Origin of the sequence: Hymenobacter sublimis, from assembly GCF_023101345.1 — a bacterium.
Taxonomy (GTDB): domain Bacteria; phylum Bacteroidota; class Bacteroidia; order Cytophagales; family Hymenobacteraceae; genus Hymenobacter; species Hymenobacter sublimis.
The window spans coordinates 939,559-1,054,901 of sequence record NZ_CP095848.1 but is presented as its reverse complement, the minus strand read 5'-3'; the positions used below and the strand labels follow the sequence as shown (position 1 = coordinate 1,054,901).

Annotated in this window: 103 protein-coding genes and 2 tRNA genes (2 of these 105 only partly in view); 57 read left to right on the top strand and 48 right to left on the bottom strand. The window is 58.2% G+C overall.

The features are described 5' to 3' along the window. Positions 1-234, bottom strand: the 5' portion of a protein-coding gene (locus MWH26_RS04545) for a GIY-YIG nuclease family protein (RefSeq protein WP_244695458.1). The gene continues 51 nt to the left of window position 1, outside the view; only the first 234 of its 285 coding nucleotides appear in the window; its start codon is at positions 232-234; its stop codon lies off the left edge, out of view. A gap of 230 nt (positions 235-464) precedes the next feature. Between MWH26_RS04545 and MWH26_RS04540 the strand changes: the two genes are divergently transcribed. The 6 genes from MWH26_RS04540 to MWH26_RS04515 all read left to right on the top strand — a co-directional run bounded on the left by MWH26_RS04540 (position 465) and on the right by MWH26_RS04515 (position 7,964). Continuing rightward, the gene (locus MWH26_RS04540) at positions 465-3,278 is read left to right on the top strand and encodes a D-alanine--D-alanine ligase family protein (protein ID WP_247976220.1); all 2,814 of its coding nucleotides are present in this window, start codon (positions 465-467) and stop codon (positions 3,276-3,278) included. A 225-nt stretch (positions 3,279-3,503) separates the two neighbouring features. Then, positions 3,504-4,289 carry a PASTA domain-containing protein gene (locus MWH26_RS04535; RefSeq protein WP_244695457.1) on the top strand — a complete coding sequence of 262 codons (786 nt, stop codon included), beginning with the start codon at positions 3,504-3,506 and terminating at the stop codon, positions 4,287-4,289. 115 nt (positions 4,290-4,404) lie between these two features. Beyond that, on the top strand, positions 4,405-6,279 hold the full coding sequence (locus MWH26_RS04530; RefSeq protein ID WP_247976219.1) for a hypothetical protein: 1,875 nt from the start codon (positions 4,405-4,407) through the stop codon (positions 6,277-6,279). Between the two features lie 91 nt (positions 6,280-6,370). Then, positions 6,371-6,670: a rhodanese-like domain-containing protein gene (locus MWH26_RS04525; RefSeq protein WP_247976218.1), complete on the top strand. Its 300-nt coding sequence runs from the start codon at positions 6,371-6,373 to the stop codon at positions 6,668-6,670. A 366-nt stretch (positions 6,671-7,036) separates the two neighbouring features. Further along, complete coding sequence (locus tag MWH26_RS04520; RefSeq protein WP_311136881.1) at positions 7,037-7,489, top strand: MarR family winged helix-turn-helix transcriptional regulator; 453 nt, start codon at positions 7,037-7,039, stop codon at positions 7,487-7,489. A 37-nt stretch (positions 7,490-7,526) separates the two neighbouring features. Then, a complete protein-coding gene (locus MWH26_RS04515) occupies positions 7,527-7,964 on the top strand; it encodes an organic hydroperoxide resistance protein (protein ID WP_244695453.1) in 438 nt (145 codons plus the stop codon). A 143-nt stretch (positions 7,965-8,107) separates the two neighbouring features. Here MWH26_RS04515 and MWH26_RS04510 read toward each other — a convergent pair whose 3' ends face one another. The 3 genes from MWH26_RS04510 to MWH26_RS04500 form a co-directional block, all read right to left on the bottom strand. Further along, positions 8,108-10,027, bottom strand: coding sequence for a RecQ family ATP-dependent DNA helicase (locus MWH26_RS04510; protein WP_247976217.1), 1,920 nt, complete (start codon positions 10,025-10,027; stop codon positions 8,108-8,110). Between the two features lie 248 nt (positions 10,028-10,275). Then, positions 10,276-11,088: a hypothetical protein gene (locus MWH26_RS04505; protein WP_247976216.1), complete on the bottom strand. Its 813-nt coding sequence runs from the start codon at positions 11,086-11,088 to the stop codon at positions 10,276-10,278. 566 nt (positions 11,089-11,654) lie between these two features. Next, positions 11,655-12,311: an ABC transporter ATP-binding protein gene (locus tag MWH26_RS04500; protein ID WP_110979954.1), complete on the bottom strand. Its 657-nt coding sequence runs from the start codon at positions 12,309-12,311 to the stop codon at positions 11,655-11,657. A gap of 180 nt (positions 12,312-12,491) precedes the next feature. Between MWH26_RS04500 and MWH26_RS04495 the strand changes: the two genes are divergently transcribed. From MWH26_RS04495 to MWH26_RS04485, 3 genes are all read left to right on the top strand, one after another. Beyond that, positions 12,492-13,607, top strand: coding sequence for a glycoside hydrolase family 113 (locus tag MWH26_RS04495; RefSeq protein ID WP_247976215.1), 1,116 nt, complete (start codon positions 12,492-12,494; stop codon positions 13,605-13,607). 243 nt (positions 13,608-13,850) lie between these two features. Continuing rightward, complete coding sequence (sucC, locus tag MWH26_RS04490) at positions 13,851-15,056, top strand: ADP-forming succinate--CoA ligase subunit beta (RefSeq protein ID WP_247976214.1); 1,206 nt, start codon at positions 13,851-13,853, stop codon at positions 15,054-15,056. A 215-nt stretch (positions 15,057-15,271) separates the two neighbouring features. After that, positions 15,272-16,057, top strand: coding sequence for a transglutaminase-like domain-containing protein (locus MWH26_RS04485; RefSeq protein WP_247976213.1), 786 nt, complete (start codon positions 15,272-15,274; stop codon positions 16,055-16,057). A gap of 120 nt (positions 16,058-16,177) precedes the next feature. Here MWH26_RS04485 and MWH26_RS04480 read toward each other — a convergent pair whose 3' ends face one another. After that, entirely contained in the window at positions 16,178-16,684 is a 507-nt protein-coding gene (locus tag MWH26_RS04480) for an organic hydroperoxide resistance protein (protein ID WP_247976212.1), read from the bottom strand. 148 nt (positions 16,685-16,832) lie between these two features. Between MWH26_RS04480 and MWH26_RS04475 the strand changes: the two genes are divergently transcribed. The 10 genes from MWH26_RS04475 to MWH26_RS04430 all read left to right on the top strand — a co-directional run bounded on the left by MWH26_RS04475 (position 16,833) and on the right by MWH26_RS04430 (position 28,636). Further along, positions 16,833-16,904: transfer RNA gene (locus MWH26_RS04475), tRNA-Arg, on the top strand. 360 nt (positions 16,905-17,264) lie between these two features. Then, entirely contained in the window at positions 17,265-17,702 is a 438-nt protein-coding gene (locus MWH26_RS04470; RefSeq protein ID WP_244695444.1) for a hypothetical protein, read from the top strand. Between the two features lie 10 nt (positions 17,703-17,712). Next, positions 17,713-17,919, top strand: a complete 207-nt coding sequence (locus tag MWH26_RS04465) for a hypothetical protein (RefSeq protein WP_247976211.1) — start codon at positions 17,713-17,715, stop codon at positions 17,917-17,919. 261 nt (positions 17,920-18,180) lie between these two features. Continuing rightward, entirely contained in the window at positions 18,181-18,708 is a 528-nt protein-coding gene (locus tag MWH26_RS04460; protein WP_247976210.1) for a hypothetical protein, read from the top strand. Positions 18,709-18,733: 25 nt separating this feature from the next. Then, complete coding sequence (locus MWH26_RS04455; protein ID WP_247976209.1) at positions 18,734-19,528, top strand: hypothetical protein; 795 nt, start codon at positions 18,734-18,736, stop codon at positions 19,526-19,528. 68 nt (positions 19,529-19,596) lie between these two features. Further along, positions 19,597-20,610, top strand: a complete 1,014-nt coding sequence (locus MWH26_RS04450; RefSeq protein WP_247976208.1) for a sensor histidine kinase — start codon at positions 19,597-19,599, stop codon at positions 20,608-20,610. Positions 20,611-21,117: 507 nt separating this feature from the next. Then, the gene (locus MWH26_RS04445) at positions 21,118-22,104 is read left to right on the top strand and encodes a YitT family protein (RefSeq protein ID WP_247976207.1); all 987 of its coding nucleotides are present in this window, start codon (positions 21,118-21,120) and stop codon (positions 22,102-22,104) included. A gap of 73 nt (positions 22,105-22,177) precedes the next feature. Continuing rightward, entirely contained in the window at positions 22,178-25,234 is a 3,057-nt protein-coding gene (locus MWH26_RS04440; RefSeq protein WP_247976206.1) for a cyclic nucleotide-binding domain-containing protein, read from the top strand. A 372-nt stretch (positions 25,235-25,606) separates the two neighbouring features. Beyond that, the gene (locus MWH26_RS04435) at positions 25,607-26,107 is read left to right on the top strand and encodes a fasciclin domain-containing protein (RefSeq protein ID WP_375374045.1); all 501 of its coding nucleotides are present in this window, start codon (positions 25,607-25,609) and stop codon (positions 26,105-26,107) included. Positions 26,108-26,305: 198 nt separating this feature from the next. Beyond that, a complete protein-coding gene (locus MWH26_RS04430; protein WP_247976205.1) occupies positions 26,306-28,636 on the top strand; it encodes an endonuclease in 2,331 nt (776 codons plus the stop codon). Positions 28,637-29,001: 365 nt separating this feature from the next. On the opposite strand, the gene MWH26_RS04425 is transcribed toward MWH26_RS04430, so the two are convergent. Beyond that, entirely contained in the window at positions 29,002-29,889 is an 888-nt protein-coding gene (locus MWH26_RS04425) for a universal stress protein (protein WP_247976204.1), read from the bottom strand. Positions 29,890-30,158: 269 nt separating this feature from the next. Further along, on the bottom strand, positions 30,159-30,446 hold the full coding sequence (locus MWH26_RS04420) for a GNAT family N-acetyltransferase (RefSeq protein ID WP_247976203.1): 288 nt from the start codon (positions 30,444-30,446) through the stop codon (positions 30,159-30,161). Positions 30,447-30,587: 141 nt separating this feature from the next. On the opposite strand from MWH26_RS04420, the gene MWH26_RS04415 reads away from it, so the two are divergent. From MWH26_RS04415 to MWH26_RS04400, 4 genes are all read left to right on the top strand, one after another. After that, positions 30,588-31,103: a hypothetical protein gene (locus MWH26_RS04415; protein WP_247976202.1), complete on the top strand. Its 516-nt coding sequence runs from the start codon at positions 30,588-30,590 to the stop codon at positions 31,101-31,103. 85 nt (positions 31,104-31,188) lie between these two features. Next, on the top strand, positions 31,189-31,464 hold the full coding sequence (locus tag MWH26_RS04410) for a hypothetical protein (RefSeq protein ID WP_244695427.1): 276 nt from the start codon (positions 31,189-31,191) through the stop codon (positions 31,462-31,464). 209 nt (positions 31,465-31,673) lie between these two features. Next, positions 31,674-31,955 carry a low molecular weight phosphatase family protein gene (locus MWH26_RS04405; RefSeq protein ID WP_247976201.1) on the top strand — a complete coding sequence of 94 codons (282 nt, stop codon included), beginning with the start codon at positions 31,674-31,676 and terminating at the stop codon, positions 31,953-31,955. A gap of 264 nt (positions 31,956-32,219) precedes the next feature. Next, a complete protein-coding gene (locus MWH26_RS04400) occupies positions 32,220-33,041 on the top strand; it encodes a universal stress protein (protein ID WP_247976200.1) in 822 nt (273 codons plus the stop codon). 9 nt (positions 33,042-33,050) lie between these two features. Here the strand turns inward: MWH26_RS04400 and MWH26_RS04395 are convergent, their stop codons facing one another. Continuing rightward, entirely contained in the window at positions 33,051-33,560 is a 510-nt protein-coding gene (locus MWH26_RS04395; protein WP_247976199.1) for a GNAT family N-acetyltransferase, read from the bottom strand. Between the two features lie 184 nt (positions 33,561-33,744). Next, a complete protein-coding gene (locus tag MWH26_RS04390) occupies positions 33,745-35,865 on the bottom strand; it encodes a TonB-dependent receptor family protein (RefSeq protein ID WP_247976198.1) in 2,121 nt (706 codons plus the stop codon). Positions 35,866-36,117: 252 nt separating this feature from the next. Between MWH26_RS04390 and MWH26_RS20235 the strand changes: the two genes are divergently transcribed. The 11 genes from MWH26_RS20235 to MWH26_RS04340 all read left to right on the top strand — a co-directional run bounded on the left by MWH26_RS20235 (position 36,118) and on the right by MWH26_RS04340 (position 47,069). Beyond that, on the top strand, positions 36,118-36,693 hold the full coding sequence (locus MWH26_RS20235; RefSeq protein ID WP_375374033.1) for a DUF3575 domain-containing protein: 576 nt from the start codon (positions 36,118-36,120) through the stop codon (positions 36,691-36,693). A gap of 239 nt (positions 36,694-36,932) precedes the next feature. Next, positions 36,933-38,153, top strand: a complete 1,221-nt coding sequence (locus MWH26_RS04385) for a PQQ-dependent sugar dehydrogenase (protein WP_247976197.1) — start codon at positions 36,933-36,935, stop codon at positions 38,151-38,153. Between the two features lie 267 nt (positions 38,154-38,420). Next, positions 38,421-38,969, top strand: coding sequence for a hypothetical protein (locus MWH26_RS04380; protein ID WP_244695417.1), 549 nt, complete (start codon positions 38,421-38,423; stop codon positions 38,967-38,969). Positions 38,970-39,080: 111 nt separating this feature from the next. Then, positions 39,081-39,407 (top strand): hypothetical protein, encoded by a 327-nt coding sequence (locus MWH26_RS04375; protein WP_244695416.1) that lies wholly within the window; start codon positions 39,081-39,083, stop codon positions 39,405-39,407. A gap of 364 nt (positions 39,408-39,771) precedes the next feature. Beyond that, complete coding sequence (locus tag MWH26_RS04370) at positions 39,772-40,722, top strand: alpha/beta fold hydrolase (protein ID WP_247976196.1); 951 nt, start codon at positions 39,772-39,774, stop codon at positions 40,720-40,722. Positions 40,723-40,824: 102 nt separating this feature from the next. Then, positions 40,825-41,427, top strand: coding sequence for a DUF7010 family protein (locus MWH26_RS04365; protein ID WP_247976195.1), 603 nt, complete (start codon positions 40,825-40,827; stop codon positions 41,425-41,427). 13 nt (positions 41,428-41,440) lie between these two features. Next, positions 41,441-42,547, top strand: coding sequence for a sensor histidine kinase (locus MWH26_RS04360; RefSeq protein ID WP_247976194.1), 1,107 nt, complete (start codon positions 41,441-41,443; stop codon positions 42,545-42,547). A 51-nt stretch (positions 42,548-42,598) separates the two neighbouring features. Further along, on the top strand, positions 42,599-43,339 hold the full coding sequence (locus MWH26_RS04355; protein WP_244695411.1) for a LytR/AlgR family response regulator transcription factor: 741 nt from the start codon (positions 42,599-42,601) through the stop codon (positions 43,337-43,339). A gap of 129 nt (positions 43,340-43,468) precedes the next feature. Continuing rightward, positions 43,469-43,726: a hypothetical protein gene (locus tag MWH26_RS04350; RefSeq protein WP_244695410.1), complete on the top strand. Its 258-nt coding sequence runs from the start codon at positions 43,469-43,471 to the stop codon at positions 43,724-43,726. 494 nt (positions 43,727-44,220) lie between these two features. Further along, the gene (locus MWH26_RS04345) at positions 44,221-46,776 is read left to right on the top strand and encodes a S8 family serine peptidase (protein WP_247976193.1); all 2,556 of its coding nucleotides are present in this window, start codon (positions 44,221-44,223) and stop codon (positions 46,774-46,776) included. Continuing rightward, positions 46,725-47,069: a T9SS type A sorting domain-containing protein gene (locus MWH26_RS04340; RefSeq protein WP_247976192.1), complete on the top strand. Its 345-nt coding sequence runs from the start codon at positions 46,725-46,727 to the stop codon at positions 47,067-47,069. The genes MWH26_RS04345 and MWH26_RS04340 overlap by 52 nt, the downstream gene beginning before the upstream one ends. A gap of 89 nt (positions 47,070-47,158) precedes the next feature. On the opposite strand, the gene MWH26_RS04335 is transcribed toward MWH26_RS04340, so the two are convergent. Then, complete coding sequence (locus tag MWH26_RS04335; RefSeq protein ID WP_244695408.1) at positions 47,159-47,374, bottom strand: hypothetical protein; 216 nt, start codon at positions 47,372-47,374, stop codon at positions 47,159-47,161. A 401-nt stretch (positions 47,375-47,775) separates the two neighbouring features. Here MWH26_RS04335 and MWH26_RS04330 point away from each other — a divergent pair, with 401 nt between their 5' ends. Next, complete coding sequence (locus tag MWH26_RS04330) at positions 47,776-48,138, top strand: hypothetical protein (protein WP_244695407.1); 363 nt, start codon at positions 47,776-47,778, stop codon at positions 48,136-48,138. 154 nt (positions 48,139-48,292) lie between these two features. Here MWH26_RS04330 and MWH26_RS04325 read toward each other — a convergent pair whose 3' ends face one another. Continuing rightward, positions 48,293-48,979, bottom strand: a complete 687-nt coding sequence (locus MWH26_RS04325; protein ID WP_247976191.1) for a TIGR02117 family protein — start codon at positions 48,977-48,979, stop codon at positions 48,293-48,295. A 151-nt stretch (positions 48,980-49,130) separates the two neighbouring features. Here MWH26_RS04325 and MWH26_RS04320 point away from each other — a divergent pair, with 151 nt between their 5' ends. Continuing rightward, positions 49,131-49,544: a hypothetical protein gene (locus MWH26_RS04320; RefSeq protein WP_247976190.1), complete on the top strand. Its 414-nt coding sequence runs from the start codon at positions 49,131-49,133 to the stop codon at positions 49,542-49,544. 93 nt (positions 49,545-49,637) lie between these two features. Here MWH26_RS04320 and MWH26_RS04315 read toward each other — a convergent pair whose 3' ends face one another. Beyond that, positions 49,638-50,102, bottom strand: a complete 465-nt coding sequence (locus tag MWH26_RS04315) for a hypothetical protein (RefSeq protein ID WP_247976189.1) — start codon at positions 50,100-50,102, stop codon at positions 49,638-49,640. A gap of 146 nt (positions 50,103-50,248) precedes the next feature. Beyond that, entirely contained in the window at positions 50,249-52,543 is a 2,295-nt protein-coding gene (locus MWH26_RS04310) for an aconitate hydratase (protein WP_244695403.1), read from the bottom strand. Between the two features lie 264 nt (positions 52,544-52,807). Between MWH26_RS04310 and MWH26_RS04305 the strand changes: the two genes are divergently transcribed. Next, a complete protein-coding gene (locus MWH26_RS04305; RefSeq protein ID WP_247976188.1) occupies positions 52,808-54,157 on the top strand; it encodes a peroxiredoxin family protein in 1,350 nt (449 codons plus the stop codon). A gap of 242 nt (positions 54,158-54,399) precedes the next feature. On the opposite strand, the gene MWH26_RS04300 is transcribed toward MWH26_RS04305, so the two are convergent. Then, the gene (locus MWH26_RS04300; RefSeq protein WP_247976187.1) at positions 54,400-54,960 is read right to left on the bottom strand and encodes a GNAT family N-acetyltransferase; all 561 of its coding nucleotides are present in this window, start codon (positions 54,958-54,960) and stop codon (positions 54,400-54,402) included. Positions 54,961-55,170: 210 nt separating this feature from the next. Here MWH26_RS04300 and MWH26_RS04295 point away from each other — a divergent pair, with 210 nt between their 5' ends. Continuing rightward, on the top strand, positions 55,171-55,647 hold the full coding sequence (locus MWH26_RS04295; RefSeq protein WP_247976186.1) for a DUF4890 domain-containing protein: 477 nt from the start codon (positions 55,171-55,173) through the stop codon (positions 55,645-55,647). A 208-nt stretch (positions 55,648-55,855) separates the two neighbouring features. Next, the gene (locus tag MWH26_RS04290; RefSeq protein ID WP_247976185.1) at positions 55,856-56,983 is read left to right on the top strand and encodes an MBL fold metallo-hydrolase; all 1,128 of its coding nucleotides are present in this window, start codon (positions 55,856-55,858) and stop codon (positions 56,981-56,983) included. A 142-nt stretch (positions 56,984-57,125) separates the two neighbouring features. On the opposite strand, the gene MWH26_RS04285 is transcribed toward MWH26_RS04290, so the two are convergent. Next, the gene (locus MWH26_RS04285; RefSeq protein ID WP_247976184.1) at positions 57,126-58,526 is read right to left on the bottom strand and encodes a cytochrome P450; all 1,401 of its coding nucleotides are present in this window, start codon (positions 58,524-58,526) and stop codon (positions 57,126-57,128) included. 176 nt (positions 58,527-58,702) lie between these two features. Here MWH26_RS04285 and MWH26_RS04280 point away from each other — a divergent pair, with 176 nt between their 5' ends. After that, a complete protein-coding gene (locus tag MWH26_RS04280) occupies positions 58,703-59,011 on the top strand; it encodes a hypothetical protein (RefSeq protein ID WP_244695396.1) in 309 nt (102 codons plus the stop codon). Positions 59,012-59,111: 100 nt separating this feature from the next. On the opposite strand, the gene MWH26_RS04275 is transcribed toward MWH26_RS04280, so the two are convergent. Next, complete coding sequence (locus MWH26_RS04275; RefSeq protein WP_247976183.1) at positions 59,112-60,092, bottom strand: polyprenyl synthetase family protein; 981 nt, start codon at positions 60,090-60,092, stop codon at positions 59,112-59,114. 291 nt (positions 60,093-60,383) lie between these two features. Here MWH26_RS04275 and MWH26_RS04270 point away from each other — a divergent pair, with 291 nt between their 5' ends. From MWH26_RS04270 to MWH26_RS04260, 3 genes are all read left to right on the top strand, one after another. Next, positions 60,384-61,256: an alpha/beta hydrolase family protein gene (locus tag MWH26_RS04270; RefSeq protein WP_247976182.1), complete on the top strand. Its 873-nt coding sequence runs from the start codon at positions 60,384-60,386 to the stop codon at positions 61,254-61,256. Positions 61,257-61,261: 5 nt separating this feature from the next. Continuing rightward, positions 61,262-61,753 (top strand): 2-amino-4-hydroxy-6-hydroxymethyldihydropteridine diphosphokinase, encoded by a 492-nt coding sequence (gene folK, locus MWH26_RS04265; RefSeq protein ID WP_247976181.1) that lies wholly within the window; start codon positions 61,262-61,264, stop codon positions 61,751-61,753. Positions 61,754-62,211: 458 nt separating this feature from the next. After that, positions 62,212-64,200, top strand: coding sequence for a family 16 glycosylhydrolase (locus tag MWH26_RS04260; protein WP_247976180.1), 1,989 nt, complete (start codon positions 62,212-62,214; stop codon positions 64,198-64,200). A 170-nt stretch (positions 64,201-64,370) separates the two neighbouring features. Here the strand turns inward: MWH26_RS04260 and fabD are convergent, their stop codons facing one another. Together fabD and MWH26_RS04250 are read right to left on the bottom strand one after the other, a co-directional pair. Next, entirely contained in the window at positions 64,371-65,258 is an 888-nt protein-coding gene (fabD, locus tag MWH26_RS04255; protein ID WP_247976179.1) for an ACP S-malonyltransferase, read from the bottom strand. 226 nt (positions 65,259-65,484) lie between these two features. After that, the gene (locus tag MWH26_RS04250) at positions 65,485-68,367 is read right to left on the bottom strand and encodes a T9SS type B sorting domain-containing protein (protein ID WP_247976178.1); all 2,883 of its coding nucleotides are present in this window, start codon (positions 68,365-68,367) and stop codon (positions 65,485-65,487) included. A gap of 237 nt (positions 68,368-68,604) precedes the next feature. Here MWH26_RS04250 and MWH26_RS04245 point away from each other — a divergent pair, with 237 nt between their 5' ends. The 6 genes from MWH26_RS04245 (at position 68,605) to MWH26_RS04220 (ending at position 75,185) form a co-directional block, all read left to right on the top strand. Then, on the top strand, positions 68,605-69,279 hold the full coding sequence (locus tag MWH26_RS04245; RefSeq protein ID WP_244695389.1) for a succinate dehydrogenase cytochrome b subunit: 675 nt from the start codon (positions 68,605-68,607) through the stop codon (positions 69,277-69,279). 19 nt (positions 69,280-69,298) lie between these two features. Further along, complete coding sequence (locus MWH26_RS04240) at positions 69,299-71,233, top strand: fumarate reductase/succinate dehydrogenase flavoprotein subunit (protein ID WP_247976177.1); 1,935 nt, start codon at positions 69,299-69,301, stop codon at positions 71,231-71,233. A gap of 123 nt (positions 71,234-71,356) precedes the next feature. Then, complete coding sequence (locus MWH26_RS04235; RefSeq protein WP_247977058.1) at positions 71,357-72,112, top strand: succinate dehydrogenase/fumarate reductase iron-sulfur subunit; 756 nt, start codon at positions 71,357-71,359, stop codon at positions 72,110-72,112. Positions 72,113-72,223: 111 nt separating this feature from the next. Beyond that, positions 72,224-72,751: an NADPH-dependent FMN reductase gene (locus MWH26_RS04230; protein WP_247976176.1), complete on the top strand. Its 528-nt coding sequence runs from the start codon at positions 72,224-72,226 to the stop codon at positions 72,749-72,751. A gap of 123 nt (positions 72,752-72,874) precedes the next feature. Continuing rightward, entirely contained in the window at positions 72,875-74,002 is a 1,128-nt protein-coding gene (locus MWH26_RS04225) for a cytochrome-c peroxidase (protein WP_247976175.1), read from the top strand. A 58-nt stretch (positions 74,003-74,060) separates the two neighbouring features. Beyond that, complete coding sequence (locus MWH26_RS04220; RefSeq protein WP_247976174.1) at positions 74,061-75,185, top strand: acyltransferase family protein; 1,125 nt, start codon at positions 74,061-74,063, stop codon at positions 75,183-75,185. Positions 75,186-75,451: 266 nt separating this feature from the next. On the opposite strand, the gene ftsZ is transcribed toward MWH26_RS04220, so the two are convergent. From ftsZ to mraZ, 13 genes are all read right to left on the bottom strand, one after another. Then, on the bottom strand, positions 75,452-76,975 hold the full coding sequence (gene ftsZ, locus MWH26_RS04215) for a cell division protein FtsZ (RefSeq protein WP_247976173.1): 1,524 nt from the start codon (positions 76,973-76,975) through the stop codon (positions 75,452-75,454). Between the two features lie 114 nt (positions 76,976-77,089). Further along, positions 77,090-78,490 carry a cell division protein FtsA gene (gene ftsA / locus MWH26_RS04210; RefSeq protein WP_247976172.1) on the bottom strand — a complete coding sequence of 467 codons (1,401 nt, stop codon included), beginning with the start codon at positions 78,488-78,490 and terminating at the stop codon, positions 77,090-77,092. 84 nt (positions 78,491-78,574) lie between these two features. Then, positions 78,575-79,339, bottom strand: coding sequence for a cell division protein FtsQ/DivIB (locus MWH26_RS04205; RefSeq protein ID WP_244695384.1), 765 nt, complete (start codon positions 79,337-79,339; stop codon positions 78,575-78,577). Next, positions 79,323-80,765 (bottom strand): UDP-N-acetylmuramate--L-alanine ligase, encoded by a 1,443-nt coding sequence (gene murC / locus MWH26_RS04200; protein ID WP_262921985.1) that lies wholly within the window; start codon positions 80,763-80,765, stop codon positions 79,323-79,325. Before murC ends, MWH26_RS04205 begins: the two co-directional genes overlap by 17 nt. A gap of 27 nt (positions 80,766-80,792) precedes the next feature. Then, positions 80,793-81,893 carry an undecaprenyldiphospho-muramoylpentapeptide beta-N-acetylglucosaminyltransferase gene (gene murG, locus MWH26_RS04195; protein ID WP_247976171.1) on the bottom strand — a complete coding sequence of 367 codons (1,101 nt, stop codon included), beginning with the start codon at positions 81,891-81,893 and terminating at the stop codon, positions 80,793-80,795. A gap of 33 nt (positions 81,894-81,926) precedes the next feature. Then, positions 81,927-83,108 carry an FtsW/RodA/SpoVE family cell cycle protein gene (locus MWH26_RS04190; protein ID WP_244695382.1) on the bottom strand — a complete coding sequence of 394 codons (1,182 nt, stop codon included), beginning with the start codon at positions 83,106-83,108 and terminating at the stop codon, positions 81,927-81,929. 44 nt (positions 83,109-83,152) lie between these two features. Beyond that, positions 83,153-84,538 (bottom strand): UDP-N-acetylmuramoyl-L-alanine--D-glutamate ligase, encoded by a 1,386-nt coding sequence (gene murD, locus MWH26_RS04185; RefSeq protein WP_247976170.1) that lies wholly within the window; start codon positions 84,536-84,538, stop codon positions 83,153-83,155. Between the two features lie 63 nt (positions 84,539-84,601). Then, on the bottom strand, positions 84,602-85,822 hold the full coding sequence (gene mraY / locus MWH26_RS04180) for a phospho-N-acetylmuramoyl-pentapeptide-transferase (RefSeq protein ID WP_244695380.1): 1,221 nt from the start codon (positions 85,820-85,822) through the stop codon (positions 84,602-84,604). 109 nt (positions 85,823-85,931) lie between these two features. Further along, a complete protein-coding gene (locus MWH26_RS04175) occupies positions 85,932-87,407 on the bottom strand; it encodes a UDP-N-acetylmuramoyl-L-alanyl-D-glutamate--2,6-diaminopimelate ligase (protein ID WP_375374032.1) in 1,476 nt (491 codons plus the stop codon). 62 nt (positions 87,408-87,469) lie between these two features. Continuing rightward, positions 87,470-89,845: a PASTA domain-containing penicillin-binding protein gene (locus MWH26_RS04170; protein ID WP_247976169.1), complete on the bottom strand. Its 2,376-nt coding sequence runs from the start codon at positions 89,843-89,845 to the stop codon at positions 87,470-87,472. Beyond that, positions 89,829-90,575, bottom strand: coding sequence for an FtsL-like putative cell division protein (locus MWH26_RS04165; RefSeq protein ID WP_244695379.1), 747 nt, complete (start codon positions 90,573-90,575; stop codon positions 89,829-89,831). The genes MWH26_RS04170 and MWH26_RS04165 overlap by 17 nt, the downstream gene beginning before the upstream one ends. 30 nt (positions 90,576-90,605) lie before the next feature. After that, positions 90,606-91,550: a 16S rRNA (cytosine(1402)-N(4))-methyltransferase RsmH gene (gene rsmH / locus MWH26_RS04160; RefSeq protein WP_247976168.1), complete on the bottom strand. Its 945-nt coding sequence runs from the start codon at positions 91,548-91,550 to the stop codon at positions 90,606-90,608. Next, a complete protein-coding gene (gene mraZ / locus MWH26_RS04155) occupies positions 91,547-92,023 on the bottom strand; it encodes a division/cell wall cluster transcriptional repressor MraZ (RefSeq protein ID WP_188556646.1) in 477 nt (158 codons plus the stop codon). The genes rsmH and mraZ overlap by 4 nt, the downstream gene beginning before the upstream one ends. Positions 92,024-92,329: 306 nt before the next feature. Between mraZ and MWH26_RS04150 the strand changes: the two genes are divergently transcribed. The 3 genes from MWH26_RS04150 (at position 92,330) to MWH26_RS04140 (ending at position 95,635) form a co-directional block, all read left to right on the top strand. Then, positions 92,330-92,773, top strand: a complete 444-nt coding sequence (locus MWH26_RS04150) for an HYC_CC_PP family protein (RefSeq protein WP_247976167.1) — start codon at positions 92,330-92,332, stop codon at positions 92,771-92,773. A gap of 87 nt (positions 92,774-92,860) precedes the next feature. Further along, complete coding sequence (locus MWH26_RS04145) at positions 92,861-95,158, top strand: TonB-dependent receptor (protein WP_247976166.1); 2,298 nt, start codon at positions 92,861-92,863, stop codon at positions 95,156-95,158. Between the two features lie 105 nt (positions 95,159-95,263). Next, positions 95,264-95,635, top strand: a complete 372-nt coding sequence (locus MWH26_RS04140) for a heavy-metal-associated domain-containing protein (protein WP_247976165.1) — start codon at positions 95,264-95,266, stop codon at positions 95,633-95,635. Positions 95,636-95,770: 135 nt separating this feature from the next. On the opposite strand, the gene MWH26_RS04135 is transcribed toward MWH26_RS04140, so the two are convergent. Next, positions 95,771-96,343, bottom strand: coding sequence for a hypothetical protein (locus MWH26_RS04135; protein WP_244695375.1), 573 nt, complete (start codon positions 96,341-96,343; stop codon positions 95,771-95,773). A 262-nt stretch (positions 96,344-96,605) separates the two neighbouring features. Here MWH26_RS04135 and MWH26_RS04130 point away from each other — a divergent pair, with 262 nt between their 5' ends. Beyond that, positions 96,606-97,343, top strand: a complete 738-nt coding sequence (locus MWH26_RS04130; RefSeq protein WP_247976164.1) for a LytR/AlgR family response regulator transcription factor — start codon at positions 96,606-96,608, stop codon at positions 97,341-97,343. A 30-nt stretch (positions 97,344-97,373) separates the two neighbouring features. Here the strand turns inward: MWH26_RS04130 and MWH26_RS04125 are convergent, their stop codons facing one another. The 13 genes from MWH26_RS04125 to MWH26_RS04065 form a co-directional block, all read right to left on the bottom strand. Then, positions 97,374-98,117 (bottom strand): fatty acid desaturase, encoded by a 744-nt coding sequence (locus tag MWH26_RS04125; RefSeq protein ID WP_375374031.1) that lies wholly within the window; start codon positions 98,115-98,117, stop codon positions 97,374-97,376. Between the two features lie 66 nt (positions 98,118-98,183). After that, positions 98,184-99,032 (bottom strand): 4-hydroxy-3-methylbut-2-enyl diphosphate reductase, encoded by an 849-nt coding sequence (locus MWH26_RS04120; RefSeq protein WP_244695373.1) that lies wholly within the window; start codon positions 99,030-99,032, stop codon positions 98,184-98,186. A gap of 416 nt (positions 99,033-99,448) precedes the next feature. After that, on the bottom strand, positions 99,449-100,648 hold the full coding sequence (locus tag MWH26_RS04115) for a carboxypeptidase-like regulatory domain-containing protein (protein WP_247976163.1): 1,200 nt from the start codon (positions 100,646-100,648) through the stop codon (positions 99,449-99,451). Between the two features lie 315 nt (positions 100,649-100,963). Then, a complete protein-coding gene (locus MWH26_RS04110; RefSeq protein WP_247976162.1) occupies positions 100,964-101,545 on the bottom strand; it encodes a hypothetical protein in 582 nt (193 codons plus the stop codon). 26 nt (positions 101,546-101,571) lie between these two features. Continuing rightward, the gene (locus tag MWH26_RS04105; protein ID WP_244695370.1) at positions 101,572-102,414 is read right to left on the bottom strand and encodes a phytoene/squalene synthase family protein; all 843 of its coding nucleotides are present in this window, start codon (positions 102,412-102,414) and stop codon (positions 101,572-101,574) included. A gap of 112 nt (positions 102,415-102,526) precedes the next feature. After that, positions 102,527-104,023, bottom strand: a complete 1,497-nt coding sequence (gene crtID, locus MWH26_RS04100; RefSeq protein ID WP_247976161.1) for a bifunctional phytoene desaturase/3,4-desaturase — start codon at positions 104,021-104,023, stop codon at positions 102,527-102,529. Positions 104,024-104,226: 203 nt separating this feature from the next. Further along, the gene (locus tag MWH26_RS04095) at positions 104,227-104,742 is read right to left on the bottom strand and encodes a sigma-70 family RNA polymerase sigma factor (RefSeq protein WP_088843003.1); all 516 of its coding nucleotides are present in this window, start codon (positions 104,740-104,742) and stop codon (positions 104,227-104,229) included. A 288-nt stretch (positions 104,743-105,030) separates the two neighbouring features. Next, complete coding sequence (locus MWH26_RS04090; protein ID WP_247976160.1) at positions 105,031-105,957, bottom strand: MerR family transcriptional regulator; 927 nt, start codon at positions 105,955-105,957, stop codon at positions 105,031-105,033. Between the two features lie 28 nt (positions 105,958-105,985). Continuing rightward, the gene (locus tag MWH26_RS04085; protein WP_247976159.1) at positions 105,986-106,438 is read right to left on the bottom strand and encodes a sterol desaturase family protein; all 453 of its coding nucleotides are present in this window, start codon (positions 106,436-106,438) and stop codon (positions 105,986-105,988) included. 231 nt (positions 106,439-106,669) lie between these two features. After that, on the bottom strand, positions 106,670-107,482 hold the full coding sequence (locus MWH26_RS04080) for an enoyl-CoA hydratase/isomerase family protein (RefSeq protein ID WP_247976158.1): 813 nt from the start codon (positions 107,480-107,482) through the stop codon (positions 106,670-106,672). Between the two features lie 176 nt (positions 107,483-107,658). Beyond that, a complete protein-coding gene (locus tag MWH26_RS04075; protein ID WP_247976157.1) occupies positions 107,659-109,896 on the bottom strand; it encodes a ComEC/Rec2 family competence protein in 2,238 nt (745 codons plus the stop codon). 145 nt (positions 109,897-110,041) lie between these two features. Then, positions 110,042-110,479 carry a GNAT family N-acetyltransferase gene (locus MWH26_RS04070; protein WP_311136880.1) on the bottom strand — a complete coding sequence of 146 codons (438 nt, stop codon included), beginning with the start codon at positions 110,477-110,479 and terminating at the stop codon, positions 110,042-110,044. 172 nt (positions 110,480-110,651) lie between these two features. Further along, a complete protein-coding gene (locus MWH26_RS04065; protein ID WP_247976156.1) occupies positions 110,652-111,758 on the bottom strand; it encodes a PhoH family protein in 1,107 nt (368 codons plus the stop codon). Between the two features lie 186 nt (positions 111,759-111,944). Here MWH26_RS04065 and MWH26_RS04060 point away from each other — a divergent pair, with 186 nt between their 5' ends. The 4 genes from MWH26_RS04060 (at position 111,945) to MWH26_RS04045 (ending at position 113,961) form a co-directional block, all read left to right on the top strand. Next, entirely contained in the window at positions 111,945-112,724 is a 780-nt protein-coding gene (locus MWH26_RS04060) for an SAM hydrolase/SAM-dependent halogenase family protein (RefSeq protein WP_247976155.1), read from the top strand. Between the two features lie 143 nt (positions 112,725-112,867). Beyond that, positions 112,868-113,182, top strand: a complete 315-nt coding sequence (locus MWH26_RS04055) for a putative quinol monooxygenase (RefSeq protein WP_247976154.1) — start codon at positions 112,868-112,870, stop codon at positions 113,180-113,182. Positions 113,183-113,314: 132 nt separating this feature from the next. Then, positions 113,315-113,851 (top strand): Fe-S protein assembly co-chaperone HscB, encoded by a 537-nt coding sequence (gene hscB, locus MWH26_RS04050; RefSeq protein ID WP_247976153.1) that lies wholly within the window; start codon positions 113,315-113,317, stop codon positions 113,849-113,851. Between the two features lie 25 nt (positions 113,852-113,876). Continuing rightward, positions 113,877-113,961: transfer RNA gene (locus tag MWH26_RS04045), tRNA-Leu, on the top strand. Between the two features lie 88 nt (positions 113,962-114,049). Here the strand turns inward: MWH26_RS04045 and MWH26_RS04040 are convergent. The 3 genes from MWH26_RS04040 to aspA all read right to left on the bottom strand — a co-directional run. After that, on the bottom strand, positions 114,050-114,508 hold the full coding sequence (locus MWH26_RS04040; protein WP_247976152.1) for a hypothetical protein: 459 nt from the start codon (positions 114,506-114,508) through the stop codon (positions 114,050-114,052). Between the two features lie 141 nt (positions 114,509-114,649). Beyond that, positions 114,650-115,084: a hypothetical protein gene (locus tag MWH26_RS04035; protein ID WP_247976151.1), complete on the bottom strand. Its 435-nt coding sequence runs from the start codon at positions 115,082-115,084 to the stop codon at positions 114,650-114,652. Between the two features lie 93 nt (positions 115,085-115,177). Further along, a protein-coding gene (gene aspA / locus MWH26_RS04030) for an aspartate ammonia-lyase (protein ID WP_247976150.1) crosses the window boundary here: on the bottom strand, positions 115,178-115,343 show its 3' end. It continues 1,244 nt past the right edge of the window; 166 of the gene's 1,410 nt are visible here — the last part of the coding sequence; its start codon lies off the right edge, out of view; its stop codon occupies positions 115,178-115,180.

Genomic DNA, 115,343 nt, shown 5'->3' with positions numbered 1-115,343 from the left:
GTCAAGCTTTTTCTGGCGAGAGCCTCCCTTGAGTTGCTTCTCACGCGCAATAGCCGCATTGATATCTGGGTACGTTTCAAAATACATTAACTGATGTACATTGTACTTCCTGGTAAAGCCAGCGTGCGTACCCGCTTTGTGTTCTCCTACCCGTCGTTTCAAGTCACTTGTAACACCGATGTAAAGGGTTGTGCGGTTTTGGTTGGTAAGAATGTAGGTGTAATACTGATTCATAGGAGTAGAATTAGGTTCCGGAAAGATAGAGGGTAGAGGTTCTCACTTCTCAAGGCTTGGCACTTTGCCAGGACGGATTGCTTCGTCGTGCCTCCTCGCAATGACATGCGGAAGAGCCGCACTCTGGAAGGTCGGGTGCCGCCGTAGAAAGCGGATTGCTACGACACTGACCTGATACGCCCGCTACATACTCGCAATGACGCGGCGGGCTTGTACCTTTGCCCCTACGTATGAAAATAGGCATCTTCTTCGGCGGCCCGTCGCGTGAGCGGGAAATCAGCTTCGCGGGCGGCCGCACCGTGTACGATAACCTGGATAAGTCCTTGTTCGAGGCTGTGCCCGTGTTTGTGGACAGCCGCGGCAACTTCATTCAGCTCAACTGGGAGTACATTTATAAAGGCACCATCCGGGACTTTTACCCGCCCGTGTCGGCGCTGCCGCCGGTAACGCTGCCGGTGCAGATGTACTTCGAAAGCCTGGGCGAGTTGAGCCTGGAGGAGCAGGACCGCATCATTTCCGAAGTCGGCCGGCGCATCCAGCCCCAGGAGCTGAGCAGCCTCATGGACTTTGCCTTCCTGGCCTTGCACGGGCCAGCCGGCGAGGACGGCGCCATTCAGGGCCTACTGGAGTGGTACGGCATTCCGTACTCCGGTTCCGGCATTTTGCCCTCGGCCTTCGGCATTGATAAGATTGCCCAGAAAAAGCTACTCAAAGCCCTTAACCGCCCTACCCCCGACTTCCGCCTTATCACGGCCGAAGAGTGGGATGTGGCCGATGCGCAGGCTACTCTCGACTACCTGGTGCGCGAGCTGGGCCTGCCGCTGGTATTCAAGGCCCCGCGCCAGGGTAGCAGCATTGGCGTGAGCATTCTGCGCGAAGCTGATGTAGCGAAATTCGCTACGGCCGTGGAGCGCAGCCTGTTCCGCAAAACCGTCACCCAGCAGGAGTGGCAGGCGCTATCGGAAGAGAAGAAAACCATGTGGCTGCAGCAACTGGTGGATATTCGGGAAGGCATCGGTCTACCGGTGGTTATTGAGAATGAAGAATTAGGAATGAAGAATGAAGGATTGGCCGCCGCCGATAATTCCTCATTCATAATCTACCAGCCTGAGGAGTTGCTGAACGCCCTGAATGAGCGGCTGCAAACCGTCGGAGCTGTGCGTCTGACCAGTGTGGAGGGTGAAACCCAGGTGCTGGTCGAGAGCTTCGTGCAGGGTCGTGAGTTTTCGTGCATTGTGGTGGAAGACCCCGATGGCAAGGCCTTGGCCCTACCCCCCACGGAGATTGTGAAGGGCGAGGAAATGTTCGATTACCGCTCGAAGTATCTGCCGGGCCTCTCGCGCAAAGTCACGCCCATTGACCTACCCGAAGCGGAAATTCAGCGCATCCGGGAGGCCTGCGAGGAAATGTTCCGCACCTTCGGCTTCCAGGTGTACGCCCGCCTCGATGGCTTCATCGTGTCAGGGCAAGAGGGTAAGGAGGTAGGAGTTCAAAAGGGCTCTGATTCGACTCCTGCCCTCCTACCCGCACACCATCCTACCCTTTACCTCAACGACCCGAACACGACTTCGGGCATGTTACCGGCCTCGTTCTTCTTCCACCAGGCTGCCGAAATCGGGCTGAACCCCTCGCAGTTCCTAACCTACCTGATCCGCACCTCGTTGGCGGCACGGCGACGGGCGGGGCTGCGGCCAGTAAAGCTGGCGGGCCTGTTGGCGCAACTGGATGCGGCTGTAGCGGCCCGGGCTTCGGAGGAGCGCACCCGCACCAAGGTGGCCGTAATTATGGGCGGTTACTCCTCGGAGCGCCACATTTCGGTGGAAAGCGGCCGCAACATTTACGAGAAGCTTAGCTCCAGCATCAAGTACGAGCCGGTGCCGGTATTCTTGACGGGTAGCAGCCAGGAGTTCCGCCTCTACGTGTTACCCATCAACGTGATGCTCAAGGATAACGCCGACGACATCCGCGAGAAAGTAGAGCACATGGAAGCCGGCCACGGCCTGCACCCCATTCTGGAGCGCATCCGCCGCGAGGCTTCGGCTATTACCAGCACCTACGCCGGTCAGCCCACGGCTCAGCCGCGCCGCGTCTCCTTCGAGGAGCTGGCGGGCATGGTCGATGAGGTATTTATTGCCCTGCACGGCCGCCCCGGCGAGGATGGGGCTCTGCAGCGGGAGCTGGAAAAGTTCGGCCTGCCCTACAACGGTTCGGGCGTGGAAAGCTCCAGCATCACCATCAATAAGTTTGAAACCAACCGCCGCCTGCGCGAAGCGGGCCTGCGCGTGGCCGAGCACCGCATGGCCAGCCGCCTGGAATGGGAGGCCGACCCGGAAGGCTTCTACCGCAGCCTGGAAACCCAGTTCCCCTACCCCTTCATTGCCAAGCCCGCCGATGATGGCTGCTCTTCGGCCGTGAAGAAAATCAAGAACCGCCAGGAGCTGGAGGCCTTCACCCGCCTCATCTTCCGCGACCAGCTGGACCTGACGCCCGCTGAGGCCACTACCCTTAGCCTGGGCTTTAAGGAGGAGTTTCCGCAGAAAGATGCCTTCCTGGTCGAAACCCTGATTGACCGCGACGGTGCGGCCCACTTCCTGGAAGTAACCGGCGGCCTACTCACCCACTGGACCGACGCCGGCGAGTTGCAGGTGGAAGTATTTGAAGCCTCCGAAGCCCTGGCAACCGGCGAGGTGCTGAGCCTGGAGGAGAAGTTCCTGGCCGGGGAAGGCCAGAACATTACGCCCGCCCGCTACGCTGCTGACCTCACGGAGCGCCAGCGCGTGTCGGAGGAGGTAAAAAAGGAGCTGGGCCGGGTGGCTGAAATCTTGAATATTCAGGGCTACGCGCGCATTGATGCCTTTGTGCGGGTGCGCCAGAACGGGGCCGTGGAAGTCATCATCATTGAGGTGAACTCCCTGCCCGGTATGACGCCCGCTACCTGCATCTTCCACCAAACCGCCCTGGCCGGCTACACCCCCTACGACTTCATCGACCGGATTCTGGAGTTCGGTAAGCAGCGCACGGAGAAGGCCGCCGCTGTGCAATAAGGCTAGCAGATCGTCATTCCGAGCGGAGCGAGGAATCTAGCGCGCTGAGGTTGTAATGGTAACTCAACGTCAGCGCGCCAGATTCCTCGCTCCGCTCGGAATGATGGTCTGGTTAAACTCTACTTCGATACCCTTCGCCCTACCTTTCTAATTCCTAGTTTTGTCCGCTGACTTCTAGCCGCTGTATTCTAGCTCCCCGCTTCCTACTTCTTAGCTTCTCCCCTGATGTCTTTCTTTAAATCCGATACTCCCGCCGACCTGTTCAAGCATGTGCTGGTGATTCTGCTGGCGACGGGTATCCTGGTGTTCGGGTTCTTTTACGTGTACTTGCCCATCACCACCAACCACGGCGAAACCATTGTGGTGCCCAAGGTAACCGGCATGAGTCAGGCCGAATTGGAGGACTACCTGGACGAGCGGGACCTGGCTTACTTCGTCGATGACAGCACCTACGACGCCTCCATCCGGCCGGGCACGGTGCTCACGCAGGAGCCCAAGGCCGGCGAGAAGGTGAAAGAAGGCCGCAAAATCTACATTTCGGTGGCCATGAAAAACCCGCCCGTCATCAAAATGCCCAAGCTGACGGACGGCTCCCTGAAGAATGCCCAGCTCATCCTGAAAAGCTACGACCTGATTGTGGGCCAGATCAAGCTGGTGCCCAACATCCAGAAAGACGCCGTACTGCGGCAGTTTGTGGGCGGCAAGGAGGTAGCGCCCGGCGCGGCCATCACCAAAGGTACCCGCGTGGACCTGGAGGTAGGCGACGGCCTGGGCAACCAGGAATTCCCGGTGCCCAACCTGGTGAACATGCCCGCCGATGAAGCCACGACCCTGCTTGTGGGCCAGGGTCTGCAGGTGGGCGAAATCTTCTACCAGGAGCCCGAAGAAGGCCAGACCGAAGGCACCGTGGTAAAGCAGCGCCCCGTGCCCGGCCCCGGCACCACCATCCGCATGGGCCAGTTGGTGGACTTGTGGGTAGCGGGCCAGGCGCCGGTGAAGGAAGTGCAGTAACTTGGGTGAAATACTCGCGAAAAAGGTTCGTTGTGTTAAGCAGCGAACCTTTTCTCGTTTAAGTCCGTGAGAGCAAAACGGATTACATGCTCCAGTTGGTTTTTACCTTGCTTTGATGACCCATTCACTACGCTTTCTTCTCGGGATACTTGCGCTCCTGGGCGGGCTACCGCTGGCGGTGCCGGCGCAGGTGCTGGTGCACCCCTTGGGGGCCGAGCCCGCCCACGCGGCCTCACCGGCGCCCCAGTCGGCCGGCCGGCGGCCAGCGGCCCTAACCCTGCCCTTTTTTGATGATTTCGCGCGGCAACCGGAGGGTCGGCCCGACGCCCAGCGCTGGGAGACGGCTGGTGGGGCGCTGGTTAATAACCGGTTTCCGCGCCGCCCGCTCACGAAAGGCGTGGCTACGCTGGATGGCTTAAATGCCCAAGGTCGGGCCCGGGGCCCCATTTCGTTTATTGGCGATGGGGACTCATTGGTTTCCCAACCCCTGGACCTGAGCCGCCTCACGGCCACCGATAACGCCTACCTGAGCTTTTTCTGGCAGGCGGGCACCATCTTCGGGCCGCCCGCTCCAAGCGGTACCCGCCCCATTGCGCTGTACGTCGATTTTCTGGATAAAGACCAGCAGTGGCAGCAGGTATGGCAGCTGCGCAGCCGGGGCGACACGACCAATTTTCGCTTCAAGTCGCTGCCAGTCAATCAAGCCCAATTTTTCCACAGCGCCTTCCAGTTCCGCTTCCGGGTGAGCGGCTACCTCTACAACAACCGCGACGCCTGGAGCGTGGACTACGTGCGCCTGGACCGCAACCGCACCGCCACCGACTCCACCTACCGCGACATTGCCATCAGCCGCGCCCTGCCCAGCGCCCTGAAGCGGTACACGGCCTTGCCCGTGGCACAGTTCAACCAAAACCCCACGCAGGAGCTAACGGACCGCATCGTTACCACGGCCAACAACCTCGACATCGGGCCCGCCCCTACCCCCATTACCTGGACCGGCACGCTGGAAGTATTGCCGGGTGGACCTACTACCCAGTTCCCGACGGCTGGCCGCTCCCTCGATGCTAACTCGCGCCAGCAGCCAATAGTAGTCAGTGGCACAGCAGCCGTACCACTCACTACCACGCCCAAGTTTCTGCGCCAGCGAGTTACCCTGCTCACCAACGAAACTAGCCCGCTTACCCAACCTAACGACACCATCACGCGGATAACGGAGCTAGGTAATTACTTCGCCTACGACGACGGCACGGCCGAGTCTAGCGTGAGCTTGCCCGTCGCCTCTACTGGCCCCGCCAGCTACCTGGCCCTGCGCTTTGATCTGAACCGAGCCGACCAAATTCGGGCTATTCGGCTGTATCCGGTGCTGACCACGGCGGCGGGCCGTACCATTAGCCTCAACATCTGGGACGATGACGGCACGGGCAAGCCTACGGCCACGCCCAAAGCCACCAAGTCCTACACCATTCCGGCGCGTTTGCCGGCCGGTCAGTCGTTCGTGGAAATTGCCTTTGATGCTCCCGTGCCGGTGAGTACCCGTTTCTATGCGGGCTACGGGCAGGCGGCCAGCCCCCAGTTCGTCGAGTTTGGCCTCGACCTGAATAACTCCTCGCCGCCGGGCTACCTCTTGCTAAACGCCCTGAACGTGTGGAGCGTTAACAACACCGCCACGGCTAATAGTCCGGCCGGCGCCCTGATGCTGCGGCCGGTAACCGGTAGCACCGTGACAAGCTCCACGGCCCCGGACGAGGTAGCGGCTACGTACCAGCTCTATCCCAACCCAAGCCCGAGCGGCCGGGTTACGGTGCAGGGCCGCTATGCCCGTGCTACGGCACTTGATGCGCTGGGGCGGGTGGTTTGGGAGCAGCCCGCCGCGCAAGCAGGCCAGGCGCAGCTGCAACTCCCGCCGCTGCCCGCCAGTGTATACTTCGTGCGGCTTACCTTGCCCGATGGTCTGGTTGTCACGAAGCGCCTTTCCGTGTTGGCCCCGTAACTGCGAGTTTGTCGTTTTCTGTCTATTGTTGCAGGAAATGCTGGCCTTGGGCCACATCGTTTACTTGTATCACCTTTCTGAAGCACTGTCTATGACTGACATCACCCCCACCGAATTGAAAGAGCGCCAGGCTGCTGGCACCGCCCCCGTTATTATTGACGTGCGCGAAACGTGGGAAAACGAAGAAAGCCGGATTGTCGGCAGCCAGAACATTCCGCTCGGGGAGCTTCCCAACAAGCTCGACGACCTGGAAGACTTGAAAGACCAGGAAGTGGTAGTGCACTGCAAAGGTGGCGGCCGCTCCGCTTCGGCCAAGGCCTTCCTGGCCCAGCAAGGCTTCCAGAACGTGCGCAATTTGGTGGGCGGCATGCAGGCCTATCAGCAGGCGTAGCTTTTAGCTAGCTATACCTTTCGACCGAGCCACGCGACGCGTGGCTCGGTTTGTTTTTAGGATTTGATAAGCGACCTGTCAAATCCAATGGCTTGTTAATCTAGATGTAGTGCATCCATAGGTAGTTGTCATTCCGAGCGGAGCGAGGAATCTGGGTTTACCACTCAACGGCTTAACTCAGATTCCTCGCTCCGCTCGGAATGACATTTCAACGGCACTTTTGCTGAATTGGGACGGAAAGCTGTAGCTCACAGAGTGCGTAAATGAAATATTTCTCACTCACAGTCAGCCTTTTATCTTAATTGCAATTAATTTAATTGCACACAATTAAACATCACGCAATTATTTTCATTCTTTTGTTTATCCATGAGCAACACTCCTGCCGATATCTCTCCCAATCCTTTGCTGCAGCTGGAAAATCAGCTGTGCTTCCCGTTGTATGCCTTGTCGCGGATGATGACGAAGGCCTATCAGCCCTTGCTGCAGGAGCTGGACCTGACGTACCCGCAGTACCTCGTGTTTCTGCTGCTCTGGGAACACCAGGAACTGACGGTTAAAGAATTGGGCGAAAAGCTGCTGCTGGATTCCGGCACGCTCACACCCCTGCTCAAGCGCCTGGAGCAAAAGCAGTGGATCAGTCGGCGCCGCGACCCGCGCGATGAGCGTTCCGTAATTATCGGGCTGTTGCCGGCGGGCCAGAAGCTGCAACAGCGGGCCTGCCAGGTTCCGGAGCAGATTTTTGCTAAGCTCAACATGCCCCAGAGTGAATTTGAAACCCTGCGGCAGCAACTCACTACGCTACTTACCCAGCTGGGGTAGTCCCGGCTTTTATTCACTTTCTCTTCCCCTCTTTCTCATGAAAATCGAGAAAATCTTCACAGCTCAGGCCAAGGCCAAAGGCGGCCGCGACGGCCACGTTACCACCAACAACAACGTGCTCGACGTGGACCTGAGCACGCCCAAAGAAATGGGTGGTCCGGGCAAAGCCGGCGCTACCAACCCCGAGCAACTGTTTGCCGCCGGCTACGCAGCTTGCTTTGAAGGTGCCCTAGGCGTAGCAGCCCGCCAGGCCCAGGTGAAGCTGGACAACGTGACGGTAGAAGCCTTTATTGGTTTCGGCAAAGCCGAAGACGGCGGCTACGGCATCTCGGCCGATCTGCACGTGAATATTCCCGGCGTAGAGCAGGCGCAGGCGGAGCAGCTGGTAGAAGCGGCCCACGGCATCTGCCCTTACTCGCGCGCTACCAAAGGCAACATTGAGGTGAACCTCACCACAACTACCAACGCTGCATAAGGCATCCGGTTGGCACGTTTCCTTCTGTCATCCTGAGCGGAACAGTAGGAGCTTTTCCCGAGAGGCGGTTACTCCTACCGCTCCCGAGTGAAATGCCCTGCGCCGCTCAGGATGACAGTTTTTTTACCCCTCAGCGTCCCTGGTTAGGTTAGCCGGCCGTCGGGGGCATACGTCAATTCCCCTAGCTCCACCAGTTCCCGCAGCAAACTCGTGACGGTAGTGGCCTGGCCTGGGGCGAAGTGCGTCAGAACTTCCCGGGGCGTTTGGGGGGTAGCCTTGAGCAGCGCCACCAGGTGCCCGCGCAGTTCCGGGGCCGCTGGTGTTTCCTGCCGGGCCTTTTTCTTCGCCAGGCAGAAGTCGCAGACCTTGCAGGCCGGGGCGTCCAGCTCCCCAAAGTATTCCAGCAGCAGTTGCTGGCGGCAGCGCCCCCCCGCGGCGTACCGAATGACGGACTCGGTTTTATGGCGGGCCAGCTCCCGGGCTTCGTTCAGCCGTTTTTGATCCAGTGGAAGTTTATCGGCATCATAGCGGGCGGTAGTAAACAGGGCCTGCGGCGACTCGTGCTTGGGCTGGTAGTGGATAATGCCCGAACGGTGCAGAAATAGCAACATCTTGCGCACATCCACCACGCTCAGGCGCAGGTATTGAGCCAGGCTATTCTCCGAAATCCGCTGAAAGCCGGCAAACAGCTCGCCCCCGTTAAAGCGCAGCAGGCTCTTAATGAGCTGGTCGTGCTGCTGGTTGGCTACCTGAAAGTGGTAGAGGTCGGTGTGGTTGATGGGGATATGAACACGGGCCGGGTTGTTTACGGCCTCATTTAGCTGCACAAATCCTTCCCGCTCCAGAATGCGCAGGCTATTGTGCGCATCCAGGGCTTTAATGCGGTAGGTTTCGGCGAACTGCTGCAGATCGAAGTCGAAGGCCACCAACTCGCCCCCGCCCACAGCCGTGCGAGAAAAGTTGGCCAGGGCCTGGTACACCCGCCGCACAGTATCCAAGGGGGGGTAGGCCTGCTGGGTGCGGCGGCGCAACTCCTCGCCGTCGTTGGGCCCTTGCAGCAGCACGGCAAAGGCGTATTTCTCGTCGCGACCGGCCCGGCCGGCTTCCTGGTAGTAAGCCTCCAGATTATCGGGCGCCTCCAGGTGCACCACCAAGCGCACATCGGGCTTGTCGATGCCCATGCCAAAGGCATTAGTGGCCACAATGCAGCGCGTTTTGTTCTGCATCCAGTCTTGCTGGGTGCGGGTGCGCTGCTCGCTGGGCAGCCCGGCGTGGTAGGGCGCGGCGGCCAGTCCCTGCTGCCGCAGGTAGGTAGCGGCCTCCTCCGTTTGGCGGCGGGTGCGGGCATACACAATGCTGGTTTTCTGGGCGCCTACCCCGCGCACTACCTCCACTAGGCGCTTAAACTTATCCTCGGTGCTCAGCACGGAGTACGACAGATTAGGCCGGGCAAAGCTCTGCTGAAACACCTGGTGCGTGGCCCCGAATGCCAGCTTCTCCACAATATCCTGGCGCACCTGCTCGGTGGCGGTGGCCGTGAGGGCTATGCAGGGCACCCCCGGCAGCAGTTCCCGCAATTCCTGAATACGCAGGTAGGGCGGGCGAAAATCGTAGCCCCACTGGGAAAGGCAATGCGCCTCATCCACCGCCAGCAGGTTAATCTTCATTTTCGGAACCCTGGCCCGGAACATATCGGTTAGCAGCCGCTCCGGCGAGACGTACAGGAATTTCACTGGCCCGTACACGCAATTGTCCAGGGTCTGGTCGATTTCCTGGTGGCTCATACCCGCGTACACGGCCTCGGCCTTGATGCCGCGTTTGCGTAGGTTTTCCACCTGGTCCTTCATGAGGGCAATCAGTGGCGACACCACCAGGCAGAGCCCCGGTCGGGCCAGGGCCGGCACCTGAAAGCAGATGCTTTTGCCCCCACCCGTGGGCAGCAACGCCAGCGTATCCTGTCCCGCCAGCACCGCTCGGATGATGTCTTCCTGCATGGGCCGAAACTGCGTATGCCCCCAGGTGTGGCGCAGTACGTGCAGAATATCGTCGGTAGGAGGCAGCAAGGGAAGCGGGTGTTCGGCAGAACTACGAAGGTAGCGCCGCCCAGTGGGAAAAGGAAAAAGGGTTGCTGTCCAGCCGCCGCACTACGGCTGCTTTCCCAGCTTCCGTCCCTACGCCTGTCATCCTGATGCGCGGAATGCTGAGGATGACAGGCGGTTGTGTTGGTTGGTAGCGGAAGAAAGTAGTAGTCAACAAAAAAGCCCGCTGCCAAATGGCAGCGGGCTTTCGATATATGGAGTGGGGAGAGAACTTAAGCGGCGGCCGAAGTCTGGCCGTTCTCACGGTCATCGATGGCCTTCTTGAGCTTGGCAATGGCCTGCGTAGCACGCTCCTCGTCCAGACGGTTGATGTTCAGCAACATCTTGGTCTTCTCCGGACGAGTAATAACCGGGTGGTTCAGCAGACGAATGATTTCCTCCTTCTGCGAAGCTGAAGCGTACGTGGTAGCCGGAGCGGCAGCTTCGGTTACTACCGCCGCTTCAGCGGGCACAGCCTTCATAGCAGCGGGGGCCTCAGCAGCAATGGCTACCGGAGTGGTGGCGGGAGCTACTACCATGGCAGGCTGAGCAGCGGGCGTGTTACCACCGTACTCCATTTCCTCCGCAGGGGTAGGCTCGTAACCAGCCGCACGGATAATCCAGGCCAGAATATTTCGGTAAGCCTTACCAATGGCCCGAGTCTGGGCCATGCTCATGATGGCAAACTCCTGGTAGAACTTCTTGCCCTGCTCCTTATTCGAGCAGATAGCAAAGCCAGCGCCTACCGTGTGCCCCGACTTCATGTCGAAGAGGGTCACCTTTGCCTGATATTTGATTTCCTGCTCGGTCGAGACGTTAATGACGTGGTCCACGATGGGCACAATACCCAAGCGCGAGCCAGCGTACTGCCAACCCTCCACGTTCACGAACTCCTTCCCCTGCACCGTGGTGCTGAGCTTGTTGTCCTTGATAAATTTAGCTAGGTCCGTCGCCAGATGCAGCGTCTCGTCGGAGCGTGAGATATCAAAGCTCTCAACTTTAGTCTTACGAACCGGCTCTTTGATGTTCTTGATTGCTTCGCTCATGGCGTCTTTCCTTTAGTGTTCTGTAGTACCGTATTGTTGTTCGAGTATATAACTATACGGGCGCGCGAAAGGTGCACATAACGGCCTGTTTTTATAGAATTTTTCATGCTGTATATCAGCATGTTACAAATAATATTTCCAACCACATTAGGCAACCACCGTTTTTAGCTAATCAGCCGGCTACCCCAACATGAACACGGCTACCTGATGAGGCAAAAAACAACCCGCTGCCTTTGTTCCGGAAACAAAGTAGCGGGTTTACCAACTGTCCGGGGCACACCGGACGCGTTACCAGAAGAAAGCAAAAAGCGTATCCGAAATCTGCTTTCAGATACGCTTTTAACAGGCACTGCCACGAAGTAGTTTCCTACTGGACAATTAGTTATGAATCCACTGTCTAGCTAAGAGCTGCTGAAACGCTGACAACATGAAGTTGTCATTCCAACGAAGAGAGGAATATAAGTTAATCATCCAGCAGCTTGACCTAGATTCCTCTTCGCGCCGCTCGGAATGACAGGGCTGGAGCGCTTCGTAGACACCCGTCAAGGTGCTAGCAACGGCCTCTGCTACCCTTCCCAGATGTTGCCATCCTTCATGGTAATCTTGCGGTCCGCCATTTCGGCCAGCTGGTCGTTGTGGGTCACAATGACGAAGGTCTGGCCCAGCTCCTTGCGCAGCAGAAAGAAAATCTGGTGCAGCTCCTGGGCGTTCTGCGAGTCGAGGTTGCCGCTGGGCTCGTCGGCGAAGATGATTTCGGGCGAGTTGATCAGGGCCCGGGCTACGGCCGTGCGCTGCTGCTCGCCCCCGCTCATTTCGGAGGGCTTGTGGTCGGCGCGGCGCTCCAGGTTCAGCATCCCGAGCAATTCGCGGGCCCGCACCCGGGTTTCCTTCTCCGAGCGACCGGCCAGATAGGCGGGCAGGCACACGTTTTCGAGAGCCGTAAACTCGGGTAGTAGGTTATGAAACTGGAAGATGAAGCCGATGTGGCGGTTGCGGAACCGGGCCAAATCAGAGCGACCCAGGGAGCTAACCGACTCGCCGTCAAACAACACTTCCCCCGAATCAGGGTTGTCGAGGGTTCCCAGGATGTGCAGCAAGGTACTCTTTCCCGCCCCCGACGAGCCAACGATGGACACAATCTCCGATTTCTCAATCGTCAGATCAATGCCTTTGAGGACTTCCAGTGTGTTGTATTTTTTGCGGACGTTGATGGCTTGCAGCAAAACGGAACCAGATGTAAGTGAGCCGAGGGTACGGGAAACAAATCTACGGAATGTAGCGCTTTGCGGGGGTGCTTCGGCGCGGAAACTCTCCTGGCTCATCCGCGGGCTTTGTTCCTCCCCCTTGGCAACACCAAATTCCTGCTCTCACCTCCTATCTTAAGCGGCCAGATGCTGCCTGCTATGCCCTCCCCCGCTTTTGCAATTCGCCGCTGGCGACTCGTGGTTTTTCTGCTGCTAGCGGTGGTGGCTGCAACGGCCGCTTGGTGGCGCTGGTCCCGGCCCCAGTTTGTCGCCAGCACCCATGTGGCTGGCCCCACTACCCCGCCCCCCGCCGATAACCGCCTGCGGGGCGTGAGCTGGGTAGCCGGCGACTCCGTGTCGTCCCTGGATCTGGAGCCGCTGGTGCGGGCCCGCGTCACCTGGATTGCCCAGACGCCCTTTGGCTGGCAGGCTGGCGCTACTACCCCCACTATTCAGCTGCATACTGGCGTAGGCCACCGCGGGTATTGGGGCGAAAGTGACCGGGGCTTGGTGCTCACCAGCCAGCGGGCCCGGCAGCGCGGCATCCGAACCTTGCTGAAGCCCCACCTGTGGCTGCGCGGGGGTAGCGGCACCTGGCCCGGCGACGTCAAAATGAGTTCGGAGGCCGATTGGCAGCGGTGGTTTGCCAGCTACTCGGTGTTCATGCTGCATTACGCCCGCCTGGCCGAAAGCAGCGGCATGGCAGCACTTTGCATTGGCACGGAGCTGCAGCACAGCGTAGGCCATGAGGCGGAGTGGCGGGCCCTAATTGCCCAGATACGAGCCGTGTACCGCGGTCAGCTCACCTACGCCGCGAACTGGAACGCCGAGTTTGAGCAGGTGGGCTTCTGGGATGCGCTAGACTTCATCGGTATTCAGGCCTACTTCCCGCTGAGCACTACCGAGCGGCCTACCAAAGCGGCCCTGCTCAAAGCGTGGCAGGGGCCGTTGCGACGCATCGAAGCACTTCAGAAGCGGGTTAAAAAGCCGGTTGTTTTCACAGAAATAGGCTACAAGACGACGCCCGATGCGGCCATCGAGCCTTGGGCCTGGCCTAACCGCACGGCCGTAGCTGCTACCCCTGATGAAGCCACCCAAGCCACCTGCTACGCTGCCATGTTCGAGACCTTTTGGCCCCGACGGTGGTTTCAGGGCCTGTTTGTGTGGAAGTGGTACCCAGGGCTGCAACCCGCAGGCTTGGCCCGGCGCTACCTCGATTTCACGCCCCAGCACAAGCCCGCCGAGCAGGTGATGACAGCGTGGTTCGGGAAGTGAGGGGTAGCGGTTAGTTGTCAGGTGATAATTCTCAGTTACTACGTGTCAGCTCCTTGTTTCTCAAGCTGAAAGAAGCGCACAAGCGGTAGGGCCAGTTCCGCTCCTGCCAGCCAGTGCGCCCCGTTTCTTACGCCAGAACAAGTGAACAACCGACAACTAACAACCGACAACTAAACTATCAACTCATTTCTGCCTACTTTCGCGCCTAGTAAACCACCCCGAAACCCCTCTTAACTGACCTCTATGAACATTCACGAGTATCAGGGCAAAGACATTCTGAAGCGTTACGGCGTACGCGTGCAGGAAGGCATCGTAGCCGATACGGCTGAGGAGGCCGTAGAAGCCGCCAAAAAGCTGAACGCCGAAACCGGCACTAGCTGGTACGTTATCAAAGCCCAGATTCACGCCGGCGGCCGCGGCAAAGGGGGCGGGGTGAAACTCGCCAAAAACTTGGAGCAGGTAAAAGATATTGCCGGTCAGATTATTGGCATGCAACTCGTTACCAAGCAAACCGGCGCTGAAGGCCGTAAGGTGCACAAAGTGCTGGTTGCCCAGGATGTGTACTACCCCGGCGAGTCGGAAACCAAGGAATTTTACATGAGCGTGCTGCTGGACCGCGCTACCGGCAAGAACGTCATCATCTATACCACCGAGGGTGGCATGGACATCGAGGAAGTAGCGGAGGCGCACCCCGATAAGATTCTGAAGGAGCACGTAGACCCCCGCGTTGGTCTGCGCCCCTTCCAGGCAGCTAAAATTGCCTTTAACCTAGGCCTCGAAGGTGCTGCTCAGAAGGAGATGGTGAAGTTCGTAATGGCCCTGTATAAGGCCTACGACGAAACCGACTCGGCCATGTTCGAAATCAACCCCGTGTTGAAAACCTCGGACAACAAAATCCTGGCCGTTGACGCCAAAGTAACCCTCGACGAAAACGCTCTCTACCGCCACAAGGACTTCGTGGAGCTGCGCGACACCAACGAGGAAGACCCGCTGGAAGTAGAAGCTTCGGCCTCAAACCTAAACTACGTGAAGCTCGACGGCAACGTGGGCTGCATGGTAAACGGCGCGGGCCTGGCCATGGCTACCATGGACATCATCAAGCTGTCGGGTGGCGAGCCGGCTAACTTCCTCGACGTAGGCGGTGGAGCCAACGCCCAGACCGTAGAAGCTGGTTTCCGTATCATCCTGAAGGACCCGAATGTAAAGGCCATCCTGATCAACATCTTCGGTGGTATCGTGCGTTGCGACCGGGTTGCGAACGGGGTAGTGGAAGCTTACAAAAACATCGGTTCCATCAACGTGCCTATTATTGTGCGTTTGCAAGGTACCAACGCCGAGGAAGGCGCCCGCATCATTGACGAGAGCGGCCTGAAGGTGTACTCGGCGGTGCTGCTGAAAGACGCTGCCCAGAAAGTAAAAGAAGTACTGGCAGAGCAGGGTATTTCCTAGTCTTTAAACCAGAAATTATATTACTTTGCAATGCCCACCTGTTTACTCGGGTGGGCATTTCTGTTGGGTACCAACCTCCGGTTAGCCTTTCTCGTTTACAGCAGCTCACTCAGGTTTACCGTATGCACAGTAAGACGTTTACTCTTTTTTTGCTGGCTCTGAGCTTAGGTAGCCCAATGGGAAGGGCTCAAACGGCAGGAAAATCGGGCCCCGGTTTGCCTTACCTAACTACCCTGGATCCGGTAGCTTACCCTTTTCAATACAGCTCGCCTAAGTCGGACTACCTCACCCGGTTTCGGGAGATGTACGGTTTGGATCAGGTTATTGCGCAGGAAACCACCGATTTGGGCCGGGCCCGCGCCTTGTGCCAGTGGGTGCATTTCCGCCTGGAGCATGACGGCCACAAGCGGTTTGAGTCGCAAGACCCGTTTGCCATTTTGAAAGCGGCCATGCTGGGCCAGCAAGTGCAATGCGTAGAGTTTGGCTTGGTGCTAGCCGCCGCCTTTAACGCCGTGGGCATTCCCGCCCGCCCCCTTTACCTGAAGGCCGCCGACGTGCAAACCCGGGCCTCGGCCGCTGGGCACGCCTTGGCTGAGGCTTGGCTACCCGACCTGGGCAAATGGGTAATGGTGGACAGCCAGGCCGACATCATTCCCATGCTGGGCGACAAGCCTCTCAACGCCGTGGAACTACAGCAGGCCCTGCTCACGGACGCCCCCAACCTGACGGTTCTTACCTCCACGGATGCCAAGCCCAGGTCTTACTTCAAATGGGTGAATCAGTATCTATTTTACTTTGATACCGTGATGGATAACCGCTACGGGGTAAAATCAAGCCGTACGGGACTAATGCTCGTGCCCCTGGGGGCTCATAAGCCGGTAGTATTTCAGCGCACGGAAGCCATTCACAACATCCGCTACACCAATTCCGTGGCTACCTTCTACGCCCCTCCTACCGGCACCGACTGGCTGGCCGCGGGTAGTGAAATAGAAACGCGCTAACTGACAATTCTCCCAAAAACAGTCTGCCCCATCAAGTCTCGGCCGTTATTGGTCAAGACTTGGTGGGGCAGACTGTTTTTGCATGCAATTCCTACTCAGCGAGCAGCAAACGTCGTAGGACTAGGCGTTCTGGGTGCTTTCTACTCCGCCTTTCTCTGCTACGCCAATATTTTCCTCGGGCTGCACCGGAATTTGCTCTCCTTGGACGCGCAGTTCTACCTCAATATTACCGCGGGTACCTACCGAGTACGGGCAGATTTTATGAGCCTGGCGCACCATGTCAATGGTTTTTTCCCGGTCGAAGGACTTCAGGTCCACGTCCAGTATAGCGGATAGGCCGTAGCCTTCGCCTTCCTGGAACAGCGATACAGAGCACTTCACCTCGGTTTGCGGATCAAGCTTGTCGCCGCCGCGCTGGGCAATAACGAGCAGCGCTTGCTGGAAGCAGGAAGAATAGCCCGCAGCGAACAGCTCCTCGGGGTTGGTAGCGCCCTTCTTGCCCCCCAGACCCTCGGGAACCGACATGTCCAGGTCGATGATGCCGGTGGCGGAACGAACGTGGCCACTACGGCCGCCAATGGCCGTTGCATCGGCTGTATATAGGGTCTTTTTTTCAGTGCTTGCCATAAAAGATACGTTCAGGGTGTGTTGGTTTGATAGGTTAACTGTGCTGAGCCGCCGAAGGTTACTTCTCAAGAGTATATGATTTTGCCGAAAATGCGAATTACCGTTTGGCAGCGCCATATTTTCTCTCTAGTTTTGCCACCCACTAGCCGGTCGCGTAGTACAACGGATAGTATGGGAGTCTCCGAAGCTCTTGATCTAGGTTCGATTCCTAGCGCGACCACAAAATACCTCCTAACACCCTGTAAGCCATAGGCTTACGGGGTGTTTTTGTTTGTAGATTACGTATGCAGTCTTGCTGGCAGCTCCCCTGTATAACTGCCACGTAAGGTTGCCTGGCGGCAAGCTAGCTGGTGCGTAATCAACTTAGTAGGACCCAAAAGAGTTATTAGCTGGAATGGCGGTAGCACTACTCGCTCAGGGCCTCCGGACTGACCACGTTTCCGCCCGTACCAGTCGCGTCCACCTGCACAAGACGGGCCCATTCCGGAAGGAACTGAAACCACTGGTGAGGCGTTGGCCGCTGCCTTCCCCTGCACACCTACCCCCTGCCCTAGTTCCTACCTTAGAGGCCTTTCGTTATGTGCTGCACCACGATGGTGTGTACGCCGCCTTGTGCTACCTGAACCGATATACACCGCACCGGTACACGGGCATCTACCGCTTCGAGGATGGCCTGAGTCGTAATGTGGCGCTGGTAGACCGCTATAACATTCAGGTGCAGCAGGGAGCAGACGTACCCCTGGATGAGGCGTTTTGCTCCCTAGTGGGCCGGCAGCAGGCCACCCTGCAGCTCTGGAACGCCCCGCTCAACCTCAGGGCCTGGGAAGTGAATACGCTGGTGGTATTCTACTGCGGCGTACTCATCTGCGACAAGCAGGGCCAGATCTACGGTACCTTGTGCCATTATGACCTGGACCTCTGCCAGGAAGTTCCTCCCCTCTTGCCCCCGCTCGAAGCAGCCGCTCCCTTGCTCTACCAAGCCCTGCACGCTACTTCGGCCCCCGCAACTAATCAGTAGCCTACACTTGTTGAGCAGATTGCTGACTTCCGATGGACTAGCTCAACTGGGCTTGCTACGAGCGGCGGTGATAGTTGCGCTTGCTACCCTGCTGCACCCGCGCAACGTGGAACGCGCCCAACCCCTGCCCGTGTCCGGCTTTCCGACCAAAGCCCTCACTATGGGCAAAGTCACGAAAATCATACGGGCGCATTTTGCTGCCATTCAGCCCGGATAAAGCAAAGTAGCGGCTTAGGTCAGGTCGGCCCGCTGAAGCGTTCTTGGTAGTCAGCTCGTTGCACCTGCCTATAAATTCACGGAAGTAGTTATGCCTCTACGTACAGGCAGGAAAGAATCCTCAGAACTGTTTTCTAGTGACGGTATGTTTATAAGGATTATTCTAATAATTTTTGTTATCTTAACGAGCAAACCTTAGCAGAACACTTGTAGAAGCGTGTCTCACTAGGCCTTGTATCTTAGACCCTTTCTCTTCCTGCTTATGAAAACCTGGCGCTTTCTTTTACACGGGTTACTCATCACGGCTGGGGGCGCTGGGGCAAGCAGCTGCGAACAAAAGCCAGCCACCAGTGAGTCGGAAACAGCCCAAAAACAAGCCGTGGCGCTCCAGGGCCCCGAATCCAGCCAGAAAAAGCCGGAATTCCCGAAAGGCGTTGGGGAAAGAGACGCGAAGAAACAACGGGGATTTAAAAAACTGACGGGCTATTTCCTTGCTGACCATGATAAGAATCGGTACGGACAAGGCTATTTCGTTTCCCGAGAGATAATGGACGAAGTCATTCATCAGGACGGGTCGGATGGTGTGCGCATTTATCTGGCGCAGGCCAAGAAGAATGATGCGCCGTACTTAATCATTGTGGGCACCAAAGAGGACTCCGCCCACATACACCGCGACCTGGTTTCAACGGACAAGACGGGGAACATTGTGGGCACTTCGTACCTGGTAGTCCGGTCTGACGACAAATGCCCGGAGAACTGTGACGCGGATAGTCCATTCTACCATAAATAACCGTGCAAGCCGCACTGCTGTAGGCATGGACACTTCCGCTAGCTTGCAGGTACTTAACCGGGCGCTGGAGGCTGCACCCTTGGTTACGTTTGCATGCGCCTGGGTTCGCCGCCACCATTTGCCAGCCGCTTTTCGCCCGGTGTACTACTACGTGGGCATCAAGGCTCTGTTTTACTTTCTCGATACGTTTAGCCGGCTGGTATTTCGCAACAACGTGTACCTGTATCACGCGGGCACGGTGGTGCTGGTGTGCTGTCTGCTGCAGACTTACCGACAGCTACTGCCTGAGCGCTTCCACCCGTTTATAAAGGCCGGGTTGCTGGTGTTTCTGGTCGTGGCCCTGCTGGATGCGGCGGTGCTCAACGGGCTTTTCACGGACGTCAATACGTATTCCCAGGCCTGGGGCTGCGCTATGCTGCTGGCCTTGGCCATTTGGCACGTACTGTACCTGACGCGCGGCGCCCAGCAGCACCCCCTGGAAACGCAGCCTGAGTTTTTCTTGAGCACGGCGGTGCTGGTGTACTGCTCCAGCTCCATTGTTAGCTACGTGGCTATCAACATTATATATCACGCGGGGTACGACGTAGCCACCCTGATTCGACTAGACACTCTGCTTAGTGCGCCCGATATGCTATTGATGGCCGTGCAAATGGGGCTACTGGCCTGGATGTTTCAACTTTTTCCGTTGAGCGTGTCGCCCCGGCGGGCCCTACCCCACTGGCTGCATTACAGCCGCTGGCACCCGCGGCGCTACCGCCTGCTGGGCCGGCCGCTGGTGGGGCTGCGCCTACCCCAACCGTCGCGCTGGAGCGCTACGTAGCCCGACCGGACTTGCGTTGCTCCGTAACCACTACCGGTATCCATTTCTGAATAAGCTGGCAGTACCCCATGCCCCCAGACCTTCTGCCACTGCTGCTGATTGGCCCCATCCTGCTGCTACTGGCGGTGGGCATTGTGGTTATTTTGATTCGGGAGCAGCACCGGCGGCTGCGCCAGGAAAAGGAAAAACAGCTGCTACTGGCCCAGCAAAATGAACTTCTGGAGCAACAGGTGGCCCAGCGTACGGCCGAGGTAGTAGCTCAGCGCAATAATCTGGAGGAAACCCTGCTGGAGCTGCGCAATACCCAAACCCAACTGGTGCAGCGCGAAAAAATGGCTTCCCTGGGTGAGCTGACCGCGGGCATCGCCCACGAGATTCAGAACCCGCTCAACTTCGTCAACAATTTTGCTGAAGTATCGGGCGAGTTGCTCAGCGAGCTGGAAGCCGAGCAGCTCAGCGCTCCGGACCGCTCCGCGCTGGAAACCGACCTAACCCGGGACCTGCGCCAAAACCTGATTCGCATAACGCAGCACGGGCAGCGGGCCGCCGCCATTGTGCGCAACATGCTGGAACACAGCCGGGCCAGCACCGGCGAGCGGCAACCCACCGACCTGAACGCCCTCTGCGAAGAATACTTGCAGCTGGCCTACCAGAGCGTACGGGCCCGCCATAAAAGCTTTACGGCCACGCTCACTACCCGCTTCAGCCCCGAGGTGCAACCAGTGCGGGTGGTACCTCAGGAAATCGGGCGGGTGCTGCTGAATTTGTTTACCAACGCCTTTTATGCCGTGCAGCAGCGCCAGATGCTGAGTGAGCCATCATACCAGCCGGCCGTAGCCGTCAGCACGAAACTAACGGCTCAGCAGGTGCTCATCATCGTGCGCGATAATGGGACGGGTATTCCAGCGGCCATTCGCCAGAAGGTGTTCCAGCCATTTTTCACTACCAAACCCACGGGCGAGGGCACGGGCCTGGGCTTGTCCTTGAGCTACGACATCGTCACGAAAGGCCACGGCGGCACGCTAACCCTGGACACTGAAGAAGGTGAGTTCACGGAGTTTCGCGTCGGGTTACCTAGGTAGGACGTGCGTGGGTTGCAGGCAACACGAACCTCCTGCAGCGCGAAGAATTTCGCTTGGCTAAGCAGCCAGTAGTAGTAAAACGTCAGCTGAAGGAGATGCTTCGTTCCCTTTCGCAGGACGATTGTTGAGTAGTAAGCCTCTAAACGGGGATTCCTGCCCACAGTACCCTAACGTATGGGGCGGCTGAGAAAAAGTAGGATTAGCTTATATATAACGTATTTTATCTTTATTTTTACTTTGCTCAGAAAGTCAAGTAAAATGCTGCGTTACTGCAGTGTGAATAAGCCGCTCAGGTCCGGTTTGTGGAGAGGATGTTGGTAGCGAATAGCGCGCTTTTTTGGGCGTTATTCGGGTGTAGTCCGTGCGGGGTCAACAACGCGCGGTCAAGCAAAGTGGGAGGCTATTTCGAGGCTATGATAGGCCATAGAATAGCCGCAAAAGATTTTGGAGTGCCTTAGGCGTACTCGCGCGCAAGGGCACTCACGTACGACTGCTGGTAGTCTGACGATGCTAATCGAGCAACTTATTCCCTCGCGCTTCCGCACCCGGCCGGTGGCCCGGCAAGTGCGCACGGCCACGGCCGCCCCCCCGCTGGCTGCCGAACCTGAATACAGCTTGTTCTACCGGCTTTCCTTTCAGTGGCTGCGGCACCTGCTGGTACACGGTGCTATGCTCGTGACGGGCGTATTCTGCGCCGCGCTGGGGCTCAAAGCCTTCCTGCTACCCAACGGCTTCATCGATGGTGGCGTAACGGGTATTTCCTTGCTGATCAGCCAAGTAACAGGACTTTCCTTGTCCGTCCTGATTGTGCTGATCAATATTCCCTTCATCGTTCTGGGCTACTTCCAGATCGGACCCAAATTCGCGCTCAAAACCCTGCTTACTATTCTCACGCTGGCGGGCGTGCTACTGGTGGTGTCTTTTCCGTCCCTGACCCAAGATAAGCTGCTGATAGCCGTGTTCGGGGGGTTCTTTCTAGGAGCTGGCGTGGGCCTGGCCATGCGCGGCGGCGGTGTGCTCGATGGCACCGAGATTCTAGCCGTGTACATCAGCAAGAAGCTGCCCGGCTCTATCGGCGACATCATCCTGATAATCAACATTATCATTTTTGGGGTAGCGGCCTGGCTGCTGTCCGTGGAAACGGCCCTCTACTCCATCCTGGCCTACATCTCGGCGGCCAAAACCGTGGATTTTGTCATTGCCGGCATTGAAGAGTACACCGGTCTGACCATTATTTCTACCCACAGCGAAGCTATCCGCCGGCTAATTACCGACAAAATGCGCCGCGGGGCCACCGTGTACGAATGCACCCGCGGCTTCGGCTCCCACGGCCACCAGCACATGCGCATTGAGGCCATCTTCACCGTCGTGACCCGGCTGGAAGTGATTCACCTCACCGATGAAATCCGCAAGATTGACCCGCACGCCTTCATTGTGATGCAGTGCGTGAGCGACACCCGGGGCGGGCTGGTGAAAAAACGTCCCCTGCACTGACCTTCTGACGCCGCCGGGCTTTGCCTACTCAGTCCAGTTCAATTCTGTTCTTCCCTTTTTCACGCACACCGCAATGGAAACCTGGCAGCACTTTTTGGGCGTCCGCACGCGGGAGGTGAGTACGGTGTGGCTGTTCTTTCTGCACAACTTCCTGCTGGGCATCGGTACCGTGCTGGTGTACGTGGTAGCCAACGTATTGCTACTCGAGCACCAGCCCGAGCGCAGCCTCCCGCTGGCTTATGGGTTGAGCGCCCTGGCTACCATTGCCCTGGGCAAAGCATACGCCCATTTTGAGCACAGCTGGCCCCTAAAAACGCTGGCTACCCGGGCCCTGCTGGTTGTAGTGGGCTTCACCGGTATGCTGGCCCTGCTGATTACGGCCGGCCACGCGGTGGTGGCAGCCGTAGCTCTGCTGGTGGGCTACCGCCTCATTTACCTACTAACCAACCTGGAGTTCTGGGGGCTTTCGGCGGTGGTGTTTGATGTACGCCAGGGCCGGCGCCTGTTCAGCGTCATCAGCTCCGGCGACATGCCCGCCAAGGCCCTCGGGGCCGTGCTGGCCATCTTCGTGCACGCCCGCGCCGATTTGTTTTTTCTGTTGTTTGTGGCCTTCGGCGCGTATGTGGCGGCGCTTTACACCCAGTACCTCACGTTCCGCTCGCACGTGGTGGAGGCGCGGCCGGCCCCAGCCCGGGTGCGCCCGACGGTATCCTCGCCTTGGCTGCGCCGACTGCTGGGCAGCAATCCGCTGGTGCTGTACATGGGGCTGAGCATGCTGGCTGTGGCCGCCGTAGCCACCGGGGTCGAGTACTTTTTCTTTGTCAACGTCAAGCAGAAGCTCCAAGACCAGACCACCATTCTGCAGTACGTGGGCGGGGTGCTGGCCTTGGCCTACCTGCTGGCGATGCTGGGCAAGCTCCTGCTCACCCGCCACGGCCTCGACCACCTAGGCCTGCCCCGAACCCTGTTGCTCCTACCCCTCCTTGCCCTGGCTGGGGTAGCGCTGTTTGGGGGCCTGCAACTGCTGGGGGTTGGGCCGGCTGGCCAGCTGGTATACTTCTGCGGGCTGTATCTGGGGCTGGAGGTGCTGCGCCGGGCCGTCTTCGACCCCGTATTTCTGGTGCTATTTCAGCCCCTTTCTCCGCCCCAGCGCCTACGTGGCCACACTCTGGTGAAGGGTTTTTACGAGCCTCTGGGCATGGGACTGATGGGCGGGCTGCTGCTGGCAGCGCAGGCCCTGCCAACGGCTGGCGCCGGGCTGGCCTTTGCTGGAATGGCTCTGCTGCTGCTGGGGGTCGTGCTGCTGCTGCGCCATACCCACCATTACTACCTGGAGGAGCTAAAAACAGTGCTCAGCCGCCGCTTCCCCGACCAGCCCCACCCAGCCTGGAACACCACCGACATCCTGCACTTAGAAGAAACCCCTGCCCCCGATGCCCCTACCCCACCTGTCTCACCGGATACATCTTTAGCCGCTTCATCCCCCGAAACCGGGCCTATACCTGACGCAGCCCTTCATCACCCCGAGCTAGCGCAGCGCCAGGCCGCGCTGGCCCAGTGCCTGACGGCTACGCCCACCGACCCGGCGGCCCAGGCCAGCCTGCAGGAGTTGGCCGCCGCTAATGCCGTGGAGCCGCGGCAGGTGGCCCTGGCCTTGCTGCGCTTTCTGCCCCCGCCCCGGCAAACCACCTTGCTGCACACCTGCCTGCATAGCCTAGAGCCCAGCCTGGTGAAGGCGGCCGTGCAAGCCGCCGCCCAAACGCCCACGGCGCCCATCATTGAGCTGCTGATTGATTTGCTGGAAGAAAAGGCCGTGCGCAAGCCAGCCGCCAGCGCTCTGGCTGGCATGGGCGCCGCCGTGCTGCCGGCCCTGGAAACGGCCCTGCACCGCCAAACCGACTACCCCTTGCTGCGCCGACTAACCATGGTGTGTGCCCGCGTGGGCACGCCGGCCAGCCGCCGCGTGCTGGTAGCCCTGGCCCAACAATCCAACCTGAGCCGGCGGGCGGCCGCCCTGCATGCTCTTAGCCGCTACGAGGCCGTGGCGGCTGAAGCTCCGCTGTTTCAGAACCTGATGCAGAAGGAAATGCGGCTGGCGCAGCTGCTGCTGCACGGCATGCTGGGAGCCAACGTGGAGTTGCGCTCCTGCCTAAAGTACGAGCTAACCAAGGTGCAGCAGCGGCTGTTTGGCCTGCTGCTCCAGCTCTACGACCGCCAACCCATTCTCGACGCTCAGCGCGGCATAGCCCGGGCCGGACAGGAACGCCAAGCCAATGCCCTGGAAATTCTCGACAACCTGATTCCGCGGCCCCTCTACCAGGGTTTGCAGGCCCTCGTGGACGTAGGCCGACTCACCAAAAAGGTGCAGACCTTCGACCAACTGCTGGGCCCCGTGCCGCCAGAGTCTATTCTGACCCTCATTCTGCAGCGGGGCGAGGATGCGTTTGCGCCCTGGACCGTGAGCGTGGCCCTGCGGCAGTGGCAGCCCACGCCCGCCACTGTGGCTACCCTGCGCACGTACCTGCACGCTCCCAACCTGCTGGTGCGGGAAAGCGCCGAAGACGTGCTGGAGTTGCTGCCCGCCCGCTACCCGGCCGTGTATGAGCACTGGTGCCGCCTCTATCCGTGCGCCACGGACAGCCCGGACGGCCCGGCAGCCGTGGCCCCGCGCATCTCGGCGGTGGAGCGGGTACTGCTGCTCAAGCACACTACTCTGTTTGCTCAAACGCCTGAGAATGTGCTCAGCAGCATTGTACCTATTATGAAGGAAGTAGAGTTTCCTGACCAGCACACCATTTTTGCGAAGGGCGACCTGGGCACTTCGCTCTTTATTATTTACACGGGAGAGGTAGGGATTTTTACGGGGGAGCAGCAACTGGCTACTTTCCACGAGGGCGACTTTTTCGGGGAGCTAGCCCTGCTCGATGCGGAGCCCCGTTCCGCCACGGCCGTTACCAAGGGCCCGGTGGTGGCGTTTCGGCTGGATCAAGAGGATTTTTACGACGTGATGGAGGAATGCGCCGAAGTGCTGGACAACATCCTGCGCGTACTCTGCCAGCGCCTGCGCCTACAAAACGAGAAGATGAGGGCCCTGACTACCGGCGAAATGGTTCGAAACGAGCCAGGCTAGGAGTGCCGGAGCGGGGAACGGCTGCCTGCTGGTGTGGGGTCGGAATCCTAACGGCAAGCTCCTGCGTATATAGCCGCACTTGGGCTTGCCGCCATCTGGCAGCCTTTTCTCTCGCCTGATTCCCACTCAATCTCTCGCATTATGAACAAGCATCTGCTTTCTACCCTGGCGTTGGCCTTCGTTTTCACTACTGGCTCGGCCGTGGCCCAGGGCAAAATGAAAACTAAGTCGGACGACGAAAAAACCAAGACTACCGAAGGCGGCATGACCACCAAAACCAAGGTGGATGACGACGGTAAAGTAAAAGTGAAAGGTGAGTCGGCCGATGGTGCCAAGCTGAAAGCCACGACCAAGCCCCGCAAAGGCAAGGACATGAAAGACATGAAAATGTCGGGTGGGGGTAGCAGCGCCGGCGTAATGGTAGGCGGCGCCATGATGACTCCGGACAAGGACATTGTCGATAACGCCGTTAACTCCACTGACCACACCACGCTGGTAGCGGCCGTGAAGGCAGCCGGCCTGGTGGAAACCATGAAAGGCGCGGGTCCCTACACCGTATTCGCTCCTACCAACGCGGCCTTCGACAAGCTGCCAGCGGGCACCGTGAACACGCTGGTAATGCCCGAAAATAAGCAGAAGCTCACCACCATCCTGACCTACCACGTGGTACCCGGCCGCCTGATGGCCGCTGACCTGAAGGATGGCCAGACGCTGACTACCGTGCAAGGCGAAACCCTGACGGTACACCGCATGGGCGACACGGTGATGCTGCATGACACTAAGGGCGGCATGGCTAACGTGACCATTCCGAACGTGGTATCGAAAAATGGCGTGACCCACGTAATTGATACCGTGCTGATGCCGACCAAGTAAGTTCAGCCGCTCTGCGCGCTACCTCTCAGGCCGACTCCGTTCCGGGGTCGGCCTTTTTGTGTGCTAGGGGCAGCAGGTTGGCCGGCCCGTTGTGTTATGGATTTGTTACGAAAGCCGGTGGCCGCAGCCCGCCCCCGGCCCGTCCGGCCAATATTTGCGACCTTTGGTTTTCACCCCCGTCCTCCACACCTTTTGCGAATGAAACACCTGTTCTCCTGGCTGTTAGCCTTTTCCTTAAGCCTGGGCGCAGTGGTAGCCCAAACGCTACCACCCGCGCCGCCCACTGCCCTGCAAGGCCAAGATTTGAAAGACTGGCTGCGCCAAAACTGGTACGATGGCCGGCGCATTGAGCTCAGCTATAACGCGGCTCGGGGCAAGATGTACAACTACATTGATAACCAGAACGGCCGGGTAGTATGCGTGTACTCGGGGTACACCGAACTGACGCCCCTGGACTCAAGCAGCACTAACCCGGGCGTGGTGTCGCGCATTAACTGCGAGCATACCGTGCCGCAGTCGTGGTTTGATGAGGCAGTGCGCATGCGCTCCGACATTCATCATCTGTTTCCCACCTATGACACCTGGAACAGCAACCGGGGCTCCGATCCGTTTGCCGAAATTCCGGATGCGCAAACCCGCCTCTGGATGCGCAATAACCAGAGCCAGACCACTATTCCGACAACAAACATCAACGAATACAGCGAAGATACGGACGCGCAGTTTGAGCCCCGCGAGGACCACAAGGGCAACCTGGCCCGGTCTATTTTCTATTTCTACACGGTGCACCAGAACGAGAAGTTTGACCCAGGCAAGGGCATAATTACCGCCGCCGCTGATTTAAACACCTTGTACCAGTGGCACCTGGCTGACCCCGTAGACGCCCGGGAGCGGGAACGAAACCGCCGCGTGGCCAAAAGCCAGGGCAACTTCAACCCCTACATTTCCTACCCCGACCTGGTAGCTCGGGCCTGGGGCTTTCAGGCGCTGCCCACGTTTTCCTTTGCTACGGCCAGCGGCAGCGTAACGGAGGGCGCCAGCGGCACCACAGCCACCTATACCACTACTGTTACCATCACGTCGGCCCCTACTACTCCCCTGACCGTGGAGGTAGCCCTGGACGCGGCCACTTCTACCGCCACGGCGGGCCAGGACTTCGCCTTTACCTCACCCCAAACCTTAACCTTTGCCGCCGGCCAGACTTCGCAATCCGTGACCGTCACGGTTACGGGTGACGCCCAGCCGGAGGCCAATGAAACGGTAGTACTTAGCCTGCGCAACCCTGCCACCGGCGGGGCCGTGGGTGGCCCCGCCTCGCACGAGCTGACTATCACGAACGATGACGGCCCGGCCCCAACCATTGCCTTTGCCTCCGCCACGGGCAGCCTACCCGAAGGTAATGCCGGCACCAGCACTTATTCCGTGAATGTGACGCTGAGCGGTAGTGCCCCTTCCGCCAACGTAACCATTCCCGTAACGGTAAGCGCCACCGGCACTACTGCCACCTCGCCCGCCGACTACACCTTGTCAACCAGCTCCCTGACCTTTGTGGCCGGGCAGGCATCCCAGACGCAGACCGTGACGCTCACCGTGCCCGCCGATACCCAGCCGGAACCCAACGAAACCGTGCGGCTGGTGCTGGGCGTGCCCACCACCGGCGGCGCCATTTTGGGCACGCCCGCCGCCCACGTGCTCACCATTCAGAACGACGACCAAGCCCCAGCCGGCTCGCCCTGCACCGATTTGTTTTTCTCGGAGTACGTGGAAGGCGCAACGGGTAACACCAAGGTGCTAGAAATCTATAACCCCTCGCCGGCTCCTATTAGTCTGGCCGATATCGAAGTACGCCTTTACCCCAGCGGGTCGACTACCCCTTCGCAAACGGCCCTGCTTAGCGGCACCATTGCCCCCGGCGACGTGTACGTTATTGCCAACACTGGCGTCACCTCTACCCTGGTGCAAGCCCAAACTGACTTGCAATCTGGGGTAGGCTTTTTCAACGGCCCCCACTCCATTGGGCTATTTAATGGCACTGATACGTTGGATGTCATTGGCGTTATTGGGCAGGTGCCCGCCGGTGGCAGCTGGACTGTGCCCAGCGGCGGCTCAACCCGGGACAACACGCTGGTACGCAAGCCCACCGTAAGCCGGGGCCAACCGCGCTGGAGCCTAGCCGCCGACGGCTGGCAAGCCCAGGGCGTGGATGTATACACGGGCGTAGGAAGCCACACCAGCACCTGCGCTACCATAACCCGCACCCCCAAGGCCGCCGCCCTGGCAGCAGGCATGGAGGTGTACCCTAACCCGGCCGGGGGCAGCGTGCAGGTGCGTTTGCCGGAGTTGCGGGGGCGCCATAAGGCCACCATCAGCCTCTATAACGCCCTGGGCCAGCAGGCACTAGTCCGCACCCAACTGCTGAGCGCCGCGGAGGCAGCAACCCTTGATGTCCAGTCCTTGGCTAGTGGCCTCTACTCCGTGCGCGTAACGGCAGATGGGGTGCAGTACACCGGCCGCCTAGCCGTGCAGCGGTAACTATCCAGAAGCAAACGCCCTGATCCGGCCCGTTCTCCTTGGTTTTCCAAGGTGGGCGGGCCGGACTTTTTTTCTACATGAGGGAGCAGAAGGTATTGTAGAAGTCAGCCTGAACATTCCGCAAAAACGCAGTCGGAGCGTCTGGCGCAGTGTTGTTGAGGTAGTAGCTTTATCATCAGCACACCGGCTGCTCTGGTGGTGCCTCCGAGCTACGGGTCTTTTTGCTGCGTGCTTACTCCTCAACGAAACCCCTGGCTACCTGGTAAGCGCTACGGCCCGCATGGCAGTGCAGGCCGTATTTAGTAGATGCGGGGGACGAAACACTCAGCCGTAGCCAGATACCATAAAAGTGGGGGAAATAGAAGCTACACCTCGGCAATGGTCAGGACGGGAATGCGGCTGTGAGCGAGCAGGCGAGCCGTTACGCTCTGCAAGAACTGGGTTCCGGTAAAGGAGCGCTGGCGGGTTACAAACGAAAGCATGTCGGCGCGGTAGCGGGCGGCCGCGTGCCGGATGCCTTGCTCAATGCTGGGGTGGCGGGCAGTAGCTACGGTGTGCGCTACGCCGCGCAATAGGCCCGTTTGGTGCAACTGGGCCGCTATTTCAGCCATTTTCGGCGAAAACTCACTGGTGTACACGTGAATACCCACCACCTCCGGAATGATTCGGATGAGCAGGTGGTCCACGTCGCTGGGCAGGTGGCTTAGCGTCAGAGGGAAGCGCGCATACGTCAGTTGAGCCAGTAGGGCCGGAATGGTTTCTGCCGTGGCGGGTAGGCGTACAGCGCGCCGGTCGGTGTCCAGCACAATGCGGCGCGGCACCGGTCCGGCCCGAAAGGTAGCAGGCACCACCAGCAGCGGCTGGGCTACCTGCCGCACTACATATAGGGCTGTACTGGTAGCGGCAGTAGTCATTCGCTTAGCCGGGTTGCTGTTTCCAACCACTATAATATGCCCCACGCTACTGCGCATGGCCGCCGTTAGGCGCGCGGCGGCATCCGAGGTAATGACTTCGTGCGTGCACGGCACCGACCTGCTGATTTTACGGGCCAGCTCAGCCAGCTGCTGAGCGCTTTCGGTAGCCGTTAGGCCTCCTGCTGCCGCGCTGAAGTAGCGGCCTTCCACCCCATTTGTTTCGGGCAGCACGTGCCAGAGCCGCAGGTGCGCCCCCAGGTGACGAGCCAGTACCTCGGCGTAACGCAGGGCATTGGCCGCCGTAGCCGAAAAATCGGTCAGGACATGAAAAGTCAGCATGGGGCAAGGCACTAGCGTTGGACGGAACTGGAAAAACTATACTGTCTCTGAGAAAGTTACGAGTTAAGGCAGTGCCAGAAATTAACACCACATTAAAACCATCTTATTCCCAACCGTTTCTGCTGCACCTAGTTCCATCAGCTTTTTTGCCCGTCGACTAACTTCTAAGGCCCCAAAAGGCCTTTTCTATTTGCCTCAAACTTGCCCTCACTTGCTCGTTATGCGGGCCCGAGCAGCAGGCGATAGAGGCTATAGGGGTTAGCACGCAGTTAGTCGGCCGGAGCCAGCAGCTCCTGGTACTCGGGGTGGCGCTGCACAAAATGCTGCATGAACTCGCAGCTGGTGCGCACCCGTAGCTGCTGCTCCCGGGCGTAAGTGAGGCCCGCGCGGGCCAGTTCCTCAGCAACTCCCTTACCCCGGAGGCCCTCTTCCACGAACGTGTGCGTGAAATCGATAACGCCCTGCTGGGGCTGGCTGTAGGCTAACTCAGCCGTGTAGCCATCCTGAATAATTGTAAATTCCTGATCGGGAGCGTTGTGAGTGATGGAAGCAGCCATAGACAGAAGGTGTAGAAAAAGAAGGAAGACCCGACGGTATGGTTCAGTACCGCCATTTGTCAGGCATTTACGTATGAGAAGCAGCGCTGGCTACGTAGGCCGCGCTTTCTCTTCTGTTTCTCTCTTCCTATTCTACCCACCATGGCACATACCCCAGAAAACCCCGATTTTACGCCCGATACCAACTCTACTGCGGCTAACTCGCCCACCGGAACGCCTCAGTATGGAGAGTTCGGCAAGCCTAACCAGCCCACCGAGGCCCGGACTACTACCCCTACCCACTCGGGTGAAAGTGTAACCCAAGGTGGCCAAGCGGCTCCTTCCGTGGCTTTCCCAGAGCAGCGCGGCAGTGTCCCGCAGAACCTTGACCCCTCCTTGGTGCGGCAGGTAGCGGATGCCGAGTACGATGAGCAGCGCGAAGGCTGGGCTCAGGACGATCCGCGCTATGGGGGCGGTACCCGCAACTGGGCTACCAACGAGCCGGCCAACCATAGCCAGGGCCCTGCCCGCGACGACGATGAAAAGCCTCACAACCCGAACGTGGGCAACAACGACAACCCCGATGAATTCAGCGCCCTGCGCCCCGATGGTGGCCGCGGCATTCCCGGCGCCAGCACGGACGGCCAGCTTCTCGCCGGCGATGACAAAGACAAATAGTAGTTGGCGTTTTGCCCTTCTCATTCATTAACATCAGCGCCGGGCCGCAGCGCAGTGCTAGGCGCTGATTTCCCTACCCTTTTCCATGGCTACTGAACCAAATCAAGACCCCGCCGCCGCCCTCGACCCAAACTCGGGCGCTAACTTAACGGAAGAACAGCGCAAGCACCGCGAGGAGCTGTACGGCTACAAGCGCGACGAAGAAGGCACTCTGGATACCTCCGCCCGCCTCGAAGAAGAAACCACTGGCATTCCGCTGGATGGCGCCGGCAACGCTGGCCCCGACGCCGATAACACGACCCGTCGTGACGAGCTGGACATTCCCGGCTTCAACAACCCCATCGACGATAACAACCGCTAGAACATCAGCTAGCGGCGCAGCCAACTGCTTGCCAGAAGGCACCTAACCACCACGACCACTCTACACTCTCCTGAAATTGAAGGAGTAAGGCGTAGAGTGGTCGTGTTTTTTTTATGGTAATACGTGGTATACCCGCTGCCGAGGAGTTGCCATCCGTGTCCATCTCGGCTGAGGTATAAACTCACGGGCTCAACCCACAGGCGGTGCAGATGATGGCCGAAGATGAGGTCGATAGTAGCTACCATACCTCCACCCTGGCTATGGAGTATGCTACTACCCCGTTTAACTTCGTGCTGAGTGTGTGCGACCATGCCCGCGAAACCTGTTCCGTGCTGCCGGGCGCTACCACCGCTACCCGCCTGCACCATAGCTTTCCTAACCCCGCCCGCGCTACTGGCTCGGAGGCCAAAATACGAACGGCTTTCCGAGATACTCGCGACCAGATCAAAGCCTTCGCCATCGATTTTGTCCGGCAGCATTTACCCCATTAGTAAGCCAGCCCCCACTGCGTAGCAACCACCCCGAAGCGGCGGCCCAATACCCAGCACTAGTAGGACACGTTGGGATGTATAAGGAAGTAGGCCGTCTGCCTAAACATGGCTGGGGGCTTTGAGGGCAACTATTCTGCTAGTCAGGAACTGGGCCGCGGTGAGTGAAAAGCAGGGAGTTTTTAAGCCAAGCACCTGCCACCTGTTGGGCATTTCGCGTATACAATTCTTACGCGTAGCTTTCCGCTCCCAACCCTTCTTCCATCCATGGCAGCTTCTTTCCTCGTCCTCACCGATTTTACGCCGGCCGCCGACCATGCCCTGCGCTACGCAGCGGCTTTGGCCGCGCCCGCCCAGGCCACGCTAGTTGTCCTGCATATCCGTCGCGAAACTTTGCTTGACCCGGATGCTTTCACGGGCACCATCCGCCACATGAGCGAGGGCGAAATTGCGGCAGCCCTGCAGGAGCGGGTGCAGCCGCTGAAGGTAAGCGCCACGGTTGAATCGGCGGTAGACGGGGTAGAGGGCGCCGTAGCGGACGCCGTGCGCCACCATGCGCCCGCCCTGGTAATCTTGGGCAAGCCTGATACCGAAACTACCCCGGATGAACTGGTCAGCAGCACGTCGTTGAAGCTGCTGCGCGCTACCCGCACGCCCCTGCTGGTGGTGCCCATTGCCTCGCAGGCTCCCGTGCCCCCGCACTGCGTAACTATTGCCGCCGACAACAGCCCTATTGAGTTGAAGGTGCAGTCGGCGGGCGTGCAGGTGCTGTTGGAACAATTACAGCCCCACCTCACCGTAACGCACGTAGCGGAGCCCGAGAACAGCGACAGTTGTGCCCAAGCTTTTGAAGCCGTTGTTGCGAGTGGCCTAACCAAGGGTACTACCTTCCGGGTGCTGTGCCATAGCATTCGGCACCGCCGCATAGCAGCCGGCATTCTGCTGGCCGCCGCTGAAACCAAGGCCGATCTGCTGGTGCTTATTGCCCGCCGCCGCAGCTTTTTGGGGCAGCTTTTCAACCGTAGCGTTACCTCCCAAGTGGTACTGCACGGGCAGCTACCGATTCTGCTGCTACCCGCCATGGACTAAAACCAACGGCTACCCGACTACCCTGCTCCGGCGCTCCAGCAGACAGACGTCGTGCCACTGACCTTGCAACTGGCCCAGCCGTTCCCGCACGCCCACCAGCCGAAACCCAGCCTGCTCGTGCAGGCGTAGGCTAGCCGCGTTCAGGCGCATGATACCGGCTTGTAAGGTCCAGATTCCGTGCTGCTCCGATTCGGCTACCAGTTGCGCCAGCAGCCGCTGCCCTACTCCCCGGCCCCGATGCGCGGCCCCAACGTACACGCTCACTTCTGCCACGCCGCGGTACACGCACCGGCCCGAAACGGGCGTCAGGGCCGCCCAGCCTGCTACCTGCCCGGCTTCAGACAGAGCTACAACCCGGCTATGCGGTAGGTGGCTGGCGTCCCACTCCGCCCAGGCTGGAACGTCGGTGGCAAAGGTTGCCTGACCCGTGGCTATGCCTTCGGCATAAATAGCACTCACGGCCGGGTAGTGCTCCGTGGTCAGGGGTAGGAGCTGAATGGTAGCAGTTGTAAGCATCATCAGTAAGGCAGCAGACTGAAGAGAAGGTAATAAATCTGAAGGGTAGCTAGTACTTCGGTCTCAATAAAATCCGCTCAGGTGAGCCTCATCCAACCCTCTTCTTCACTGCTACTGCGGACTTCTGCACTCCACCGGCATCCGGCCTGGCAGCAGTGGTAGCCGCACCTATTTTGCCGGCTAACTTTTACCAACGCCAGCCCAGTTGCAGGCCGCCGTACCAGTTGCGGCCCGGGGCCGGCTGAAAGTAGCGCCCCCCGAAGGCGTTAAGGTCGTTGCCTAGGGAATAGCGGCGGTTCGTGACGTTTTCAACTCCTCCGAATACATCCAGGCCTAGTCCTTTCGGCAGCTCGCGCCGCCAGCCGGCCCGGCTACCAAAGGTCCAGTAGCCGGGGGCGTACTCGGTGTTGGCATCGTTGAGGGGCAGGCGGCTTTGGTGGTTGACGGTGGGGTTAAGGTAGAAGCCCAACTGCTGGCTGAAATCGAGGCCGGTGGTGAGCGTGTGGGGCGCCGTGCCGGTGAGGCGGTTGCCGCTGAAATTGTTGCCGCCGCTTTCGTAGCTCCCGAAACGGTAGTGGTTGTAGGCGTAGCTTACAAAGGCGCGCAGACCGGTACCACCCGCCTGGGTAGCACTTACGGTACCAGGGGTCAGGCTGCTTGCCGGCCGCCAGAGCCAGCCGCTGAGGGCCGCTTCGGCGCCACGCTGGCGGGTGTTGCCGGCATTGTCGAATAGCTGAGTACCCTGGTCGGTGGTGCGGGTAGTAATTGTCTGGCGCACGCGCAAGTCGTAGAGGGCCACATCATAGCGCACCCGCTCATTCCAGAGTTGCCCGCGGGCGCCTACCTCGTAGTTGGTGCCACGTTCAGCCTGCAAGGCGCGGTTTATGGAAGCGTCCGAAGGCCGAATTTCCTCTTCCGTGGGTGGCGAGAAGCCCGAGCTGATGCTGCCGTACACCGACAAGCCCAGCCCAAACTCGCGCAGCAGCGCCACCCGCGGCGACACCTCGGGCCGGAAGTTGCGCTCCAGTTGGTAGGCCTCGGGGCGGGTAGCGGCGTCGGAAATGCGGCTGATGCGGTAGCGCAGGCGGTTGTAGCTGGCCCCGGCCGTGAGCAGCAGCCCGGCGGGTAGCTCGTAGTCGGCCTGGGCAAAAGCAAAGCCCGTAAGCGTCCGAATTTCGTCGTCGTAGCGCAGTTGACCAGGGGTGCCGGCGCGGTTCTGGTAGTTGCGGGAGCTTTCGAAGCCGGTTTGCCCCTCTCCCCCACCCTGAAGACGGAGCGTACGCCCAGCCAGGGTAGTGCGGTAGCTGGCCACTACCCGGCCGCCCCCGCCCAGCAAGGTGTTGCGCTCAAAATCAATGAGGTAGGGCGTCTGGATACTGCTACCGCTCAGGTACAAGGTAGTGCGCAAACTCAGGCGCTCCGAGAAGCGGGCTTCGTGGGTACCCCCGAGCAAGGCCGTGCGCGAAGCATAGTAGGCGCGCTGCTGCACAGTGCCAGGGCTGGTGGTCGTACCCGGTCGGGCCTGGCGCGGATTAGCCTCGAACTGAGCCCGGGTAAGGCCGCCGGGCAGCTGGTAGTTTAGGTCGGAGTACAGGGCGTGCAAACTGATGGTCTGCTTGCCCGTAGGCTGCCACTCCCCGTCGAGGGCCAGCACGTCGCGGCGCAGGGCGCTTTGTTGGCGGTAGCCGTCGAGAGTCTGGCGGGCGTAGCTGGCACGTAGGTAGCCAGTAGCGGTACCTGTTTCGGCCGCCACTGTATAGCGCCGCAGTCCAAAGCTACCAGCCGTGAAGCCCACCTGGGCTCGGGAAGTGCCCAGCAGGGGGCGCCGGCCCGTGAGCAGCACGGCTCCGCCGGTACCGGCCCCGTACACGCTGGCCGCCGGTCCTTTTACTACCTCAATGCCCCCGAACAGGCTAGGATCGAGCAGATTTAGAGGGGTACTGCCGCTGGCTTCGGTGAAAGGTAAGCCTTGGTAGTACACCTTGGTGTTGCGCACCCCAAACGGGGAGCGAAGCGTGCTGCCCCGTACACTGAGCCGGTAGCTAGCCGTGGCGCGCTCCTCCAGTCGCACGCCCGGCAGGGTATTCACGGCCTGGGTCAGGGCGTTCTGCGGAAACCGCTCCAGCACGGCGGCATCGAGCACCCCCACAGCGGCGGCGGTGCGGCGCAGGGGTAGCTGCTGGCCGTAGCCGGTTACGGTAGCTTCGGGCAGCACCTGGGGCCGCAGCATGGCGGTATCGGGCGGGGCCGTTTGGGCGAAGGCGGCAACGGGCAAGAGCAGCAGCGGCGTGGCGTAGCGGTAAGGCATTGAGGTAGCAGTGAGAAGTCAGAGTAAGGTAGCCGGGCCGCGCCGGTTCGAACTTGCTAACCCGTAATCAGTGATAAGGGTTGGGAACAGCCTAATTTTCGGGTCGTCATTATGTAGCGGCAGTTAGTGGGCAGGCTGTTCAGTAACAGAAGCAGCGGGGCAATGCCGGGCCGGATTCTGTATATGCCGGATTATGTATATTTCAACCTCTGCTTATCATCTGTTATTACCTGAGAAGTATATTTACCCCTTATGCTGCGTTTATTCCGTCGTCCAATACTCTTCCTATGCAAATTGCTACTCGTTAACGGGTGCTTTGTCTCCCGAATAGCTTTTGGGCAGACGTCTACGGTTAAGCTGAGCGTTAATCCTGTGCTACAAGTCGAGGAGCTAATCCCCCTTTCTGCTGGTGTGGGAGTAGAAATAGGGATAAGCCCCCATTCGGCCTTGCAAGTCAGCGGCAGTTACCGGTACTTCCGCAACCAAGATGCTGAACCCGACAAGGGGCCCAAATTCTACCTAGACTACCGGTATTACCCGTGGTCGACTTCAACAAATGATGGACTCTTCCTAAGTCCTTTTGTGGGTATTGGCAGCCTCCGTGTAGGCAGAGGGGACGATTTTAATCTGCCAGACACTAACAGAAAACGGGAGCAGGAGGCCGGCGTCCTACTCGGGTATCAGGCGTTGTGGTCACGCTTCACGCTTGAAGGATTTGCTGGTCCGGCCTATTGCCGGGTGGCATCTGTGGGCAGTTATCCTGGCGTCCAGCGTTTTGTGTGGTTACGGGCAGGCTTCACAGCCGGACTACGGTTTGGTCAGCGGTAGTCTCAAGCGCCACCAAACCTCATACCAACGGTGTACTACCTTGCTAATCAATAACTCAACCAGCAAGCAATTCTCTGGGGCTACCGTGTGTTGCCGCTCCCGCCGCTCCTGTCATTCCCACCGGGTTTGCTGGCACTGGCGCTAGCGTATCGGCTGGGATGCGGGGTGGCTGGTGGTACGTTGAGGCAACCCAAGCTCGGCAAAAGCAGTTGAACTAGGCGCAACTATTCTTCTGCGCTATGCTTTCCAAACTTACTTTTTCGCTGGCGGCAACGCTGCTCATTGCCTGCTCGGCCACGGCTCAAAACGTGCCGCCAGAGGCTACCCCTTTCCGAATGACGGGCAACATTTACTTGCCCAAAAAGCTACCCGCAACCCCGGAGCGCATCAGCAGCCTGAAAGCGCCAGCCGGCTTTACCGTCAGTGCCTACGCCCAGGGCCTGGACATGCCCCGCATGCTGGCCGTGGCTCCCAACGGCGACGTGTACGTATCGAACCGGGTAAAAGGCACCGTGACCCTGATCCGCGACGCCAACCAGGACGGCAAGGCGGAAGTAATGCAGCAGGTAGCCCAAAAGCCTCACCTGCATGGTTTGGCCCTGAAAGATGGTAAGCTTTACATGGCCGCCATCCGGGAATTGTACGTGGCCGATGTGAAACCTGATGGCAGCCTGAGCGAGCCCAAAATGCTTTATCAGGACCTGCCCGACGCCGGCCAGCACGCCAACCGCACCCTGCAATTCGGTCCGGATGGGCAGCTCTACCTCTCGGTGGGTAGCACCTGCAACGCCTGCGACGAAGACAACCCCGAAAACGCCACCCTGCTTCAGATCAAAACGGATGGCTCGGGCCGCCGCGTGTACGCCCGCGGCCTGCGCAACACCATCGGCTTCGACTGGCACCCAACTACCCGGCAACTCTACGGCCTCGACCACGGCATTGACTGGCTCGGCGACGAGGACCAGCAGGAAGAATTCAACCAGATTAAAGAAGGCGGGCACTACGGCTGGCCCTCCATCATTGCCGACGGTAAACCCTACCCCGCCAACAAGCCTAAGTCGGGCGACTCCTACGCGCAGTTTGACGCCAAAGCAGTGCGGCCCTTGCTGCTCTACAAAGCCCACTCCGCGCCCCTGGGTTTGGTGTTCAACCGCGGCCAGCAGTTCCCGGCTGAGTTTCGCCACGATGCCTTCGTGACCATGCACGGCTCCTGGAACCGGGCCCAGCCCTCGGGCTACAAAATTGTGCGAGTGCGCTTCAACGAGCAGGGCCAACCCCAGCAGTTTGAGGATTTCGTGACGGGGTGGCTAGTAGAAAACGACAAGTCGGAATTCGGCCGCCCTTGCAGCATTGTGCAGGCCCCGGATGGCTCCCTTCTAGTCTCTGACGATGATAACGGGGTTATCTACCGCGTGGCTTATACAGGTAGAGAAGCGAAGAAACCTAAGAAAAGCAGCTAACTAAACAGCCACCCGTTTCGGCTCTGTGCACGGTAAAGCCAAAGCCCAGGATGTTGAACTGGCCGAAGGCATAACGGGCTTTTTAGGGTGCAGACATCTTCTTTAATGTATTGCTTCCTCGTTTCAGGCAAGGTTGGCGAGAAGGCCTGCTTACTTGGGTAGGCTTAGCAGATGTTTTACCAGCCACGTTTTAGGAGAGTCGCGGCGGATGCTTCTTGAACGAACTAGCGGGGAATCTGCCAGGGTTAAACAGCGTTTATTATTTCTATGCCGACTCTCTCCCCCGACTTGCGCAAAGCGCTGCTACACCTGCCCCAGAAAGAAAAAGACACGCTGCTTACCCGCCTCGTCGCTCAGGATGCCGTGCTGACGGAGCAGTTGGCCTTCCGGTTGCTAGAGGGCGAAGACGGGCTGGAAATACGCCGCCAGCGCCTGCAGCAGCAAGTAGACGACCCCGTGCGGGGCTTCCACCAAACACCCAACGACCTGCTGCACATTGTGCGTCAGCTTCAGCAGCGCCTCACCTACCACTGCAAAATCACGGGCGACACGATGGGAGAAATTGAGCTGACCCTGCGCCTGCTCCGCAACGTGCTGCGCCACCAGCCCGAGGCCACCAACCGCTTGCATGGTCCCACCCAACCCCTGCTCCAGCACCTGGCCCGCCGCACCGCCGAGGTCGTCAAATCTATTCAGAAGCTGCACGAAGATTATCATGTGGAGCTAGCACCGGCGTTGAATGAACTACTCACCCTACTCTACGCCTCAGCCGCCGCTCCCCTAGCCCGGGAGCTAGGCATTCCGCGGGAGTGGTGAAGAAGTGAAATGGTGAGTGAGAGAAGTGTTGTATCCTTTTTGCGCGGGCGTAAGTACACTCCAGAACGGACCTGTCTAGGTTCTTTTCTCCCTCCTTACCGCTCTGCACTCATGGCTACTACTCCTTCCCCCGAACACATGCGCGCCCCCGCCCACCTGACCGCTGAAGATCTGCGCCAGGCGCTTACCGAGCTCGACGCTAAAATCCAGACCCTACGCAACCGGGCCCACGCCACAACCGCCAACTCCCAGAATACCTACCACCAGCACGCCGATGCGCTGGAGGCTAAACGTGCCCGGCTTGCCGAGCGCCTCGGACCGGAGGCAGCCGCTTCCGCCGGCAAGCCCGCCGCCGGCTCTGACCACGACCGCAGCACCTGGGACGACATCTGGCACGGCATCGAGAACCTGCGCCAAGACCTGCGCAACATCATTTAAGCACGGGAATAGCCAAGTTAGGGTGTTTCCCTAGCATCCAGACTTTGCCCAACAAGGCGCCCGTGCGGGCGCCTTGTTGCGTTTAAGGAGGGCCCGCGTAGGTAGGCGCGGCTTCCCGCGCAAGGCGCCCTGGGTCAGGCGGCAAGTGCAGCTAGTGCGCAACAAGCCCAGAACGGAATTGACTAGCTCGGGTGCCGGCGCACACCCTCAGTGGCCTAGTACTGCTACTCAGTTCGGGTGCCAGATTAACCGTTCGACCGGCGGATTTACCGTTCGCTGAAAAGTAGTTTCGATGGGACGTTAGCGGGGCTAGGTTTGCTTCATCAACCGCAACAAACGTCACCACTCTTAACCGCTTTCCGCCATGAACCTGACCGCTACCTTCCGCCCCTTCTGCTCGGCCCTGCTCCTGACGGCCGCCGTTGTGCTGGCCGCCCCAGCCGCTAGCGTGGCGGCGCCGGCTGCCCCCGTTGCCGCCTCCATCGATACGCCGGCAGCCCACCCCAACTTTACGGTGCGGGTAGTAGGCAAAGGCCAGCCCCTGCTCCTGATTCCGGGCCTAACCTGCCCCGGCGCCGTGTGGGACGAAACCGTGGCTCATTACCAGAAGCAGTACCAGTGCCACATCATTTCCCTGGCCGGCTTCGGTGGCGCCCCGGCCCCAGCCAGCACCGACCCGCTGCTGCTGAACGTGCGCGACCAACTCCTGGGCTACATAAAGGCCCAGAAGCTCCAGAAGCCGGCCATCATCGGCCACAGCCTGGGCGGCTTTCTGGCCCTGTGGCTGAGCAGCACCCAGCCTGAGGCAGCCGGCCCGCTGGTTATCGTCGATTCGTTGCCCTTCCTGGCAGCAGTGCAAAACCCCAGCCTCACGGCCGAAGCCGCCAAGCCCATGGCCGAGGGCATGCGCAAGCAAATGAGCAGCGGCAAAATGACTGTGGCGGCAGCCCGCCAGATGTCGGGGAGCATGATGACCGACACGGCCCGCATCAGCCAGGCTACCCGTTGGTCAGTAGCTTCTGACCCTGCTACCGTGGCCCAGGCTTACTACGATTTGATGACCAACGACTTGCGCCAAGATGTTGCTCGTATTCAGCAGCCCGTGCTGGTGCTGGGTGCCTGGGCCGCCTACAAGCAGTACGGTTCCACCAAGGAAGGCACCCGGGCCGTGTTTGAGCAGCAGTACGCCAAGCTCCCTCAGCACCGGATAGAAATGTCGGAGGCGGGCAAGCACTTCCTGATGTGGGACGATACCCAGTGGTTTTTCAACCAAACCGATGCCTTTTTGAAGCAGAATAGCCTGGCAAAAAAGTAGGTTTTACAGTTGCGGCGGGCGCCTATCTTGCGCCCGCCCAGCGGCAAAAGTCGCCGGAGAGTTTAGCGCTGTTGTACTACCCTCACCCTACTACTAGCAGTTATGTTACTCGAACAGGAATTTGCGGCTCTGAAGCTAGAGCTGTCGGTGAAAGCCAAAAACGGGCTCGACTTTATTGTGGCGGCCAGCCTGGTGTGGGCAGCCATTGCCTTCCTCTGGACGCTACCCGGTTCGCCTGCGCATAAAGGCTTCATTACCTTCTTCGTGGGCTCGGCTACCTTGCCGCTGGCCTGGCTGTTTTCTAAGCTGCTACGCACTACCTGGACCCTGCCGCACAACCCGCTGCAGCCGCTAGGACTGTGGCTGAACTTCGCCCAACTATTCTATTTCCCCTTCCTGATTTTTGTGTACAGCCGGTATCCGCAGCATTTTATTATGACCTACGGCATTATCACGGGAGCCCACTTTTTCCCCTACGCCTGGTTTTACAACGCCCGTCCCTTTGCCCTGATGGCGGGCCTTATTCCGGTGGGCTGCCTGCTGCTGGGCCTGCGCACTTCAGCCACCGATTTGTACCTGATTCCGATGTTTATTGTGGGCATGCTGCTGGTGCTGGCCGGGCTGCTGTGGGTGTCTTACCGCCGCAACCAGCAGGCCTACCAGCGGGTAGCCGCTGAGCTTTCTCATGCTTCCGCAGCTGCCTAGCCTTCCGCGCTTTATGTTCTCTTACGCTCTTGCTCCGCCTCCTAGCCGCCTGTACTGGCGCTGCCAGCTCCTGGGCTGGAGCCTCTATTTTGTGATTTGCTCGGGGACTTTTTCCTTCATGGGAGCCCGCCCGCGCGACATGCTGCTGATTAATTTCACCATCGCCGCCACCATGCTGGGCATCACCCACTGGCTGCGTTACCACATCCGGGCCAATGGCTGGGAGCAACTGGGGCCGCTACCGTTGCTGGGCCGCCTGTTGGTGACGAATGTGGTGCTTTCCCTGCTCAGCCAAGTAGTTATCTGGGCCGTAATTGCCCTGCTGATCCGGCCGGCCAGCGACGGTGCTCCCCACGGCTGGGCCCAGTTTTTCGGGTACGCCGTCAACGTAAATATTCTGCTGTGGCTGTGGGCGGGCTTCTACTTCGGCTGGCACTACCTAACCAGCTTCCGCCGGGCTGAGGTAGACAAGTGGAAGCTAACGGCGGCCGTGCAGGAGGCCGAAATGCGTACCCTCAAGGCCCAGATTAACCCACACTTCATGTTCAACGGGCTCAACAACATTCGGGCCCTGGTGATGGAGAACCCAGGCCGGGCCCGCGACATGATTACCCACCTCTCGGATCTGCTGCGCTACTCTATTCAGCTGAACACTGCCGAGCAGGTGCCCCTGAGCCGGGAGCTGGAAATTGTGGAGCACTACCTGCAGCTGGAGGCCCTGCAGCTGGAGGAGCGCCTGGAATACACCTTGGACGTTGACTCGGCCGCCTTGTCCGTCCTGATTCCGCCCATGACCCTGCAACTGCTGGTGGAAAATGCCATCAAGCACGGGCTGGCCCCGCGGCCGGCGGGCGGCGTCATCCGCCTCTGCGCCCAGCTCAACGACTCTAACACCCTGCACATTACGGTGCGCAACACCGGCCGCTACGAGCCCCGCCCCAGCCACGAGGGGGTAGGCGTGCGCAATGCCCGGGAGCGGCTGGCCCTGCTCTTCGGCCCCACTGCCCACCTGCACCTAGCCAACGACCCGCACTCCCCCGACATGGTGGTGGCGCACCTGCAGCTACCGGTTGCAGCCGCAGTCCCGGCGGAGGCTCTGGCCGTGCCGGCAATCTGGTAGGCCCGCCACTTCCTTTCTGATTCTTAATCTTCTTCCTTTTCTAAGCGCTGTATGAACGCCTTGCTCGTTGATGATTCTCGGTTGGCCCGCACGGAGCTGCGCCATTTGCTGCAGGCCTTCCCAGAAGTAAGTATCGTGGGCGAGGCCCGGCACGCCGAGGAGGCCCGGCAGCAGTTGCGGGAGTTGCAACCCGATTTGCTATTTCTGGACATTCATATGCCGGGCGAAACGGGCTTCGAACTGCTGGCATCGTTGGAAGCGGCTCCCCACGTCATTTTCACCACGGCCTACGACGAGTACGCCCTGCGGGCTTTTGAGGTGAATGCCCTGGACTACTTGCTCAAGCCCATCCAGGAAAACCGCTTGGCCGCTGCCCTAGCTAAGGCCCGCAGCAAATACACGGCTATGGTTCCCGCAGGTGGTTCAGCGCCGGCTGAAGAACCGGCCCCTACCCCGCTTACGGAGCAGGATCAGGTGTTTGTGAAGGAGGGCGAGCGGTGCTGGTTTGTGCGTCTGGCCGACATTCGCCTGTTTGAAATCAATGGCAGCTACACCCAGATTTACTTTGAGCAGCACCGCCCCCTGATTCCGCGCACTCTCCAGCACCTAGAGCAGCGCCTTGACCCGAGGGTATTCTTCCGGGCCAACCGCCAGCAGATCATTAACTTGCAGTGGGTGGAAGCCATTGAGCCTTGGTTTAGTAACTCTCTGAAGATCCGGCTGCGGGGCGGGCCCGAGGTCGAGGTTTCGCGCCAGCAGTCGGTGCGCTTTCGGGAAATGCTAAGCCTGTAAGCTCGGCAAAAAAACCGACTGGATTATTCCGCTTTTTCTGCATCTTTTTAGAATGATTTATAGTACACAGGCTCAGACACCTGCCCCCTTCCTAGCGGCGTCATTTCTCCTCCCTCAGCCCCTGTACTCATGAAAGCTATACTACCCTTCTCGGCGCTTACCATTCTGCTGGCCACGGCCTCCTGCTCCCAGGATACCTTCGTGGAAAAACCCCGGGAGTATCGCAGCGTTTCCAACGAAAGCGGGCGCCGCCCCAATGATAAGTCCCAGTTTAAGCGCAACCACAATCCTATTGGTTTGGGTCTGGACCTGAACTCGCGCAACCCCTACAAATTTCGTATGGTAGACGCGCCCAAGCGGTACAAATACAGCAAGGGCGGCCGGTAAGGCTGCTCTACCTCCGCCTTCAGAACAAGGCCGCCCTGGCAAAACAGGGCGGCCTTGTTGTTAGGTGTTAGGTAGCACGTCGGCACAAGTAAGCCCGCAGGTCATTGTCATTGGACGCGGGGGCGAGGAATCTGAGTCAAGTATCCAACGGCTACTTTCGGAATTCTCGCTCTGCTCAGAATGACAGCATAAAAATACTTTTCAGGCGGGGCTAGCTACTACAAGCTCACGTCACAGGCTTGTTCAGCTATCTGGAAATAAGTCAAAAGCCGGGCGAGGATGAAGCAGATTCTCTGCCGCCTACCACCTAAAATACCTTGCTAGCTGGGTGAATGCCGCAGGTTGGTCGAAAAGCTTCAAACGAAGCTATCAAGCTAGCTGCCAATGGTTAATTTTACGAACGAGGAGTGCCGAGCCCGCATCCAAACAGAAAGGCAGGTACGTTAATCTGCTGACTCATGCGGGCTGTGTTTTCTCTTATTCCCTCTGTGTATATGCTACTACCGCTACTCCGTTTTACTACCCACTGCTGGATAGCAGCCCTTCTGCTAACTGCCGGGGCCGCGCACGCCCAACAAGGCCCGCTGCCGGTAACTACTCCGGCACCTGCCACCAAAACCATTCTTGCCGGGCGGGTAGTATTTAAGCTAAAGTCAGCCCCAACTGGCAGCCGCCCAGCCGGGCAGGCAACTGGGGTTGCGGCCCTGGATGCGGCCTTGCTGCGCCTGCAGGCGCGGGAGGTTCGCCCGAAGTTTCCTCACAGCCAGCCGCCCGGCCCCGACCAGCCCGGCGCCGTGCACCTGGAGCTAATTTTTCAGGCCGAACTACCCGTAACGCTGTCCGTGGAAGAGGCTTGCCGGGCCCTACGCAAAACCGGGGCCGTGGAATACGCCGAGCCGCTCTACAGCTACGCGCCGCTGTATCAGCCCAATGACCCCTTCGCCGATTCCACCGCCGCCAACGGCCAGTACTACCTCAAAAATATTCGGGCCTACCAGGCCTGGAACATCAGCAAGGGGGATACCAGCGTGGTTATTGGGATTGTGGACGGGGGCACCCGCCTCACCCACGAAGACCTGGCTTCCCAGGTACAGCTCAACCGCCGCGACCCCATCGATGGCATCGACAACGACCAGGATGGCTACGTGGACAACTACCGCGGCTGGGACTTTGCCGACCACGACAACGACCCGGTCCGGGAGCCGGGCAGTGTCCATGGCATATTAGTAGCGGGTTGCGCTGCTGCCGCTCCTGATAATAGCAAGGGCATTGCGGGCGTAGGCTTCCGGTGCCGGTTTATGCCCCTGAAAATCTATCCTAGCACACCTACGGGCGCTTTTGGCGGCTACGAAGCCATTGTGTACGCCGCCGACCACGGCTGCCGGGTCATTAACCTGTCTTGGGGTGGGGTTGGCGGCCGCTCTCAGTTTGAGCAAGATGTCATTACCTACGCCGCCGTCAACCGCGACGCGGTAGTCGTAGCAGCGGCCGGCAACACCCCAGCCGAGTTGGATTTCTACCCCGCCAGCTACGACCACGTGCTTTCAGTGGCCATGCTCCGGCCCTCCGATGAGCGTGAAACCAACGGAACCTACAGCCGCCACGTCGACCTCTCGGCTCCCGGCATCGGCATTCTGACAACTTGGGGCGACACAAATTCGGATTACGTGGCCGTTGGGGGCTCGTCGTTTTCAGCTCCGCTGGTTTCGGGCGCGGCCGGCCTGTTGCGCGCCCATTTCCCGCGCTACACTGCCGCCCAAATAGCCGCCCAGCTTCGGCAAACGACGGATAACATTGATGCCCTGCCCGGCAACGTGGCCTACGCGGGCAAGCTAGGCACGGGTCGCCTCAACATTGCCCGCGCCCTTACGGCCACTTCCCGGCAGTCGGCACGGGTAGTAAGCCGCACGGCCGCTCCGGAGCGCCGTGCCTACGCCCCCGGCGACACCTTGCGCCTGACCGTAGCGGTGCAAAACCTGCTCAGCCCGGTTACCAACCTGACGGTGACGCTAACGTCTCTTTCGCCCTACGTTACGGTGCGGCAGGGCACATTTGGGGTGGGTAGCCTAGCTACCCTGGAGCAGCGTAGCAACCCGCAGGCCCCTTTCCGGCTGGCCGTAGCCGGTTCGGTACCGCTTAACACCCAGGCCGTGCTGCGCTACCGCTTCCAGGATGCTACCACTGGCTACCAAGAAGATCAGTACGAAACGCTCACGCTCAACCCCGATTACGTGGTGCTGGATGCCAATAACCTGCTCCTGACTCTGAGCAGCCGCGGCAATATCGGCTACGATGGGTTGGGCTCCAGCTTCGGGGAGGGCGTTAGCTACCGCCAGGGCGCCCCGTTACTGGCCGAGGGCGGCTTACTCATTGCTGCCGCGGGCCCGGGCGTATCCGACAACGTGCGCAACGACCGGCGCGGCGCCGACCAGGACTTCTACGCCCTAGCCCGGGCCACCCGGCTTACCCAGCCCCTGCGCGCCGACCAGGAAGCCACCGGCGTACTGCGCGACTCGCTACCGACCCTGACCATGGGACGCTCGGTGGGCGTGCGGGTGCGGCAACGAGCCTACGCCTGGTCCGCTGCCCCTCACCGCGACTACGTGATTCTGGAGTACCGCCTCACCAACCTCACCGCCGATACGCTCAAGCCGCTGCGCGTGGGGCTGTACATGGACTGGGACTTACCCGGCGAGCCGGGCCGTAATGTAGCGGCCTGGGACTCAGTGCGCCGCCTGGGCTACCTCTATGCGCCACGCCAAGCTACTGTTTATGCTGGTGTGCAGCAACTAACCGGCGGGCAACCCAGCGTATATGCCATTGATAACCAAGCTCCCGCAGGCACGCCAGTACGGCTGGCCGATGGTTTCAGCGCCGCCGAAAAGCTCCTGACGTTGAGCAGTGGCACACGCCAGCGCACGGCGGGCCCGGCCACCGGCACCGATGCCTCGCAGGTAGTTGGGGCCACGCTGCCCTACCTCGCCCCCGCGATTCGACAGTGGTGGCATTTGCGGTCCTGGCTGCCCCCTCCCTGGCGGAGCTCCAGGTAGCAGCGGATGCCGCGGCCTCCCGGTACCGGCAGGTGTTGCCGGTTCGTTCCGCCTCCCTGCCAGTGGTAGCCTTGTATCCAAACCCCACTACTGGCCGCTTGCAGGTAGACCTTCCTGCCGGGCCAGCCACCATTCGGGTGTTGTCGGTACTAGGGCAGGAGCTGCGGGTATATAGCGTACCAGGTGGGCGTAGCGCCCAACTCGACCTGAGTGCTTACCCGTCCGGCTTGTACCTAATTCAGATCAGCACAGCCGGCGGGACCACCACCCAACGGGTAGTGCGGCAGCTGTAACGAGGCGCTACGCACATCACCTAGCCTGCCCACGGGTCTGCACGTTAGAAAAGCGGGCCTGCGGGCAGGCTAAGTACTGTACATCGGATTTAGGCTTGCTCCGACTCCTGTAGGTAGGCCAGCAAATGAGCGAGGGTCATTTCTCGGCGCGCTACCATTTCCAACAGGCTACGCTCGTAAGTAGCTAAGGCCAATTTCGTGTTGTGGGTTAACTGTAGAGCCGCGGCGGCCACTTGGTGGCTGCCCTGCTCTGTTTCTACCAGAAAAGGATGCTGGCTCATCCACAGCAGAAGTAAGAATTTCATATCCAAAGTTCGTTGCTGGTAGCCGCAACAGCAAGCTCAACACGCTGATTTGCAATAACATCAGCAATATGTCCTATCTATATTTCGTGAGGAGACTTGGGTTGACAACTATTGGCCTACTTGCTGAGCTACGCTGTCGGAAAATCCTGACGTCAATAGCTACGACATTCTTCTTCAAGTCTACTCCTTCCCTGCTTTTGCTACCGCTTGCATTACGCCAGAAACCTGGATCGTCCGCCCCGAAGAGTTATAGTCTGTGGCAAGAGCATCATTAAGGCAAGCATCCGTACCCTTGTGTCTATTACACAAATGACAACCCTTTTTTTACTAACTATATTAGCTAATACTTCAATACATATAATTTATTATATATTAAAACGACCTGGTTGATGCAAAATTCTATGATTCATAATTTCAATAAAGAGTTCCGTATAGAGGCATTTATACTCTCAATATTGCTCACATTTTTATCTAATATTTTTAGCGCAAAACCTCAAATATTGTTATCTTTGGATATGTCGAAAGTAAAGCTTCCTTTTCCGCTTCCCGTGCAGCAATATGCCCGCTGCGTTGATGCTAGCTGCCGCCCAACCGACCACATCGGAGACTGGCCAGCGGCTGGACAGGTGTATCCGATACAAATGCGCCGCAACGCCCGTACTGGTGAGTTGCAGGTGCATGTGCTTGGCTTTTATGCTGAGCAGCCGTACGGAGCCTTCGCCCGCCACCGCTTCGAGCCCGTAGCTCAGGTTTGGCTAAACTAGCTTCCGGTTTCCCTTTCCACCCCTCTGTCCCGGCTGTGTCGCGTGCTGCGAAACCAGCCGGGCTTTTTTTGCTCGTTACTCAAGCGTAGCTGTCTGCCTTGCTGGCCTCATCTACCTGATTTCCCGACAATTTTTCTGGTGGAACCAGTAGCTGTTACCGATACTGCCAGAAGATTCCAAACTCAAACGGAGTCCAGAGGGCGGCCTTTTGACCGGCAACCTTTAGGCCCTCGTTAGCCCAGGTGTTACAGGTATAAAACAGGTTATAGGTGCGCTTAGCCTCATAAAAGGCATCGTGCTGCCCGTAGCTATGCCCCTGGATGTGCTGGGTGCGCCCCTGCGCATCGTAGTCGAAGCTGTTTTTGATGAAGGCAACTAGGCGCGCATACTCAGCCGGGGTTAGCAGCACCTGCACGCAGTCGGGGCCGGGTTGGGGCTGGTGGTGGAAGGTAGCGTGCATGGCCGTGGTGCTCAGCCAAAACATGGCCTTAACGGCCGTACTGGGCTTCAGCTCGGCCCAGGTGGGAGTATTCAGGTAGAAGCCCTTGTCGCCCCAGCCAAAGCCGATGTAGTCGCGGCTGGGGTCCAGCACGGGAGCGGCGGAGTAGGGCACCAGCTCGGTCCAGTCCATGTGGCTGGTGCGCACGGGCAGTACAATATCAGTATGCACGCCATTGGACAAGATGTAGGCCGGAATATTGCCAACGGCCGGCGAGTTGGCCCGGCCCACCGGAATAGCGGACAAGCCCACGGAAGCGGCCACATATAAGGCCAGGGCACCTATAATACCACCGCCCACGTAGGCGGCTCCTTTTGCTGCTTTCCGAAGCGCTTCGGCCATTAGAACTACGAACAAGGTGAACTGAAATCAGCCCCTCATACGCAGCAGTAGAGAAAAAGACGCCCGTAAGTCCTAAATCCTGCTACCGCACCTGCCGGCTTTTTCCAACCACCACCGGCTCAATATCTTTGGCTTTTCCTTGTTAACTCCCATGAACCAGCCCCCCGACGAGCACCTGTACAGTATTCCGGCCCCTTACCGCCGTATGGAAAATATGCACATCCTGTTCTGGCTGCTCAAGGACATCGGCTGGTGCATGGTCTGGAAGCCCTTGGGCATTGCCATGATTTTTCCTACCCTGGCTATTGCCCTGGTCATTACCTGGCGCACGCGCGACATCAAGGCCGAGCTAGCGCATAACTTGGCCATCGTGTTCTGGATTTCCGCCAACTCCTACTGGATGGTGAGCGAGTTTCTGGGCTTCGATACCATTCACGTTTGGGGGGCGGTTACGGGCAAGCACCTGGCTCTATTTCCCTTCCTTACCGGCCTGCTGATTTTACTGTATTACTACCTCGTGCAAAGGCCCCGAGAAGTGCGCCCGGCGCAAGTAGCTACCATGTAAGGCTTGTTGGCATTTCCAGGCAAGTTATAGTAGCACAAAAAGGCCGCTGACTGGTAAGTCGCGGCCTTTTTATTACGGACATCAGAGGTTCCATTATTTCTTCATTTCAATTTTCACGTCTACCCCCTCGCTGGCTGCCAGCTTGGGCACCAAGGCGTGGTAGGTTACGTTGGGAGCTTCCGTAGTCATGCTCAGGGTAAATACCACGTGAAGGACAACCCGTTTGGTTTCGTACTCCCGTTGTAGGGTGTAGTGAATGCCTGCCTCACTGTTGGGCAGCCCTTTTTTGCCGATTACCAAATCGTAGGTAGCAAAGTCAATCTGCGGCCGACAGCTGCCGCTCACCAGCTGATCGAACTGAGCTTGGGAATGGATGACGGTGTAAGTTTCCGACAGGTTGATGTGCATCTGGCGGGCAGTGTTATAACAGCCATATTCGCTTTCCAGGCTCTTGACCAATAGTTCTGTTTTGGGGCCAGATTCGGCTTCGTCCACTGGTGTGATACAGCCGCTCAACAAAGCCAGCGCGCCAAAACCAAGCGTAAAGGGTTGTTTCATGGGTAGTAATTAAGTCAGGATAGTACCGGTGTCTTCCTGCAGATGCTCTTGAAGGCGTAGAGGTTGCAACTAGACTAGGCTAGCAACAAAAACGGCCGCCTCCCAACTAGGAAGCGGCCGTTGCTACAGGCAAGGTGAAACCAGAATTACTTCTGCGACAGTTGCGCCTGGCCCGACTCTTTCAGGCGGATCAGGTTCAGGGCCGAGCCGGCTTTGAACCACTCAATCTGGCCCTGGTTGTAGGTATGATTTACCGTGATGAGGTCGGTGTCACCGTCGCTGTGGTGCAGACGAATCTGCAGGGGCTTGCCGGGGGCAAACTCCGTCAGGCCGAGGATGTCGATGGTGTCGTCCTCCTCAATCAGGTCGTAGTCAGCCTTATTAGCGAAGGTCAGGGCCAACATACCCTGCTTCTTCAGGTTGGTTTCGTGAATACGAGCAAAGCTCTTCACCAGCACGGCGCGCACGCCCAAGTGGCGGGGCTCCATGGCCGCGTGCTCCCGCGACGAACCTTCGCCGTAGTTCTCGTCACCTACTACCACCGAGCCGATGCCCTGGGCTTTGTAGTTACGTGCTACCTGGGGCACGGCGGAGTACGGCGTACCCTGGGTTAGGGCGTCCTTCACGGCGTTAGCTTCGCCGTTGAAGGCATTGATAGCCCCGATGAGCATGTTGTTGGAGATGTTATCCAGGTGGCCGCGGTATTTCAGCCACGGGCCGGCCATCGAAATGTGGTCGGTGGTGCACTTGCCCTGGGCCTTAATGAGCAGACGCAGGCCTTTCAGGTCTACCCCTTCCCACGGGCGGAAGGGCTCCAGCAACTCCAAACGGTCGGAAGCCGGATCTACGATTACCTGCACGCCTGAGCCATCAACGGCGGGTGCCTGGTAACCCGCATCTTCCACGGCGAAACCACGGGGTGGCAGCTCAATGCCCCGGGGCTCGTCGAAACGTACCTGCTGGCCGTCTTTCGTGGTCAGGGTATCAACCAGGGGGTTGAAGGTCAAATCACCGGCAATAGCGAAGGCGGTTACGATTTCGGGCGAGGCCACGAAAGCGTGGGTGTTCGGGTTGCCGTCGTTGCGCTTGGCGAAGTTGCGGTTGAACGAGGTGATGATGGAGTTTGGCCGCTTCATATCGTCCATGTGGCGGGCCCACTGCCCAATGCACGGACCGCAGGCGTTGGCCAGCACTACCCCACCCATCTGAGCGAACGTATCCAGCAGCCCGTCGCGCTCCACGGTGTAGCGCACCAGCTCCGAGCCAGGCGTTACCGTGTACTCCGCCTGCACCGTCAGGCCCTTGTCGGCAGCTTGCTTGGCAATGCTGGCGGCGCGGGTAATGTCCTCGTACGAGGAGTTCGTGCAGGAGCCGATCAAACCAACTTCCAGTTTAGCGGGCCAGTTGTGCTCGCGCACAGCAGCAGCAAACTGCGAAATCGGCCAGGCAGCGTCCGGCGTGAACGGACCGTTCACGTAGGGCTCCAGGGTGTTCAGGTCGATTTCGATGAGCTGGTCGTAGAAATTGGCGGGGTTAGCATATACCTCGTCGTCAGCGCGCAGGTGCTGAGCTACGGCAGCAGCGGCATCAGCAATATCAGCCCGGCCCGTACCGCGCAGGTAGTCGCCCATCTTCTCATCGTAGCTAAAGACAGAGGTAGTCGCCCCAATCTCAGCGCCCATGTTGCAGATGGTGCCTTTGCCAGTGGCCGACAGCGCGTTGGCGCCCTCGCCGAAGTACTCCACAATAGCACCGGTACCGCCTTTTACGGTCAGGATGCCGGCCACGCGCAGAATTACGTCTTTCGCCGAGGCCCAGCCCGAGAGCTTACCAGTGAGCTTTACGCCAATTACCTTCGGGAATTTCAGCTCCCAGGCCATGCCCGACATAACATCTACGGCATCGGCGCCACCAACGCCGATGGCAATCATGCCCAAGCCGCCGGCGTTGGGCGTGTGCGAGTCCGTACCGATCATCATGCCGCCGGGGAAGGCGTAGTTCTCGAGTACTACCTGGTGAATGATACCAGCACCGGGCTTCCAGAAGCCGATGCCGTACTTATTGGATACCGAAGCCAGGAAGTCATATACTTCCTTGTTTTCGGAGTTAGCAATGGCCAAATCCTGGTCAGCTCCTTCTTTAGCCTGAATCAGGTGGTCGCAGTGTACGGTGCTGGGTACGGCCACCTTGGCTTTACCGGCCTGCATGAACTGGAGCAGCGCCATTTGGGCGGTAGCATCCTGCATGGCAACCCGGTCGGGAGCGAAATCGACGTAGGAAACGCCCCGCTCATACGCCTGCGAAACAGAGCCGCCGTACAGGTGAGCGTACAGGATTTTTTCAGTCAGGGTAAGCGGACGGCCAACGGCGGTACGGGCGGCTTCAATGCGGGAGCCCATGCCATCGTACACGGCCTTGATCATTTCTAAGTCAAACGCCATAATGCGAAATGGAAAAAGTGGAGAGAACGTGCCTATAGTAGACAGGTACGCAAATATAGTTGTCGGTCGTTGCGCAGCCTAAAATTTCGGGCCTCCGCCTACGCCCCCGGCCTGATTTAGAATTATTCCAAAAGGCAGGTTTACGCAGTGTGCTGGCGTAGTGACCGGTAGGCGCCGCATTCTTGGTTCTGCTCGCCGGCTTCTGGTAAACTATCCTGCCCTCTGAGTAGTTTAGCCCCGAATCAACCTTTTAACTTTTTTCCCATGCCCGTTGCCTTCTCGTTTCGCAAGGCCATAGCCGGGGCCGGACTCGCGCTGGCCGCGGTGGCCTGTCAGTCCAATTCCTCTTCCTCCGAAAAAACCAAGCCCGCGGAAACTACCGGCGCCAACGCCACCTACCTGCCGGCGGGCACCTGGCGCGGGGTGCTGGCGGCCCAGGGCCAGAAAATTCCGTTTCTGTTTGATGTAGAAACCGGAAACAACAACCAACCCGTAGCCGTGTACCTACGCAACGGCGAGGAGCGCCTAAAGCTAGACGAAATCAAAACCGTCGGCGACTCCACTACCATCCGCCTGGGCGTGTTTGACGCCGCGCTGGTGGTGCGTACCGATGGAGCCAACAAGTTGAAAGGCGCTTGGGTAAAGTACGACGCCAAGGAGCCCTACCGGGTAGCCTTCACAGCGTCCAGGGGAAATCAAGCCTTGTTTTACGATGAATATGATGATGGAACAAAAGGTATATTTCCAATTAACAAAGCCTTGTCCACCAGCACTGCTACATACAAGGTAACATTCACTGATGGGGAAGGCAAATCATATCCGGCTGTAGGCTTATTCAAGTACCGTAACGGGAATCTGAGTGGTTCTTTTCTTACTACAACCGGAGACTATCGTTATCTGGCTGGTGGAATCGTTCGAGGTCCTAAAGGTTTCCGCATGAAGTTGTCCACTTTCGATGGTAGCCACGGGTTCCTGTTTACCGCCGATGATGTGAAAAACGATGGTTTTACAGAGTTGAAAGGCCACTTCTACAGCGGCAAATCGGGCCACGAAACGTGGACGGCTACCCTCGACCCGAACGCCAAACTGCCCGACGCAAACGCCCTTACTGGTATGAAACCCGGCCAAAAAAAGCTCGACTTCAAGTTCCCGAGCGTTTATGAAGGCGGCAGCATCTCCCCCTCCGACCCCAAGTACAAAGGCAAGGTAGTAGTGGTCCAGATTCTGGGCTCCTGGTGCCCCAATTGCATGGACGAAACCAACTTCCTGGCTCCCTGGTACGAGAAAAACAAGCAGCGCGGCGTGGAAATCATCGGACTGGGTTACGAGCGGACGGCCGACCAGAAGGTGGCCTCGCAGAAGCTACTAAAGATGAAGCAGCGCCTGAACGTGGGCTACGACCTGGCCGTGGCCGGCGAAGCCAACAAGGACGCCGCCAGCCAGTCCTTGCCTCAGATTCAGAAGGTATTGGCTTTCCCAACCACTATTTTCCTCGACAAAAAAGGCGAAGTACGTAAGATTCACACCGGCTTCTCGGGCCCTGGCACCGGCAAGTACTACGAGCAGGAGGTAGCGGAATTCAACCAGACCATCGACCAACTTCTAGCCGAGTAACTCACGGATTAAGACGGATTCATCGAGTTGCACCGAGGTTATAGTCAAGTCAGGTAGGTGTTTACCTTTACTCGAAGAGCAGGTGAAAAAGAACTCAGCCACCTGCAGTCAATTCGGGTTGATTTTATCAAACAGGAAGGGCTTGCCAATTGGCAAGCCCTTCCTGTTTGGTTGGGTGTTCGGCAGTCATGGAGCGGCAGCAGCCTACCCCCAGAAAATCCGTGCAATCCGAAAAATCCGTCTTAATCCGTGATTCGCTCTAGCAGCACAATGGGGGCGTCGTGGTAGATGGGGCGAGCTATTTCTTGGAAGCCAAACTTGCGGGCTACTGCCAGAGAGGCCGCATTATCGGGGTCGATGATGCAGGTTAGGCGGGCGACGGGGAACTGCGCTTCGGCCCACTGCAGGGCCGCTCCTACGGCCTGGGTAGCGTAGCCGCGGCCGTGCACGCGCGGGGCCAGGGTCCAGCCGGCTTCGAGGGTGCCCTTGATGGAGGGAGTCAGGTCTCGTTGAAAATCAAAAAAGCCGACGGTACCAATAAAGCGGCGAGTGGCTTTTTCCTCCACCGACCAGGCTCCGTAGCCGAGCAGCGTCCAGTGGCCTTGCTGAGCTAGTAGCCGGCGCCAGGCTTCTTCTTCGTTCTGGGGTTTGCCACCCACGTAGCGGTAGAAATCCGGGTCGGCTGCCATGGCGGCAAACTCGGGCAAGTCGGTAACTCGCGGGCCGCGCAACAGTAAATCGGTGGTCTCGAGCTGCGGAACGGCCGTGAGCGGACCAGCTACTAAAGTCAACGGTGGTGTCATGCGGCCAAGGTACTAAAATAGCGTGGGGGCACGCAGCGCCAGCTTTTCAGCACAAGCCGATTAAACGCGGGAGTTGGTCGGCTTTTTCGGGGTAGTGATGGATAGTGCCCCCTCAAGATTGGAATGAGGCACTGGGTTTGAATAAGGGCAGACAGGGCGCAACGCCCTACCTCCTTCCACTTGAAACCACATTCCAATTTCCTTCTTCCCATGAAAAAGCAACTTTTCAGCCTCGCCCTTCTCCTCGGACTTTCTGCCTCTTTCGCCGGTGCTAGCTTCGCCGCTGACGACCGCCCCGCTCAGGGCCGGGAGCAACGCCAAGGCCGTGACCAGGGCCACCGCCGGGGCCACGGCAGCGCCCAGGACCGCCAGCGCCGCACCGATACGCTAGCCCAAGAACTCGACCTAAGCAGCAAGCAGAAGTCGAAAGTCGAGAAGATTTTCCAAGACCAGCAGCAGCAGATGCACGCCCTGCGGAGCCGCGCCGGTAGCAACGACCGGAGCCAGCTACGCGAGGAAGCCAAGCGCATTCACGAAAGCACCGACCAGAAGCTCAAGGACGTACTGTCGAAAAAGCAGTACGCCCAGCTGGAAGCCAAGCGCCAGGAGCGGACGCGCCAGATGGGTAGCCGCCAGCACGAGCGGCGCGGGGGCACCGACCGCCGTGACTTCAACGGCCGTAGCTAAACCCACTTCCTATGCTGTTAACACCATGGCCCGGTCTGCCCAGATCGGGCCGTGGTGTTTATGTTTCTGCCGGAGTGTGCTTTTCCCTGGGCCAGCCACGTAAAGTATTTACCGTACCATACCGACTACCCGGGTAGGGCGCGGGTTGGTTTCGCTTCTAAAGTAATCGTGGCACGGCTTCTGGCCTTTCGAATTAGCATTTGTTTCCATGCAAAGACTCCTGAAAACTATTGGCCTTCTGACGGTCAGCCTGCTTATTGTGATGGTGGTAGCGGGAGTTGCTTTCGCCAACCTCAGCCCGGAGTTCGGCGGCAAGCCCACGAAGGCGCAACGGGCAGCTTACGCCAAATCAGGCCACTACCAGGATGGAGAGTTCCAGAATTTGGTGCCCACTACCCTCATGACCGGCGGCAGTACCTTCGGCTCCCTATGGCGCTTTCTGTTCAGCAAAACACCCAACGACAAACCAGCCGCTCCCCTGCCCACGCGGCCGCTTGATCCGGCGAGCATCCGCCAAAAAACACCCGAGCTGCTCCGCGTGACGTGGTTTGGGCACTCCGCCAGCCTGGTAGAAATTGGAGGCAAGAACATTCTGCTGGACCCCATGCTAAGCGTGAAAATGGGCCCGGTTTCCTGGATAACGCCCCAGCGCTATAATCCGCAGCTGGCTATAACCGCCGAGCAGCTGCCGCCCATTGATGCAGTGCTCATCTCGCACGACCACTACGACCACCTTGACTACCAGACCATTCTGCGGCTTAAGGACAAAACTACCCACTTCTTTGTGCCCTTGGGCGTAGGGGTTCACCTGCTGGCCTGGGGGGTAGCCCCGGAGCGGGTGCAGGAGCTAGACTGGAACCAGTCGGTGCAGTTGCCGGGAGGAGTATCGATTACGAGCACTCCTGCCCGCCACTTTTCCGGGCGCGGCCTCACAAACCGGAACTCAACTTCCTGGAGTTCCTGGGTTATTAAATCGGCTGATAAACGGGTGTTCTACAGCGGCGACGGCGGGTATGGGCCCCACTTCCAAACCATCGGCCAGCAGCATGGCCCCTTCGATGTGGCCCTAATGGAATGCGGACAGTACGACGCCCAGTGGGCCCAAATTCACATGCTTCCGGAGCAAACCGTACAGGCAACCCTGGATGTGCGGGCCCGGCTACTACTGCCAGTACACTGGGGCGCTTTCACGGAAGCCCACCACGCCTGGAACGAACCCGTTACGCGGGCCGCCGCCGCTGCCGCTCGGCTGGGGCTGCTCATTACTACCCCAGAGCTGGGCCAGCCCGTGACGCTCGGCGCTGGCCCATTGCCACAGGTAGCCTGGTGGAAATGAGGATGTCCGTTTTTCCAGCGAAGAAGTACGTTTGCTTTTTTCCGGTAGTGTATAACTGGTACTAAACGGTATTGTCATGCTTCGACAAGCGGACGCTAGATCAAGCATGACAATACCTTTGTGGAATGGAGACTCAGCTACGTCATCTCAGCCGCGCGAACCGTAGGAATACGCCTTCCTGGGGCCGGAGCGTCACCAAGGGCACGGGCACTACGGTGGCTTCTGAGGCTGGCTCCAGGCTGAAATGCTGCAGGGTTTCCAGCAGCACCAGCTGAATTTCGGTTAGGGCGAAGTGGTTGCCAATGCACAGGCGCGGCCCGCCCCCAAAGGGCAGGTAGCCATAGGCAGGCACGGCGGGTTGGGCTCCCGGCCCGAACCGCTCGGGCCGGAAGGCATTGGGCTCAGGCCACAAATCAGGGTGGCGGTGCAGGCCGTACACGTAAAGCGAAAACAGAGTGCCCTTGGGAATTGGGCGCCCCTGAAACTCATCGTCTTCCAGCGCCACGCGGTCCAGAATCCAGGCTGGCGGGTATAGGCGCATGGTTTCCTGAATAACCTGCATAGAATACGGCAGCTGCGCCAGCTCCTCAAACTTCGGCGGCCGCTCCATTAGCCCCGCTGCCTGCCGCTCCTCCCGGATGCGGGCTGCCGCCTCAGGGTGGGTAGCCAGCAAGTAAAACAGCCAGCTCAGGGCGTTGGCGGAGGTTTCGTGGCCAGCTAGCAGCAAAATGTTGGCCTCATCTACCAGCCGCTCCTCCGTCATGGGCTCCCCAGTATCCTCGTAGCGGGCATCCAGCAGCATTTGCAGTAAATCATCGTGGGTGGCTGCCGTGGGGCCCGTAGCCTGACGCTGGCGGATGTAGCCGCGAACCAACTCGCGTAGCTCTAGGCTCAGAGCTTCGTGCCGCCGGTAGCTGCCGGTGCCTTGCAGCCAGGGCCGCAGGTAGGGCTGCCGGATGGTGCGCACGTAAAACGCCTGAATCTGGGTCAGCACGTCGGAAAGCCGGTTTCGCTCCGCGTCACTCATACTAGTCCCAAAGGTGGCCTGGGCAATGATGCGAAAAGCCACGCGGGTCATGGCCTCGTGAATATCCACTAAGGCTGGGCCCGCCGCGGTTAGCTGGCGTAGTTCCTGGGTCCAGTCTTCGGCGGCGGCTTGCATCAGGCGGGTCAGGCCGGCCAGGCGCTGGCGGTGAAAGCCGGGCTGAATCAGGCGGCGCTGCCGCAGCCAGTCGGCCCCCTCATTGGTCAGCAGCCCCCGCCCAATGTAGCGCACCAGGCCGTGGGTAAGGTCGGATTTAAGGTAGCGGCGGTGGTTTTTCTGCAAGATGTGCTGCACCAGGGCCGGGTCGCGGGTGACGTAGCAGGGCCGGATGCCGCCCAGGTGCAGCCCTACCGTGTCGCCGCCCGCAGCATGGGCGCGGTTCAGGTTGCCGATGGGGTCCCGGGCCATGGCCAGGGACGTGAGCAGGGTGCGCCAGCGCGGTATCCAGGGAAAGGGAGCCACCGGGGCTTCGGGAGCAGGCAATATGGGCGTAGACATGCGGGAGGACTAATGCCAACAGAGTTGAATCGAAGATAAGGCAAAACACGAGGCACAGCTGCATTAATGGGTTTGGGCCGCCCGTAGCACAACCCCAGCCTACCTTCCGCGCGTACAGCCTATTAGCCCAACGCGGCCTCCCGAACTTTCTCCAACAACCAAACTCTCGCTTTCCTATGTGGATTCAGCAAAAAAATACCCCCGCCCCGCTTGACGAACTCCAAGGCCGCACGGTAGGCCTCAAATTCGAGTGCAACCAGTGTCACACGGAAGTCTTCACGGACCTGCTAGGCGTACCCGCCGCCGACCACCTGGCTAACTCCACCGAGGATGACGGCCAGTTTGAAACTGAAGAAATCAAGTGCCCCGGCTGCGACATGACCCACGAAATCACCGTCAAAAGCACCTTCGATGGCGTGCACTTCGAGGTGTCGGAGGTTGCTCCAGAAAGCGTTTCCTACCAGGTAGCCGAGCCGGAGCACTAAGCTTTTACGTGGCTTGCTCGGCATAAATTCTCCGCATAAAAAAGGCTCGCCAAACGGCGAGCCTTTTTTATGCGGAGGTCAACCCTACCCGTTGGTGTGGTTACTTTTCCCGCTCAATGGTGTAGTTAATAAGCTGCTCCAGCGAAGTGCGGGAAGCAGATTCGGGGAAGGTGCGCAGAATTGTCAGGGCCTCGTCGCGGTAGCGCTCCATTACCTGAATGGCGTAGTTCAGGCCGCCGGATTTCTTCACGAACTCAATGACGGCCTGCACCCGGTCCTTGCGGCCGTCGTTGTTTTTCACGTTGTAGATGACGCGGCGCTTGGTCAGCCAATCGGCCTGCTGGAGAGCGTAAATTAAGGGCAGCGTCATCTTTTTCTCCTTGATGTCAATGCCCACCGGTTTACCGATTTCGTCGGTTCCGAAGTCAAAGAGGTCATCCTTAATCTGGAAGGCCATGCCTACCTTCTCCCCAAAAAGGCGAGCCCGCTCAATGGTTTCCTTATCGGCCCCGGCTGAAGCGGCCCCCACGGCGCAGCAGGAAGCAATCAGCGAAGCCGTTTTCTGCCGAATAATATCAAAGTAAACGTCCTCGGTGATATCAAGGCGGCGTGCTTTTTCAATCTGCAGCAGTTCGCCTTCGCTCAGCTCCTTCACGGCGTTGCTCACGATTTTGAGCAGGTCGTAATCGTCGTTTTCCAGGCTCAGCAATAGGCCTTTGCTCAGCAGGTAGTCGCCTACCAGCACGGCAATCTTATTTTTCCAGAGGGCGTTGATGGAGAAAAAGCCGCGGCGGTAGTTGCTCTCGTCCACTACATCGTCGTGAACTAGGGTGGCCGTGTGCAGCAGCTCGATGAGGGCTGCGCCCCGGAAAGTTGCCTCGGGTAGCGGGTCGCCGCCGCTGATTTTGGCCGTGAAGAACACAAACATGGGCCGGATTTGCTTGCCCTTGCGCTTCACAATGTAGCCCATGATTTTGTCGAGCAGCAGCTGGCGCGTTTGCATGGACTGGCGGAATTTCTTCTCGAATTCCTCCATCTCGGCGGCGATGGGCGCCTGTATCTGGTCCAGCGTAACGGTCATGCAGGTGTGTTGGGCGCTGCAATGATACGGGGAAAAAGGTGAAATAGTGAGGTAGTGAAACGGTGAGTTTATGCGCGCCAGGGCCTAGCCGCGCCATCTTGGCGAGCAGCACTACCCCGGCGGCCCTCCCCGCGAACTAAAGCCGGGTAACGTGCCAAGCCCTACCTCCCTGCTCGCCAGCCAAGGCTGGCCACGTTTCAGGCAACAACACGTTGAACAGGCAGGGTAGCGGCGAGTTGCTCACCGAGGCAAAACAGCAAACACACTGTTTCACCGCTTACCTTCGCCCGTATGCCACAACCACAGCCCGTCCGCCTTGATTTGCTACTCACTAGCACCCATCACGCCCGCCCCTTTGCGGCTGATTTGCGGTACGTACCTACTGGGCAACCCAAGCCCGTAGTGGTGTTTGTGCACGGCTTCAAGGGGTTCAAAGACTGGGGCCATTTCAACCTACTGGCCGATTGGTTTGCCCAGCAAGGCTTTGTATTCGTGAAGCTGAACCTCTCGCACAACGGGCTAGTAGTGGACGGCACCGGCGACCTAGAGGACTTAGAGGCGTTCGGTCGAAATAACTTTTCCCTGGAGCTAAATGACATCGGGACCCTGCTGGACTACCTGCTCGATTCTAAGCAAGCTGATCTTCCGGCGGCGGAACTGGACGTTACCCGTATGGCCCTCATTGGACACAGCCGCGGCGGCGGCCTAGTGCTGCTGAAAGGTGCCGAAGATGTGCGGGTGAAAGCTGTGGTTACCTGGGCCGCCATCAGCAATGTAAACCCCGGCTGGACCGCGGAGCTGATGCAACACTGGCAGCAGCAAGGCGTGTATTACGTGGAAAATAGCCGCACCAAGCAGCAATTGCCCCTGTACTTCCAGATTGTGGAGGATTACCACCGGAATCGGCTGCGGCTGGATATTCCGCACAATGTCCGCCGCAAGCTCAAGCAGCCCCTCCTCATCGTACACGGCGACCAGGACGAAACCGTACCCGTAGCGCGGGCCCACGAGTTGCACGCCTGCAAACCAGCCGCCGAATTGGCCATCCTGCCAGAAGTGACTCACAACTTTGGTGGCAGCCACCCATGGCCAGGGGCGCATTTGCCCGCCCAAGCCTTGGCTGCCGCCGATGTGACAGTAGATTTTCTGCGCCGCGTTTTGTAGTTGTTATGCCTACCGCCTACCTCCTACTGGGCTCCAACCTTGGCGACCGGGTTGCCATTCTTCGCCAGGCCGTGGAGGGCCTTATGACAACCGTGGGTCCGGTAGTGGCAGCATCCGGCTTGTACGAAACCGCGGCTTGGGGCCTTACTGCGCAGCCCGCTTTCCTAAACCAGGCTCTCCGCTTGCATACCTCCCTCCTACCCGAGCAACTACTCGACGCCTGCCAAGCCGTTGAGCAACAAGCTGGCCGGGAGCGTCTAATTCACTGGGGCGCCCGCACCCTTGATGTGGATATTCTGCTGTACAACGAAGTGGTAATACAAAGTCCCCGACTTACTCTACCCCACCCGCGCCTGCCGGAGCGGCGGTTCGCGCTGGTTCCACTAGCTGAAATTGCTGCTTCGGTAGTGCACCCGCAGGCAGGAAAAACCATAGCAGAGCTGCTGGCTGTGTGTACCGACGGGTTAGCCGTAAAGAGGTATCCAGCAGCTTCGTAGGTTACTCCTTGTACTAGCAATAGCAGCTGAACAGCCGTTCAACTTGGGCGTCTAGCATATTTGCGCACAATAGCTATGACAGGTAAGAGCTCCGGAAAACCTGAAAAGATACTGATCTTCGCGCCCTTTCGCCTGCTCCTAACGGCGAGTTGCACTGACGTTACACTAGGTTGTTGCGGGATTAGCACACAACTAGTGGCTGCCAATACCAGTAGAAAAGTAAAGCGACAGCCATTAATTCCTACTCTATAGCTGCTTTTCGGGCGGTTTCATGGATAGTAAACTGGTCTGTATATACCTGCTGTATCACCATGTTTGCACTTTACAGGCAGTTCGTTTGCCTCTTCATAAAAGCCTACCAGCCTCTGCGCTGGCTAGCTCTGTTGCTGCTTGCCCTGTGCTTATTAACTACGAAAGTGGCAGCGCAGTGTAAGCTGGACAGATCAAATTACCGGATTGTGTTCCAAGACGAGTTCAACTATAGAAACGTAGATGAGCTAAAGGCCAGCGGCAACTGGGAAGTAGATGGCCTCGATGGCTGGGGCACAGAGTACTACGCAGCCTCCCAAGTAGAATTTCCGGGAGGTGGCATCCTTCGCCTTAAGGCTGATGTGGTTCCGGCCGCGCAACGAGCAGCGCTTAATACGGCGGCCCGTCGTACCAACATTGCATATGTATCGGGCCGGATCATGTCTACCAAGGCGTATGACCCGGTTAGTGTGCCCGCGGGCTGGGCTCCGGATAACTGGGCGGGCTTTGCCTATGGCATGTTTGAAATTCGGTGTAAGCTGCCTGCTAACGGCAAAGGCGTTTGGCCTACCTTCTGGCTGCTGAGCGCTGGTACTGAAATTGACGTAATCGATAATGGGAACGACGAGCCCCGCCGCCAGATTAGCAGCGGTGTGCTCGATTGGGATAAGCGTAATCAACTCTGCGCCACCTCCGGCTCAAAGGGCTGCGACACGATTCCGCTGGGTGCCTGGACCTGTGGCGGACGCAGCACCAAAGACGGGCGCGACTTGTCTCAGGACTTCAACACCTACACGGTAGTTTGGACGCCTACCCAGGTTACGTTTTTTCTTAACGACCGAGAGCAGTACACCGTGACCAGTTCCCAGGTGCAGACCCACGCCTATACGGCGCGCATTCTAGCCAACCTGCAAATGACTCGCGAGGCGGTAGCCATGGGCATTACGCACGCCGAAATGGACATTGATTACATTACCGTCTATAAGCCACTGCAGGGTCAGTATGCCGTTTCCTACGACCAGTCGGAGCAGGAATACGTGAACTATGTTTTCAAAAAGCCCATCAACGACTGGCTGGAGTATGTAAGTCCTCGTCCCGGGTCAATTGCCGTTAACCCCAATAACAAGGATGAACTATTCTTCTGCGGCACCAATGGCCTCCTTTACCGTAGCCTCCGTTCCTTGGACAACCAATGGGTAACGAGCGAAGTGGATCCTGCACAGGCACATCACCGCAACTGGCAGATCAACGGGGAGCTTCACTTTAACCCCAAGCACAACTTAGTAACGTACCGGGGGCACGATGGGCGGCTGCAGTCTTACAGTTTCTATTCCGGCTGGATCCATGGGTATGTGTCACCTGCCGCGCCGCTCGCGTCCCAGCCGTCAACTACGTCTGGCAGTGTGGCCACTGCCACCAACGGCGACCTTTACTACATCGGTCAGGACCGCCAGGTACAATTGCTTCATCGGGCCGATACAGCATGGGTTCATAGCTATTTGAGCTACGCCCCCACCGCTGATTCAACGGCACCTACTCCCGCGGTTGCCCTCGGCGACCTTGTACTCGACAATCTAGCCAATGGTAAAGTGAGGGTCTACTACAAGGGTCTTGACTACCGAATTCATGTCTTGGAGCCTGCAAATGAGACTTACACTCATTACTTACTAGGAGGCAAGGAACCGGTCAATGGCACAGTCCATACCAGCCCAGGCTCTATTGTCGCGAGCGGGCTGGGTAGCATCTTCTATATTGGGGCCGACCGTGCCGTGCATCGGTACCAGTGGTCGGGTGATAATTGGGTGCATGATGCGCTGACTCCTAACAACCAGCCCGGTTTTCTGTCGGCCAAGGGTAATATTGCCTGGGACGACGTAAAGAAACAGGCTGTTTACGTGGGGGCTGATGGCAGGCTGCAAAGCTTCTACCAGAATGCAGCTGGCACGTGGCTTCACCGCTGGATTGACAGCTATTACAATACTAACCGCTTCAAGTGCTTTACGGCTACCACTGAGTCAGCCGCTACTGAGTTTCCGTCTCTTGCAGTTGGCCCGAGCGGAAATATTTTTTACCGCGCCCAAAACAATGAACTGCGCTTTTTCGCCTACACAGGCTGCCGCTACAGGAACCCTACCTGCGAAAACTGGAACATGACAGTCGCCTGGCAAGGCCTCTTTAACCGCACGCCGGGCAAATAGCTCGTTTGGTTTAGCTGGCTGAAGGAAAGCAGCCATGCTGCTTGATTAGTGCTACCCGTAGCTCTTACTTGCTAAGGTAGGCTTCGTCATTAGCGAACTTGAAAAAGCCCCACCACAACGCCGCGTATACGACTGTTGTAGTGGGGCCAAATAAACCAGATTGCTACCCGCTACACGGCGGCTGAACTTCCGGCTGCTTCTGGAGCAATCTTCTTTACCAAGCCTTGCAACACCTTGCCCGGGCCGCATTCTACAAACTCGGTGGCTCCATCGGCTACCATGCGCTGCACACTCTGGGTCCACCGCACGGGAGCCGTGAGCTGACGCACCAGGTTTTCCCGGATTTCGTCGGGGTCGGTATGGGGCGCGGCGTCTACGTTCTGGTACACGGGACAAATGCCCGCCGAGAAGGTAGTGCCCGCAATGGCTTGAGCCAACGCTGCTTCCGCTGACTGCATGAGCGGAGAATGAAAGGCTCCACCCACGGGTAGCGGCAAAGCCCGCTTGGCACCAGCTGCTTTGAGCTGCTCGCAGGCCAGTTCAATGCCCCATTGGGAACCAGATACCACCAGCTGACCGGGACAGTTGTAGTTGGCAGCTACTACCACATTGCCACCAGCACTAATTTCCTGGCAGATACGCGCCGTCGTGTCGTCATCCAGCCCTAGGATAGCGGCCATAGTACCGGGTTGCTCCTGGCAGGCGGCCTGCATGGCCTGGGCCCGTTGGGCTACTAGGCGTAAGGCGTCCTCAAACTTGAGCACTTTAGCTGCTACCAGCGCCGAGAACTCGCCTAAGGAATGGCCTGCTACCATATCGGGACGCAAATCAGGCAAGACGGCGGCCAGTGCCACGGAATGCAGGAAAATAGCGGGCTGGGTTACATCCGTCCGGCGCAGATCTTCTTCGGAGCCGGTAAACATTACCTCCGTCAGAGAAAAGCCCAGAATATCGTTGGCCTGCTCCATCAGGCGCTTGGCCTCCGGATGCTGCTCGTACAGGTCGCGGCCCATGCCACTGAACTGGCTTCCCTGACCGGGAAAAATGACTGCTTTCATTCGTAAAGGGTTAAATAAAGACCTTGGGCCAGCCCTCAACAACACTGGATCCTAGCCCCATAGCGGCCCGCTTTCACCTGCAAGCTGCACAAAACGCCCCGGAAGCCAAAACCGCCGTGGCCCTTCTGCAGCGAGTAAACCCGAATTCTCTAGTGCTCGGCTTGCTACAAAAACAAACCGGGCGCCTGTGGTGAGGCGCCCGGTTTGTTTTTGGCTAGAGGTAGTTCTAACGGTTGATCTGTACCCACCCCTTAAAGGTGCGCTTGGTCCGGTTTGCATCCCGGAACTCTACCTCGGCCTGGTAGAAGTACATGCCATCAGAAACCTTGCTACCAGAACCCGACTCGGCTCCAATGTTGCCACCGCTCCAGTTGATGAGCGGATCTTTGTCACTTTCATACACTTTCGTGCCCCAGCGGTTGTAGATTCTGACCGTCGTCCGCTCAATGGGGCTAAAGACCTTGGGCCGGAAGGTGTCGTTTACTCCGTCGCCGTTCGGGGTGAAAATGTTGGGTAGCAAGAACAACAGGCAGTTATCCTTGCATTCCTTGTTACTCAAAGCACTCGTTGCCTGATTAGTATCTATGGCTTGCACGGCGTAACAGCCGGCGGCAGAAGTTAAGTTGCGGTGAGCGTACGTGGTTTGCGTACCGGGCACCCGGTCAATTTCTTTGAGCGGTTCTGCGTCGGTTGGCGCAAAGAAGATGATGTACTGCGTAATGTCGCGGCTGCAGTCGGCTGTAGGCTGGTTGCTCAGCGTCCAGCTCAGGTTATTGGTGAATACTTCCCCAGTAGATGGATTGGTAGCTGGCAGCTGAAACAGGCGGCTAGCCAAACTGTCGCAGTTCGTGGCCTTGAGGGTGAGTACCGGCGTGCACGGCACGGCTTGCAGAGCCACGCATTGCTCCTGGCTGAGGTTAATCAACGAGTCCGGCGAGGCTACGTCATACGTGCCGTTCGTCTTGACATAATAGCAATAGGTCTGGCCCTTCACCAGCGGCTGAGCCGTAGTACCCTGGTCCGTAAAGGCGCCCCCGGTGGTAGTACCCGTTACCTTGCCGACTGGCACGAAAGCGCCGCCCGTTTGCAACCGCCGGTACACGGTAGTAGGCCGCCGCGAGTTGTCCCAAGGCACGTTGTAAGTCCAAGTCAGCCCGATGGTATTGGCCAGCGGGTTGGGCGTTACAGTCACGCGGACACTAGAGGCCGGCCCGGCAGTTTCTACTGTCTCAACTCCACCTGGCGTAGAAGCGCTGTAGAAGTCGAGCCGGTAGGAATACGCATTGTCCGTGGTATTTAGGTTCTGATCGATGAAGGTTAAATCATCCAGGTTGGTGGTAGTAAACACTTGCTGGAATGCCGTGGCGGCAGGGTTTTGCCCTACTGCGCGGTACAAGCGGTAGCCGGCGGGCGTATTGAATCCGCTCGAAGAAGTTGGCTTAGTCCAGCGCACCGTGATTTGTCCGTTGGTAGCACTTGTGCGGTCCACGGTTACGTTGGTGAGGCGGGCAGAAGTGCCCGTCAGGGAAAGACAAGCTTCGTTGGAGGCGATGCTGGCCCCACCAGCGGGCCGGGCAAACTCCACGTAAATGCGGTAGCAATAGTTTTTGCCCCGATCTAGCCCACGGCCGTTGTTGTCGTCAAGGAACGTTTGACTGCCTACATTAACTGCTCCAATCTGGGTGTAGCCTCTGGAAGCTGGAATGCCCGTTTCGCAAGGTCCGGGCGTCCAGCCGCTGGGCCCCTCACGCCGGTAAATGCGAATCTGAGCTCCGGGATTTTGGCAGAGGTAGCTGTTCCAATCGAGGCGGGCCGTGTTGCCGACGGCGCTAACCCGCAAGTTCTGCGGGGCCGGTCCAATAACAGTAATCTGCAGTGGCCGCTCATCAATGAGCGGGGTAAGACCAGCGGCGGGCTGGTCCGTGGCTTTAAACAATACCTGATACGGCTCGGAGCGGATGTCGGCGCAAGTGGTGGTCCAGTTAAACGTTCCGCGGGCGGTAGGCGGACCAGTAGAGTTGCGCACAAACGTGGCCGGCGGCAAGATGCCCGAAAACGCTTCTAGCAGCACCGGATTGTTATCGGGGTCAGTGGCCGTCACAACAACTGTTGGAATGGGATTACCAGCTATGACGCAGATATCAGGAGGCACTACCAGAGTAGGCCGCAGGTTCTGGCTGGGCGTCACGGTAATCTGCATATCCCGAATTACCTCCCCGATCAGACGAGGTGGCGCACCGGGAGTACGCCGCCATTCTTCCACTACAAACGCCACGTTGTATTCGCCTACTACCTCCGGCGAGTTCCAAACAATTTGGCCCGTACGTACGTCCTGGCGGAAAATAGCCGGGTCGTTGGGCACCCCTACAGGCGGCCCCACATATGGCACTTGAATAGCCCGAAAAAATGGATCGTCGGGGTAGCGGAAACCAGAAACTGGGGTCGGACGGGGGGCAGCATTGGTCCTTACCAAATCCTCCGGATTACCAGCTTGTTGGCTGGGCCGCAACTTAAAGGCTAGAGAATCGCCATCGGCATCAAAGGCAGCCGGATTGTGCAGAAACACTTGCCGGCGGCTAGCCTGATCAATGGCCGGTGCCAACAATGCCGGCGACCGGTTAACATTGATGATGGGGTCAATGGTGATGCGCGTCGAGATGTAGAACGACTCGTTGATAGAGTTAGTTAGGTTTTGTACCCCTACTACCCTATTCACGCTCAAGTAACTAACTAGATAGTTACCCGGGGCATTATAGGTGTGCTCGAAATAGTACACATTCCGATACACGTTCGGCGCTACCAGTGTCCTTTTGACGCGAGGAATTGCATTATAGCCCGAGTTGTCATTGTCGCCGTAAAATATGGTAACGTTAGGTTCGTCTGCCGCAGTTGCCCCGTTAGAAGTAACACTCGTGTACAGCACCATTTTAAAGAATACTCGGCGTGGGTTGCGGTTAGCAACCGGCAGGGTAGTATCCGTTTTGGCTTGGATGTCGCCGGCTCGCAAGTGGGTAGCCTGAGCCTTCGGGGCCGGGACCAGCCAAGCTATCAGCCATAACAAGCCAATCAGCGCCAGCCGGACCGGATGATTACGTAACGGAAGATTCATACAATCAAGGTATTAGTAGGCGGGAATACAAGGGAAAAGGAAGTTCGTGAAAAACCAGCCGGTAACCTAACAAAAAAGGCGTCGCGTGGGTTAACTGCTTAGTAGTAGGTACTAACGGAGTTGGCCGGCTATAGATTCACTATAACGGCAAAGCCTTATTCAGATTGTTTCCTACTAGGTTGGAGGCTACCTTTGGCCGGTACAACTGACCTACCCACACCCCTTCAGTAGCTCTCTATGAGTTGGATCACAAAAACCTTTTCTAGTAGCATCGGCCGTAAGATTATTATGGCCGTCACGGGCCTGTTTCTCTGCACCTTCCTGGTAGTGCACCTAGTTGGTAACCTGCAGTTATTCAAGGCTGATAATGGCGCGGCATTCAATGCCTACTCTGAGTTTATGGGTCACAACCCACTTATCCGCACCATGGAAATTGTGCTGGTATTGGGCTTTGGCTTTCACATTTACGAAGGCTTGGCGCTGGGCGCAAAAAACCGCGCGGCCCGTGGTAAGCAAGGCTACGTCTCGGACCACATTGAGCAGAACAGCTCCTGGCACTCGCGCAGCATGTCGCTGCTGGGCTCTATTGTGCTATTTTTCCTGATTGTACACCTGTACAACTTCTTTGGCTCCCTGCGCTTCACCGATGTACCGCGCGATGCTAACGGCAACGAAGATGCGTACGCGCTGGTATTAGCCGCCTTCAAAAACCCGTTCTACGTGTTTTTGTACGTGGTAGGTCAGGTAGCCTTGCTCTACCACTTGCTACATGGCTTCAGCAGCGCTTTCCAGACGCTGGGCCTAACCCACCGCAAATACACGCCGGCCATCAAACTGTTTGGCTACGGCTTCTCGATCATCGTGTGCGCCGCTTTCGCCGCCATGCCGGTCTACTTCTTCTTTTTCAAATAAGTCCTAAACTCGATAGCCGATGTTTCCGGATTCCAAAATTCCCGAAGGCCCTTTGGCCGAGAAATGGGATAAGCATAAGTTCAACGTTAAGCTCGTAAACCCCGCTAACAAGCGGAAATACGACGTTATTGTAGTGGGCACGGGCTTGGCTGGTGCTTCCGCTGCGGCTTCCCTGGCTGAGCTGGGCTACAACGTAAAGGCTTTCACTTACCACGATTCTCCTCGCCGGGCGCACTCCATTGCTGCTCAGGGGGGTATCAACGCTGCCAAAAACTATCAGAACGACGGTGACTCCGTGTACCGCTTGTTCTACGATACCATTAAGGGTGGTGACTACCGGGCCCGCGAAGCCAACGTGTACCGCCTGGCTCAGGTGTCGGTAAACATCATTGACCAGTGCGTGGCGCAGGGCGTACCTTTCGCTCGCGAGTACGGTGGACTGTTGGCCAACCGCTCCTTTGGCGGGGCCCAGGTAAGCCGCACGTTCTATGCCCGCGGCCAAACCGGACAGCAGCTGCTGTTGGGTGCCTACTCCGCCCTTTCGCGTCAGGTAGCTTACGGCAAAGTAAAGCTCTACACCCGCTCCGAAATGTTGGATCTGGTGGTAGTAGATGGCCAAGCCCGCGGCATTATCACTCGCAACCTGATTACCGGTGAAGTAGAGCAGCACGCGGCTCATGCAGTTGTGCTAGCTACCGGAGGTTACGGCAACGTGTTCTACTTGAGCACTAACGCCAAGTACTGCAACGCTACCGCCGCGTGGCGGGCCCATAAAAAGGGCGCGTACTTTGCCAACCCCTGCTTCACCCAGATTCACCCTACCTGCATTCCCGTATCGGGCGACTATCAGTCGAAGCTGACGCTGATGTCGGAGTCGCTGCGTAACGACGGGCGCGTGTGGGTACCGGCTTCCAAGGAAACTGCCGAGCGCCTGCGTGCCGGTCAGATCCGGGTTTCCGATATTCCGGAAGACGAGCGGGATTATTTCCTGGAGCGCAAGTATCCAGCCTTTGGTAACCTAGTGCCCCGCGACGTAGCCTCGCGCAACGCCAAAATGATGTGCGACGAGGGGCGGGGGGTAGGCAGCTCGGGCCTAGCCGTTTACCTGGACTTTGCTGACGTTATCAAGCGCAACGGTGCTGATTGGGTAAGCCAGAAGTATGGTAACCTGTTCGATATGTACGCCAAGATTACCGGCGAAAACCCCTACGAGCAGCCCATGCGCATTTACCCAGCCGTGCACTACACCATGGGCGGCCTGTGGGTAGATTACAACCTGCAAACCACCATCCCGGGCCTGTACGCTACCGGCGAGTGTAACTTCTCTGACCACGGCGCTAACCGCCTGGGGGCTTCGGCTCTGATGCAAGGACTCGCCGATGGTTATTTCGTAATTCCTTACACCATTGGTGATTACTTGGCGCAAACAGCTCCCAAGCCCGTTACTACTGACCACCCGGCCTTCAAAGAGGCAGAGGCAGAAGTAAACGCCCGGGTAAAGAAGCTGATGAGCATCAACGGCACCCGCACCCCCGCTGACTTCCACAAGGCTCTGGGCCATATTATGTGGGAGTATTGCGGCATGGCCCGCACGGCGGAAGGCTTACAGCACGCCAAGCGCGAAATTCAGAAGCTACGCAAGGAGTTCTGGACGGATCTGAAACTGAGCGGCACCGATCAGGAGATGAACCAGATGCTGGAAAGCGCCGGCCGCGTAGCCGACTTCCTGGAACTGGGCGAGCTAATGGTAGATGACGCTTACAACCGCAACGAAAGCTGCGGAGGCCACTTCCGCGAGGAGTACCAAACGCCCGAAGGCGAGGCTCTGCGCGACGACGAGAATTACACGTATGTAGCTGCCTGGCAGTTCGTTGGCGAAAATCAGCCGGAAATCCTGAACAAGGAAGAGCTGAAGTTCGAGAACGTGAAGCTGACGCAGCGTAGCTACAAGTAGCCGTGAGCAGCAAGTGGCAGCTAACCAAGTAAAGGTAGCTGCCACTTTCTCCGCTTACTACCCATTCCCACTACTCAATACCTTTGAAATAAAATGGCTGGAAGTAACCCCAATGCCAAACCGATGAACTTAACCCTGAAAGTGTGGCGGCAGCGAAACCGCAACACTGAAGGCCGCATCGTTGATTACCAGATAAAAGACATTTCTCCGGATATGTCCTTCCTGGAAATGCTTGATGTGCTGAACGAAGACCTGTTGCGCAAGGGTGAAGAACCCGTTGCTTTTGACCATGACTGCCGCGAAGGCATCTGTGGTTCCTGCAACCTGTTCATCAACGGCCGCGCCCACGGTCCGGAGCCGGGCACAACCACCTGCCAGCTGCACATGCGTAAGTTTAGCGACGGTGATACGATTACGATTGAGCCCTGGCGCGCTACCGCCTTCCCCGTCAACAAGGACCTGAGCGTGGACCGTTCGGCCTTCGACCGGATCATTCAGGCAGGTGGCTACATTTCCGTGAACACCGGCGGCACACCCGATGCCAACGAAATTCCGATTCCAAAGGAAATTGCAGACCGCGCTTTCGAAGCGGCAACCTGTATTGCCTGCGGTGCCTGCGTAGCTTCCTGCAAAAACTCCTCGGCTATGCTGTTTGTATCAGCCAAGGTAAGTCAGCTGGCTTTGCTACCCCAAGGCCATGTGGAGCGCAAGTCGCGCGTAGAAAACATGGTAGCCCAAATGGATAAGGAAGGCTTCGGCGCTTGCTCTAACATTGGCTCCTGCGCCGCTGAATGCCCCGTGGGCATTTCGCTGGAAAACATTGCCATCCTGAACCGCGAGTTCCTGTCGGCCAAAGCAACTTCGAACAACTTAGCGTAAGCGCTGTTTTAGAGGTCAACACGAAAAGGCGAGACGGGCAACCGTTTCGCCTTTTTCTTGTACGCTGCTTTGGCAGCTAGTCCTGACTTTTCCTACCCTACTCTCCCCCTGATGATTACTATCATCGTCGGTACCAACCGGCCTAACTCCCGAGCCCGCCGCGTAGCTGATTTCTATACCCAATTGCTCACCGAGCATGGGGTTACGGCCCAGCTTCTGGACCTAACAGAGCTTCCCCTCGATTTTACTACCTCGGCCCTCTACCACAACACCGGCCGCCACGATGAATTTAACCGCTTGGTAAGATTGGCAGAAAGCGCCGACAAGCTTGTCTTTGTAGTACCGGAGTACAATTGCTCCTTCCCCGGGGTGCTGAAAGCCTTTATTGATGGGCTACCCTACCCCGGCGGCATTCGGGGCAAAAAAGCAGCTTTGGTAGGCCTAAGCAGCGGAGGGCAAGGTGGCATCTTACCTCTTAATCACCTGACAGATGTGCTAATGTACCTGGGTACGGCCGTATTACCGGAGCGAGTTCGGCTGCCTTTCATTGATAAATACCTTACCCCGGAAGGCCTGATTACTGAGCCGTTATATCAGCAGGTACTACGTGAACAGGTAGCTAGTCTACTGGCTTTTTAAAGTGCTAGCAGCTCAAGAAAATTCCGCTTCTCATGCCTTAACCCCCTTGGCGGAACTGGCTATTGCAGAGTACGTGTTTAACTGAAAAGCAATATCTTAAAGCTCATTATCTTTATTTCTGCCATGACCTTCCCTTCAGTTACTGGGCATATACGGTGGTTTCTAGCGCTGGCAACGGCTGGGCTCTTGGCTGCTTGTAGTGGCTCTGGAGAGGAGGAAACCGGCGAAAGCCCAAGCAACGCTACTCCCTACACGTTGGTATTGCCGAGCAACCTACCTCAAAACGTGGGCGTACCCACCGACAACCCCATGACGGTAGAGGGAGTCGAATTGGGCCGTAAGCTTTTTTATGAGCCTCGCTTGTCGCGTACCGGGACGCAGTCGTGCGGTAGTTGCCACCAGCAAAGCAAAGCCTTCACGGATGGACTGGCCCGAGCAGCTGGTGTGGATGGCCAGCACCCGCGGGGTACAATGTCGCTGGCTAATGTACTGTGGGAGAAGACGCTGAACTGGGATGGTGCTGCCACCACCTTAGAGCAACAGGCCCGCCTACCCATTGAGAACCCGCTGGAAATGCACCAGTTGCTAGCCACTGGGGTCAGCCGCCTCCAACAAACGGACCTCTACCCGCCGCTTTTTCAGCAAGCATTCGGGAGTAGCACCATCACGGAAGCCGCCGTTCTGAAGGCACTGGCTCAGTTTGAGCGTACCCTAATTTCAGCTAACTCCCGCTACGACAAGTACGTGCGCAAGGAAGGGCCACTCTCGGCTACGGAAAGGGCCGGGGCAAACCTATTCATGAATCATCCGGGTGAGGTAAGCGGCCTGTTCATTCGGGGTGGCACCTGCCACCACTGCCACATCAGTGAGGATGGCCTCTTCAGCTCGCCCAGCTTTTTCAACAACGGGCTGGACGTGACATTTACCGATGCGGGCCGGGCCAGTGTTACGGGACAAAGTACCGACCGAGGCAAGTTTCGAGCCCCCACCCTGCGCAATATTGCTTTAACGGCACCCTATATGCACGATGGCCGGTTTCAGTCCTTAGAAGAAGTGCTTGATCATTACAGTGACCATGTTCGGACTAACAGTCCAGGCGTCGACCCGAACGTGTTGCTCTCCAATACGCCCGGCGGTACCAAGCTCGACCTTACCAGCCGAGAAAAAACCCAGATTATCGCCTTCTTACGGACGTTGACCGATTCCACTTTCATTACCGACAAGCGGTTTTCTGATCCTTTTAAGCCTTGATTCGAGGTAGTATTACCACGAAAATCAGTAGGTTTGATTGGCTTATTATTCTTACCGCGTGGCTGATCCTGCTGCTGGCACTGCTCTATCTCACTCCAGCAAAACGTATTTGCCTGCCTTCACAGGTGTACGGGCCCTGGCCGCGTACCTAGTGTTTCTGCATCACTTTAACCCCTTCCACGATGACCCTGAGTGGCCCCGGCTTCACGCCTGGATTCTGGAGTTTCACGTGGGAGTGCCGATATTTTTCGTCTTAAGTAGCTTTCTAATTACCCTGCGCTATGGCCAGCAGGACTTAACCAAGTTGGGAGGATGGGCCCAGTACATGCGCCGCCGTCTTGCACGCATTTATCCGCTGTACTTTTTGCTGACCCTGGCTACCTATTATGCCTTCTGGCGGGCGCAGCACTTCCTGCCACATCACTTTTTCTTTAGCCTCACGCTCACGCAAGCGTTTTTTTCCGATGCCAAGTACGCTGGCATTGCGCAAGCGTGGTCCCTGACCGTGGAGGAGAGCTTTTACCTAGCTGCTCCGCTTGCGTTTTGGCTGTTACGCCGACGCGTGCCGTTATGGGTGCAGCCGTTTGCATTGTTAGCCCTAGGTTGTGGCTTAGTGCTGGTGCTCAGCCCTATAACCAATCAGCTTTACGGCTTTTTTGGCTCATTTCGGCTGATGCTCCTCTTCTCCTTTTTTGGCAGATGTTTTGAGTTTTATGCCGGGATGCAGCTAGCGCGCTGGTACCAACAAGGACGCCTGCGCCGCCACCACGTACCGGGCTTGCTTACCCTAGTAGGTAGCGCCGTGATGATAGCCGCCGTCAGTGGCATGGTCTGGACCAAAGGAGGTTACACTTATGGGCAGGAACATGCCTTTGGGGTGGCACTCAATAATGTTGCCTTGCCGGGAGGTATTATAATTTTCTTTGCCGGACTGCTCACGGAACGCACGTGGCTGCAGCGCCTACTCTCCACCCAACTTTTCAAGGTGCTGGGAAAAAGCTCTTATGCTTTCTACCTCATTCATTTGGGCTCTGTGCGTGATTGGCTAGCTCTGCACCTCACCCCACACAATGGAATCTTGTTTATTGGGTTGAACCTGCTGGCTATTGTGCTACATTATGCAGTAGAAGAACCATTGAATCGTTTTTTCCGACCTGCGCCTATAGTTGCTCCAGGCCGTTGACATCTCTCGTCTTTTTCATTTTCCACGCCATGTTGATTCCCCGTTTACCTTTTCTGTTCTGTTCGGGGCTGTTAATATCGGCGTGCACACTCGCCCCACACTCGTACCGGGGCCGCACTCTAAATCCCGACCGGGAAATGGCCGCGCCAGCAACCCGCGCTACTGACTCGCTAACAATGCCAGCTGATTCCTTGCCTAGTCCTCGTCCCTAAAACAAACGGCCGCCTCATTTCTGAGGCGGCCGTTGTAGTAAAATGACTACTTACTTAGTCCACGTTGTCGTGCAGGAAGCGGTTGTCGCCCAGCAGTTCATTATCGTCCGAGAGGTTAAAACGGCTGATATTCTCCTCTGACGAAGGCACCACGTTCTCCAGCTTTACCTGGCGACGCAGGTAGGCAGGCGTTTCTAACTGGTCCTTAATGGCATCATTGGTCAGCCCATTGCTGAGCGCCTGCAGGCGCTGACGGCGCTCCTCAGCCCGTGCATCCAGCGAAGGGCGCGGTAGCGCATGGTGCGTTACCGCTGACGGAGAAGTCGGAGCTGGCGCCGTAGCCTGCTGCTGGTAGAGCACCGGTTCAGGCGCCGGAGCCGAGGGAGCAGCCACAACCGGCGGTACGTAGCCCACGGGCGCCGGCGAGGTTTCCAGGTCAAACTTTACCGGCTGAGGCTCGGGAGTAACTGGCACGGGCGAGCCAAACGTGGGTACTACCGGCGCCTCTTGACGATCTTTATCGAAGATGTTGATTTGTGGGTCTGGCTGCGTGCTAGCGGCTGATTCTGACTCGCCACCGCTACGTGCTATTACGTTGGTAATGTTGTGCGCGTCGCGGGCGAAGCCGGTAGCAATAACCGTTACCCGAATGCTCTGACCCAGGGTAGGATCAATGCCATGCCCGAAAATCACTTCGGCGTTCTGACCAGCCTTATCCTGAATGTACTCCGTGATTTCCGTGAGTTCATCCATTTCCAGCTCGGCCTGGTCACCGGACATGATGCTGAGCAGAATTTTCTGGGCTCCGTGAATATCGGTGTTGTTAAGCAGCGGCGAGGCCAGGGCTTCTTCGGCCGAACGCTTGGCGCGGTTCTCCCCTTCGGTAATGCTGCTACCCATTACGGCGGCACCCGAGTCCTTCATGACGGTTTTCACGTCTTCAAAGTCCACGTTTACATCGGCCGTAACGGTAATGATTTCCGCAATGGATTTGGCTGCTGTGCTCAGCACGTTATCCGCCTTGGCAAAAGCCGAGCGGATGGGCAGGTTGCCGTAGATCTCCCGAAGCTTGTCGTTGAGAATTACCAGCACCGTATCACAGTTGTCGCTCAGCTCCTTAATGCCGTGCTCCGCCTGCTGGCGCTTCTTTTTCCCCTCGAACATGAAGGGCGCCGTTACGATGCCAACCGTGAGGATACCCAGTTCCTTGGCTACTTTGGCAATAACCGGGGCCGCACCGGTACCGGTACCGCCGCCCATACCCGCTGTAATAAACACCATTTTGGTGCCATTGCTTAGCAGTTCCCGGATTTGCTCCCGGCTTTCAATAGCAGCTTGCTTGCCCCGCTCCGGGTTGGCACCAGCGCCAAGCCCTTCGGTCAGGTCAGCCCCGATTTGCAGCCGGTTGGGCACCGTAGAGGAAGCCAAAGCCTGCTTGTCGGTGTTGCAGATGACGAACTCCACGTCTTTGATGCCCTGGCTGAACATGTGGTTCACGGCATTAGAGCCGCCTCCCCCCACACCAATCACCTTGATGATGGACTTAGACTGGGCCGGAATATCGAAAGTAAAATTCATGAGTGAAGGTCTTAGGGACTTGGGGACTTGGGGTCTTGGTATTGGGCACTTGCAGCCTGGTTACTCTTCATGCGGAAGAAAACCAAGACCTCAAATCCCCGAGACCCCCATCACCTAATATTGCTTGTCGTCGAAGTCATCAATGAGCAGCCCTTTGGTGCGGCTGATGATCTTCTGGAAAAAGTCGCCGGCACCCGACGATTTTTTGGCTTGCTCCGGCGTAGGCTGCGGAGCGGGTTGAGGCGCCGGCTGCTGGGCAACTGGCTGGGGCGCTGGGGCCGGCGTAGGGCGAACCTCCGGCGCCGGCGTCCGGTAGTAATTTTGTTCGGGCTCTTCGTAGCCGCGCTGGGCTACCCGGTCATCGATGGAGCGGTAGCCGGCCAGCACGAGGCCCACTGTGGTAGCGTACATCGGCGACTTAACGGCCTCAATCTTGCTCTTGCCCAGATGCTCGTTGGGGTAGCCGATGCGAGTGTCCATACCCGTTACGTACTCCGCCAGCTGCACCAGGTTCTGAAGTTGGGAGCCGCCGCCGGTCAGCACGATGCCCGCAGCCAGCTTGTCCTGGAAGCCCAGGCGCTGAATTTCGGCGTACACTAGCTCAATGATTTCCTCCATCCGCGCCTCAATAATGTAGGCTAGGTTTTTTAGGGAAATTTCCTTGGGCGCCCGGTCACGCAGACCAGGGATGCTTACGATTTCGTACTCCGAGGCTTCTTCGGCAATAGCTTTGCCGAACTTCACCTTCAGCTGCTCGGCCTGGTTTTGCATAACCAAGCAACCCTGTTTGATGTCAGAAGTGATGATGTTGCCACCGAAGGGCAGCACGGCCGCGTGCCGAATGATGCCATCCTTAAAGATAGCCAGGTCCGTAGTGCCGCCACCGATGTCAATCAGGGCCACACCAGCTTCCTTTTCCTCGTCGCTCAGCACCGACATGCTGGATGCCAGCGGCTCCAAGATGAGGTTATCGATTTCCAGACCCGCCTTCGTGACGCACTTGTTGATGTTATTGATAGCCGTACTCTGGGCCGTGATGATGTGGAAGTTACCCTCCAGCCGCACGCCCGACATGCCCACCGGATCCAGAATGCCCTCCTCGTAATCCACCTTGTAGTCTTGCGGCATTACGTGGATGATTTCAGAGCCGGGAGGAGTTACCAGCCGGTACATATCGTTGGTCAGTCGGTTGACGTCGTCCAGCGTAATTTCATTGTCGGCCGAAGCCCGGGTGATGCTACCGTTGTGCTGCAGGCTCTTGATGTGCTGGCCTGCAATGCCCACGTTTACTACCCCAATATTGATACCCGACTGTTCCTCCGCCTGGCGGATTGCCTTTTTAATGGCATCTACCGTCTTGTCAATGTTCGATACGATACCCCGCACAACGCCCTCCGACACGGCTTTACCCATGCCCAAAATTTCGAGCTTGCCAAACTCGTTCTTGCGCCCCACGAGGGCGCAGATTTTGGTAGTGCCGATGTCGAGGCCGACTACAATCTTATCGTGTTGCATGGGAGGGAAAGCGAGAGAGTTGCGGTTGGTTGCAGGTAAGTGGCCGCCTAATGCGCTATAAGGTAGCGTTTTAGGCGAATAATTTTATTCGCAGATGATCTGATCCTTGAACTCGACATTGACCCGATGGTAGGTATCCCAGCCGAGGACAGGTGGAATTTGACGGTAAAATACCATCAGTTTCGCAAATTTTTCTGAAATATTCTCAGGAAAGCCAAATTCAATACGTTGGTCGCCTACTTGCTGGGTAAAGGAGAGCTTTCCGTTAGCCCCCACAAATACCTCCGCTACCTGGGCACGCCAAAACGGTTTTTCATCGATGTAGCGCAGAAATTCCAGGTAGCGCTGGCCCGTACTATCCTGGAAAAAGCTAGCGGCCAGCGGCTGGCCGTTCAACCGGGAAATGGGTACTACCCGCGCCGTAAACAACGGGGACAGGGGTAGGCGGTGACCATCGGCATCCAGGTAGCTGTCCTGCCGAGAGTCACTGTGCACGAGGCGAGCAATCGGGCGGTTCTGGCGCACATCGGCGTGCAGATTGCCGGCTAGGTCGCGGTACACCTGGGCTTCCTTAACGAAGCTGTGCGCTTTCAGGCGGGCCTCTAGGTCTTTCAAGTCAACGTCGGCGGGGTCAGCACCTTCCAGTTGGTCCTCGCCGTGCCGGGAAAGCAAACTGGCTACTTCTCGCTCACTGATAAAGAAGTTGTTAAACTCGTTGCTAATGGACACGATAATCCCGCCCACGGGCCGGTGGGCCTGCCGCACGGCGGCAAACGCACCCAGGCCAACCAGCAGTAGCAGGCAGGCTGTGGCAAATAGCAGGTTATTGGCTTTACGCTTCAGCTCCATTCCAACGAATATTCAAAATATTCTTTAATCTAGGCACCAACTGATCAATATCTCCGGCCCCGACTGTGGCTAATACGTCAAAATCGGCATTGGTTTCGGCGTTCCGCAAAATTTCTTCTTTGGTCTGCAGCGATTTTTCGGTTGCAGTAATTTGGGATAATATCAACTCCGACGTAACGCCGGGCATGGGCAACTCCCGGGCCGGGTAGATGTCGAGCAGTACTACCTCATCGGCAAGGCTCAGACTCTCAGCGAATCCGGGGGCGAAGTCGCGGGTACGGCTGAACAGGTGAGGCTGGAATATTACCCGCAGCCGACGACCGGGGTACAGGGTTCGGAGGGAACGAAGAAAGGCCTCGATTTCGCGTGGGTGGTGGGCATAATCGTCCACGTACACGTGGGGTTGCTCGGGGCTGCCGGCCGTCACGATGAACTCAAAGCGGCGTTTCACACCCCGGTAGGCCGCTACGGCCGCGCGTAACTGCTCCGAAGTAAGATCATACGCTTGCGCTACACAGGCGGCAGCCAGCATATTCTCGACGTTGTGGTGCCCTGGTACGGCCAGCTCCAGCGCGTCAACGGCTCCTTGCGGACCGTGCAGGGCAAAGCGAAACGTGTGGCCTTGCGCCGTGATATGGCTGGCGTACAGCTCCGGGCCTTGCTCGGGCGAAAGACCGTAGCGGACTACCCGCACGCCGGCTGGAGCCGCCGCCGCTACACTCGGGTCGGCAGTATGGTTGATAATCAGGGTCCCACCGGGCTGAATCTGTCCCACAAACTGCCGAAACGACTCTATCAAGGCTTCTTGGTGCCCATAAATATCGAGGTGGTCGGCATCGGTGCTCGTGATGATGGCCACCGTGGGGAATAGGGTCAGGAAGCTCCGGTCGTACTCATCGGCTTCCACCACCACGGGCGTCGTTTCGGCCGGCGCGGTGGCTGGGGGCAGTAGTAGGTTAGAACCCAAGTTCACGGCAATACCGCCCAGGAAAGCTGCGCAAGGCACCCCAGCGTGGTGAAGCAAGTGGGCCACCATGCTGCTAGTTGTCGTTTTGCCGTGCGTGCCTGCTACGGCAATGGTGGGGCGCCCCTGAGTGAGAAGCCCTAGCACTTGGCTGCGCTTGCGGATATCGTAGCCCTGTTCCCGAAGCCAGGCCCATTCCTGATGATCTTTGGGAATAGCGGGGGTAAGAATTACGAGCACCTGCGCGCGGTTTTCCCGCACCTGAGCGGGAATATTGGCCACGGCATCCTCGTAATGCACCGCAATGCCTTCCGCAGTCAGGGCTTCGGTTAGGGGCGTTACGGTTTTGTCGTAGCCGCTTACGGAGTGGCCATTGGCTTTAAACCAGCGGGCCAGGGCCGACATACCAATGCCACCGATGCCGAGGAAGAAGACGTGGGGAAATGCTGCTACCGGATTCACAACGGCCGTAGGTTAAAGCGTACTTAGTTAGGAGTTTTTGCGCGGATGGATCAGCGTCAGCAATTCATCTACAATAGTAGTGGTAGCGCGGGGGTAGGCCATCTGGTGGGCGTTCCGGCTTAGCTCAGCTAAGCGGTTGGGGTCGGCTAGCAGCACGAAGGCTTCGTCATAGAGCCGCACCGGGGCTTCCGCGTCGGTTACCAGCAGAGCCGCGTTGCGCTGCACCAGGGCCAGCGCGTTCTTGGTCTGGTGGTCCTCGGCCACGTTGGGCGAAGGAACCAAGATGCTAGGCTTGCCCGTGAGGCACAGCTCCGACACGGAAAGCGCCCCAGCTCGGCTAATTACCACATCGGCTGCGGCGTAAGCTAAGTCCATGCGGCGCACAAACTCCAGGGCCTGCAGGTTGTGACTGGCAAAAGGGGCGGCCTGCTGCTGGGCCTCTGGAAAGTACGCCTTGCCGGTTTGCCAGAGCAGTTGCACGCCAGCTTCCCGGAGCCGTGGCAACGCTGCGGCCGTGGCCTGGTTGAGCGTACGGGCGCCTAAGCTCCCTCCTATGACCAGCACCACGGGCCGGTCGGGAGCCAGGCCAAAAAACGATAGGGCCTCGGCCCGTTGCCCGTCCGCAATTTCGGTGCGCACGGGGTTGCCGGTTAGCACCATTTTTTCAGCTGGAAAGAACTTCTCCATGCCCGGATACGCCACGCAAATACGCTCTACCCGCCGGGCCAGCAGTTTATTGACAAGGCCCGCGTACGAATTTTGCTCCTGAATAAGGGCAGGGATGCCGCGGGAAGTAGCAGCCAGCAGCACCGGGGCCGAGGCATAGCCCCCTACCCCTACCACGGCATCGGGCCGAAACTTTTCAATCAGCTTGCCGGCTTTGCGCACGGCGCGCATTACCCGGATGGGAAATAGCAGATTCTGGGGCGAGAGGCGCCGCTGCAAGCCGGTAATGTCCAGCCCTACGATTTCATAGCCGGCCTCGGGCACCCGCGTCATTTCCATGCGGCCGTTGGCGCCCACAAACAGGATTTCTGCTTCCGGATGCCGACGGCGCACTTCGTTGGCAATGGCTACGGCCGGAAAAATGTGGCCGCCAGTACCGCCGCCGCTGATAATTAACTTCATGAGTAAACTCTTAGCTACTGGGCCGCACCGCCGTTATGCGTATTGAGATACCCGGGGGATGCGGGCAGTATCTTCGGGCTCGCCCACCATCGGGCGGATTTCCCGCTCCCCGCGGCTTACGGCCAGAATAATCCCGATGCTGATACCGGTGAAAATTAGGGAGGTGCCGCCCATGCTCAACAGGGGTAGCGGCAGGCCGGTAATGGGACCTAGCCCCACGGCCACGCCCATATTCACCATGGCCTGTAACACTAGGCTAAAACTCAAGCCTGCTGACAGCAGCCCACCAAAAGCGCCGTAGCTATTTATTACCGTTTTCAGCCCGCGGTACAGGAAGGCGAGGTAGAGAAACAGCACAATGGCCCCGCCAAATAGGCCGTACTCTTCAATGATGATGGCATAGATAAAGTCGGAGTACGGGTGGGGCATGATGTTGCGCTCCGTGCTCTTGCCGGGGCCTTTACCGAACAGGCCGCCCGTGGCTTCGGCAATATAGGCGTGCTCCAGCTGGAACGGCACCGGCTTGCTCTTATCGGTGAAGTTCTCGATGCGAGAAATAACCGTTTTGTAGCGCTGTCCGGCCGTTAGCCCTACTCCACCGACTACAATGCCAATAACTACCATTACTGCCATTTGCTTAAGCGGCACCCGGCCAATGAACATCAGCAGCAGGCAGGTAGCAAACAAGAGCAGGGCCGTAGAGGCATTCGACATAATAATTAGACCGCAGATAGCTCCTACCCAGAGCATTACGGGCAGTAGCGTCGTCTTAAAGTCATCGACGTGCTGCTGGCGGCGACTGAGCATTGACGCCAAGTGCGAAATCAGGGCTAGCTTGGCTAAGTCGGAGGGCTGGAAGGTTTGATTAATAATGGGAATCGTGAGCCAGCGCGAGGCATCGTTGAAGGTGGTGCCGCCGAAGAAGTAGGTAAACAACAGCAGCGGTACCGAAATGAGCAGGGCGTAGAGCGACAGGCGCGAATAGTAGCGGTAATCAATGCGGTGGGCCAGCCACATGAAAAACAGGCCCACAAAAATCAGGCTGGTGTGCTTAAATAGAAAATACTCCGTGTTGCCACCCATTTTCTTGTAGGCCAGCGTACCCGTAGCCGAGTACACCACCGCAATAGAAATAAAGGAGAACAGCAACACGATGCCCCACAGCACGGGGTCACCCTTCAAGTTTTGCCGAAGCCAATTGGTAATAGGTTCCATGGCGGTGAAATGGTGAAATAGTGAAGTGTGAGTTGATAGGCAGACTACTCAGTGGCTTCTGGGGCAGATTGCGCGTGTTGCAGCCCGCTTACGGCCGCCGCGAACTGCCGCCCCCGGTCCTCATAGTTGCGGAACAGGTCGAAGGAGGCACAGGCCGGGGACAGTAGCACCACGTCGCCGGGAGCAGCCAGCGCGGCAGCCCGCCGGACCGCCGTGACGACGCTCTGCGTTTCTTCCACGTGTGGCACTACTTCGCCGAAGCTGGTTTTCAACTTTTCATTATTAACTCCTAAGCACACCAGGGCTTTCACGCGGGAAGCAGCCAGCGGAATTAAGCTGGAGTAATCGTTGCCTTTGTCTGTGCCGCCGGCAATCCAGATGATGGGCTGCCGGATGCCGTCGAGGGCGTACCAGGCGGCTTCCACGTTGGTGGCCTTGCTGTCGTTGATGAACTTGACACCACCAATTTCGCCCACGGGCTGCAGGCGGTGGTCGGCATTCCGGAACGTTCCCAGGCCAGCTTCAATCTGCTCCGCCGTTAGCCCGGCAATGCGGGCGCAGAGCACGGCGGCTAGCATGTTCTGGCGATTATGCTGCCCAATCAGGGGTGAGCTGGCCACGCTTACTTCTTCCCCATCCAAGCCCATGCCGGGTACCAGGTTCGTGCAGAGGCAGTCTTCGCGGGTGTAGTAGCCAGCCAGTTGAAAATCGGGACGGCGGTGCAGGCTGAAGGGCAACTGAATAACGGGACGAAGCGCCGCCGGGAAGTAGCGCTGAATGTTCTCGTCGTCGGCGTTATAGATAAAGTACTGCTCACTGTCCTGGCTTTGGGTAATGCGCAGCTTGGCTTGGGCGTAGCTTTCCAGGGAGTAACCGTACCGGTCGAGGTGGTCGGGGGTAATATTGAGCAGCACCGAAACCCAAGGCTGAAACTCGTAGGTATCATCGAGCTGAAAGGAGCTGAGTTCCACCACGTAGTAGTCGTGGGCATTTTCTACTACCTGCTCGGCCAGGGAGTAGCCCACGTTGCCCGCCAGCCCCACGTTCAGGCCGGCTTCCTTCAGCAAATGGTGGGTGAGCAGGGTGGTAGTGGTTTTGCCGTTGGTGCCGGTAATGCAGATGCACTGGGCCCGGGTGTAGCGGCCAGCCAGCTCAATTTCCGAAATGATGGGCGTGCCCTGGGCGCGCAGGGCCTGGATGACGGGAGCCTTTTCCGGAATGCCGGGACTCTTCACTACTTCATCTGCCTTCAATACTTCCTCCAGCGTGTGCTGGTTTTCCTCAAACCGGATGCCGGCCTGGCTTAGCTTCTCCTGGTAGCGCGGCTGAATGGCACCTCGATCCGACACAAACACGGTGTGGCCTTTGGCTTGAGCCAGCAGCGCGGCCCCTACCCCACTTTCCGCAGCGCCGAGAATAACATAGTGCATGGTATGGGTCAGGTTATGGGGTGAAGGATAGGGTAGGAAGTAGCGGGGCCGAAGGCAGGCGGCTTAGCGCAGCTTCAGGGTAACCAGCGTTAAAACGGCCAGCATGATGCTCACAATCCAGAAGCGCGACACGATTTTGGATTCGTGGTAGCCCAGCTTCTGGTAGTGGTGGTGCAGGGGCGACATGCGCAGCAGCCGGCGGCCTTCGCCGTATTTGCGCTTGGTGTACTTAAAATAGCTCACCTGCACCATAACCGAAAGATTTTCAATGAGAAACACGCCGCACAACACCGGAATTAGCAGCTCCTTACGCACGATGATGGCCAGCACGGCAATGATGCCGCCAATAGCCAGCGAGCCGGTGTCGCCCATGAATACCTGAGCCGGGTAGGAGTTGTACCACAAGAAGCCCACGCAGGCCCCCACGAAAGCGGTGCAGAAAATTACCAGCTCCCCCGAGTTCGGGATGAACATTACATCCAGATAATCAGCCAACAGGGCGTTACCGCTCACGAAGCAGAAGATAGCCAGCGTGATGCCAATGATGGCCGAGGTGCCGGCCGCCAGCCCATCGAGGCCGTCGGTGATGTTGGCCCCGTTGCTGACGGCCGTGATAATCAGGATGACAATGGGGATGTAGAAGAAGGCGTAGTACTCGTTGAAAAAGTCGCCGGCGGTGGCAAACAGGTCACCGTAGTTGAGCTCGTTGTTTTTTAGGAAGGGCACCGTGGTAATCATCAGCTTCACATCCTGGTACACGGTGCTGGCGTCCACGGCCGAAAAGGCCCCGTTGGGCAGGGCGTACTGGCGCACGGTCACGTCGTTGGAAAAGAACAGCACCCAGCCCACCGTAATGCCGAGGCCTACCTGCCCCAGCACTTTGAAGCGGCCGGCCAGGCCTTCCTTGTCCTTCTTAACTACTTTGATATAGTCGTCTACGAAGCCAATGAGGCCTAGCCACACGGTGCTCAGCAGCATGAGCACGATGTAGATATTGTCGAGCTTGGCAAACAGCAGCACTGGCACCAGAATAGCCAGCAGAATAATCAGGCCGCCCATGGTAGGCGTCCCTTTCTTCTCGATCTGTCCCTGCAGGCCCAGGTCGCGCACTGTTTCCCCAATTTGCCGCCGCTGCAAGGCCCGGATTAGCGGGGCCCCGAAGAATTGCGCAATAATTAGGGAGGTTACTACCGCCAGCGCCGCCCGGAACGAAATGTACTGGAAAACACCCGTGCCCGGCAGGTGATGCACTTTGTAGAGGTAGTTGAAGAAGTAATACAGCATGGGCGCGGGGGTCAGCAGTTGGGGTTCAGAGGTAGTCCAAGCTGCAAAGGTTCAGTTTTTTGGATTGGGGTCAAACGTTGCGTTTGTGCAGATTTTGGATTATTCAGCGCTATTTACCCAGCAGGCTAAACATGTCGGTGAGTACCCGCTTGTCGTCGAAGTCGGTTTTCACGCCCTTGATTTCCTGGTAGGTTTCGTGGCCTTTGCCGGCTACCAGCACAATGTCACCGGGCTGGGCCAGGGCTACGGCCGTTTTAATGGCTTCCCGGCGGTCGGCAATGGTCAGGACTTTTCCCTGATCCTCGGCGGGCACGCCGGCCTGCATTTGGCTCAGGATATCGTTGGGGTCCTCGAAACGGGGGTTATCAGAGGTCAGCACGGCCCGGTTGGAAAGTTGAGCGGCCAAGCGGGCCATAACGGGGCGCTTGGCTCCGTCGCGGTTGCCCCCGCAGCCTACTACCGTAATCACCTGCTGGCTGGGCTGGCGAATGTCGGCAATGGTTTGCAGTACGTTTTCTAGCGCGTCGGGCGTGTGAGCGTAGTCCACGATGCCGGTAATGCGCGCCCGCTCCGATACCACCGGCTCAAACCGCCCCGGCGCCGAGGTCAAGCCCGACAGCACCGTCAGCACCTCGGTAGGCTCCTCACCAAGTAATACAGCCGTACCGTAAATAGCCAGCAGGTTGTAGGCATTGAACACGCCAATCAGCCGGAACTGCACTTCCCTACCGTCTACTTCCAGGTGCAAACCGTGCACGGCGTTTTCGATCAGGCGGCCCCGGAAGGTAGCGGCGTTGCGCAAGGAGTAGGTTTCTCGCCGCCCGACTACGTTCTGTAGCATTACCGGGCCGCGCTTGTCGTCCTGGTTGGTGAGGGCAAAGGCCGACTTGGGCAGCATATCGAAAAAGCCCTTTTTGGCTTTTAAGTAGGCGTCGAAGGTACCGTGGTAGTCGAGGTGGTCGTGGGTGAGGTTGGTGAATACGCCCCCGGCAAAGTGCAGGCCCGTAATGCGGTGCTGCACCACCGAGTGGGAGCTGACTTCCATGAAGACGTGGGTGCAGCCAGCCTTCAGCATACGGGCCAGCAACTCGTTCAGCCGGATGGCGTCGGGTGTGGTGTGAGTGGCCGGAATAACCTGCTCGTCAATTTGATTTTGCACCGTGCTCAGCAGGCCGCAGTGGTAGCCCAGCTCCCGGAAGAGCTTGTGCAGCATGGTAGCGCAGGTGGTTTTGCCGTTGGTGCCGGTAATGCCCACCAATTGCAGCTGGCGCGAAGGGTGACCGTAAAACTCAGCAGCCATGCGGGCCATGGCTTCCGCACTGTCCGGCACCTGCACGTAGGTCGTTCCGGGGTTCAGCTCGGCGGGCAGGTCCTCAACTACCACTACCGTTACGCCTTGCTCCACTGCTTTCGGCACAAACTGATGCCCATCGGTGGCAGTACCGCGCAGGGCAAAGAACACGGCGCCTGGCCCAGCCTGGCGCGAGTCCAGTGTTAGGCTATTAACGGCTACGTCCGCGGGACCATGCTGGGCCCGGACGGTAACGGCGGTCAGAAGAGCAGAAAGGGCGAGTTCGGTATTCAACTTATGGGGCGGTAAGAGGCTTGCACCTCAGGTTAGGGCTCCTGAATGATGGTGGCCACAGCCTAGGCTTTTGCTTTGGGCTTGGCCTTGCCTGCAGCGGCAGGGCCTTGCGGCGCAGTAGTTCTGCTGGCAGTTTCTCGGGTAGGCTTGGCTTGCGCTGACTTGCCAGGGGTAGTGGCCGGGGTCGGGCGGGCGACCTTACCGCCGTTGCGGCTGGTGCTGCCCGTAGCCTCTACTTTCGGTACCCGACCATCGGCCAGGGTAGCCAGGCCGGGGGTGGGCGGAGCAGCCGGCACGGGCGGCGCTAACCGCCCACCGATGGGCTCCAGCTGCAGCACCACGGTAGTACCGCGCCGCGCCGCCGTGCCCGCCGCCACCGACTGCGTTTTCACCCTACCCGTGCCCAGGGCCCGTACCCGTAGGCCACGGTTTTCGAGTAGGAACAGGGCATCACGCAGGGTGAGGCCCTGCACGTTAGGTACTCGGCCGGGACGCACGGCCATGGGTTTCAGGCTCAGACTTTCCCCTTCGGCATCAGCGGGCGCGGTGCGCACCCAGTCCTCGGCGCCAGTGCCCCCGTTGTGGGTAACGCCTAGCTTAGAAAATACCATCGATAACTCATCCTGCATGCCCGCCTGCACTTCCGGCACCCGCGAGCGGCGCACCGGGGCCCGGGCCAGCAAGGGACGCTGGCTGGCTACGTCGCGGGCCATGGCCTTGTCAGCCAGCTCTCGGAACACCGGAGCTGCTACATCGGCACCATAGATGCGGCCGTTCTTGGGCGAATCGACCACTACGATGCAGCTGTATTTGGGATTATCGGCGGGGAAGTAGCCGCAGAAGCTCGTGGAGTACGTGCGGGTGTAGGCACCGTTCTTGAACTTCCAGGCCGTGCCGGTTTTGCCCGCAATGAGGTAGTCGTTGGTGCGGATGCCGCGGGCGGTGCCGTGCTCCACTACCCCTTCCATCATGGCCCGTACTTTCTGCAGAGTTTCATCTGAGCAGATTTTGGGGTTGAGCACCTGGGTTTCAAACCGCTCCAATACCTTATCGGCCTGCTTGATTTCCTTGACAATCATGGGCTGCACCTTCACGCCGCCATTGGCCACGGCATTGTAGAAGGCCAGCGTTTGCAGCGGAGCTAGCTTCAGCTCGTAGCCGATGCTCATGGTAGTGAGTGAGGTGCGGCTCCAGCTCCGGTCGCGCGGGTCCTTAATATAGGGGCGCGCCTCGCCGGCCATCTGGAAGCCCAGGGGCTTGTCTAGCCCAAAGCGCTTGAGGTAGTCGGTATACTTCTCCGGGTTTTTGTTGAACACTCGGTCGGCCAGGATGGCTACTCCAATATTCGAGGACTTCTCAAATACCTGCTGAATCGTAATGCGGCCGTAGGGGTGGGAATCGGTTTTGACGGCCCCGCCTATCTTCTTGGAGCCCGTGTTGCCGGTATTAATGGTGTCGGTTAGCTGCAGGTCGGGGTCTTCCTCGAAGGCGGCCATCATAGAGGCCAGCTTGAAGGTAGAGCCCGGCTCGGTACGGCCCTGGTCGGCAATAGCGTAGTTGTAATCCTCGCGGTACACACCCTCGTCTACCTTGCCCAGGTTGGCTACGGCCTTGATTTCGCCAGTCTTCACCTCCATTAGAATGACGGTGCCGTACTGGGCGTTGTTTTCTACCAGCGACTTGTACAGGGCATTTTCGGCCACGTCCTGGAGGTTGATATCCAGGGTAGTTTTCACGTCGTAGCCGGGCTGGGGCTTGACCTCGGTACCGTCGTAGATGGGCTTGTTGCCGCCGGGTAGGCGCTCAAATAGGGCCTCCCCATCTTTACCGGCCAGGTGCTTGTTGAAGGTAAACTCCAGGCCCGCGCCGTTCTTGTCCTCGTTCACGAAGCCGATGGTGCGCTGGGCCAGCCCACCAAAGGGCCGGAACCGCTTATCCACCTTCTCGAAGATGGCACCGCCCTTGTTTTTGCCTTCCCGAAAGATGGGCCAGTTGGTCAGCTCCTTCTTCTCCTGAAAGTTGATTTGCCGGGAATTTAGCCGCAGGTAGCGCACCGATGGCCGGGCATTCTTAGCATCGCGCAGCTTGCGGGCATATTCCCCAGGCGTCCGGTCGCCGAAAAACCGGGACAGCAACAGCGCCAGCGAATCTACCTTCGCCTTGAACAGCTCCTTGTCGACCACGCTCGGGTCCCAGGCTACCCGGTAGAAGGGCAGCGAGGTAGCCATAATGCTTTCGTTGTCGGAGTAGATGTTGCCACGGGTGGCGAATACGGGCTGGTACACGATGCGGCGCTCCTGCTCCAGGGCACTCCACTTGGCGCCTTCCGTGAACTGCACGTGGGTCACGCGCCAGATAATGGCGCAGGAGAACAGGCACACGCCCAGAAAGGCTAGCCGAACGCGGGTAACAATGCTTTTTTTAACGTTTCCTTTCATTGCGGCGGGCGGGAGCTGAACGATTGGAAGATGCGGGGTCAGCCGTAGCCGGCTCCCCGTTAATATCAGTACCGATGGGAACGGGCGGGGCGCCTACCTCCACCGAATCGCCGAGGGAGGGGCCACCGGCCCGGCGCAAGGAGTCGGCCTTGGCACGGGCCGTCATGGCGGCCACGGAGTCGGCGGTCAGAATGGGCAGCATGTCCAGTTCGGCCTCGTCGAGGCGACCGGCGGGCACGCTGATGCGGAAGGGCGGCGAGGAGCTTTCAACCAGACCATAGGCGGCTACCTTGCGGGCTACCTCGCTCTGCTTGCTGGCCTCCATATAATCCGATTTTAAAGTGGTGTAGTCGGCTCGCAAATCTTCCGTTTCTACTTTCAGCTTCTGAATGCTGCGGTTCATGCGGGTAGCATAGTGCGTGTTACCGATGTACACCAGCGTCAGGAACATGACGAACAGCAAGTGAGGTAGGAAACGCACCGGCAACCCCTCCCGAAACAACCCATCAACCGGCGTGGCCCGCTCCAGCAGCGAGAATACGCTCCAAGTGCTGCGCTTGGGCGTGGTGAGGCGCGGCTCCTTGGGCTCCCGCGGGGCCTTGGTGGGGCGTACGGGCGCAGGCGTCGGTTCCGGTTCGGGAGGGCGCACCGGCTCCGGCGCTATGGGCGCTACCTGCCGCGGAGCATTCACGCGGGGTGTGGGGGCAGATTTTACGGTATTGACGGCCACGGGTGGTACTGGTTGGGGTAGCGTGCGGTTCTATTCTTTGCGAATGGCAATGCGGAGCTTGGCGCTTCGGGCCCGGCTGTTCAGGGCTATTTCCTCCGCGGAGGCTTCCACGGGCTTGCGGGTCAGGGCCTCGAAGGGCACGTTGGTGCGGCCAAACAAATCCTTTTCCACTTCGCCGAAGAATTTACCCTTGGCAATGAAGTTCTTCACCAGCCGGTCTTCCAAGGAGTGGTAGCTCATCACTACCAAGCGACCGCCGGGGCGCAATACTTGTGCCGTTTGTTCCAGCATTTCCTGCAAAGCCGTCATTTCATCGTTGGCCTCGATACGCAGGGCCTGGAAAACCTGGGCCAGGTACTTGTTTTCCTTGCCCCGGGGCGTGCAGGGCGCAATGGCTTTTTTCAGGCCCGCAATGGTGCTGATGCTCTGCCCACGCCGGGCCGCTACCACCGTAGCCGCCAGGGTGCGGGCATTCGTTACCTCCCCGTACATCCCGAAAATGCGGTGCAAATCGGCCTCGGAGTACTCATTGATAATATCGGCGGCCGAGGCATCGTCGCCGTCGGGATTCATGCGCATGTCCAGGGGGCCGTCGAAGCGGGTGCTAAAGCCTCGCTCCGGGGTATCAAACTGGTGGGATGACACGCCTAAATCGGCCAGTAGGCCATCCACGGGCAGGGCGCCGTGGCGCTGCAGCTCCCGAAACAAGTGGCGGAAATTACTGCGAATGAAGGTGAACTGGGGTCGCGCCAGCTTCTGAGCCTCCCGCTCGGCGTCGGCGTCCTGGTCGAAACTGTAGAGGTGGCCGGTACCCGTGAGGTGCTCCAGAATGCGGGCCGAGTGGCCGCCTCCGCCAAACGTGACGTCCACGTAGCGGCCCGTGGGCTGCAGATCAAGGCCTTCGAGGCACTCGCGCAGCATCACGGGGCGGTGGTAGGCGGTATCGTTGTCGTAGTCGTTCAAGGTGTTGCTCATGCGGCCAGGGGGCCGCCGGGGCCGGTTTCGGTGGTCAAAAATTTCTGAGCCAGCTTCGAAAAGCTCTGCTGGTCTTTGATAAGGAAATCCTCGTAGCGCTCCGGGTCCCAAATTTCGCAGCGGTTACCCAGGCCTACGATGATGGCTTCCTTCTCAATGCCCGAGTAGCGCAGCATGGTGCGGGGTAGCATAAAACGCCCAATCGAGTCCAACTCCACCTCCGTCATGCCCCGGAAGAAGTTACGCTGAAACTGCCGGTACTCCTCGTTGAACTCGTCTAGGGCCATGACCTTCTCGTGAATTACGCGCCAGGCGGCCCGCGGGTAAAGTACCAGGCAGGGCTCGAAGCCGCGGACCAGCACCAACTGGTTACCCGAGGCTTCCGGCAGGTTGGCCTTCACCTTCGCCGGCAGCACCAGCCGACCTTTGGGGTCGAGCTTGCACTCGTATTCGCCGGAGAGCAGCAGGGTCATGTTGCGTGGTTGAGGTGGGCATGGGAACGGGATATAGCAAAAGTACGGAACCCGCTGGAAAAGGCCACCACGATTTACCATTTTCTACCACTTCAGAAAAGCGCCTTTTTGAGCTATTTGAAGGCTTTTACGGAACTCCAGTGGCGTAGCAATTCCAGCTTTGTCATAATGGCAGACATCAAGTTCCAACAAATATGGGGGTGATGAGGCGGCGTAGTTTCACTATCTGACGGTGGAATTCTGTACTTGCCGAGCCGTATCCTGCATGTGTTTCGCTGGCCCGAAAGCCGTATCTTTGTGGTCGATATGAAACGCCCGCTGCTTCATCGGCTCTTCAGCACTTGGCTGGCCTTGCTCGTCCTCACTACCTCGGTGGGCCTGACGGTGCAGCAGCACACCTGTCGGCAAAGCGGAAGCCGCACGGCCAGCGTCATTTTCAGTCCGGCCCAGCACACGTGCCCAGCTCCTAAACCCGCTACCCAGCAACACGCTGCCAAGGCCCGGCTTTCCAAATCGTGCTGCGAATTCGGCGCCCATTTTCACAAGCTGGACACGCCCTCCGCGGAGTTGGCCTGGGTGAAAGTGCTGCCGCCAGCTTTGGCACCGGCGTGGCCCGCTGCCACCGTGTGGCCCGCTGCACCAACCGCGCCGTTGTGCCAGGTAGCTGCTCGCTGGCACGCTACGGATTCATCGCCCCCGCCCCGGGCTGGCCGTACCTTGCTCACTTTCGTGGGCGTTCTGATCGTCTAAAGGCTTCTCTTAGTTAGTCCCGCATTTCCTACCGCCCGTGTACCGGCGGCTAGGGTCACGGAAGAGAAACCTTAACTTACTGACGATATGAACTCCTTAACCGGTCCGGCCCGTCTGCTGACGGCAGCCAGCTTCGTGCTGGGTAGCACCCTACCTGCTACGGCCCAAACTCCTGATGCTTCTACTGCCCCCGTACGCGGGCAGGTGCTCGATGGCACTACGAACTCGCCCGTTCCCGGCGCGGTAGTCCGCTGGCTTAGCGCCCCTACTGAGGCGGCTACTACCACTGCCCAAGGCACTTTTTCCCTGGTGCGGCCCGCCGGCTCTGATGCTCGGCTCATTATCAACTTTCTGGGCTACCAGGCCGACACCGTACAGGCCGGCGGCACCAGCTACCTCCGGATTCCGCTGCGCCGCTCGGCGGAGTTGGGTGAGGTGACCGTGGAAGGCCGAGCCCCCTCCTACTCCGGCCTCACGCCCACCAACACCCAGGTTATCACCAGCCGCGACCTAACCAAATCGGCCTGCTGCAACCTGGCCGAAAGCTTTGAAACCAACGCTTCCGTGGAGGTTTCTACTACGGATGCTGTGTCGGGGGCCAAGCAAATTCAGCTGCTAGGCCTGGATGGGGCCTATTCCCTGCTTACCATCGACAACCTGCCGGCCCTGCGCGGCCTCGCCTCGCCCTACCGCCTGGGCTACCTGGCCGGCCCCTGGATTGAGAGCATTGATATCATCAAGGGCATGGGCTCGGTGGTAAATGGCTACGAAAGCATTTCGGGCCAGGTAAACGTGCGCCTCAAGGAGCCCGATAAGGCCGAGCGTTTGCTATTTAATGCCTACGCCAACGACTTGGGCAAGTTCGACCTGAACCTGAACCTAGCTACCCCGATTGGCAAGAAGATCAGCACAGCCCTGCTGCTGCACACCGACCATCTGGGCCAGCGCGTGGACCGCAACCAGGACGGCTTTCTGGACCTGCCGCTGGCTACCCAGTACAACGTGTTCAACAAGTGGAAGTACCTCTCGGGTAAGGGCTTGGTGACGGAGGTAGGCCTGAGTGCCCTGCGCGAAACCCGCCAGGGCGGGCAGATGGGCTACCGTCCGGAAAGCCCCGCGGGTTTCTACGGCACTACCCAGGAAACCAACCGCTCCACCGGCTACGCCAAAACCAGCTACACCTGGCCCGGCCGGCCCTACCAAAGCTTGGGGCTCTTGCTTAGCGGCACCAACCACGACTTCACCTCCCGCTACGGCCTGCGCACTTACGACGGCACCCAGCGCACGGGCCTGGCTACGTTACTGTTCCAGAGCATTCTGGGCACCACGGCCCACACCTACCGGGCTGGCCTGAGCTTCCTGCACGACGACTACCACGAGGTATACAAAACCGGCTTCACCTACCCCACCGAAACGCCGGCTCAGCGCTACGCCCGGGAGCACCGCAACCGCCTGGAGCAGGTGCCCGGCGCCTTTGCTGAGTACACCTACCAGAATGCCCGCAACCTCACGTTGGTAGGCGGCCTGCGCCTAGACCGCCACAACCTGTACGGGTGGTACCTGACGCCCCGCCTGAATGTGAAGTACGACGCCGCCAAAAACACGGTACTACGCCTGGCGGCGGGTCGCGGGTTCCGGACGGCCAACCCGATTGCTGAAAATGTGGGCATGTTGGTCAGCTCCCGGGAGTTTGTCATCAGCCCGGTGCTGCGGCCCGAAACGGCCTGGAACGTAGGTGGCTCGTTCACGCAGTATTTCAACGCCTTCGGCCGCCCGGCCACTTTCATTACTGATTACTACCACACCGAGTTTGGCAACCAGGTAGTAGCGGATCCCTACACCAACCCCGAGCGGCTTATTATCACGAATCTGGCGGTAGGCGGCCGGTCCTACTCGCGCAGTTTGCAGGCCGAAGTGCAAGTAGAGCCCGCGAAAGGGTTGCAGGCCAAGGCTGCCTACAAGTACTTGGATGTGAAAACCACCTACGACGGGCAGTTGCTACCCAAGGTGCTTACCCCACGGCACCGGCTGTTCCTGAACCTGGGCTACGCCACAGCCTTCGATAAGTGGCGGGCTGATTTTACGGTGCAGGGCTTTGGGCGCCGGCCGCTGGCTCATGCTCCGGGCAGCGGCGGCCACCTTCACGGCACCGGCGAATCAACCCTACCCTATGCGCCCCGCTACGCCTTGCTCAACACCCAGGTAACCCGCGCTTTCAAACGGTTTGAAGTGTACGCCGGAGTTGAAAATCTCACGAATTATCGCCAAGCCAACCCCATCCAGGGCGCCTACGCCCCCTTCGGACCCGATTTTGATGCGGCCATGATCTGGGGGCCTATCTACGGGCGCCTCACGTACGCCGGCCTGCGCATCACGGTTAAGTAATACCCAGGTAATTTCTGGTCTGACGGGCCTGAGCCGCATACTCTGGCACGTTTCTTTCATTAGTGCCACCGGCACTTTCCTTACCCCTTTTCTTGTTTTTCCTTTATGAAGCTGTTCTCATCTTTCCTGCTTGTTTTTGCCTTCCTGCTTTCTTCGGTGGCCTCGTTTGCCCAAACCGCCAAGCCCAAAGCCAAAGGCCCCGCTACTGAAACCCTGCAGCTGAAAACCTCGGCTGTTTGCGACATGTGCAAAGCACGCCTGGAAAAGGCCCTGGCCTACGAGAAAGGGGTGCAGGCGGCCCTGCTCGACGTACCCAGCCAGATGCTCACGGTTACTTATCGGCCCGACAAAACCACGCCGGCCGCCCTGCGCGCCGCTGTACAGGAAACCGGCTACGACGCCGACGACCAAACAGCCAACGCCCGCGCTTACAGCCAACTGCCGGATTGCTGCAAGAAAACCAATGCTACTCACTAAAGACGTGGACAGGTAGCAGTACAAGCTACTTGGCTTGACTCTGCAGAAGCCTTACCCTATACTTCAGCCGCGTAGCCGAATAAAAAAGACCAACCGGGAACGGTTGGTCTTTTTTATTCGGCTACGTGCCCCTTATTAGGCAGCAACGAGGCTCGGCGCCATGCGCACTTCAAATTGCAGGCTCACTTGAAACGTGAGGGGCCGGGTAAGGCGGCGGCGGTTCGTGCCGGATATTTCCAGCGTAAACCAGTCGGAGCGCAGAAACTCCAGTAAGTTCGGCTGCCCTTGCAGTTCCATGTCAATGTGGGCAGAATGAATCTGGCGCGGCCCGAAGGTGGCAATTGGCACCTTCCGGCTGTTAGCCGTCAGGAAGCAGCTGCCGCTCTCCAGCGCGCCCAGCGTTGGGGTGCCGCGGCCAATGGCTTGGCCCGGCGGCTGGTGCCACATCAGGCGGGCCTCCCGGAGAGTTACGGTCAGGATACCCGGGTGGGTTAACGCGGCCAAGCACGGTAGGGTGCCAGGCAGCGTAGTTTCGCACAGAAAGATTAAATCCATTCCGGGGTCAATTCGCAAATTAATGGCCCGGGTGCTCAGGCCAAACGCGGTGCGCAAGGAACGCCGCAGGCCTTCGTGCTGAGCAATGGTCAGGTCTACGCCTAGCACAACGGGCGGCGCAGCCGAGGAGGCGAATGCAGGGGTAGGTTTCATAGCCGATGAAGGTGCGGATAGGCGCGGTCATTCAATGAACTCGAACCAGAACAGATAGAGGCGTAAATGCGGCAGTATTTCCTTTTTACGCAAGAAGGTATGTAATGCGCTAATTATGACAGGGTTAAAGTATAGCAACTCGTGATACAAGTAGACCAGCAGCCCCAGGCGTATGCCTAAAATTGTTTTCTTTCAATAATTTATAAGACGATTCGATTTTATCTGTCTATATTGACCCTACCATCCGGAATGAGTTATTTGTATGAAAATTTCCTGCGTACTTCTAGATGACGACCCTCTTGTGCTGGACCTGCTCCAGGCATACGTAGTGATGACCGACATCCTAGACGTAAAAGCTGCCTTCACCGACCCGCTCGATGCACACCGGTACCTGGTGGAAAATCAGGTGCAGGTGCTGTTTTCCGACGTTACCATGCCCCACTTGAGCGGCCTAGACTTAGTACGCTCCCTGCAGCAGCCCCCGCTGGTAGTCCTGATGACGGCCTACCCCCAGTATGCCATGGAGGGTTTCAATCTGGACGTTATTGATTTTTTGTTGAAGCCAATCTCCTTGGACCGTTTTCTACGGGCGGTCAACAAAGTAGCTGGCATTCTGCGGGTTAACACCTTGGGTTCCGATGCTCAAGCCGACGCCCTGACCGGCTGGGGCTCCTTCTTTATTCGCACCGACGCTCAATTTGTGCGCCTGCACTACCGGGAAGTGCTCTACATCGAGGCTCTGAAAGACTTCACGAAAATCAATACCGCTGACGGCCGTACCCACCTGACGCTCGTGAACCTGAAAAACCTGGAGGAGCAATTGCCCCCGGGCTTGTTTGTGCGCACCCACCGCTCCTACCTCGTTAATGCTGCTCGCATTGACTCCGTGAGCAACCTGGAGGTGAAGGTAGGCGGCCACGCTCTGCCACTGGGCCAGACGTACCGGGAAAGGGTAACAGAGCGCATCGTAAACCGCTCCCTTATTCGTCGCCAGAATTAATTTTAGCCTAACGGCTGGCTTGCTTCGCCACTAACTTTTGGCCTGCCACAGGCGCCACCAGGGCAGGTAGGGCTGGTCGTGGTGTTCGTAGTGGTACCCGAAAAAGTAGCAGCTCAGGAATGCCCACACGTGGTGCCGGAACTGACTGCGCGACTTGTGCGGATTATCAGGCTGGTGTTCCCCACGGTGCGGCAGATACGTGCCGAAGTAGAATAGTTGCAGAGTAGCCAGAACGGCCGGCACCATCCAAAAGGCAATAACATTGGCCTGCGGAAAGAACAGCTTCAACACGTTGTAGGTCAGGGCCATCAGGGCTACTTGCACCCACGTCACGTAGTTCCAAGCGAAGCGCGCAAACCAAAGCAGAAAGCTGGTGTGGTGCCCATCGTGGAAATCAGGGTCGTGCTCGGTGGCCACGTGCCGGTGGTGGGCGTGGTGCTTGGCCAGCATGCCCGGAAACCAGTTAAAGGCAAAAAGCCCCGCTGTTAGGGTGCCGATGAAATTGTTCAGGCGCTTGTTAGCGCTAACTACCCCGTGCATGGCATCGTGGGCCGTAATAAAAAGGCCGGTATACAGATGCATTTGCCCCAGTGCCAGCAGGTAGGGCCACGGCGTCCGCCAGTTGGGCTGGTAGAAGGCCAGCAGATACGTCAGCAATGCGGTCCAGGCTACCAGAATCAGAGCTGCCATGCCTACTCCTTTGTAACCTAACGGAGTGGGGCGCACCCGCTGGGCGGGCAAAGCAGCACGAGGTACCACGGGAGAAGAAACCATAACTAACTAGGCAAGCAGCCAATTAACAACCAGTATTCGCCGGGAGAGCCTATAAAGTTGCCCCGCTTACAGCGCCAGCAACGCCTCCCGCACCTGCTCCATCTGCCACATGGGGGTACTGGTGGCTCCGCAAATACCCACCGACTGGCCCGGCTGAAACCACGAGGGACACAATTCTTCTACCTTGGAAATGAAGTGGGTGGCGGGGTTCGTTTCTTTACATACCTGGTAGAGGACCTTGCCGTTGGAGCTTTTGGTACCCGACACAAACACTACCTGGTCAAACTGGGCCGCGAACCGGCGCAGATCTTTGTCGCGGTTACTAACCTGCCGACAGATGGTATCGTTGGCGTTTACCTGGTAACCGCGCTGCTCCAGCTCGTCCTTGATGCGGTAAAACGAGTTTGTGCTTTTCGTAGTCTGGCTATAGAGGGTGATGTTGGCGGGCAACTCATGCCGTAACAGCTCCTCCAGGTTCTCAAACACTACCGCTTCTCCGCTCGTTTGTCCCAGTAGGCCGCGCACCTCGGCGTGGCCGTGTTTGCCATAGATGAAGATGCGGTCCTGGCGGTCGTAGCTAGTTTTGATGCGGTTTTGCAACTTGAGTACTACGGGGCAAGAAGCGTCGATGAGGGTCAGGTTGTTTTCCATGGCCATCTGATAAGTGCTCGGCGGCTCACCGTGCGCCCGAATCAGCACGGCCTCGTTACGCAACTGGGCCAACTGCTGATAGTCAATGATGCGCAAGCCCCGTTGCTCTAGGCGCTCAACTTCCTCATCGTTGTGCACAATGTCGCCGAGGCAATACAAGTAACCTTGCTCATCCAATAGGTCTTCGGCCATCTGAATGGCATAGATTACGCCGAAGCAAAAACCAGAATTGGGGTCAATACGGACGCTCAGGTGGTGCGGCATAGCTAACTGAGTAACTGTCGAGGTGACCAGAAGGTTACAGGGGGCAGAAGATACAAGGTGTTTATCATTTCTTCTTGCGCTGATGCAGTGTAGCGTATTCATAACAAGCGCCACCCGCATAAAGTTAACCCTCTGGTAATCGTCCGGTTGCTCAGAACACTAATCCTAGAGCTCAGGCATTACGGAGGAGCTTGCTAAACCGCACTTTTGAAGGAGCAGATACGTATAGCTGCCCCTAACTAGAACCGGTAGTACCAGGCAGTCCTGCTTGAGGGCAGGTACCTACGAGGAAAACGTCCTGGGCAGTTTTGCGGAACCTAGGGCTCCGCTTCGGGGCGGCCATCCTTACGGCTGCCCGCCCCGAAGCACGTGCTCAATAATCTAGCCCTGACCTCGTCCGGACAAGACTCCCTACCCTAGAAAGAGCCGAAGGCTTTGCGCTGCTCCAGGTCCCGGATTACTTTTTCCTCTACCGGGCTAGCGCGCAAAATCTCCCGGTCGCGCCAGAACTTGGCGTTGTAGTTCTGCTTCATGGCCTGCTTGAGGTCGTTGTAGTTCACCCCCGTCGACTTGTAGCCCTTGGCAGCGGGCTTCGTAGTGTTCTGGTAGAAAAACAGATTACCGCTGATTTCAGTGCTGTCGGGCTTGCCCTGGTAGCTGAGCACAATCGTCTGCTCGGCGCGCACGGCCTGCAAGCGGCTCAGAGAATCGGCTACCGGGCTGAATTCCGTCACCATCCGGAAGGTCTGGGAGGTGAGGGTAGTGCCTTCTGAAAACTGCAACGACATTAGGTTGCCGATGGGCACGTTGCTTTCCAGGCGCCGAATGGCCGCCGTTTTGAAGTCCACATACAAGGTGCCAAAGGCGGCCGGCTGGTTCAGATCCAGCCGCGGGGTAAAGTCGATAACGGCAGTTTCCTGGCCCTTGTCCTGCAGTACTTCCCGCAGATGAAACTTGAACTGCTTGTCGGCCAAGGGGCTCAGCGGCACGGCCAGGGTACGGCGGCTGGGCTTGGGTTCAAACACCGGAATCAGGCGTACGGCCGCCGAAAAATTGGTCATGTCCACGCCGGTTTCCTCGGCGGCCGTGGCGTAACGGGCCTGTTCTAGCTGCCAGCCACCTACCCCCTGGTTGGTAAACCGAACGTCGTAGAAAGCGTCCAGAAACTCGGAATATTTGCCGTTGTGCTCTTGCTTTTGGCGGTAGAAAGCTTTGCCATACTGTTCCTGGCGCTGGTGGCGGGCCAGCTTAGCGTAAGCCCGTTTCACCAGTTCCGTGGCCACTTGCTCGGGGTTACGAACCCGCACTTCGGGCAGGGCTACAGTGCTGGCTTTCAACACAATCAGGAGGGGTTCCGTGGCGGACGTGGCGTCGACCGTAGTGGGAGCGTAGCCCAGGCTAATAACGGTAATTTTTCGGGGTAGGCTGGCTACGCGCAAACTAAACTCGCCGGCTTCGTTGGTGGCCGTTCCGGGCTCATTGCCGAGCTGGCCAACGTTAGCGTACGGTACGGGCTGGCGCTTTTCATCTACTACCCGGCCTTTGAGCGTGATTTGTTGAGCGTGGGCGAGGGAGGCCGTAGTTAGAGCCAGCGTCAGAATTAGCGGGTGTTTCATTAAGTTGAGCGGGAAGTTTCACTGAAGGGAGAGTCGCTGGGTGGCGAAGGTGCCCTAGAAACGTTGGAATAGGATTTTTGATGTGCTATTACACATAATTTACAGCGGCGGCCTGCGGCCCCGGCTGGCTCAAAGATATTTCCGTGGCCTCTTCCCTCCTACCTTACAACAGCACTGTTGGCAGCAGGCTTTACGCGAAAACAGCACAAGACTCAACCAGTGAAAGCCTAGTCGCTGGCTCCAAGCCCCAGTTACCAACAAAAAAGCTTCCGTTGCCGGAAGCTTTTTACACTAGCTTAGCCAGTCGGTAGGCGGCTACAATTGTGTCAGTTTTTGCGCCTCGGCCTCCGAAACGTGGCCCCTATCTACCAAAAAGTTACGCACCAGCCCAAACGATTCCTCATCGAGGCCAGAGCTGGGGTGTTTCAGCAGAGTGCTCACCAAAAACTGCCGGTCTTCTTCTACGTGGGGGCTCAAACCCAGAAAACCGGGCAAGTTGCTTTCCACACTCAGGCGCAAAAAACGAATTTCCGCATTGTTGGAGTCAAGCTTTACGGCTTGGTCGAACAGCTTACTGGCGTTCTGCACGTAAGTCAGCTTGTTGAACATGGAAGCGTCGCGGGCTCGAATGGCCTCGGCGGCAGCTTTATAGGCCAGCACCACGGCGTCCTGCTTGTCGTAGGCGGCCATGAGCTGGTAGAATTTCTCGCCGGCTTCCTTGCTGGTAGCGGCTTGCTGGTACTGCCGGCGCAGGTGGGCGACGGAGTACGGGTTGGCTTCAGTTGACACGAGGGTGGAGAGGGTCAGAAGGAAAGAAAGAAATAGGAATCGAATCAGCTTCACGCGGCGCAGAGTAAGTAGCCCAACAGAATAGCCAGCCGCTGCAAAGTTGCCCATAACATCCGGAGGTACGGGAGCAGCCCCTACACCCGCGCCAGTTGGTAGCGGAAGTAAGAACCGAGCAGCAGCAGCAGCTTGGTGTTGTTTGGTACGCGCACCCGCTCGCCAAGGATGCGTTCAGCCGGCAACTGCCGGATCTTGTGGAAGAGCTTGAGATAGTACACGTAGGCTAGATACACGCCCATGCGGGCTGCCCGCGGAAGCTGCACAATGCCGGCGTAGCCGGCCTCAAAATCGGCCCGAATATCAGCTTCAATCGTTCGTTTCACGTCATCAGTGAATCGCTCGTACTGCACGCCGGGGAAGTATACCCGGCCCCGCTCCTGATAGTCAGAGCGAATGTCGCGCAGGAAATTAATTTTTTGGAAGGCCGAGCCCAGCCGGCGCGCCGACTCGCGTAAGCGGGCAAACATGGCCTCGTCGCCTTCGCAGAAGATGCGCAAGCACATCAGCCCTACTACCTCCGCCGAGCCGTAGATATATTTTTCGTACAAGGACTGGTTGTAGCTTCGGTCGTCGAGGTCCATCTCCATGCTGTAGAGAAAGGCCTCAATAAATTCTCGGTCGATGCCGTACTGGTGCACTACGTCCTGAAAGGCGTGCAGCACCGGGTTCAGGCTGATGCGCAGGTCTAGAGCCTCATAGGTCTGACGCTTAAAATCCTGAAACAGCGCCGCTTTATCGTGCTCATGAAATGTATCCACGATTTCGTCGGCCCAGCGCACAAAACCATACACGGAGTATACTGGCAAGTGAAACCGCCGGTCGAGCGTACGAATGCCCAGCGTAAAGGAGGTACTGTAGCGCTTGGTTATCAGCTTGCTACACGCCCGGCTGGTTTCGGTAAAGAGGGCAACGTGGTCCAACGCAGAGATGATGAGGAATGAAGAATGAGGAATGAAGAGCCAGGTTCAGAATTTACAACTGAGAAGTGCCGAATAAGCTACTATGCCACACGCACAGACTAGTAATTATTCCTCACTTCCTCAGTGAAAACTCTTTCTCCACTTCCTTAGCCACCACCTGACCCGAAATTAGGGAGGGCGGCACTCCCGGGCCCGGCACCGTAAGCTGGCCCGTAAAATACAGATTGCTGACCTTTTTACTTTTCAGGGCAGGCTTCAGAATAGCCGTCTGTCGCAGGGTGTTGGCTAGGCCGTAGGCGTTGCCTTTGTAGCTATTGTAGTCCTGCCCAAAATCCTGATGGGCGTAGCTGCGCTTAAACACCACCGCGTCGCGGATACTGGTGCCGCAGTGGCGCTCCAGGCGTTCCATAATCAGGTGGTAGTAATGCTCCCGGGTGGCCTCAGGGTCGGGCAGGTTGGGGGCTACCGGAATCAGTAAAAACAAGTTCTCGCAGCTCTCTGGTGCCACCGAGGGGTCCGTTTGCGTGGGGGCCGACACGTAGAACAGCGGGCGGCTGGGCCACTTCGGGTCCTCGTAGATTTCCTCGGCGTGCAGGCTAAAGTCCTCGTCGAAAAACAAGTTGTGGTGGCGCAGCTTGGGTAGGCGCTTGCTTACGCCCACATAAAACAGCAACGAGGACGGAGCCATCGTGCGCGAGTCCCAGTACTTTTCGTCGTAGTGGCGCCACTCAGGGGCTAGCAGGTGCTGCTCGGCGTGGTGGTAGTCGGCGCCGGCTACTACCACATCAGCCGGGCGGAAACCGGTGGCGGTTTGCACGCCAGTAGCCCGGCCGCGCTCCACTACAATTTGCTGCACCGGCACGTTGTACTCGATGCTGACGCCCTGCTCCTGGGCCAGTTGCACCATGCCTTCCACAATTTTGTGCATGCCGCCCAAAGGGTACCAGGTGCCCAGGGCCAAGTCGGCATAATTCATGAGCGAGTACAGGGCGGGGGTATTTTCGGAGGTAGCCCCCAGGAATAGCACCGGAAATTCTACCAACTCCAGTAGGCGCGGGTCTTTAAAAAACTTGCGCACGTGCTTGTGCATGCTTTGCAGCAGGTCCAGGCGCATGGCGTCCACTGCTAGGCGCGGGTCCATGAATTCCAGCAGGGAACGGCCGGGCATGTGCACGAATTTGCCAATGCCAACCTCGTACTTGTACGCTGCCTGCCGCAGAAACTCATCCAGGCGGGCCCCGCTACCCGGTTCGTAGCGTTCAAATAAGGCCCGCAACTCCGGCATCAGGGCAGGAATGTCCACGGCCTCCGCCCCCTTGAAGATGACCTGATAGGAAGGGTCCAGGCGCACGAGTTGGTAGTAATCAGACACTTTTTTGCCGAAGCGGGCAAAGTACTGCTCAAAAATATCGGGCATCCAGTACCAGCTAGGCCCCATATCAAAGGTGAAACCCTGGGCCTGAAACACGCGCGCCCGGCCGCCCGGTCCCTCATTTTTTTCCAGCAGGGTAACCTGGTAGCCGCGCTGGGCCAAGGAAGTAGCCGCGGCCAGCCCGGCAAAGCCCGCCCCAATAACAAGAACGTGTTTGGTGGAAGTAGCAGTAGTCAAATGAGCAGAGTTGGGTAGGGTGAAGCGCGAGGATAACAAGGCAGGCGGCACCAAGCGGCGCCCCAAGGTACATACTGCCGAGCGAGGCTGATGTTTCAGCGAGTGGCCATAAAACAGACGGGCCGCGAACCACGCCGCCAAAAGCTAACGTCGTCCGCGGCCCGCGATACGCCCGGGGCGGGTCTGTACTCTCTCCCTATTCCCTACACGCCGGGGGCGTATGTCTTCAACGCCTGCTTTAGTTCTTTGCGGGCGATGTGAATACGGTTTTTAACGGTTCCAATCGGAATCTGCAGCTTTTCCGCAATTTCCAGGTACTTGTAACCGATGTAATACATCATGAACGGAGTCCGGTAATCGGCGGAAAGACCGGCAATAGCTTCGTTGATATCTGTCACTACGAAATCGGAGGTGGCTCCGTTGTGCGTAATGTAGTTTTCGTCGGTATTAAAGTACTGGAAGTACTCTGTGCTGTCAATATTGCTATTGCGCTTGGTAATCTTGTTGTAGTTGTTGATGAAGGTGTTGCGCATGATGGTGTACAACCAGGCCTTCAAGTTGGTGCCCGCTTTGAACTTGTCCTTGTTCAGCAGCGCTTTGAGCAAAGTTTCCTGCACTAGGTCTTTGGCATCATCGGCGTCGCGGGTCAGGTTCATCGCCACGGGCTTTAGAGAGTAAGAAATCTTCTGTACTTGGTTGGTGAATTCCAAAGAGGTCATACTGTTTAGCTTTTCGTGGCAAAAAGTTAAACAAATATACGAGTGGATCGGAAAGTAGTCCGTACCTACATAGATTTATTTTTCCTGCTACCTCGGCTCTGCTGCAAAAACGCTTAATTCAAACTACAACATATTGATTATAAATATATTATAGTCGAAATTATTTCCGTTAACCTTGAGATTTTCTCTACCCGGCTCTCCTCTTAAAACCTACGAAAAACGCCCGGCCGCCAGATGCTATTCCTACGGCCGGGCGACGGCTTTGTTGAACAAGTGTACGTTATGCTTTTATGAAGCCTGAACGGGTAGCTGCACCTCTTTGTCGCAGGCGCAGGCACATATTCCTTCGGCCAGCGCCATGAAATCAGTGATTAGGCGCAGCCGCACGGCATTCGTTGGCATATGGAAGGGCAGCTGCGCCAACGGGCCGTACAGAAATAGGGTAATATCTGGGCAGGTTTGGCTTAGCTCATTCACAAAATCCTGTACCTCATCTCGTTCCGGCACGGCGGTCAGCACCGTGAGGGCTGCGTACGGCTGGTAGGAGTTACACACAGCCTTGAGTTCCTGCACGGGCAAGTTTTGCCCCAGATATAACACGTGGTGCCCTCGGGCCCGCAGGATATAGTTCATGAACAACAGGGCCAGCTCGTGCATTTCCCCTTCCGGCAGAAACAGTATCCACCGCCGCGCGGCAGCTGGCTGCACGGGCGCTAGCCCGTCGGTAGCCGCCAGCAGCTTCTGGCGCAACAAGTTGGTTACCAAGTGCTCCTGGGCCGGATTTACTGTGCCCGTTTGCCACATCACGCCAATGCGCTGCAGAAAGGGATAGGCGACGTGCAAAATGGCCTGCTCGAAGCCACTGCGCTTAATAGCCTCATTAAGTAGCCGGGTGAGTTGAAGCTCGTTCATTTCCAGCATGGCCGCCAGCAGCCCATTTACTTGCTGACAGTAATTGTGCGAGGCGTCGTCGCAGGAAATAACGGCCTTGGCCAGCTCCGGCTCCGTCATTTTGGCCACCTGCGAAATGCGGTAGCCCCGGTTGCATAACGTGGCAACATTAAGCAGGCGCCGTAGGTCGTCGTCGCAGTACGTGCGAATATTGGTAGCGGTACGCACCGGCCGCAGAATGCCGTAGCGCTGCTCCCAAATGCGGATGGTGTGCGCCTTGACGCCGGATAGCTGCTCTAGGTCGCTGATTGAAAAATGTGCCACGGTACGGTTCTCCCTCTCAACTAATTATTTAGACCGCCGCGTCGGGCCGCTGCCGCAGCACCCGCGTGGGAGCTGGCTTGCGCAGGGCCAAAGCAAAATATTTCGGCGACACCCACAGCAGACCAAACTCCTCGGAGCCAGTGCGGCCCGTGGTTTTATGATGAATTTTGTGGGCCATGTTCAGGGCCCGCAGGTAGGTATTGCGCGATTTGCGCCAGAACCGCAGCCGCCCGTGGATGAGCACATCGTGCACGAAAAAGTACAGGGTGCCGTATGCTGCAATACCTACCCCCATCCAAAAGCGAAAATCCTTGGCATCGGAGCCGTAGATAATCAGCAGCATGGAGAGGGAACCGTAAAAAAGAAAAAAGAAGTCGTTGCGCTCAAACCGGTGCGGGTGGCGCACGTGGTGGGAGCGGTGCAAAAACCAGAGCGGCCCATGCAGCACAAAGCGGTGCATGAACCACGCAACGAATTCCATTCCTAAAAAGGTAGCCGTCGTGACGGCTACGGCTGCCAGCGTTGTCATAGGGCTCAAACCGCCGGGATGTTGAGAAGTTTGAAAAACTAGAAAGAAGAAAGTTACTACTCTTCCCTGACTCTGCTGGTTTGCCGCCGCCGGAAAAAACTGGTTCCCCGAAAACAGCACCAGCCGCGCCCACGGGCGCAGCTGGTATGGTTAGGTAGCATGGGGGTAGTAACCGGCAGGGCTTTAATTATCCCAACTGATTTTTTCTTTGGCTAGAAAGGCGGCAATGCCGCGGCGGCAGTCGTCGGAGCCGCGGGCCTCGGCGTTCAGGCGGGCGGCGTAACGGAGGCTGTCTTCCAGGGGCATTTCCGGAATGCGGGCCAGCATTTCCTTGGTAGTTTCCATGCTCTGGGTTGAATTCTCAACGCACAAGCGACGGGCAAAACGGTAGACGTTATCGGCTAGCTCTGCTTTGGGTACCAGGAAGTTGACCAGGCCAAACTCTAGGGCTACCTGGGCCGTGATGACGTCGCCGGTGAGCAGGAGTTGCTTGGTGCGAGCCTCCCCTATTTTGCGTAGCAGAAACACGCTTACAATGGCGGGCAGAAAGCCGATTTTCACCTCGGTGTAGCCAAACTTCGCTTCGGGTACGGTAAAAGCAAAGTCGCAGATGGTAGCCAGCCCGCAGCCCCCAGCCAAAGCGTGACCCTGCACCTGCCCGATTATCACCTTTTTGAGGGTGTACATCTGGTGGAATAGCTGCATGAGGTGGGTAGAGTCGGCCAGGTTGTCGGTGTAGCCGAAACCTTGCAGCTCCTGAATGTAAGCCAAGTCGGCCCCGGCGCAGAATACGTCGCCTTCCGCCCGCAGCACAATGACCTTGCAGGCTTCGTCGTCCTCGGCAAACTCAAAGGCCTGCTTGAGCTCCGTAACCATGTCGGCGCTGAGGGCATTGCGCTTTTCCGGACGGTTGAGCGTGATGTAGCCAATGGAATCCTGAGCTTCGTACCGAATAAAGCGCAGGTCTTCCAATTCCTGAGTGGGCATATTTTCCATATTCAGGGACGTTGCAGAGCAGTGAGAAGAAAACTGAGGCAGGCTGCCAGGGCTTACTAGCAGAACCAAGAGAGTAAAGACGCCAGGACCAAACGTAGCGAAAATGCTGCTACGAATACATGCTATAGCGCAAGGAGCACCCCACAAGTTGCGGCCTACCTGGCAGCTGCCCCCACCTAGTCCCGGACCCGAACGGTAAACGCACCGCGCGCAGTTACATCATAAGTCTGAAAACCAGCACGATGCAGCATTGAATCTTGCTGAGCCACGTACCAACTTTTGCACGAGGAATCGAATATAATTGGCGCGGCCGTTCCGAATATACTGGCCAGGGTAGCAGGCGTTACGCGGGCATTACGGCGGAGCACAATGGCCTCCAGCCCCGGCAGGGGCGCTCGGGCTTCACTGAGGCGGCCACTTACGAAGGCCACTTGCACCCCACGCCAGGCCGTCAGGGTTAGGCCCGGCTCCAACACCCGTGCGGGTACGGGGCACCCTTGCCACCCGGGGCGGTGGTGTACCTGTTGGGCCTCGCGCTGAATGCTGCCGGGCACAATGCGGTAGGTGCGCTCCGTTTCCGTAAGCGGCACCGAGTCGAGGGTTACTACCTCGGCGGCTGCGCCCTGCCAGAAACCCACTACCGAGCGGCGCGGAATGCTGTACACAATCAGGCGCGCATCGGGTGCCAGCTGGTAGGCGGCCCACACCCGGCTGCTTTCCAGCACCCCAAGCAGGGTGCAGGCCACGCCCAGCCAAGGCAGGCGGCGCAACTGAAGGAAAACCAGCGCAGCTAGGATGATGGCAAACATTAGCCACGCCTGCGGGGCCGTCACGTGAATACCCGAAATCAAAGCGCCCGGCAGCAAACGGCCAATGCCGAAAATGTACTCGTTGAAAAGCCAGATCATCTTTTCAAACACCACCGCCACTAGCCGCGGCAGCCAGTCCAGCACGGCCGCGGCCTGCCCTGAGCCTACCCCTACCAGGGCCACAACCCCTTTCAGCGCCAGCAGCACCAAGCCCACGTACACGGCCCCGCTTGAAATAGGCACGGCCACCAGATTGGAGGCCAAAAAGCTGAGCGGAAATTGGTGAAAATAGAACAGCCCCAGCGGCAACGTGGCCACCTGCGCCGCCAACGACAAAGCCGTGGCCTGCCAACCGTATTCCAGCCCCACGCCCAGCCACTTCCAGCCTTTCCGCACGACTGTTGGCTGCCAGGGCCGCTGCTTTCCGAGGAAAAAGGCCTTGGGGTGCAGTACCCGACCGATACGCGGCTGCAGGTACACAATGCTGAGCACGGCCAGAAACGAAAGCTGAAAGCCAACGTCGCACAGCAAGTAGGGGTCATAGCACAACAGGCAGAAAGCTGCCACGGCCAGCAGATTGTACATGGACGTTTGCCGGCCGCTGGCTCGCCCCAGAATTAGGAAGGAAAACATAACCGCCGCCCGCAGCACCGACGCCGATAGCCCCGTCAGAAACGCGTAGCTCCAGATGGTAGCCAAGCCGAGCGCAGCCGCGACAAACCGAAACCACGGCCCCCGCCGCCCCGGTAGCCGGCCCAGCAGCCACGTAACGGCCCCAAACAGTAGCCCCACCTGCAACCCCGACACGGCCATGATGTGGGTAGTGCCAGTGTTGGCGTAGGCTTGCTTGGTCTGCTGATCTACCTCATCTTTAATCCCGAGCACCAGCGCCGAGGCCAGGGCATATTCCCGCTTGGCGTGCACGTACTGCCGAAATACTCCGTCCAGCACCCGGGCGGCGCGCATGGCAATAGCCCGCAACCAGTTCGGCGGAGCGGTGGCAATCTGCTGATACTGATCGGCATGGATAAACTGCTGATGGTATACCTGATGGTACTCCAGGTAGCGGCGGTAGTCAAACTCGCCTGGGTTCAGGGGCGGCTTGCTGGGCGCTGGCGCTCCGCGCACTAGCCATACGTCGCCGTACTGCGGGGCCGTTACGGCGGCTTCGCGCGGCACACTCACCCGGATGCCCCCGCGGGCCGGGCGCCACTGCCCGCCCACACGCACCGCCGAAACGCGCACGGTGGTAGCGTAGGTAGCGGGCCGTACCACGGTATAGTCATCAACCACCCCTCGGTAAAACTCTATGCCGCTCCCAAATCGGTACAGGTGGTCGGGGGCCCGGCTTTCTGTGGCCTGCTGGGTGAGGGCCGCTCCGGCTACATACACGGCCAGTACAGCCAGCAAGCCGGCGGCATCTGTAGCCGTAGCCCCTCTCTGGCGGGTGGCCCACGCTTGTACTACCCCGAACAATACCACCAGCAACCCCACAAAGGGCAGCAGCTCCGGCAGGGTTTCGCCCCAGTATAAGTAGGTTAGAATACCCGCCATTAAGGGCAGGGTTAGCCGTACGAAGGCGTTGGGCGCCCATTTGATTTCCATAAAGCACACGAAATACTGGTAATTGCTAATGTGGTAGTACCTCAGCACTACGGGGGGCCAAAATGAGGAAAATAAGCTAGACAGCAAAAGCCCCTTGCCTTCCATTGGAAAGCAAGGGGCTACGTGAGGGGTAGCACGCTGTAGGCTACGTTAGCTTCATTTTATAATGCTCAATGTCGGCCTCCACAAACTTCTCTCCTACCTTCTCAAACCCGTGCCGCTCGTAGAAGCGCACAGCAGGAAGTTGGGCGTTCAGGTACACCAGCGCCTCCGGATGGCTGGCGCGCACATCCCGAACCACGGCGGCCAACAGCGCGGCTCCTACCTGCTGGTTGCGGTAGGCCTCCAGCACTGCAAAGCGCTCCAGCTTCACTCCTACCTCCGTGACGCGCCACCGGGCGGCCCCGCAGGGCGTGCCTTCGGCCGTGCGGGCCAGGTAGTGCGTGGCGTCGGTGCGGTCATGGGAGTCGTGCTCTAGCTCAGCGGGCACGTTCTGCCCCAGCACAAACACCGTATGACGAATGGCCAGCGCGTCGTTGAGGCTGGGGTCTTGCGGGGAGGCAATGCGGGCTACCTGTATCACGGGAAAGCAGATTGATGGGAAATGCAGCGTACGGAGCACCACTGCTTACGGGCGCGAAAATACGAAACCACTGGTGCCTTTGCCCCTGCCCGACCTAAAACAGAAGGGCCGCCCAGTGGGCGGCCCTTCTGTTTTTCGACTTTCTAGGCTGCGAAGCGACCTAGAACGGTGCTTACTGCTCCTGGTTTACCGGCAGCTCGCGAGTGCCGTCGTCTTCGCGGCGGGCGTCGGGGTGCTTACCCGGGTCTTGGTGGGCAACTTCGTCTTGGCGCCGACGGTAGGACGGCTGGTACTCGCGCACCGGGCGGTTGGCCTGGTCCTTCTGCTGCTGCACATCAAACTTGTCGTAAGCCTGCACAATTTGCTTCACCAGCCGGTGGCGCACCACGTCTTCCGAAGTCATTTCCACGAAGCCAATGTCGCGCACATCGCGCAGGATGTCCAGGGCTTGAATCAGCCCAGACTTCTGCTTGGTAGGCAAGTCAATTTGGCTCCGGTCACCGTTCACCATCACTTTAGCGTTCGGGCCCATGCGGGTCAGAAACATCTTGAGCTGGCTGGGGGTAGTGTTCTGGGCCTCATCCAGGAGCACAAAGGCATTGTTCAGCGTCCGGCCGCGCATGTAGGCCAGGGGCGCAATTTCAATGGTTTTGTTTTCGAGGTAGAACTTAAACTTCTCGGGCGGCAGCATGTCCTCCAGCGCGTCATAAATCGGGCGCAGGTAGGGGTCTACCTTCTCCTTCATATCACCGGGCAAGAAGCCTAGGCTCTCGCCAGCTTCTACCACCGGGCGGGAAATGATAATTTTCTTGACCTCTTTGTTTTTAAGCGCCCGCACGGCTAGCGCTACCGAAATATAGGTTTTACCCGTTCCGGCCGGCCCTAGCGCAAACACTAAGTCGTTCTTGAGCACGGCATCTACGAGGCGCTGCTGGTTGGCGGTCTTGGCTTTGATGACGCCGCCTTTGGCCCCAAACAGAATCACGTCGGGAGAAGCGGCCAGCATCCGGTCCTGCTGGTCCTCGTCGGCCGAGGTCAGGTACTGGCTGACGGTTTTGTCGGTAATCTGACCGTACTGGTGGTAGTGCTCCAGCAGGGCCGACAGGATTTCGTTGATGCGGCTGATTACGGCCGTTTGGCCCTGAATCTTGATTTCGTTGCCGCGTGAGATGATTTTACTGCCAGGAAAGGCCGCGGCCAGCTGACGGATATTTTGGTTATCGGGTCCGAGGAACTCAACCAGGGACACATTTTCGAGCGTGATGACTTTCTCGACCAATCTGGAGGGAATTTAAGGGCGGAAGGAGAAGAAAAGAGCGGGTGGGCGGGGCCCACGAAGCCTTCTGCAAGGGGTAACAGCAAAAACCTATGAATCGTTGCTGCTCCCGATTCGCGGCAAAACGCCTACTTTTGCCGCCCCCGCAGGGGGCCTGGCAATAGTACGAATAACTCCGAATTTCCGGTCATGGGCTTGATTACGTTTCTGTCTGACTTTGGATACCGCGACCATTACGTGGCCGCCGTCAAGGCGCGGATTCTACAGTTGGCCCCCGAGGTGCCGGTGCTGGACATCACGCACGGCATTGAGCCCTTCAATATTGCCCACGCCATGCACGTGCTCAGCTCTGTGTACCAGGATTTTCCGGTGGGCACAGTGCATCTGGTGGGCGTCAACGACATTGGCTCGCCCCGCGCCGCCTGGCACGCCGCCCACTTCCGGGGTCACTATTTCGTGTCGGCCAATAACGGACTGCTACCCCTCCTCTGCGATGGGCAGCCCGAAGAGCTGGTAGCCCTGGGCGTGGGCCACCCCATCACGGCCTCCCCCACCCGCGACCTGCTGGCTCCCGCGGCCGTGCGGCTGGCTCAAGGCGAAGCGCTCGGCTCCCTGGGCCCAGCCGCTACCGACGTGTACCAGCTCCTGAACCGGCAGCTGCGCCTGCAAGACAACCGCATCACTGGGCACGTGGTGCACGTGGATCATTACGGCAATCTTGTCACGGACATCACACGCACGGCAGTGGAGGTTATTGGGCGCAACCGCTCGTTTACCATCCATTTCGCCCGCGAAACCGTGCGCGAAATTGCCCCGCACTTCCAGGCCATTGCTCCGGGTGAAGCGGTCTGCATTTTCAATAGCTGCGACCAGCTCTGCATTGGCATTAACCAGGGCAATGCCTCGGAGCTGCTGGGGTTGCACTTCGATTCGCAGGTAGATATTCGCTTCCCTCCCGACGCCGTCTAGCCCGCCGAAGGTGCACAAATACTACTCGTAAAGCCTAGAAACAAAGATTATATTCTTGTTTATTTATTATGTTAAGTTATTACTGTCACAATGACACCTGCTTTGTTCCCTTCCTTTTTGCTACCTAACGGCTTTCTTTCCCTATGCTGATTCGTATTGTGCGCATGACTTTCACGCCGGAAGCAGTGCCGGAATTTCTGCAGATTTTTCGGGACTCAGAGCCCTTGATTCGGCAGATGCTTGGGTGCCGGTTTCTGGAGTTGTGGCAGGACGCGGAGCAGCCGAACGTCTTCTGCACGCATAGTCACTGGGATTCTGCCGATGCGCTAAATGCCTACCGAGGCTCCGAACTATTTGGCCAGGTATGGCCGGCCACCAAGCGCCTTTTTGCCGCCGCGCCCGTCGCCTTTTCGGTACACCGCGTAGATACGGACAGCTTACCCATGGACATGGCATAGAAAGCGGACTACTTCCTGTGTAGCCCTACCCCACCGGGGCAATATAAAAGTGCGTCGCTGTTTATGTTCCTGATTCTGCTTGTTGGCGTACGATAAGCGTGCCCTTGCTGCAAGCCTGACCCTTTTCCGACGATGACTCCCAACTACTTCGAGTTTTACGAGCTGCCAGAAACCTTTCAGCCCGATGAGGCCGCGCTCAAGCGCCGCTACTACGCGCTCAGCCGCGAATATCACCCTGACTTCCACGCCACCGAGAGCCCCGAGCGCCAACAGGAAATTCTGCAACTGGCTACGCTCAACACCAACGCCTACCGCACCCTCGCCGATCCTGACCAGCGAATGGCCTACATTTTAAGTCAGCACCACCTGTTAGAAGAGGGAAAACAGGAGCTACCCCCAGATTTTTTAATGGAAGTAATGGAGCTTAATGAACAGCTCATGGAGCTGGAATTTGAGCCCGATCCAGCCGTCGTGGAACACGTCACCCGTGAAGTCAACGCCCTGACGGACACGCTGGAAGCAGGCATTGAACCGGTACTAGCCGGCTACCCCGGTTTGCCCGCAGATGCCCGCCCTCGGGCCCTAGAACAAGTGCAAACCTATTATTTGAAAAAGCGCTACCTGTTGCGCATTCGCGAAAGTCTGGCTAAGTTTGCTACCCGTTCATGAATTACCGACATGAGCGGCACGGAATGCCCAGATGGCGGAATCGGTAGACGCGTCGGTCTCAAACACCGATATCGAAAGATGTGCCGGTTCGACCCCGGCTCTGGGTACCAAAACGAAGAAGCCTCCTTGCTTGCAAGGAGGCTTCTTCGTTTTGGTACTTGGCCTAAACGAAACCCAGTGCGAGTGCCTCGTCACGCTTTAGGAGAGTAGGCCAGCCTGTTTGGCGGCGCCAATTAAGTGAGGAGCATTTTTGAGGGTAGCCAGCACGAAGCGTTTGGCTGATTCTTTTACCTCGTCCTTGCTAACCTCGCGGGTTTCTTCCAGCACGAACTCGCTCAGCGTCTTAAAGGCTTCCGTAAGAGCTTGGCGCTTGGGCTGGTCGGCGCGGAGCTGCTCATAGGCTAAGGCTATTTGGGCGTCGATTTTGTGGCGGCGGGTGCTGAATACGGTGTTCTGGCCCACGTGCGGCTTAATCCGGTCGAGCAGCTCTACCAGTGGCACCAGCCGAGTAGCGGCAGAAAGCAGGAGCTTGTCGCGCTTGGCTGTATGGGTGGGGACGGGAGCTATTTGTGCAGAAGCCAGCGGCAGTAGCGGCTCGGGAGCGGTAACGGAGTGCTGTCCTGCGGGCGGCGCCGGGTTTAGAGGCGGGTTCAACATACGGTTGCTCAAGGGTAACGCACCAAGGAATACAGCCAAAATAGGCATAATCTGATGGAGTGAAAAGCGCTGAGGCGCACAAAGCCCTAGCGGTTGCCGGGGCTTTGTGCGCCTCAGCACACTACCTTTTTGCCCGGCCGACTAAGCCCAATGCTCCTCAATAAAGCTAGCGTGGTGCTCAAACTGCTGCATCCAGTGCGGCTCGGCGTAAAAATTGGTCCATATCCGCTTGAAGGCAACGGTGCTGATCGGCACGTCCTTGGCATTTCGGAAGACGAAGCCGCGGGCAGGGTTGAAAAAGACGTAAGCAAAGTAGGAAGGGCCTGTGGGCCCCTGTTGGGTGTACACCTGCACAATGTCGGTTTCGTAGATTTCCTGCCCGTCCATATCGAGCATGCCACTGGCCAGCATAATGCGGTTTTCGCGCTTGAACTCGGTTTCCTTCAGGTCTTGCAGGGTCACGGGGCGTTCTTGCCCGTCTCCCACTGCTATGGTATCTCCCACTTTCAGGCCCGTGAGCATACGGCCTTTGGTTGGGGTAGGAAGCCATTGCCGGAAACGAGTAGGATGCTTCATAGGTAAGTATATACTCCGCGAGAGTTTAGGAAAAACGATCAGACAAGACACCGTATTTTCCCTAAAGCTGCATCTCGGCATACCACCCCTACCTTATTGAATAAAGCCCGGCCGAATCAGGTTCTCAAACGTGAAGATTTCGTCCCACTTGGCCTGGGTCAGCAGCTGCCGGTCCGTAACGGCAATGTCGTACACGGTTTTGCCGGTTTTCAGGGCTTCCTTCGCAATTTCCGCCGACGTTTCGTAGCCCAATACCGGG

Excerpts from the sequence above, each read along its gene's own strand:
- MWH26_RS04325 (WP_247976191.1), bottom strand. The coding sequence starts at position 48,979 with ATGGCCGAAGCGCTTCGGAAAGCAGCAAAAGGAGCCGCCTACGTGGGC.
- MWH26_RS04405 (WP_247976201.1), top strand. The coding sequence starts at position 31,674 with ATGATGGCCGAAGATGAGGTCGATAGTAGCTACCATACCTCCACCCTG.
- MWH26_RS04410 (WP_244695427.1), top strand. The coding sequence starts at position 31,189 with ATGGCTACTGAACCAAATCAAGACCCCGCCGCCGCCCTCGACCCAAAC.
- MWH26_RS04415 (WP_247976202.1), top strand. The coding sequence starts at position 30,588 with ATGGCACATACCCCAGAAAACCCCGATTTTACGCCCGATACCAACTCT.
- ftsZ (WP_247976173.1), bottom strand. The coding sequence starts at position 76,975 with ATGAATTTTACTTTCGATATTCCGGCCCAGTCTAAGTCCATCATCAAG.
- MWH26_RS04055 (WP_247976154.1), top strand. The coding sequence starts at position 112,868 with ATGCTGATTCGTATTGTGCGCATGACTTTCACGCCGGAAGCAGTGCCG.
- MWH26_RS04275 (WP_247976183.1), bottom strand. The coding sequence starts at position 60,092 with ATGACCGTTACGCTGGACCAGATACAGGCGCCCATCGCCGCCGAGATG.
- MWH26_RS04530 (WP_247976219.1), top strand. The coding sequence starts at position 4,405 with ATGACCCATTCACTACGCTTTCTTCTCGGGATACTTGCGCTCCTGGGC.
- folK (WP_247976181.1), top strand. The coding sequence starts at position 61,262 with ATGCCTACCGCCTACCTCCTACTGGGCTCCAACCTTGGCGACCGGGTT.
- MWH26_RS04460 (WP_247976210.1), top strand. The coding sequence starts at position 18,181 with ATGAAAACCTGGCGCTTTCTTTTACACGGGTTACTCATCACGGCTGGG.
- MWH26_RS04320 (WP_247976190.1), top strand. The coding sequence starts at position 49,131 with ATGAACCAGCCCCCCGACGAGCACCTGTACAGTATTCCGGCCCCTTAC.
- MWH26_RS04060 (WP_247976155.1), top strand. The coding sequence starts at position 111,945 with ATGGGCTTGATTACGTTTCTGTCTGACTTTGGATACCGCGACCATTAC.
- MWH26_RS04300 (WP_247976187.1), bottom strand. The coding sequence starts at position 54,960 with ATGACACCACCGTTGACTTTAGTAGCTGGTCCGCTCACGGCCGTTCCG.
- rsmH (WP_247976168.1), bottom strand. The coding sequence starts at position 91,550 with ATGAGCAACACCTTGAACGACTACGACAACGATACCGCCTACCACCGC.
- MWH26_RS04150 (WP_247976167.1), top strand. The coding sequence starts at position 92,330 with ATGAAACGCCCGCTGCTTCATCGGCTCTTCAGCACTTGGCTGGCCTTG.
- MWH26_RS04535 (WP_244695457.1), top strand. The coding sequence starts at position 3,504 with ATGTCTTTCTTTAAATCCGATACTCCCGCCGACCTGTTCAAGCATGTG.
- fabD (WP_247976179.1), bottom strand. The coding sequence starts at position 65,258 with ATGAAAGCAGTCATTTTTCCCGGTCAGGGAAGCCAGTTCAGTGGCATG.
- MWH26_RS04365 (WP_247976195.1), top strand. The coding sequence starts at position 40,825 with ATGTTACTCGAACAGGAATTTGCGGCTCTGAAGCTAGAGCTGTCGGTG.
- MWH26_RS04455 (WP_247976209.1), top strand. The coding sequence starts at position 18,734 with ATGGACACTTCCGCTAGCTTGCAGGTACTTAACCGGGCGCTGGAGGCT.
- MWH26_RS04080 (WP_247976158.1), bottom strand. The coding sequence starts at position 107,482 with ATGGAAAATATGCCCACTCAGGAATTGGAAGACCTGCGCTTTATTCGG.
- MWH26_RS04040 (WP_247976152.1), bottom strand. The coding sequence starts at position 114,508 with ATGTTGAACCCGCCTCTAAACCCGGCGCCGCCCGCAGGACAGCACTCC.
- MWH26_RS04520 (WP_311136881.1), top strand. The coding sequence starts at position 7,037 with ATGAGCAACACTCCTGCCGATATCTCTCCCAATCCTTTGCTGCAGCTG.
- MWH26_RS04375 (WP_244695416.1), top strand. The coding sequence starts at position 39,081 with ATGGCTACTACTCCTTCCCCCGAACACATGCGCGCCCCCGCCCACCTG.
- sucC (WP_247976214.1), top strand. The coding sequence starts at position 13,851 with ATGAACATTCACGAGTATCAGGGCAAAGACATTCTGAAGCGTTACGGC.
- hscB (WP_247976153.1), top strand. The coding sequence starts at position 113,315 with ATGACTCCCAACTACTTCGAGTTTTACGAGCTGCCAGAAACCTTTCAG.
- MWH26_RS04310 (WP_244695403.1), bottom strand. The coding sequence starts at position 52,543 with ATGGCGTTTGACTTAGAAATGATCAAGGCCGTGTACGATGGCATGGGC.
- MWH26_RS04450 (WP_247976208.1), top strand. The coding sequence starts at position 19,597 with ATGCCCCCAGACCTTCTGCCACTGCTGCTGATTGGCCCCATCCTGCTG.
- mraZ (WP_188556646.1), bottom strand. The coding sequence starts at position 92,023 with ATGACCCTGCTGCTCTCCGGCGAATACGAGTGCAAGCTCGACCCCAAA.
- MWH26_RS04505 (WP_247976216.1), bottom strand. The coding sequence starts at position 11,088 with ATGAGCGAAGCAATCAAGAACATCAAAGAGCCGGTTCGTAAGACTAAA.
- MWH26_RS04290 (WP_247976185.1), top strand. The coding sequence starts at position 55,856 with ATGCAAAGACTCCTGAAAACTATTGGCCTTCTGACGGTCAGCCTGCTT.
- MWH26_RS04225 (WP_247976175.1), top strand. The coding sequence starts at position 72,875 with ATGACCTTCCCTTCAGTTACTGGGCATATACGGTGGTTTCTAGCGCTG.
- MWH26_RS04140 (WP_247976165.1), top strand. The coding sequence starts at position 95,264 with ATGAAGCTGTTCTCATCTTTCCTGCTTGTTTTTGCCTTCCTGCTTTCT.
- MWH26_RS04385 (WP_247976197.1), top strand. The coding sequence starts at position 36,933 with ATGCTTTCCAAACTTACTTTTTCGCTGGCGGCAACGCTGCTCATTGCC.
- MWH26_RS04525 (WP_247976218.1), top strand. The coding sequence starts at position 6,371 with ATGACTGACATCACCCCCACCGAATTGAAAGAGCGCCAGGCTGCTGGC.
- MWH26_RS04085 (WP_247976159.1), bottom strand. The coding sequence starts at position 106,438 with ATGGAATTCGTTGCGTGGTTCATGCACCGCTTTGTGCTGCATGGGCCG.
- MWH26_RS04230 (WP_247976176.1), top strand. The coding sequence starts at position 72,224 with ATGATTACTATCATCGTCGGTACCAACCGGCCTAACTCCCGAGCCCGC.
- MWH26_RS04370 (WP_247976196.1), top strand. The coding sequence starts at position 39,772 with ATGAACCTGACCGCTACCTTCCGCCCCTTCTGCTCGGCCCTGCTCCTG.
- MWH26_RS04130 (WP_247976164.1), top strand. The coding sequence starts at position 96,606 with ATGAAAATTTCCTGCGTACTTCTAGATGACGACCCTCTTGTGCTGGAC.
- MWH26_RS04445 (WP_247976207.1), top strand. The coding sequence starts at position 21,118 with ATGCTAATCGAGCAACTTATTCCCTCGCGCTTCCGCACCCGGCCGGTG.
- MWH26_RS04125 (WP_375374031.1), bottom strand. The coding sequence starts at position 98,117 with ATGGTTTCTTCTCCCGTGGTACCTCGTGCTGCTTTGCCCGCCCAGCGG.
- murG (WP_247976171.1), bottom strand. The coding sequence starts at position 81,893 with ATGAAGTTAATTATCAGCGGCGGCGGTACTGGCGGCCACATTTTTCCG.
- MWH26_RS04075 (WP_247976157.1), bottom strand. The coding sequence starts at position 109,896 with ATGGAAATCAAATGGGCGCCCAACGCCTTCGTACGGCTAACCCTGCCC.
- MWH26_RS04515 (WP_244695453.1), top strand. The coding sequence starts at position 7,527 with ATGAAAATCGAGAAAATCTTCACAGCTCAGGCCAAGGCCAAAGGCGGC.
- MWH26_RS04170 (WP_247976169.1), bottom strand. The coding sequence starts at position 89,845 with ATGAAAGGAAACGTTAAAAAAAGCATTGTTACCCGCGTTCGGCTAGCC.
- MWH26_RS04330 (WP_244695407.1), top strand. The coding sequence starts at position 47,776 with ATGATTCATAATTTCAATAAAGAGTTCCGTATAGAGGCATTTATACTC.
- MWH26_RS04360 (WP_247976194.1), top strand. The coding sequence starts at position 41,441 with ATGTTCTCTTACGCTCTTGCTCCGCCTCCTAGCCGCCTGTACTGGCGC.
- MWH26_RS04120 (WP_244695373.1), bottom strand. The coding sequence starts at position 99,032 with ATGCCGCACCACCTGAGCGTCCGTATTGACCCCAATTCTGGTTTTTGC.
- MWH26_RS04315 (WP_247976189.1), bottom strand. The coding sequence starts at position 50,102 with ATGAAACAACCCTTTACGCTTGGTTTTGGCGCGCTGGCTTTGTTGAGC.
- MWH26_RS04285 (WP_247976184.1), bottom strand. The coding sequence starts at position 58,526 with ATGTCTACGCCCATATTGCCTGCTCCCGAAGCCCCGGTGGCTCCCTTT.
- MWH26_RS04295 (WP_247976186.1), top strand. The coding sequence starts at position 55,171 with ATGAAAAAGCAACTTTTCAGCCTCGCCCTTCTCCTCGGACTTTCTGCC.
- MWH26_RS04270 (WP_247976182.1), top strand. The coding sequence starts at position 60,384 with ATGCCACAACCACAGCCCGTCCGCCTTGATTTGCTACTCACTAGCACC.
- MWH26_RS04420 (WP_247976203.1), bottom strand. The coding sequence starts at position 30,446 with ATGGCTGCTTCCATCACTCACAACGCTCCCGATCAGGAATTTACAATT.
- MWH26_RS04345 (WP_247976193.1), top strand. The coding sequence starts at position 44,221 with ATGCTACTACCGCTACTCCGTTTTACTACCCACTGCTGGATAGCAGCC.
- MWH26_RS04240 (WP_247976177.1), top strand. The coding sequence starts at position 69,299 with ATGTTTCCGGATTCCAAAATTCCCGAAGGCCCTTTGGCCGAGAAATGG.
- MWH26_RS04425 (WP_247976204.1), bottom strand. The coding sequence starts at position 29,889 with ATGCTGACTTTTCATGTCCTGACCGATTTTTCGGCTACGGCGGCCAAT.
- MWH26_RS04205 (WP_244695384.1), bottom strand. The coding sequence starts at position 79,339 with ATGGAGCTGAAGCGTAAAGCCAATAACCTGCTATTTGCCACAGCCTGC.
- MWH26_RS04335 (WP_244695408.1), bottom strand. The coding sequence starts at position 47,374 with ATGAAATTCTTACTTCTGCTGTGGATGAGCCAGCATCCTTTTCTGGTA.
- MWH26_RS04250 (WP_247976178.1), bottom strand. The coding sequence starts at position 68,367 with ATGAATCTTCCGTTACGTAATCATCCGGTCCGGCTGGCGCTGATTGGC.
- MWH26_RS04440 (WP_247976206.1), top strand. The coding sequence starts at position 22,178 with ATGGAAACCTGGCAGCACTTTTTGGGCGTCCGCACGCGGGAGGTGAGT.
- MWH26_RS04435 (WP_375374045.1), top strand. The coding sequence starts at position 25,607 with ATGAAAGACATGAAAATGTCGGGTGGGGGTAGCAGCGCCGGCGTAATG.
- MWH26_RS04400 (WP_247976200.1), top strand. The coding sequence starts at position 32,220 with ATGGCAGCTTCTTTCCTCGTCCTCACCGATTTTACGCCGGCCGCCGAC.
- MWH26_RS04395 (WP_247976199.1), bottom strand. The coding sequence starts at position 33,560 with ATGATGCTTACAACTGCTACCATTCAGCTCCTACCCCTGACCACGGAG.
- MWH26_RS04110 (WP_247976162.1), bottom strand. The coding sequence starts at position 101,545 with ATGGGCAACTTTGCAGCGGCTGGCTATTCTGTTGGGCTACTTACTCTG.
- MWH26_RS04540 (WP_247976220.1), top strand. The coding sequence starts at position 465 with ATGAAAATAGGCATCTTCTTCGGCGGCCCGTCGCGTGAGCGGGAAATC.
- MWH26_RS04480 (WP_247976212.1), bottom strand. The coding sequence starts at position 16,684 with ATGGCAAGCACTGAAAAAAAGACCCTATATACAGCCGATGCAACGGCC.
- MWH26_RS04495 (WP_247976215.1), top strand. The coding sequence starts at position 12,492 with ATGCCCTCCCCCGCTTTTGCAATTCGCCGCTGGCGACTCGTGGTTTTT.
- MWH26_RS04145 (WP_247976166.1), top strand. The coding sequence starts at position 92,861 with ATGAACTCCTTAACCGGTCCGGCCCGTCTGCTGACGGCAGCCAGCTTC.
- MWH26_RS04350 (WP_244695410.1), top strand. The coding sequence starts at position 43,469 with ATGAAAGCTATACTACCCTTCTCGGCGCTTACCATTCTGCTGGCCACG.
- MWH26_RS04430 (WP_247976205.1), top strand. The coding sequence starts at position 26,306 with ATGAAACACCTGTTCTCCTGGCTGTTAGCCTTTTCCTTAAGCCTGGGC.
- mraY (WP_244695380.1), bottom strand. The coding sequence starts at position 85,822 with ATGCTGTATTACTTCTTCAACTACCTCTACAAAGTGCATCACCTGCCG.
- MWH26_RS04245 (WP_244695389.1), top strand. The coding sequence starts at position 68,605 with ATGAGTTGGATCACAAAAACCTTTTCTAGTAGCATCGGCCGTAAGATT.
- MWH26_RS04280 (WP_244695396.1), top strand. The coding sequence starts at position 58,703 with ATGTGGATTCAGCAAAAAAATACCCCCGCCCCGCTTGACGAACTCCAA.
- MWH26_RS04115 (WP_247976163.1), bottom strand. The coding sequence starts at position 100,648 with ATGAAACACCCGCTAATTCTGACGCTGGCTCTAACTACGGCCTCCCTC.
- MWH26_RS04235 (WP_247977058.1), top strand. The coding sequence starts at position 71,357 with ATGAACTTAACCCTGAAAGTGTGGCGGCAGCGAAACCGCAACACTGAA.
- MWH26_RS04190 (WP_244695382.1), bottom strand. The coding sequence starts at position 83,108 with ATGGAACCTATTACCAATTGGCTTCGGCAAAACTTGAAGGGTGACCCC.
- MWH26_RS04380 (WP_244695417.1), top strand. The coding sequence starts at position 38,421 with ATGCCGACTCTCTCCCCCGACTTGCGCAAAGCGCTGCTACACCTGCCC.
- MWH26_RS04095 (WP_088843003.1), bottom strand. The coding sequence starts at position 104,742 with ATGACCTCTTTGGAATTCACCAACCAAGTACAGAAGATTTCTTACTCT.
- MWH26_RS04305 (WP_247976188.1), top strand. The coding sequence starts at position 52,808 with ATGCCCGTTGCCTTCTCGTTTCGCAAGGCCATAGCCGGGGCCGGACTC.
- MWH26_RS04035 (WP_247976151.1), bottom strand. The coding sequence starts at position 115,084 with ATGAAGCATCCTACTCGTTTCCGGCAATGGCTTCCTACCCCAACCAAA.
- MWH26_RS04355 (WP_244695411.1), top strand. The coding sequence starts at position 42,599 with ATGAACGCCTTGCTCGTTGATGATTCTCGGTTGGCCCGCACGGAGCTG.
- MWH26_RS04390 (WP_247976198.1), bottom strand. The coding sequence starts at position 35,865 with ATGCCTTACCGCTACGCCACGCCGCTGCTGCTCTTGCCCGTTGCCGCC.
- MWH26_RS20235 (WP_375374033.1), top strand. The coding sequence starts at position 36,118 with ATGCTGCGTTTATTCCGTCGTCCAATACTCTTCCTATGCAAATTGCTA.
- murD (WP_247976170.1), bottom strand. The coding sequence starts at position 84,538 with ATGCACTATGTTATTCTCGGCGCTGCGGAAAGTGGGGTAGGGGCCGCG.
- ftsA (WP_247976172.1), bottom strand. The coding sequence starts at position 78,490 with ATGCAACACGATAAGATTGTAGTCGGCCTCGACATCGGCACTACCAAA.
- MWH26_RS04135 (WP_244695375.1), bottom strand. The coding sequence starts at position 96,343 with ATGAAACCTACCCCTGCATTCGCCTCCTCGGCTGCGCCGCCCGTTGTG.